This window comes from Streptomyces sp. NPDC013457, assembly GCF_043089925.1.
Taxonomy (GTDB): Bacteria; Actinomycetota; Actinomycetes; order Streptomycetales; family Streptomycetaceae; genus Streptomyces.
Genome location: NZ_JBICBL010000005.1, coordinates 282,949 through 393,008 on the forward strand (window position 1 = coordinate 282,949; position 110,060 = coordinate 393,008).

The 110,060-nt window shown below is 72.2% G+C and carries 111 protein-coding genes, 1 pseudogene and 1 riboswitch (2 of these 113 only partly in view); of the genes and pseudogenes, 54 read left to right on the top strand and 58 right to left on the bottom strand.

The features are described 5' to 3' along the window. Both ACF1G2_RS15785 and ACF1G2_RS15790 read left to right on the top strand, forming a co-directional pair. Positions 1-9, top strand: partial view of an acyl-CoA carboxylase subunit beta gene (locus tag ACF1G2_RS15785; protein ID WP_391798807.1) — the 3' end only. It extends 1,584 nt beyond the left edge of the window; the window shows 9 of its 1,593 coding nt (coding positions 1,585-1,593); its start codon lies off the left edge, out of view; its stop codon occupies positions 7-9. A 16-nt stretch (positions 10-25) separates the two neighbouring features. Continuing rightward, complete coding sequence (locus ACF1G2_RS15790; RefSeq protein ID WP_352190145.1) at positions 26-238, top strand: acyl-CoA carboxylase epsilon subunit; 213 nt, start codon at positions 26-28, stop codon at positions 236-238. A 79-nt stretch (positions 239-317) separates the two neighbouring features. On the opposite strand, the gene ACF1G2_RS15795 is transcribed toward ACF1G2_RS15790, so the two are convergent. Beyond that, positions 318-1,685 (bottom strand): MFS transporter, encoded by a 1,368-nt coding sequence (locus ACF1G2_RS15795; RefSeq protein WP_391798808.1) that lies wholly within the window; start codon positions 1,683-1,685, stop codon positions 318-320. A gap of 69 nt (positions 1,686-1,754) precedes the next feature. Between ACF1G2_RS15795 and ACF1G2_RS15800 the strand changes: the two genes are divergently transcribed. From ACF1G2_RS15800 to ACF1G2_RS15810, 3 genes are all read left to right on the top strand, one after another. Beyond that, entirely contained in the window at positions 1,755-2,390 is a 636-nt protein-coding gene (locus ACF1G2_RS15800; RefSeq protein ID WP_391798809.1) for a TetR/AcrR family transcriptional regulator, read from the top strand. A gap of 74 nt (positions 2,391-2,464) precedes the next feature. Next, complete coding sequence (mmpB, locus tag ACF1G2_RS15805) at positions 2,465-2,593, top strand: morphogenic membrane protein MmpB (protein ID WP_391798810.1); 129 nt, start codon at positions 2,465-2,467, stop codon at positions 2,591-2,593. Positions 2,594-2,664: 71 nt separating this feature from the next. After that, positions 2,665-3,270 carry a nucleoside triphosphate pyrophosphatase gene (locus tag ACF1G2_RS15810; RefSeq protein ID WP_352190149.1) on the top strand — a complete coding sequence of 202 codons (606 nt, stop codon included), beginning with the start codon at positions 2,665-2,667 and terminating at the stop codon, positions 3,268-3,270. 12 nt (positions 3,271-3,282) lie between these two features. Here the strand turns inward: ACF1G2_RS15810 and ACF1G2_RS15815 are convergent, their stop codons facing one another. Continuing rightward, positions 3,283-3,708: a hypothetical protein gene (locus ACF1G2_RS15815; RefSeq protein WP_391798811.1), complete on the bottom strand. Its 426-nt coding sequence runs from the start codon at positions 3,706-3,708 to the stop codon at positions 3,283-3,285. Between the two features lie 362 nt (positions 3,709-4,070). Between ACF1G2_RS15815 and ACF1G2_RS15820 the strand changes: the two genes are divergently transcribed. Beyond that, on the top strand, positions 4,071-5,825 hold the full coding sequence (locus ACF1G2_RS15820) for an acetyl/propionyl/methylcrotonyl-CoA carboxylase subunit alpha (RefSeq protein ID WP_391798812.1): 1,755 nt from the start codon (positions 4,071-4,073) through the stop codon (positions 5,823-5,825). 97 nt (positions 5,826-5,922) lie between these two features. Further along, complete coding sequence (locus ACF1G2_RS15825; RefSeq protein WP_391798813.1) at positions 5,923-6,477, top strand: TetR/AcrR family transcriptional regulator; 555 nt, start codon at positions 5,923-5,925, stop codon at positions 6,475-6,477. A gap of 56 nt (positions 6,478-6,533) precedes the next feature. Here the strand turns inward: ACF1G2_RS15825 and ACF1G2_RS15830 are convergent, their stop codons facing one another. Both ACF1G2_RS15830 and ACF1G2_RS15835 read right to left on the bottom strand, forming a co-directional pair. Further along, complete coding sequence (locus tag ACF1G2_RS15830; protein WP_391798814.1) at positions 6,534-7,487, bottom strand: DeoR/GlpR family DNA-binding transcription regulator; 954 nt, start codon at positions 7,485-7,487, stop codon at positions 6,534-6,536. A 166-nt stretch (positions 7,488-7,653) separates the two neighbouring features. Further along, the gene (locus ACF1G2_RS15835; RefSeq protein ID WP_391798815.1) at positions 7,654-9,093 is read right to left on the bottom strand and encodes an NAD(P)H-quinone dehydrogenase; all 1,440 of its coding nucleotides are present in this window, start codon (positions 9,091-9,093) and stop codon (positions 7,654-7,656) included. A gap of 207 nt (positions 9,094-9,300) precedes the next feature. Here ACF1G2_RS15835 and ACF1G2_RS15840 point away from each other — a divergent pair, with 207 nt between their 5' ends. The 4 genes from ACF1G2_RS15840 (at position 9,301) to ACF1G2_RS15855 (ending at position 13,989) form a co-directional block, all read left to right on the top strand. Continuing rightward, complete coding sequence (locus ACF1G2_RS15840) at positions 9,301-9,738, top strand: gamma-glutamylcyclotransferase (RefSeq protein ID WP_352190175.1); 438 nt, start codon at positions 9,301-9,303, stop codon at positions 9,736-9,738. A 194-nt stretch (positions 9,739-9,932) separates the two neighbouring features. After that, a complete protein-coding gene (locus tag ACF1G2_RS15845; RefSeq protein ID WP_352190155.1) occupies positions 9,933-10,736 on the top strand; it encodes a purine-nucleoside phosphorylase in 804 nt (267 codons plus the stop codon). Positions 10,737-10,940: 204 nt separating this feature from the next. Next, on the top strand, positions 10,941-12,608 hold the full coding sequence (locus ACF1G2_RS15850; protein WP_391798816.1) for a phospho-sugar mutase: 1,668 nt from the start codon (positions 10,941-10,943) through the stop codon (positions 12,606-12,608). A 196-nt stretch (positions 12,609-12,804) separates the two neighbouring features. Then, entirely contained in the window at positions 12,805-13,989 is a 1,185-nt protein-coding gene (locus ACF1G2_RS15855; RefSeq protein WP_391798817.1) for a hypothetical protein, read from the top strand. Between the two features lie 65 nt (positions 13,990-14,054). On the opposite strand, the gene ACF1G2_RS15860 is transcribed toward ACF1G2_RS15855, so the two are convergent. From ACF1G2_RS15860 to ACF1G2_RS15870, 3 genes are all read right to left on the bottom strand, one after another. Next, positions 14,055-14,675 (bottom strand): PH domain-containing protein, encoded by a 621-nt coding sequence (locus ACF1G2_RS15860; RefSeq protein ID WP_391798818.1) that lies wholly within the window; start codon positions 14,673-14,675, stop codon positions 14,055-14,057. Positions 14,676-14,709: 34 nt separating this feature from the next. After that, the gene (locus ACF1G2_RS15865; RefSeq protein WP_391798819.1) at positions 14,710-15,333 is read right to left on the bottom strand and encodes a class F sortase; all 624 of its coding nucleotides are present in this window, start codon (positions 15,331-15,333) and stop codon (positions 14,710-14,712) included. 122 nt (positions 15,334-15,455) lie between these two features. After that, positions 15,456-16,574, bottom strand: coding sequence for a hypothetical protein (locus ACF1G2_RS15870; protein WP_391798820.1), 1,119 nt, complete (start codon positions 16,572-16,574; stop codon positions 15,456-15,458). Positions 16,575-16,805: 231 nt separating this feature from the next. Here ACF1G2_RS15870 and deoC point away from each other — a divergent pair, with 231 nt between their 5' ends. The 4 genes from deoC to ACF1G2_RS15890 are packed head-to-tail and all read left to right on the top strand — an operon-like array spanning position 16,806 to position 20,865. Further along, positions 16,806-17,762, top strand: coding sequence for a deoxyribose-phosphate aldolase (gene deoC / locus ACF1G2_RS15875; protein WP_391798821.1), 957 nt, complete (start codon positions 16,806-16,808; stop codon positions 17,760-17,762). Positions 17,763-17,767: 5 nt separating this feature from the next. Continuing rightward, entirely contained in the window at positions 17,768-19,204 is a 1,437-nt protein-coding gene (locus tag ACF1G2_RS15880; protein ID WP_391798822.1) for an aldehyde dehydrogenase family protein, read from the top strand. Next, on the top strand, positions 19,197-20,081 hold the full coding sequence (locus ACF1G2_RS15885) for an aldehyde dehydrogenase family protein (protein WP_391798823.1): 885 nt from the start codon (positions 19,197-19,199) through the stop codon (positions 20,079-20,081). The genes ACF1G2_RS15880 and ACF1G2_RS15885 overlap by 8 nt, the downstream gene beginning before the upstream one ends. Positions 20,082-20,088: 7 nt before the next feature. Then, complete coding sequence (locus ACF1G2_RS15890) at positions 20,089-20,865, top strand: MFS transporter (protein ID WP_391798824.1); 777 nt, start codon at positions 20,089-20,091, stop codon at positions 20,863-20,865. Here ACF1G2_RS15890 and ACF1G2_RS15895 read toward each other — a convergent pair. Then, a complete protein-coding gene (locus tag ACF1G2_RS15895; protein WP_391798825.1) occupies positions 20,795-21,184 on the bottom strand; it encodes a hypothetical protein in 390 nt (129 codons plus the stop codon). The genes ACF1G2_RS15890 and ACF1G2_RS15895 overlap by 71 nt on opposite strands. A gap of 54 nt (positions 21,185-21,238) precedes the next feature. Here ACF1G2_RS15895 and ACF1G2_RS15900 point away from each other — a divergent pair, with 54 nt between their 5' ends. Then, complete coding sequence (locus ACF1G2_RS15900; RefSeq protein ID WP_391798826.1) at positions 21,239-21,934, top strand: uridine kinase; 696 nt, start codon at positions 21,239-21,241, stop codon at positions 21,932-21,934. A gap of 150 nt (positions 21,935-22,084) precedes the next feature. On the opposite strand, the gene ACF1G2_RS15905 is transcribed toward ACF1G2_RS15900, so the two are convergent. Beyond that, positions 22,085-22,810 (bottom strand): SigE family RNA polymerase sigma factor, encoded by a 726-nt coding sequence (locus tag ACF1G2_RS15905; RefSeq protein WP_391798827.1) that lies wholly within the window; start codon positions 22,808-22,810, stop codon positions 22,085-22,087. 160 nt (positions 22,811-22,970) lie between these two features. Between ACF1G2_RS15905 and afsQ1 the strand changes: the two genes are divergently transcribed. The 5 genes from afsQ1 to ACF1G2_RS15930 all read left to right on the top strand — a co-directional run bounded on the left by afsQ1 (position 22,971) and on the right by ACF1G2_RS15930 (position 26,689). Continuing rightward, entirely contained in the window at positions 22,971-23,648 is a 678-nt protein-coding gene (gene afsQ1 / locus ACF1G2_RS15910) for a two-component system response regulator AfsQ1 (RefSeq protein ID WP_181019089.1), read from the top strand. Further along, positions 23,645-25,129, top strand: a complete 1,485-nt coding sequence (locus ACF1G2_RS15915) for an ATP-binding protein (RefSeq protein WP_391798828.1) — start codon at positions 23,645-23,647, stop codon at positions 25,127-25,129. The genes afsQ1 and ACF1G2_RS15915 overlap by 4 nt, the downstream gene beginning before the upstream one ends. Continuing rightward, positions 25,126-25,755: a hypothetical protein gene (locus ACF1G2_RS15920; RefSeq protein ID WP_391798829.1), complete on the top strand. Its 630-nt coding sequence runs from the start codon at positions 25,126-25,128 to the stop codon at positions 25,753-25,755. The genes ACF1G2_RS15915 and ACF1G2_RS15920 overlap by 4 nt, the downstream gene beginning before the upstream one ends. 58 nt (positions 25,756-25,813) lie before the next feature. After that, positions 25,814-26,395 carry a VanZ family protein gene (locus ACF1G2_RS15925; protein ID WP_391798830.1) on the top strand — a complete coding sequence of 194 codons (582 nt, stop codon included), beginning with the start codon at positions 25,814-25,816 and terminating at the stop codon, positions 26,393-26,395. A gap of 93 nt (positions 26,396-26,488) precedes the next feature. After that, positions 26,489-26,689, top strand: a complete 201-nt coding sequence (locus ACF1G2_RS15930; RefSeq protein ID WP_385148890.1) for a PspC domain-containing protein — start codon at positions 26,489-26,491, stop codon at positions 26,687-26,689. Positions 26,690-26,769: 80 nt separating this feature from the next. On the opposite strand, the gene ACF1G2_RS15935 is transcribed toward ACF1G2_RS15930, so the two are convergent. Together ACF1G2_RS15935 and ACF1G2_RS15940 are read right to left on the bottom strand one after the other, a co-directional pair. Further along, positions 26,770-27,126: a hypothetical protein gene (locus ACF1G2_RS15935; protein WP_391798831.1), complete on the bottom strand. Its 357-nt coding sequence runs from the start codon at positions 27,124-27,126 to the stop codon at positions 26,770-26,772. Between the two features lie 172 nt (positions 27,127-27,298). Next, entirely contained in the window at positions 27,299-28,453 is a 1,155-nt protein-coding gene (locus tag ACF1G2_RS15940; RefSeq protein ID WP_391798832.1) for an adenosine deaminase, read from the bottom strand. A gap of 115 nt (positions 28,454-28,568) precedes the next feature. On the opposite strand from ACF1G2_RS15940, the gene ACF1G2_RS15945 reads away from it, so the two are divergent. Beyond that, positions 28,569-29,345 carry an alpha/beta hydrolase gene (locus tag ACF1G2_RS15945; protein WP_391798833.1) on the top strand — a complete coding sequence of 259 codons (777 nt, stop codon included), beginning with the start codon at positions 28,569-28,571 and terminating at the stop codon, positions 29,343-29,345. Between the two features lie 73 nt (positions 29,346-29,418). Here ACF1G2_RS15945 and ACF1G2_RS15950 read toward each other — a convergent pair whose 3' ends face one another. Next, the gene (locus ACF1G2_RS15950; RefSeq protein ID WP_391798834.1) at positions 29,419-30,372 is read right to left on the bottom strand and encodes a LysR family transcriptional regulator; all 954 of its coding nucleotides are present in this window, start codon (positions 30,370-30,372) and stop codon (positions 29,419-29,421) included. 62 nt (positions 30,373-30,434) lie between these two features. Here ACF1G2_RS15950 and ACF1G2_RS15955 point away from each other — a divergent pair, with 62 nt between their 5' ends. The 3 genes from ACF1G2_RS15955 (at position 30,435) to ACF1G2_RS15965 (ending at position 33,527) form a co-directional block, all read left to right on the top strand. Next, positions 30,435-31,697, top strand: coding sequence for an MFS transporter (locus tag ACF1G2_RS15955; protein ID WP_391798835.1), 1,263 nt, complete (start codon positions 30,435-30,437; stop codon positions 31,695-31,697). Positions 31,698-31,822: 125 nt separating this feature from the next. Then, positions 31,823-32,470, top strand: a complete 648-nt coding sequence (locus ACF1G2_RS15960) for a L,D-transpeptidase family protein (RefSeq protein ID WP_391799034.1) — start codon at positions 31,823-31,825, stop codon at positions 32,468-32,470. An 82-nt stretch (positions 32,471-32,552) separates the two neighbouring features. After that, positions 32,553-33,527 carry a sigma-70 family RNA polymerase sigma factor gene (locus ACF1G2_RS15965; RefSeq protein WP_391798836.1) on the top strand — a complete coding sequence of 325 codons (975 nt, stop codon included), beginning with the start codon at positions 32,553-32,555 and terminating at the stop codon, positions 33,525-33,527. 21 nt (positions 33,528-33,548) lie between these two features. On the opposite strand, the gene ACF1G2_RS15970 is transcribed toward ACF1G2_RS15965, so the two are convergent. Further along, a complete protein-coding gene (locus ACF1G2_RS15970) occupies positions 33,549-33,818 on the bottom strand; it encodes an STAS domain-containing protein (protein WP_391798837.1) in 270 nt (89 codons plus the stop codon). 54 nt (positions 33,819-33,872) lie between these two features. On the opposite strand from ACF1G2_RS15970, the gene ACF1G2_RS15975 reads away from it, so the two are divergent. Further along, positions 33,873-34,520: an HAD family hydrolase gene (locus tag ACF1G2_RS15975; RefSeq protein ID WP_361442860.1), complete on the top strand. Its 648-nt coding sequence runs from the start codon at positions 33,873-33,875 to the stop codon at positions 34,518-34,520. A gap of 77 nt (positions 34,521-34,597) precedes the next feature. Here ACF1G2_RS15975 and ACF1G2_RS15980 read toward each other — a convergent pair whose 3' ends face one another. The 11 genes from ACF1G2_RS15980 to ACF1G2_RS16030 all read right to left on the bottom strand — a co-directional run bounded on the left by ACF1G2_RS15980 (position 34,598) and on the right by ACF1G2_RS16030 (position 48,007). Further along, complete coding sequence (locus ACF1G2_RS15980; RefSeq protein ID WP_391798838.1) at positions 34,598-35,875, bottom strand: thymidine phosphorylase; 1,278 nt, start codon at positions 35,873-35,875, stop codon at positions 34,598-34,600. An 81-nt stretch (positions 35,876-35,956) separates the two neighbouring features. Further along, positions 35,957-36,361 carry a cytidine deaminase gene (locus tag ACF1G2_RS15985; RefSeq protein ID WP_391798839.1) on the bottom strand — a complete coding sequence of 135 codons (405 nt, stop codon included), beginning with the start codon at positions 36,359-36,361 and terminating at the stop codon, positions 35,957-35,959. Further along, complete coding sequence (locus ACF1G2_RS15990) at positions 36,358-37,647, bottom strand: ABC transporter permease (RefSeq protein WP_391798840.1); 1,290 nt, start codon at positions 37,645-37,647, stop codon at positions 36,358-36,360. The genes ACF1G2_RS15985 and ACF1G2_RS15990 overlap by 4 nt, the downstream gene beginning before the upstream one ends. Then, complete coding sequence (locus ACF1G2_RS15995) at positions 37,644-38,756, bottom strand: ABC transporter permease (RefSeq protein ID WP_391798841.1); 1,113 nt, start codon at positions 38,754-38,756, stop codon at positions 37,644-37,646. The genes ACF1G2_RS15990 and ACF1G2_RS15995 overlap by 4 nt, the downstream gene beginning before the upstream one ends. Next, on the bottom strand, positions 38,753-40,345 hold the full coding sequence (locus ACF1G2_RS16000; RefSeq protein WP_361597284.1) for an ABC transporter ATP-binding protein: 1,593 nt from the start codon (positions 40,343-40,345) through the stop codon (positions 38,753-38,755). The genes ACF1G2_RS15995 and ACF1G2_RS16000 overlap by 4 nt, the downstream gene beginning before the upstream one ends. A gap of 196 nt (positions 40,346-40,541) precedes the next feature. Further along, a complete protein-coding gene (locus tag ACF1G2_RS16005) occupies positions 40,542-41,579 on the bottom strand; it encodes a BMP family protein (RefSeq protein ID WP_391798842.1) in 1,038 nt (345 codons plus the stop codon). Positions 41,580-41,855: 276 nt separating this feature from the next. Next, positions 41,856-43,076 (bottom strand): amidohydrolase, encoded by a 1,221-nt coding sequence (locus ACF1G2_RS16010; protein ID WP_391798843.1) that lies wholly within the window; start codon positions 43,074-43,076, stop codon positions 41,856-41,858. A 116-nt stretch (positions 43,077-43,192) separates the two neighbouring features. After that, positions 43,193-44,194 carry a hypothetical protein gene (locus tag ACF1G2_RS16015; RefSeq protein ID WP_391799035.1) on the bottom strand — a complete coding sequence of 334 codons (1,002 nt, stop codon included), beginning with the start codon at positions 44,192-44,194 and terminating at the stop codon, positions 43,193-43,195. A 401-nt stretch (positions 44,195-44,595) separates the two neighbouring features. Continuing rightward, positions 44,596-45,489: an N-acetylneuraminate synthase family protein gene (locus ACF1G2_RS16020; protein ID WP_391798844.1), complete on the bottom strand. Its 894-nt coding sequence runs from the start codon at positions 45,487-45,489 to the stop codon at positions 44,596-44,598. A gap of 14 nt (positions 45,490-45,503) precedes the next feature. After that, on the bottom strand, positions 45,504-46,709 hold the full coding sequence (locus tag ACF1G2_RS16025) for a cytidylyltransferase domain-containing protein (RefSeq protein ID WP_391798845.1): 1,206 nt from the start codon (positions 46,707-46,709) through the stop codon (positions 45,504-45,506). Then, the gene (locus ACF1G2_RS16030; RefSeq protein WP_391798846.1) at positions 46,709-48,007 is read right to left on the bottom strand and encodes a DUF6716 putative glycosyltransferase; all 1,299 of its coding nucleotides are present in this window, start codon (positions 48,005-48,007) and stop codon (positions 46,709-46,711) included. The genes ACF1G2_RS16025 and ACF1G2_RS16030 overlap by 1 nt, the downstream gene beginning before the upstream one ends. A gap of 187 nt (positions 48,008-48,194) precedes the next feature. Between ACF1G2_RS16030 and ACF1G2_RS16035 the strand changes: the two genes are divergently transcribed. Both ACF1G2_RS16035 and ACF1G2_RS16040 read left to right on the top strand, forming a co-directional pair. After that, complete coding sequence (locus ACF1G2_RS16035) at positions 48,195-49,187, top strand: glycosyltransferase family 2 protein (RefSeq protein WP_391798847.1); 993 nt, start codon at positions 48,195-48,197, stop codon at positions 49,185-49,187. After that, the gene (locus ACF1G2_RS16040) at positions 49,184-50,497 is read left to right on the top strand and encodes an alpha-2,8-polysialyltransferase family protein (RefSeq protein ID WP_391798848.1); all 1,314 of its coding nucleotides are present in this window, start codon (positions 49,184-49,186) and stop codon (positions 50,495-50,497) included. Before ACF1G2_RS16035 ends, ACF1G2_RS16040 begins: the two co-directional genes overlap by 4 nt. Before the next feature lie 111 nt (positions 50,498-50,608). Here ACF1G2_RS16040 and ACF1G2_RS16045 read toward each other — a convergent pair whose 3' ends face one another. The 3 genes from ACF1G2_RS16045 to ACF1G2_RS16055 form a co-directional block, all read right to left on the bottom strand. After that, entirely contained in the window at positions 50,609-51,433 is an 825-nt protein-coding gene (locus ACF1G2_RS16045; RefSeq protein ID WP_391798849.1) for a MerR family transcriptional regulator, read from the bottom strand. A 37-nt stretch (positions 51,434-51,470) separates the two neighbouring features. Beyond that, the gene (gene leuE / locus ACF1G2_RS16050; RefSeq protein WP_391798850.1) at positions 51,471-52,127 is read right to left on the bottom strand and encodes a leucine efflux protein LeuE; all 657 of its coding nucleotides are present in this window, start codon (positions 52,125-52,127) and stop codon (positions 51,471-51,473) included. A 120-nt stretch (positions 52,128-52,247) separates the two neighbouring features. Then, on the bottom strand, positions 52,248-53,828 hold the full coding sequence (locus ACF1G2_RS16055) for a methylmalonyl-CoA mutase (RefSeq protein WP_391798851.1): 1,581 nt from the start codon (positions 53,826-53,828) through the stop codon (positions 52,248-52,250). 168 nt (positions 53,829-53,996) lie between these two features. Here ACF1G2_RS16055 and ACF1G2_RS16060 point away from each other — a divergent pair, with 168 nt between their 5' ends. Then, the gene (locus ACF1G2_RS16060) at positions 53,997-54,842 is read left to right on the top strand and encodes a L,D-transpeptidase family protein (RefSeq protein ID WP_391798852.1); all 846 of its coding nucleotides are present in this window, start codon (positions 53,997-53,999) and stop codon (positions 54,840-54,842) included. Positions 54,843-55,004: 162 nt separating this feature from the next. Here ACF1G2_RS16060 and ACF1G2_RS16065 read toward each other — a convergent pair whose 3' ends face one another. From ACF1G2_RS16065 to ACF1G2_RS16090, 6 genes are all read right to left on the bottom strand, one after another. Then, a complete protein-coding gene (locus tag ACF1G2_RS16065; RefSeq protein WP_391798853.1) occupies positions 55,005-56,138 on the bottom strand; it encodes a hypothetical protein in 1,134 nt (377 codons plus the stop codon). Continuing rightward, positions 56,138-56,803 carry an RNA polymerase sigma factor gene (locus ACF1G2_RS16070; protein ID WP_391798854.1) on the bottom strand — a complete coding sequence of 222 codons (666 nt, stop codon included), beginning with the start codon at positions 56,801-56,803 and terminating at the stop codon, positions 56,138-56,140. Before ACF1G2_RS16070 ends, ACF1G2_RS16065 begins: the two co-directional genes overlap by 1 nt. A gap of 272 nt (positions 56,804-57,075) precedes the next feature. Beyond that, a complete protein-coding gene (locus ACF1G2_RS16075) occupies positions 57,076-57,672 on the bottom strand; it encodes a hypothetical protein (protein WP_391798855.1) in 597 nt (198 codons plus the stop codon). Continuing rightward, on the bottom strand, positions 57,669-58,247 hold the full coding sequence (locus ACF1G2_RS16080; RefSeq protein ID WP_391798856.1) for an RNA polymerase sigma factor: 579 nt from the start codon (positions 58,245-58,247) through the stop codon (positions 57,669-57,671). Before ACF1G2_RS16080 ends, ACF1G2_RS16075 begins: the two co-directional genes overlap by 4 nt. Before the next feature lie 116 nt (positions 58,248-58,363). Next, positions 58,364-58,807 carry a hypothetical protein gene (locus ACF1G2_RS16085; protein WP_391798857.1) on the bottom strand — a complete coding sequence of 148 codons (444 nt, stop codon included), beginning with the start codon at positions 58,805-58,807 and terminating at the stop codon, positions 58,364-58,366. A 56-nt stretch (positions 58,808-58,863) separates the two neighbouring features. Then, positions 58,864-59,556: a hypothetical protein gene (locus tag ACF1G2_RS16090; protein ID WP_391798858.1), complete on the bottom strand. Its 693-nt coding sequence runs from the start codon at positions 59,554-59,556 to the stop codon at positions 58,864-58,866. A gap of 75 nt (positions 59,557-59,631) precedes the next feature. Between ACF1G2_RS16090 and ACF1G2_RS16095 the strand changes: the two genes are divergently transcribed. After that, positions 59,632-60,366, top strand: coding sequence for a Clp protease N-terminal domain-containing protein (locus ACF1G2_RS16095; RefSeq protein WP_391798859.1), 735 nt, complete (start codon positions 59,632-59,634; stop codon positions 60,364-60,366). 70 nt (positions 60,367-60,436) lie between these two features. Here the strand turns inward: ACF1G2_RS16095 and ACF1G2_RS16100 are convergent, their stop codons facing one another. The 3 genes from ACF1G2_RS16100 to ACF1G2_RS16110 all read right to left on the bottom strand — a co-directional run bounded on the left by ACF1G2_RS16100 (position 60,437) and on the right by ACF1G2_RS16110 (position 63,407). Then, complete coding sequence (locus tag ACF1G2_RS16100) at positions 60,437-60,988, bottom strand: hypothetical protein (RefSeq protein ID WP_391798860.1); 552 nt, start codon at positions 60,986-60,988, stop codon at positions 60,437-60,439. Between the two features lie 58 nt (positions 60,989-61,046). Next, positions 61,047-61,697 (bottom strand): DUF4328 domain-containing protein, encoded by a 651-nt coding sequence (locus ACF1G2_RS16105; protein WP_391798861.1) that lies wholly within the window; start codon positions 61,695-61,697, stop codon positions 61,047-61,049. Positions 61,698-61,793: 96 nt separating this feature from the next. Further along, positions 61,794-63,407, bottom strand: coding sequence for a glycoside hydrolase family 20 protein (locus ACF1G2_RS16110; protein WP_391798862.1), 1,614 nt, complete (start codon positions 63,405-63,407; stop codon positions 61,794-61,796). Positions 63,408-63,706: 299 nt separating this feature from the next. Here ACF1G2_RS16110 and ACF1G2_RS16115 point away from each other — a divergent pair, with 299 nt between their 5' ends. The 6 genes from ACF1G2_RS16115 (at position 63,707) to ACF1G2_RS16140 (ending at position 68,605) form a co-directional block, all read left to right on the top strand. After that, the gene (locus ACF1G2_RS16115; protein WP_391799036.1) at positions 63,707-64,363 is read left to right on the top strand and encodes a 2-oxo-4-hydroxy-4-carboxy-5-ureidoimidazoline decarboxylase; all 657 of its coding nucleotides are present in this window, start codon (positions 63,707-63,709) and stop codon (positions 64,361-64,363) included. Positions 64,364-64,535: 172 nt separating this feature from the next. Further along, the gene (gene sdhC / locus ACF1G2_RS16120) at positions 64,536-64,916 is read left to right on the top strand and encodes a succinate dehydrogenase, cytochrome b556 subunit (RefSeq protein WP_352191932.1); all 381 of its coding nucleotides are present in this window, start codon (positions 64,536-64,538) and stop codon (positions 64,914-64,916) included. Between the two features lie 8 nt (positions 64,917-64,924). Next, complete coding sequence (locus tag ACF1G2_RS16125; RefSeq protein WP_260229269.1) at positions 64,925-65,398, top strand: succinate dehydrogenase hydrophobic membrane anchor subunit; 474 nt, start codon at positions 64,925-64,927, stop codon at positions 65,396-65,398. Positions 65,399-65,423: 25 nt separating this feature from the next. Then, positions 65,424-67,178, top strand: coding sequence for a succinate dehydrogenase flavoprotein subunit (sdhA, locus tag ACF1G2_RS16130; RefSeq protein ID WP_391798863.1), 1,755 nt, complete (start codon positions 65,424-65,426; stop codon positions 67,176-67,178). After that, positions 67,178-67,936, top strand: coding sequence for a succinate dehydrogenase iron-sulfur subunit (locus tag ACF1G2_RS16135; RefSeq protein WP_391798864.1), 759 nt, complete (start codon positions 67,178-67,180; stop codon positions 67,934-67,936). Before sdhA ends, ACF1G2_RS16135 begins: the two co-directional genes overlap by 1 nt. A gap of 126 nt (positions 67,937-68,062) precedes the next feature. After that, positions 68,063-68,605, top strand: coding sequence for a hypothetical protein (locus ACF1G2_RS16140; protein WP_391798865.1), 543 nt, complete (start codon positions 68,063-68,065; stop codon positions 68,603-68,605). Positions 68,606-68,670: 65 nt separating this feature from the next. Here the strand turns inward: ACF1G2_RS16140 and ACF1G2_RS16145 are convergent, their stop codons facing one another. Beyond that, entirely contained in the window at positions 68,671-69,216 is a 546-nt protein-coding gene (locus ACF1G2_RS16145; protein WP_391798866.1) for a MarR family winged helix-turn-helix transcriptional regulator, read from the bottom strand. An 87-nt stretch (positions 69,217-69,303) separates the two neighbouring features. Between ACF1G2_RS16145 and ACF1G2_RS16150 the strand changes: the two genes are divergently transcribed. Beyond that, positions 69,304-70,536: an MFS transporter gene (locus tag ACF1G2_RS16150; protein WP_391798867.1), complete on the top strand. Its 1,233-nt coding sequence runs from the start codon at positions 69,304-69,306 to the stop codon at positions 70,534-70,536. Positions 70,537-70,581: 45 nt separating this feature from the next. After that, positions 70,582-73,098, top strand: coding sequence for a DUF4132 domain-containing protein (locus tag ACF1G2_RS16155; RefSeq protein ID WP_391798868.1), 2,517 nt, complete (start codon positions 70,582-70,584; stop codon positions 73,096-73,098). On the opposite strand, the gene ACF1G2_RS16160 is transcribed toward ACF1G2_RS16155, so the two are convergent. Further along, the gene (locus ACF1G2_RS16160) at positions 73,070-73,855 is read right to left on the bottom strand and encodes an alpha/beta fold hydrolase (protein WP_391799037.1); all 786 of its coding nucleotides are present in this window, start codon (positions 73,853-73,855) and stop codon (positions 73,070-73,072) included. The two genes, ACF1G2_RS16155 and ACF1G2_RS16160, sit on opposite strands and share 29 nt — an antisense overlap. A 184-nt stretch (positions 73,856-74,039) precedes the next feature. Here ACF1G2_RS16160 and ACF1G2_RS16165 point away from each other — a divergent pair, with 184 nt between their 5' ends. The 3 genes from ACF1G2_RS16165 to ACF1G2_RS16175 are packed head-to-tail and all read left to right on the top strand — an operon-like array spanning position 74,040 to position 75,707. After that, positions 74,040-74,471 carry a hypothetical protein gene (locus tag ACF1G2_RS16165; RefSeq protein ID WP_391798869.1) on the top strand — a complete coding sequence of 144 codons (432 nt, stop codon included), beginning with the start codon at positions 74,040-74,042 and terminating at the stop codon, positions 74,469-74,471. A gap of 10 nt (positions 74,472-74,481) precedes the next feature. Beyond that, the gene (locus ACF1G2_RS16170; protein WP_391798870.1) at positions 74,482-74,904 is read left to right on the top strand and encodes a thiol-disulfide oxidoreductase DCC family protein; all 423 of its coding nucleotides are present in this window, start codon (positions 74,482-74,484) and stop codon (positions 74,902-74,904) included. Positions 74,905-74,924: 20 nt separating this feature from the next. Next, entirely contained in the window at positions 74,925-75,707 is a 783-nt protein-coding gene (locus ACF1G2_RS16175) for a TetR/AcrR family transcriptional regulator (protein WP_391798871.1), read from the top strand. A 132-nt stretch (positions 75,708-75,839) separates the two neighbouring features. Here the strand turns inward: ACF1G2_RS16175 and ACF1G2_RS16180 are convergent, their stop codons facing one another. The 3 genes from ACF1G2_RS16180 to ACF1G2_RS16190 all read right to left on the bottom strand — a co-directional run bounded on the left by ACF1G2_RS16180 (position 75,840) and on the right by ACF1G2_RS16190 (position 79,250). Beyond that, positions 75,840-77,396 carry an ABC transporter substrate-binding protein gene (locus ACF1G2_RS16180; protein ID WP_391798872.1) on the bottom strand — a complete coding sequence of 519 codons (1,557 nt, stop codon included), beginning with the start codon at positions 77,394-77,396 and terminating at the stop codon, positions 75,840-75,842. Positions 77,397-77,639: 243 nt separating this feature from the next. Then, positions 77,640-78,992 (bottom strand): metallophosphoesterase, encoded by a 1,353-nt coding sequence (locus ACF1G2_RS16185; protein ID WP_391798873.1) that lies wholly within the window; start codon positions 78,990-78,992, stop codon positions 77,640-77,642. A 12-nt stretch (positions 78,993-79,004) separates the two neighbouring features. Continuing rightward, a complete protein-coding gene (locus ACF1G2_RS16190; RefSeq protein ID WP_361442745.1) occupies positions 79,005-79,250 on the bottom strand; it encodes an SCO4848 family membrane protein in 246 nt (81 codons plus the stop codon). A 256-nt stretch (positions 79,251-79,506) separates the two neighbouring features. Between ACF1G2_RS16190 and ACF1G2_RS16195 the strand changes: the two are divergent. Continuing rightward, a pseudogene (locus tag ACF1G2_RS16195) lies at positions 79,507-80,229 on the top strand (D-alanyl-D-alanine carboxypeptidase family protein); the annotation flags it as partial. A gap of 340 nt (positions 80,230-80,569) precedes the next feature. Here the strand turns inward: ACF1G2_RS16195 and ACF1G2_RS16200 are convergent. The 3 genes from ACF1G2_RS16200 to ACF1G2_RS16210 are packed head-to-tail and all read right to left on the bottom strand — an operon-like array spanning position 80,570 to position 83,214. After that, positions 80,570-81,646, bottom strand: a complete 1,077-nt coding sequence (locus ACF1G2_RS16200; RefSeq protein WP_391798874.1) for a YihY/virulence factor BrkB family protein — start codon at positions 81,644-81,646, stop codon at positions 80,570-80,572. Positions 81,647-81,698: 52 nt separating this feature from the next. Next, positions 81,699-82,661, bottom strand: coding sequence for a decaprenyl-phosphate phosphoribosyltransferase (locus ACF1G2_RS16205; protein ID WP_391798875.1), 963 nt, complete (start codon positions 82,659-82,661; stop codon positions 81,699-81,701). Then, the gene (locus ACF1G2_RS16210) at positions 82,654-83,214 is read right to left on the bottom strand and encodes a phosphatase PAP2 family protein (RefSeq protein ID WP_391798876.1); all 561 of its coding nucleotides are present in this window, start codon (positions 83,212-83,214) and stop codon (positions 82,654-82,656) included. Before ACF1G2_RS16210 ends, ACF1G2_RS16205 begins: the two co-directional genes overlap by 8 nt. 171 nt (positions 83,215-83,385) lie before the next feature. Here ACF1G2_RS16210 and ACF1G2_RS16215 point away from each other — a divergent pair, with 171 nt between their 5' ends. Both ACF1G2_RS16215 and ACF1G2_RS16220 read left to right on the top strand, forming a co-directional pair. Continuing rightward, complete coding sequence (locus ACF1G2_RS16215; protein ID WP_391798877.1) at positions 83,386-84,750, top strand: FAD-binding protein; 1,365 nt, start codon at positions 83,386-83,388, stop codon at positions 84,748-84,750. A 123-nt stretch (positions 84,751-84,873) separates the two neighbouring features. Next, a complete protein-coding gene (locus ACF1G2_RS16220) occupies positions 84,874-85,629 on the top strand; it encodes a decaprenylphospho-beta-D-erythro-pentofuranosid-2-ulose 2-reductase (RefSeq protein ID WP_391798878.1) in 756 nt (251 codons plus the stop codon). A gap of 56 nt (positions 85,630-85,685) precedes the next feature. Here ACF1G2_RS16220 and ACF1G2_RS16225 read toward each other — a convergent pair whose 3' ends face one another. Together ACF1G2_RS16225 and trpS are read right to left on the bottom strand one after the other, a co-directional pair. Further along, a complete protein-coding gene (locus ACF1G2_RS16225; RefSeq protein WP_391798879.1) occupies positions 85,686-86,279 on the bottom strand; it encodes a 2'-5' RNA ligase family protein in 594 nt (197 codons plus the stop codon). A 90-nt stretch (positions 86,280-86,369) separates the two neighbouring features. Continuing rightward, positions 86,370-87,383: a tryptophan--tRNA ligase gene (gene trpS / locus ACF1G2_RS16230; protein WP_352191950.1), complete on the bottom strand. Its 1,014-nt coding sequence runs from the start codon at positions 87,381-87,383 to the stop codon at positions 86,370-86,372. 78 nt (positions 87,384-87,461) lie between these two features. Here trpS and ACF1G2_RS16235 point away from each other — a divergent pair, with 78 nt between their 5' ends. Both ACF1G2_RS16235 and ACF1G2_RS16240 read left to right on the top strand, forming a co-directional pair. Then, positions 87,462-88,085 carry an RNA polymerase sigma factor gene (locus ACF1G2_RS16235; RefSeq protein ID WP_391798880.1) on the top strand — a complete coding sequence of 208 codons (624 nt, stop codon included), beginning with the start codon at positions 87,462-87,464 and terminating at the stop codon, positions 88,083-88,085. Further along, positions 88,048-88,830 carry a hypothetical protein gene (locus ACF1G2_RS16240; protein WP_391798881.1) on the top strand — a complete coding sequence of 261 codons (783 nt, stop codon included), beginning with the start codon at positions 88,048-88,050 and terminating at the stop codon, positions 88,828-88,830. The genes ACF1G2_RS16235 and ACF1G2_RS16240 overlap by 38 nt, the downstream gene beginning before the upstream one ends. A gap of 70 nt (positions 88,831-88,900) precedes the next feature. On the opposite strand, the gene glyA is transcribed toward ACF1G2_RS16240, so the two are convergent. Next, positions 88,901-90,190 (bottom strand): serine hydroxymethyltransferase, encoded by a 1,290-nt coding sequence (gene glyA / locus ACF1G2_RS16245; RefSeq protein ID WP_391798882.1) that lies wholly within the window; start codon positions 90,188-90,190, stop codon positions 88,901-88,903. 78 nt (positions 90,191-90,268) lie between these two features. Next, positions 90,269-90,359: riboswitch (ZMP/ZTP riboswitch) on the bottom strand. Positions 90,360-90,468: 109 nt separating this feature from the next. On the opposite strand from glyA, the gene rocD reads away from it, so the two are divergent. Together rocD and ACF1G2_RS16255 are read left to right on the top strand one after the other, a co-directional pair. Continuing rightward, positions 90,469-91,674 (top strand): ornithine--oxo-acid transaminase, encoded by a 1,206-nt coding sequence (gene rocD / locus ACF1G2_RS16250; RefSeq protein ID WP_391798883.1) that lies wholly within the window; start codon positions 90,469-90,471, stop codon positions 91,672-91,674. Between the two features lie 92 nt (positions 91,675-91,766). Further along, positions 91,767-92,462, top strand: coding sequence for a polysaccharide deacetylase family protein (locus ACF1G2_RS16255; RefSeq protein WP_391798884.1), 696 nt, complete (start codon positions 91,767-91,769; stop codon positions 92,460-92,462). 15 nt (positions 92,463-92,477) lie between these two features. On the opposite strand, the gene ACF1G2_RS16260 is transcribed toward ACF1G2_RS16255, so the two are convergent. Both ACF1G2_RS16260 and ACF1G2_RS16265 read right to left on the bottom strand, forming a co-directional pair. Then, positions 92,478-93,659 (bottom strand): glutathionylspermidine synthase family protein, encoded by a 1,182-nt coding sequence (locus ACF1G2_RS16260; protein WP_391798885.1) that lies wholly within the window; start codon positions 93,657-93,659, stop codon positions 92,478-92,480. Between the two features lie 33 nt (positions 93,660-93,692). After that, on the bottom strand, positions 93,693-93,977 hold the full coding sequence (locus ACF1G2_RS16265; RefSeq protein ID WP_391798886.1) for a hypothetical protein: 285 nt from the start codon (positions 93,975-93,977) through the stop codon (positions 93,693-93,695). A 91-nt stretch (positions 93,978-94,068) separates the two neighbouring features. Between ACF1G2_RS16265 and ACF1G2_RS16270 the strand changes: the two genes are divergently transcribed. Next, complete coding sequence (locus tag ACF1G2_RS16270; protein WP_391799038.1) at positions 94,069-94,887, top strand: hypothetical protein; 819 nt, start codon at positions 94,069-94,071, stop codon at positions 94,885-94,887. Positions 94,888-94,937: 50 nt separating this feature from the next. Here ACF1G2_RS16270 and ACF1G2_RS16275 read toward each other — a convergent pair whose 3' ends face one another. Beyond that, positions 94,938-96,350: a PLP-dependent aminotransferase family protein gene (locus ACF1G2_RS16275; RefSeq protein WP_391798887.1), complete on the bottom strand. Its 1,413-nt coding sequence runs from the start codon at positions 96,348-96,350 to the stop codon at positions 94,938-94,940. A gap of 47 nt (positions 96,351-96,397) precedes the next feature. Between ACF1G2_RS16275 and ACF1G2_RS16280 the strand changes: the two genes are divergently transcribed. Then, a complete protein-coding gene (locus ACF1G2_RS16280; RefSeq protein WP_391798888.1) occupies positions 96,398-96,910 on the top strand; it encodes a carboxymuconolactone decarboxylase family protein in 513 nt (170 codons plus the stop codon). A gap of 8 nt (positions 96,911-96,918) precedes the next feature. After that, positions 96,919-97,656 carry an isocitrate lyase/phosphoenolpyruvate mutase family protein gene (locus tag ACF1G2_RS16285; protein WP_391798889.1) on the top strand — a complete coding sequence of 246 codons (738 nt, stop codon included), beginning with the start codon at positions 96,919-96,921 and terminating at the stop codon, positions 97,654-97,656. 192 nt (positions 97,657-97,848) lie between these two features. On the opposite strand, the gene ACF1G2_RS16290 is transcribed toward ACF1G2_RS16285, so the two are convergent. From ACF1G2_RS16290 to ACF1G2_RS16305, 4 genes are all read right to left on the bottom strand, one after another. Continuing rightward, positions 97,849-98,838 carry a malate dehydrogenase gene (locus ACF1G2_RS16290; RefSeq protein ID WP_391798890.1) on the bottom strand — a complete coding sequence of 330 codons (990 nt, stop codon included), beginning with the start codon at positions 98,836-98,838 and terminating at the stop codon, positions 97,849-97,851. A 188-nt stretch (positions 98,839-99,026) separates the two neighbouring features. Then, positions 99,027-100,247 (bottom strand): DUF2690 domain-containing protein, encoded by a 1,221-nt coding sequence (locus tag ACF1G2_RS16295; protein ID WP_391798891.1) that lies wholly within the window; start codon positions 100,245-100,247, stop codon positions 99,027-99,029. A 258-nt stretch (positions 100,248-100,505) separates the two neighbouring features. Continuing rightward, entirely contained in the window at positions 100,506-100,964 is a 459-nt protein-coding gene (locus tag ACF1G2_RS16300; RefSeq protein ID WP_391798892.1) for a DUF3017 domain-containing protein, read from the bottom strand. A 332-nt stretch (positions 100,965-101,296) separates the two neighbouring features. Beyond that, on the bottom strand, positions 101,297-102,157 hold the full coding sequence (locus ACF1G2_RS16305) for a bifunctional methylenetetrahydrofolate dehydrogenase/methenyltetrahydrofolate cyclohydrolase (RefSeq protein WP_391798893.1): 861 nt from the start codon (positions 102,155-102,157) through the stop codon (positions 101,297-101,299). Positions 102,158-102,404: 247 nt separating this feature from the next. Between ACF1G2_RS16305 and ACF1G2_RS16310 the strand changes: the two genes are divergently transcribed. Beyond that, a complete protein-coding gene (locus ACF1G2_RS16310; protein WP_391798894.1) occupies positions 102,405-102,986 on the top strand; it encodes a hypothetical protein in 582 nt (193 codons plus the stop codon). Positions 102,987-103,085: 99 nt separating this feature from the next. Here ACF1G2_RS16310 and ACF1G2_RS16315 read toward each other — a convergent pair whose 3' ends face one another. From ACF1G2_RS16315 to purN, 3 genes are all read right to left on the bottom strand, one after another. Continuing rightward, complete coding sequence (locus ACF1G2_RS16315) at positions 103,086-104,537, bottom strand: DUF2079 domain-containing protein (RefSeq protein ID WP_391798895.1); 1,452 nt, start codon at positions 104,535-104,537, stop codon at positions 103,086-103,088. A 132-nt stretch (positions 104,538-104,669) separates the two neighbouring features. Next, complete coding sequence (gene purH / locus ACF1G2_RS16320) at positions 104,670-106,232, bottom strand: bifunctional phosphoribosylaminoimidazolecarboxamide formyltransferase/IMP cyclohydrolase (RefSeq protein WP_391798896.1); 1,563 nt, start codon at positions 106,230-106,232, stop codon at positions 104,670-104,672. Next, on the bottom strand, positions 106,229-106,843 hold the full coding sequence (gene purN, locus ACF1G2_RS16325; RefSeq protein ID WP_391798897.1) for a phosphoribosylglycinamide formyltransferase: 615 nt from the start codon (positions 106,841-106,843) through the stop codon (positions 106,229-106,231). Before purN ends, purH begins: the two co-directional genes overlap by 4 nt. A 219-nt stretch (positions 106,844-107,062) precedes the next feature. Here purN and ACF1G2_RS16330 point away from each other — a divergent pair, with 219 nt between their 5' ends. Beyond that, positions 107,063-107,839 carry a hypothetical protein gene (locus ACF1G2_RS16330; RefSeq protein ID WP_391798898.1) on the top strand — a complete coding sequence of 259 codons (777 nt, stop codon included), beginning with the start codon at positions 107,063-107,065 and terminating at the stop codon, positions 107,837-107,839. 7 nt (positions 107,840-107,846) lie between these two features. Here ACF1G2_RS16330 and ACF1G2_RS16335 read toward each other — a convergent pair whose 3' ends face one another. Then, positions 107,847-109,388, bottom strand: a complete 1,542-nt coding sequence (locus ACF1G2_RS16335) for a DUF6350 family protein (protein ID WP_391798899.1) — start codon at positions 109,386-109,388, stop codon at positions 107,847-107,849. A gap of 116 nt (positions 109,389-109,504) precedes the next feature. Between ACF1G2_RS16335 and ACF1G2_RS16340 the strand changes: the two genes are divergently transcribed. Continuing rightward, positions 109,505-110,060, top strand: partial view of a sigma factor-like helix-turn-helix DNA-binding protein gene (locus ACF1G2_RS16340; protein ID WP_391798900.1) — the beginning only. The gene runs 890 nt beyond the window's last position; only the first 556 of its 1,446 coding nucleotides appear in the window; its start codon is at positions 109,505-109,507; its stop codon lies beyond the right edge, outside the window.

The window sequence follows — 110,060 nt, forward strand, 5'->3', positions numbered from 1 at the left end:
CCCCTCTAGGCCTCTGGGAGTCGACATGATCAAGGTCGTACGAGGTAACCCGACGCCGGAGGAGCTGGCCGCCGCACTGGCGGTGGTCCAGGCCCGGGCCGCGGCGACCGCGGCGGCGTCCGCGGACGGCGGCGGCCCGGTGGCCCCGGAGGGCTGGTCGGACCCGGCCCGTATCGCCCGTTCGGTACGCCCCCGGCCGGGGCCGCGCTCATGGGCGCGGTCCTACTGGCCCGCGTAGCGAGACCGGTACGCCGAAGGCCGGACCCCTTGTGCGGGGGGTCCGGCCTTTCGCGTACCCGCACCGCGGGGCGGGAAGGTCACGAGCGGCGGAGGAGGAGTCCGGCGAGGACCGCGCCCGCGAGCACGATCGCGGCGTTGACGAGGACCGCGAGGCCGATGCCGTCGAGGACCGTGGTGGAGGTGACCACGATGGCGCTCATGATCGGCGTGCCCATGGTGATGCCGATCTGCTGGGTCATGGTGGCGAGGCCGGTGGCCATGCCCTGCTCGGAGTCGGGCAGTCCCGATGTGGCGGTGACCATGAAGCCGACGATGGCGAGCATGTTGCCGACACCGCCCGTGAACGTGGCCGCGAGCAGCAGCCAGAGCCAGCCGCGGTCGTCGCCGAGGGCGTAGAGGGAGACCGTGGCGGCCGCCTGGAGGAGCCCGCCGGCCACGAGCGCGGCGCGGGAGCCGTACCGGCCGATGAAGCGCGACGCGAGGACTCCGCCGAGGACCGTGCCCGCGCCGAGCACACCGAACGACAGGCCGGCGGCGAGCGGCGAGAAGCCGAGGACGTCCTGGAGGTAGAGCGTCATCAGGAAGACCAGCGAGGTCTCGGTGACGAAGGCGACGAGCCCGGCGAGGTTGCCCCAGACGACGGTGCGGCGGGTGAGGATCCGTACGGGGACGAGGGGCGAGGCGGCCCGTCGCTCCACGAACCAGAAGGCGACGAGGAGGGCGACGCCGACGGGGAGCGCCAGGGGCTCGGTCGTGAGGCCGTACACGAGGGCCAGCAGACCGCCGGTGACCGTGATCGCGCCGGGGACGTCCAGGCGGGGGCGGACCTCGGGACGGCTCTCCTTGAGCACGGCGGGGGCGACGAGGAGGACGGCGAGGGCGACGGGAACGTTGATGAAGAACGCCCACCGCCAGGAGAGCAGATCGGTCAGGACGCCGCCGAGGATCGCCCCGGTGGTGAAGCCGGCCGACATCAGCGCGCCGTTGAGCCCGAGCGCCTTGGCCCGCAGGGGACCCTCCGGGAACGAGGAGGTCAGCAGCGAGAGCCCGGCGGGGGTGACGGCGGCGGTGGCGAGGCCCTGCGCGACGCGCGCGGCCATCAGGACGGCCGGGTCGGTGGCGAGGCCGCCCGCGAGCGAGGAGAGCCCGAGGAGCGCCATTCCCGCGAGGAAGAGGCGGCGGCGGCCCACGAGGTCCGCGACGCGCCCGAAGAGGAGGGTGAATCCGGCCGCGGCGAGGGCGAAGGCGGTGGCGATCCACTGGAGCCCGGCCAGGGAGAAGCCGAGTCCTTCGCCCATGACGGGCAGGGCGACGTTCAGGATCGAGAAGTCGACGGCCAGCATGAACTGGGCGACGAGGAGGACGAGGAGGACGAGCCGCATCCGTCCGTCCATACGGGTGACGGGCGGGGTGTCGGCCTGAGGCCGGACATCGGTGGCAACCATGAGCGGACCCCTTAATGGGCTTCTGGTTCCGTTAGGATGTCCCGAACCGTAGCAGACTCGAAGGCGTTAATGGAACAGGAGACCCGTTTGAGCGAGAGCCAGCCGGCTGTGCCCGGCACCGTGCGTCCCGGGGGCCGTACCGCGAAGGTGCGCCGGGCCGTCCTCGAAGCGACCGAGGACGCCTTGGCCGCCACGGGCTTCCACGGGCTGAACATGGACCACGTCGCCGCGAGCGCGGGCGTCGGCAAGACGACCGTCTACCGGCGCTGGGGCTCCCCCGTCGGCCTCGTCGCCGACCTGCTGCGCGACATGGCGGAGCAGTCCCTGCCGGCCTCCGACACCGGAAGCCTGGCCGGGGACCTGCGGGCCAACGCCGCGCTCGTCACCAGGACCCTCACCGACCCCCGGATGGGGGGCGTGTTTCGCGCGGTCATCGCGGCCGCCGCCTGCGACGAGGAGTGCGCCGAGGCGCTGCACGGCTTCTACCGGGCCCGGCTCGAGGAGTGGGCGCCGGTGGTCAAGCGGGGCGCGTCGCGCGGCGAGGTCCCGCCGGAGACGGACGCGCTGGAGCTGCTGCGCGCGGTCTCGGCGCCGCTCTACTACCGCTTCATGATCAGCCGCGAGCCGCTCGGCCCGGACGACGCCGAGCGGGCGGTCCTGGCGGCGCTGACGGCGGCGCACGCGGGGGTGTTCACCACCACGTGACTAGTTCGTCGGCACGGGTTCGCCTGAGTACGGGTACTCAGGCGGCCCGGCCCTCGCGCGAGCAGGATCGGAACATGCTGTGGTCCGACCCGGAGAACGAGCCGCCCGAGGAGATGCGCGACATGCAGGCGATGCTGCGCCGCGCGTCGATCCTGCTGGCCCTGGCGATGGTGGTGGCGATGTTCGTGGTCAACGTCCACTGACGACCGGTCACGGGCCGTACGCCAAGGGCCGCCGGACGTCGGGAGGCGCCCGTACTGGCTACGCTTCGCCCATGACTGCTGATCGCCGCCGTGTCGTGCTCGCCTCCGCCTCCCCCGCCCGGCTCGGGCTGCTGCGGCAGGCCGGACTCGCTCCCGAGGTCATCGTGAGCGGCGTCGACGAGGACAAGGTGCACGCCCCGACCCCCGCAGAACTCGCCCTCGCGCTCGCCGAGGCCAAGGCCGCCCACGTGGCCGCCCGCCCCGAGGTCTTCGGCGCGCTCGTCATCGGCTGCGACTCGGTCCTGGAGCTGGACGGCAAGGCCCTCGGCAAGCCCGCCGACGCCGAGGAGGCCACCGCCCGCTGGAAGGCCATGCGGGGCCGCGTGGGCATCCTCCAGACGGGTCACTGCGTGTACGACACGGCCGCCAAGCGCTACGAGTCGGCGACCGCCTCCACCGTGGTCCGCTTCGGCGAGCCCACCGACGCCGAGGTCGCCGCGTACGTGGCGAGCGGCGAACCGCTGCACGTGGCGGGCGCGTTCACCCTCGACGGCCGCTCGGCGCCGTTCATCGACGGCATCGACGGCGACCCGGGCAACGTGATCGGCCTGTCCCTTCCCCTGCTGCGGCGGCTGCTCGGCAAGCTCGGGGTCTCCATCACCGACCTCTGGCACTGAGCGCCGAGGGCGCTACGCGGGCGCCGGCTCCCCCTCGGGGGCGTCGACGCCCTTCCCGTACGCCACCAGGGTCAGCACGACCAGGCCGAGCACCACGGTCATGAACGCGAAGGCGCCCCAGCCGATCAGACCGACCGTCACCGCGCCGAGCAGCCCGTGCACCACGGCGCAGCCGACGAGCAGGGCCCGGCCGGCGCGCCCGGGGCGCCTGTCGCGGACGCCGGCGAGCAGCGCGACGGTGGCGCAGAGGGCGAGCAACACGCCCGAGACGATCCCGAGCACCCAGGTACCGGTGACCATCGCGTCCGGGTCGAGGCCGTCGAGGGACATCGACTGCGCCTCGACGAACCGTGCCATGACGGCGTTGAGCGCGACGATGCCCGGCGCCTCCAGGAACAGCACCCCCGCCGTCACGAGCGCTATCGGTCTGCGGGCCACTCCGGCCACCCCCTGTATACGGCTGTTACCGACAGTACGTACGACTGCGCGAAGGCTACTGCCGGGTAAACCCGTGGACAAGGGCCGGCGACGGACGAAGCCGCAGCAAAGAATCGTTGGGCCATTCGTAGGGACTCCACAAAGAATCCGTATCAGCGACTGATCGCTTGAACAGAGACCTGTGCCACACAGGCGAGCTACTGTGCCGTAGAGGAACCCTGCGTACCGTGGTGCGACAAGGGATTTCACGAGCCCGAACGCCTCGTATCACGCTCCGTGTGGGCAAGCTCACCACTGGGGACGGGTCGAAAAGACGTGTCGGCAGTCCCTAAACTCAGCTTGTTTTCAAGGAGGGAGCCATCGTGCGCAAGGTGCTCATCGCCAACCGTGGCGAAATCGCTGTCCGCGTCGCCCGGGCGTGCCGGGATGCGGGGATCGCGAGCGTAGCCGTCTACGCCGAGCCGGACCGGGACGCGCTGCACGTCCGCGCGGCCGACGAGGCGTTCGCCCTGGGCGGTGACACCCCGGCCGCCAGCTATCTGGACATGGCCAAGGTGCTCCAGGCCGCGAAGGACTCCGGCGCGGACGCCATCCACCCCGGGTACGGCTTCCTCTCCGAGAACGCCGAATTCGCCCAGGCCGTCCTCGACGCCGGCCTGACCTGGATCGGTCCGCCGCCGCAGGCGATCCGCGACCTCGGCGACAAGGTCGCCGCCCGCCACATCGCGCAGCGCGCCGGCGCGCCCCTGGTCGCCGGCACCCCCGACCCGGTCTCCGGGGCGGACGAGGTCGTCGCCTTCGCCGAGGAGCACGGACTCCCGATCGCGATCAAGGCCGCGTTCGGTGGTGGCGGCCGCGGTCTGAAGGTGGCCCGCACCCTCGAAGAGGTCCCCGAGCTCTACGACTCCGCCGTCCGCGAGGCCGTCGCCGCGTTCGGCCGCGGCGAGTGCTTCGTCGAGCGCTACCTCGACAAGCCCCGCCACGTCGAGACCCAGTGCCTGGCCGACTCCCACGGCAACGTGGTCGTCGTCTCCACCCGTGACTGCTCCCTCCAGCGCCGCCACCAGAAGCTGGTCGAGGAGGCCCCGGCGCCGTTCCTCTCCGAGGAGCAGAACGCCCAGCTCTACAAGGCGTCGAAGGCGATCCTGAAGGAGGCCGGCTACGTCGGCGCCGGCACGGTCGAGTTCCTCGTCGGCCTCGACGGCACGATCTCCTTCCTGGAGGTCAACACCCGTCTCCAGGTCGAGCACCCGGTCACCGAAGAGGTCACCGGCATCGACCTCGTACGCGAGATGTTCCGCATCGCCGACGGCGAGGAGCTGGGCTACGACGACCCGGCCATAAGGGGTCACTCCTTCGAGTTCCGTATCAACGGCGAGGACCCGGGCCGCAACTTCCTCCCCGCGCCCGGCACGGTCACCACCTTCAACCCGCCGACCGGCCCCGGTGTCCGCCTGGACGCCGGCGTCGAGTCCGGCTCGGTCATCGGCCCCGCCTGGGACTCGCTCCTGGCCAAGCTGATCGTCACCGGCGCCACCCGCGAGCAGGCGCTCCAGCGCGCCGCCCGCGCGCTCGCGGAGTTCAAGGTCGACGGCATGGCCACCGCCATCCCGTTCCACCAGGCCGTCGTGGTCGACCCGGCGTTCACCGCGGACCCCTTCCGGGTCCACACCCGGTGGATCGAGACCGAGTTCGACAACCAGATCAAGCCCTTCGCGCCGGCCGGTGCCGACGCGGAGGAGGACGAGTCCGGCCGCGAGACCATCGTCGTCGAGGTCGGCGGCAAGCGGCTGGAGGTCTCCCTCCCGTCCTCGCTCGGCATGTCCCTGGCCCGTACGGGTCTGGCCGCCGGCGCCAAGCCGAAGCGCCGCGCCGCGAAGAAGTCCGGCCCGACCGCCTCCGGCGACACCCTCGCCTCCCCGATGCAGGGCACGATCGTGAAGGTGGCGGTCGAGGAGGGCCAGGAGGTCAAGGAGGGCGATCTGATCGTCGTCCTGGAGGCCATGAAGATGGAGCAGCCGCTCAACGCGCACCGCTCCGGCACGATCAAGGGCCTGTCGGCCGAGGTCGGTGCCTCGGTGACGTCCGGCGCGCCGATCTGCGAGATCAAGGACTGATCACCGCACCGGTGACGGAGCCTGGACACAGGTACGGTACGGAGGGCTCGCGGGCGCACAGCCTGCGGGCCCTTCGCCCGTATCCGGAGGGAGGACCATGCGTGCCGACGCGCGCCGCAACCACGAGCGGCTGCTGACCGAGGCCCGCGCCGTCTTCGCCGAGCACGGCACGGACGCCTCGCTGGAGGACGTCGCCCGCCGTGCGGGGGTCGGTATCGGGACGCTCTACCGGCACTTCCCCACCCGCGAGGCGCTGATCAACTCCGTGTTCCAGGAGGCCCTGGCGGCGCTGCTCCAGCGGGGCCGGGAGCTGGCGGAGGCCCAGGAACCGTGCCCGGCGCTCGTGGAGTGGCTGCGCTCCCTGATCACTCACGCGGGTGAGTACCGCGGGCTCTCCCGGGCGCTGTTGACGGCCATGTCGGGCTCGCGGGACGCACGTTCGGCGCTCGCGCAGTGCGGTGTACCGCTGCGGGCGGCGGGCGAGACCCTGCTGTCACGGGCCCAGGAGGCCGGCACGGTACGCGACGACGTGTCGATCGGCGATCTGATGCAGCTCACCAACGCGATCGCCCTGGCCGCCGAGGAGTCCCCGGAGGACGAGGAGTTGGCCGACCGCCTGCTCGCCCTGACCCTGCGGGGCCTGAAGCGCTGAGCCGGAGGGCGGGCCTCCACCCGGGCCCCCTGGGGGAGGGGCCACCGGATCGCGTCTCAGCGCCTGCGCATGTCGGCCACCCGCGCCGCGCGCTCGGGAGCCAGCACCTCACTCGTCAACGCTCCTCCTGCGCTGCGGAGTTGGGCGCCCGGATGGCGGCCCCGCTGCCCCGGGAGGGGGACGTCGCGGCGGGGGCGTCCGGGCGGGGGGACCGCGTCACCGGCCACACCGGTGCCCGCCACCGCGATCTGGACGCCCTGGTCGGCCAGCGCCTGGAGCTCCGTCGCGGCCCGGTCGTCGTGCGCCGGGGGCTCGTCGGTGACCAGTCGGGTGATCACGTCCGTCGGCACCGTCTGGAACATGGTGTCGGTGCCGAGCTTGGTGTGATCGGCCAGGACCACGACCTCCGCGGCCGCCTGCACCAGTGCCCGGTCCACGCTCGCGGAGAGCATGTTGGACGTGGACAGACCGCGCTCGGCCGTCAGACCGCTGCCGGAGAGGAAGGCCCGGGAGACCCGCAGCCCCTGGAGGGACTGCTCGGCCCCGCTGCCCACCAGCGCGTAGTTGGAGCCACGCAGCGTGCCCCCGGTCATGACGACCTCGACCCGGTTGGCATGGGCCAGCGCCTGGGCGACGAGCAGGGAGTTGGTGACCACCGTGAGGCCGGGCACGCGGGCGAGCCGGCGCGCCAGCTCCTGCGTGGTGGTCCCGGCGCCGACGACGATGGCCTCGCCTTCTTCGACGAGGCTCGCGGCGACGTCGGCGATGGCCGTCTTCTCCGCGGTCGCGAGATGGGATTTCTGCGGGAAGCCGGACTCTCGCGTGAATCCGCCCGGCAGTACCGCACCGCCGTGCCGGCGGTCGAGGAGTCCTTCTGCCTCAAGGGCCCGCACGTCTCGCCGTACGGTCACTTCTGAGGTCTGGACGACGCGGGCGAGCTCCCGGAGCGACACGGCTCCGTTGGCGCGCACCATTTCGAGGATCAACTGACGACGTTCTGCAGCGAACACGAAACTGACAGTAACCTGACCGGCCGGAACTTTTCAGCACTATGCGCCGAATTGCAGAAGATGCGCACAGACGGGGCCTCCAAGTGGTATGGGAGGCCCCGTCGTTGATCGTTCTATGCCCCGCCTTGCCGGGGGTTGTCCAGATCGCCCCAGGCGGGAGGGCTGATCAGCCCTCGCCCGTCGCCTTTCGGGTGTGCAACTGCCGTGCCACTTCCGCGATCGAGCCCGACAGGGAGGGGTACACCGTGAAAGCGTTTGCGATCTGTTCGACCGTCAGATTGTTGTCGACCGCGATCGAGATGGGATGGATCAGCTCGCTCGCCCGGGGGGCGACGACACAGCCGCCGACCACGATCCCGGTGCCCGGACGGCAGAAGATCTTGACGAAGCCGTCCCGGATGCCCTGCATCTTCGCGCGCGGGTTGCGCAGCAGCGGCAGCTTCACGACCCGGGCGTCGATCTTGCCCGCGTCCACGTCGGCCTGCGTGTAACCGACGGTGGCGATCTCCGGGTCGGTGAACACGTTCGAGGAGACCGTCTTCAGGTTCAGGGGGGTCACCGCGTCGCCGAGGAAGTGGTACATCGCGATCCGGCCCTGCATCGCCGCCACCGAGGCGAGGGCGAAGACGCCGGTGACGTCACCGGCCGCGTACACACCGGGGGCCGAGGTACGGGAGACCTTGTCGGTCCAGATGTGCCCGGAGTCCTTCAGCCGGACCCCCGCCTCCTCCAGTCCCATTCCGGCCGAGTTCGGGATGGCGCCGACAGCCATCAGACAGTGGGTGCCGGAGATGACCCGGCCGTCGGAGAGGGTGACCTCGACCCGGTCGCCGACCCGCTTGGCGGACTCGGCGCGCGAGCGGGCCATGACGTTCATGCCGCGGCGGCGGAAGACGTCCTCCAGGACGGCGGCGGCGTCCGGGTCCTCGCCGGGCAGCACGCGGTCACGGGAGGAGACCAGGGTGACGCGCGAGCCCAGCGCCTGGTAGGCGCCGGCGAACTCGGCGCCGGTGACACCGGAGCCGACCACGATGAGCTCCTCGGGGAGCTCCTTGAGGTCGTAGACCTGGGTCCAGTTGAGGATCCGCTCGCCGTCGGGCTGGGCGTCGGGCAGCTCGCGCGGGTGGCCGCCGGTCGCGATCAGCACGGCGTCGGCGGTCAGCGTCTCCTCGGAGCCGTCGGCGGCGGTGACGATCACCTGGCGCGAGCCGTCCGTCGCCTGACGGCCGGAGAGCCGGCCGCGACCGCGCAGCACCCGGGCGCCGGCCCGGGTGACGGAGGCGGTGATGTCGTGGGACTGGGCGAGCGCGAGGCGCTTCACCCGGCGGTTGACCTTGCCGAGGTCGACGCCCACGACGCGGGCGGCCTGCTCCACGTGGGGGGTGTCGTCGGCGACGATGATGCCCAGCTCCTCGTAGGAGGAGTCGAACGTGGTCATCACCTCGGCCGTGGCGATGAGCGTCTTGGAGGGGACGCAGTCGGTCAGGACGGACGCGCCGCCCAGGCCGTCGCAGTCGACGACGGTCACCTCCGCGCCGAGTTGGGCGCCCACCAGGGCAGCCTCGTATCCGCCGGGTCCGCCGCCGATGATCACGATCCGGGTCACTGGGATCTACGCCTCGCGCTCTCGTTCTGCCGGGGGGTCCCCCGCTGGGCTGCAGTGCGTACGCCATTGTCCCGCACGCTTCAAGTGCGTACCCCATTGTCCCGTACGCCGGCGGTGGTCTCTCCCCGGGGCCTCCGTACGGCCGCCGCCGCTGCCCCGGTCACCGACTTCCACGGACACCCGCTCCCCTCCCGTACCCTCGACCCCATGTCGCTCTACGCCGCGTACGCCGGCAACCTCGACGCGCGGCTCATGACCCGCCGCGCCCCGCACTCCCCGCTGCGCGGCACCGGCTGGCTGAACGGCTGGCGGCTCACCTTCGGCGGCGAGCAGATGGGCTGGGAGGGGGCGCTGGCCACGATCGTCGAGGCCCCGCGGTCCCAGGTCTTCGTCGCGCTGTACGACATCGCCCCGATGGACGAGGAGTCGATGGACCGCTGGGAAGGCGTCGGCCTCGACATCTACCGGCGGATGCGGGTGCGCGTGCACACCCTGGACGGCGACGAGTCCGCCTGGGTCTACGTCCTGAACGCCTACGAGGGCGGGCTGCCCTCGGCCCGCTACCTGGGCGAGGTCGCCGACGCGGCGGAGTCCGCGGGCGCCCCCCACGACTACGTGATGGAGCTGCGCAAGCGTCCGTGCTGACGCGTCTCCGGCGCGCCCGGACGGACCGCGAGACCCCGGACCCGGGTCGCCGTTTGTCGGAAACGACAAGACAACGATCGCATGTCCGTCCGCACTGTCATCTACGCGCGTAGGAATTCTCGGGCTACGCTTCTGCGGGTACGAAATCCGTCCGGGGCTCCCCTCGGACCCCCCTCCCCGAGGCGAGAGAGTCAGTGAACGCAACTGCCACCCCGTACGAGGCCGCCGAGGCCGCAGCCACGCGACTTCGCGAGCTGACCGGAATCGAGAACCACGACGTGGCGCTCGTCATGGGCTCCGGCTGGGCGCCGGCCGTCGACGCGCTCGGCGCTCCGGAGGCCGAGTTCCCCGTGACCGAGCTGCCCGGCTTCCCGCCGCCGGCCGTCGAGGGACACGGCGGCAAGGTCCGCTCGTACAAGATCGGCGCCAAGCACGTCCTGGTCTTCCTGGGCCGCACCCACTTCTACGAGGGCCGGGGCGTCGCCTCCGTCGCCCACGGGGTGCGCACCGCCGTCGCCGCCGGCTGCAAGACCGTCGTCCTGACGAACGGCTGCGGCGGTCTGCGCGAGGGCATGCGCCCCGGCCAGCCGGTCCTGATCAGCGACCACATCAACCTGACGGCCGCCTCGCCGATCGTCGGCGCGAACTTCGTGGACCTCACCGACCTGTACTCGCCGCGGCTGCGCGCCCTGTGCAAGGAGGTCGACGAGACCCTCGAAGAGGGTGTCTACGTCCAGTTCCCCGGGCCGCACTACGAGACCCCGGCCGAGATCAACATGGTCCGCGTCATGGGCGGCGACCTGGTCGGCATGTCCACCGTCCTGGAGGCCATCGCGGCCCGCGAGGCGGGCGCCGAGGTCCTGGGCATCTCCCTCGTCACCAATCTGGCGGCGGGCCTCTCGGGTGAGCCGCTGAACCACGAAGAGGTCCTCCAGGCGGGCCGCGACTCGGCCGCCCGGATGGGCGAGCTCCTGACGCGGGTCCTCGACCGCATCTGACGACACGACCCGGCCCGGCCCGGCCCGGCCCGGCCGGCGCTTGACGACACGGCCGCAGGCCGTACGGGGGTCTGGGGGCCCGCCCCCAGTTCGGGAAGGGGCGGGGTGGGGAAGGGCTCCGCGCAGCGGCCTGTCCCCACCCCGCCCACCCGCGCCCCCGGCCCACGCCACCGCCCCCGCCCCCGTACCCCCGAAAGGCACACCGTGACGCAGGACGACCTCCTCGCCCGAGCCCAGGCATGGCTCGCGGAGGACCCCGACCCGGAGACCCGCGACGAGCTGGCCGAGCTCATCGAGGCCGGCGGGACCGACGAGCTCGCCGCCCGGTTCGGCGGCACGCTCCAGTTCGGCACCGCGGGCCTCCGCGGCGAGCTGGGCGCCGGTCCGATGCGGATGAACCGGGCGGTCGTCATCAGGGCCGCCGCCGGTCTGGCCGCGTACCTGAAGGCCCAGGGCCACACCGGCGGGCTCGTCGTCATCGGCTACGACGCCCGCTACAAGTCGGCCGACTTCGCGCGCGACACCGCCGCCGTGATGACCGGTGCCGGGCTGCGCGCGGCCCTGCTCCCGCGTCCGCTGCCGACGCCCGTCCTCGCGTACGCCATAAGGCATCTGGGCGCCGTGGCCGGTGTCGAGGTCACCGCGAGCCACAACCCGCCGCGCGACAACGGCTACAAGGTCTACCTCGGCGACGGCTCGCAGATCGTGCCGCCCGCCGACGCCGGGATCGCCGCCGAGATCGACGCGGTGCGCTCGCTCGCCGACGTCCCCCGCGCGGCCGACGGCTGGGAGACCCTCGGCGACGAGGTCCTGGAGGCCTACCTGGCCCGTACGGACGCCGTCCTGACCCCGGGCTCCCCGCGGGGCGTCCGCACCGTCTACACCGCCATGCACGGCGTCGGCAAGGACGTCCTCACGGCCGCCTTCGCCCGCGCCGGCTTCCCGCCGCCCGCGCTCGTCGCGGAGCAGGCCGAGCCGGACCCGGCGTTCCCGACGGTCGCCTTCCCCAACCCGGAGGAGCCGGGCGCGATGGACCTCGCCTTCGAGGCGGCCCGCGCCGTGAACCCCGACATCGTGATCGCCAACGACCCGGACGCCGACCGCTGCGCCGTGGCCGTGCCGGACCCTGCGGTCCAGGGCGGCTGGCGGATGCTGCGCGGCGACGAGGTGGGCGCGCTGCTCGCGGCGCACCTGGTGCACAAGGGCGTCTCGCGCAACGGGAAGAAGAGCGTCTTCGCCGAGTCGATCGTGTCGTCCTCGCTGCTCGGCCGGATCGCCGAGGCGGCGGGCGTCGGCTACGAGGAGACGCTGACCGGCTTCAAGTGGATCGCCCGCGTGGAGGGCCTGCGGTACGGCTACGAGGAGGCGCTGGGCTACTGCGTCGACCCCGAGGGCGTCCGCGACAAGGACGGCATCACGGCGGCGCTGCTCGTCGCCGAGCTGGCCTCGGAGCTCAAGGAGCAGGACCGAACGCTGACCGATCTGCTGGACGACCTGGCGGTGGCCCACGGGCTGCACGCCACGGACCAGCTGTCGGTGCGGGTCGAGGACCTGAGCATCATCGCGGACGCGATGAGCGCGCTGCGCTCGCGGCCGCCGGTCCAGCTCGCGGGTCTGACGGTCACCACGGCCGAGGACCTGACGAAGGGCACGGAGTCGCTGCCCCCGACGGACGGTCTGCGGTACTACCTGGACGGCGACTACAAGGCCCGGGTGATCGTCCGCCCGTCCGGCACCGAGCCCAAGCTGAAGTGCTACCTGGAGGTCGTGGTCCCGGTCGCCGACGCGAGCGAGCTGGCGGCGGCGCGCGCGACGGGCGCCGAGATCCTCGCCGCGATCAAGCGCGACCTGTCGGAGGCGGCCGGCCTGTAACGGCCGCCCCGCCGCCTTCGGCGGTTCCCGTGAGGCCCGTACGGAACCGGCTCCGTACGGGCCTCACGCGTTCCCTCGGCGGACCCTCCCGTACGGGTGAAATCGGTACGGCGGTCGGCCCAACGCGCGTCCCGCGATCAGGTGGCTGCGGCCAGGGTGACCCGGTGTCCCGCCGAGCCATCCTGGAGCCGCCCCCGTGCCCCCGGTCCTGACCGTCCGACCGACCGTCCCCGCCTCCCGGAAGCCACCGGCCCAGCCCGGCGAGGGGCTGCCGGACCGGGTGCGCGGCTCTCTGCGGCACGCCGCCCCCGCGCTCCTCGGCTATCTGGCCGTAAGGCTCCTGGGCCTGCTCGTCCTGGGCCGGTGGGCGCACATGCGGGGGCACGGGATCTGGCCGGCGCTGGCGACGTCCTGGGACTCGCGCTGGTACCTCGGGATCGCGGACCACGGCTACGCCCCGGGTCCCGGGGAGCCCCCCGGTGACCGCACGACGGCCTTCTTCCCGCTCTACCCGGCCCTGATCAGAGCGGTGGCGGCGGTCGTCCCCGGCTCGCGCGCCTCCGTCGGACTGGTCCTCGCGGTGCTCTGCTCGGTGGCCGCCGCCTGGGGGATCTTCGCGGTCGGCGACCGGCTGTACGGACGCCGGGTGGGCACGGTCCTCGCGGTCCTGTGGGGCGCGCTGCCGGTCGCCGTCGTCCAGTGGATGGGGTACACGGAGTCGCTGTTCACGGCGCTGGCCGCCTGGGCGCTGTACGCGGCCCTCGACGGGCGCTGGGCCTGGGCGGCGGGGCTGTCCGTCGCGGCGGGGCTGACCCGGCCGACGGGGGTCGCGGTCGGCGCGGCGGTGACGGTGGCCGGGCTGCTCGCTGCGCGGCACGGCAGCCGGCCCGCGCTCGTCGCCGCCCTCGTCGCTCCGCTGGGCTGGCTGGGGTACGTCGGCTGGGTGGGGCTCCGGCTCGGGCGCTGGGACGGCTACTTCGCGGTGCAGAAGGCCTGGAGCAACACCTGGGACGGCGGTTCGCTGACGCTGCGACAGCTGCGCAGACACCTCGTCTACGCCCAGGACCCGCAGCTCTTCCTGGTCGTGGTCTCGCTGGTGCTGATGGCCGCCGCCGTGCTGTTCCCGCTCTGCGTCGCCGACCGGCAGCCGCTGCCGCTGCTGGTCTTCTCGGGGGTGCTGCTCCTGGTGGTGCTGGGCAGCGGGGGCGTGTACTTCCCGCGCGCCCGGTTCCTGCTGCCCGGCTTCCCGCTGCTGCTCCCGCTCGCCCTGGCGGTCGGCCGCGCCCGCCGCCACGTCGCAGCCCTGGTGCTCGGAGCGGCGGCGCTCTCCTCGGCGTGGTTCGGCGGGTACATGCTGCTGGTGTGGGCGGGCGCGCCATGAGCTCCGTGCGTACGGACTCCCGGCCCAGGGGCCCTGGCCGGGGCCCGGACTCGTGTGACGGGGTCTCAGCCGGTGGCGAGCAGGATGACGAGCAGGACCAGCCCCGCCACCGCCGGCGCGATGATCTCGTACGCCCAGCGCACGCGCGGCTCCCCCTGCGCCTCCGGACGGCCCGCGCAGCGCTCGGCGAGCTCCCGCAGGTCGGCGATCGTCCGGTCTGCCGGAGCCAGCCGCCCCACGTCGCCGGCCGCCGCACGGCCCTGCGGACCCTCCTGCGCGGCCCGCGCCTGCTGCCGGGCGGCGCGCTTGCGCTGCCGCAGCGAGACGGGCACGGACCAGAGCTGGTACTTGCCGCCGTCCTGGGTGATCGCCTCGCTGGAGTATCCGGCCCGGACGTCCGCGACGGAGGCCCAGGGCAGCGTGATGTACCGGAAGGGGTTGCGGATCCGCAGCCGGTCCTCGTTGGCGTACACGGCGGGGCGGATCGTGAACGCCACGACGAGCGGCACGACGAGCAGCAGGCTCGCGAGCGCCAGCCACGGGGTGCGCCCCGCGCCCCTGATCATCGCGTCGACACAGAACCAGAGCGTCAGACCGAGCAGCAGGACACCGCCCGCGATCCCGAGGGGCGAACGGAAGACACGGTCGGCGTAGGCCGGCTCGGCGGGCGGCTGGGGGCTCGTCATGGAGCCGATTCTGCCTCAGCCCCCGACCCCCGGCTCAGGCGGCTCGGGTGACCAGATCGGCGTAGAGAATGATGTTGTCGGGGCGGTGGCCGTCGACCAGCTCTCCGCCGCAGGTGATCAGTCGCAGCTCGGGCCGCTTCGTGTCCCCGTAGACCTTCCGCGTCGGGAAGGCCTTCTTGTCGACCTGCTCCAGCTCGCGGACGCGGAAGACGGCCTCGGTGCCGTCGGCGCGGGCGACGGTGATCTCGTCGCCGACGCGGACCCGGGCGACGTTCTTGAGTACGGCGGGGCCCCGGGCGGTGTCGAAGTGGCCGATCAGGACGGCGGGGCCGGTCTCGCCGGGCGTCACGCCCTTGTCGTACCAGCCGATGCGCTCCGCGTCGGCCTCCGAGGGGACCTCGACCGTGCCGTCCTTCGCCAGGCCGAGGCGCAGGACGGGGCCGGTCGGCCCGGTGTCGACGCCGGCGGCGGGCACCCGGACCCGGACCGGCTCCGAGCGTGGCAGCGGTGCGACGGACGCCGTCGGCGCGGGCGTGCTGGTCGCGGTCACGCGCGCGGGCGGGTGCGCCGCGGTCTCGTCTCCGCCGCCGGCGCAGCCTGTGAGGGCGGCCAGGGCGGCGAGGACGAGGAGGGCGGGGGTGGTACGGCGGCGGTTCACGGGGCGGCTCCGAACGGGGTGCGGCCGGCCGTCGCACGGGGTGTGGGTGCGACGGCCGGCCGGGGGTGGGGTGGTGCTCCTGCTCGGGTCAGTGGCAGGTCTGGGGAGGCGTGGTACGGCGGTCAGCCGCGGGCGCCCGCGGTGCGGCGGCGGAGGGCGAGGAAGCCGAGGCCCGCGGCGGCCAGGGAGGCGCCCGCGCCGGCCGCGAACAGCGCGGTGTGGTCGGTGCGGGTGTCCAGGTCGGCCCCGGCGGCGACGCCGCCCTGCGGGACGACGGTGGTCTGCCTGGTCGTGGTGGTCTGCGTGGTCTGCGTCGTCTTGCCCTGCTGTCGGTCGGCGAGCCAGTCCGCGCGCAGTTCTCCGTTCCAGGAGAGCGTCACCTCGATCTCAGAGCCGAAGACCCGCTTGTCGAAGGTCTTGCCCTCCTGGTCGACGGACAGCCGGCCGACCTCCTTCTCCCCCTTGAAGATCTTCGCCGTGATGTCACCGCCCTTCCTGTGCGCGATCCCCTTGTAGCCGTGCCCCAGGACCTGCCAGCCCGAGAACTCGCCGAGCCACTCCGACTCCTCCTCGGTCGGGGTGGGCGTCGGCTCCGGCGCCGGGGTCTCGTTCTTCACGGGCTTCGGGGCCGCCTGGACCTTCGAGCCGGAGATGTACGCGGCCATTCCACCGTCGCTCTCCAGGACGACCACGGCCTTGCCGTACGACCAGACCGAGCGGTCCGCGTAGAGGTACATGAAGCCGCGGCCCTTGCCGTTCTCGATCAGCTGGAGGCCGTAGCGCCCGTCCTTCGCCCTGCCCAGCTCGATGCGGGTGCCGTCGGCCAGTTCGTACGTGCCGAGGTCAGCGCCGGGGAGGTAATTGCCGGTCCAGTCCAGGGTGCGGCCGTCCGCGTAGAGGACGAAGAAGGCGCCGTTGTTGTTTCCGGCCACCGGGCGGTTGGCGGTTTCGAAGGCGCCGACCTTGTGACCGTCGATGAACAGCTCGGCACGGTGGTAGTGCTCGCCGATCTTGTAGATCTTGGCGATGGTGCCGTCGGTGAGGGTCTCGGTACGGACGAGAGTGCCGGCGTCGTCGATGGCGGGCTTCACGTCGATGTCGGGCTTCGCCTCGGCCGCGGGCCCGGGAGCCTGCTTCGGCTTCGCGTCGGCGGCGAAGGCGGCACCGGCGGTGAGGGCCGGGGTGACGGCGACGCCCGCGAGGAGGGCGGTGACGACGGCGGTACGAAGGGCGGTGCGCATAACGACTCCTGTGAATCAGTACAGGTCGGGTGGGAAAGAGCCGCATGCCGCTGACATCTCGTTCGGGTGGGGCCGGTGAGTTCTGGCTGGCTGCAGGAAGAACGTTAGTGATCTTGTATCGAGGACTTGTCCGCTCCATGTCACGGCGGTGTGACAGCGGCCACGAATCCCCTTCCGGAACCCGGGGGCTGTACAGGCCGCTACGCGCGTAGATATGCTCGACTGGTGACCATGCCCACCACTGCATCCGCAGCACCTGCTTTCGCCGACGTGACCGCGTCCGACAGTGCGCTGCGCCGCTTCCTCCACGGGCTGCCCGGCGTCGACGCCGTCGGCCTGGAGGCGCGCGCCGCGTCCCTCGGCACCCGCTCGATCAAGACCACGGCCAAGGCCTACGCCATTGACCTGGCCATTTCCATGATCGACCTGACGACGCTCGAAGGCGCGGACACCCCGGGCAAGGTCCGGGCGCTCGCCGCCAAGGCCGTCAACCCCGATCCGACCGACCGTACGACCCCGACGACCGCCGCGGTCTGCGTCTACCCCGACATGGTGGCCACCGCCAAGGCCGCCCTGAAGGGCTCCGCCGTCAAGGTCGCCTCCGTCGCCACCGCCTTCCCGGCCGGCCGCGCCGCGCTCGCCGTGAAGCTGGCGGACACCCGCGACGCCGTCGCCGCCGGGGCGGACGAGATCGACATGGTGATCGACCGGGGCGCGTTCCTCGCCGGGAACTACATGAAGGTCCTCGAAGAGATCCGAGCCGTGAAGGAGGCCTCCGGCGAGGCCCGCCTGAAGGTCATCTTCGAGACCGGTGAGCTCTCGACGTACGACAACATCCGCCGCGCCTCCTGGCTCGGCATGATGGCGGGCGCCGACTTCATCAAGACCTCGACCGGAAAGGTCGCGGTCAACGCCACCCCGGCCAACACGCTCCTGATGCTGGAGGCGGTGCGGGACTACCGCGCGCAGACCGGCGTCCAGATCGGCGTGAAGCCGGCCGGCGGCATCCGCAACACCAAGGAAGCCATCAAGTTCCTGGTCCTGGTCAACGAGACCGTCGGCGAGGACTGGCTGGACAACCACTGGTTCCGCTTCGGTGCCTCCAGCCTGCTCAACGACCTGCTCATGCAGCGTCAGAAGCTGGCGACCGGCCGCTACTCCGGCCCCGATTACGTGACGGTGGACTGATCATCATGGCATCTGCATTCGAGTACGCACCGGCGCCCGAGTCCCGGTCCGTCGTCGACATCGCCCCCTCCTACGGCCTGTTCATCGACGGCGAGTTCGTCGAGGCCGCCGACGGCAAGGTCTTCAAGACCGTCTCCCCCTCCACCGAGGAGGTCCTCGCCGAGGTCGCCCAGGCGGGCGCCGAGGACGTGGACCGCGCGGTGAAGGCGGCGCGGAAGGCGTTCGAGAAGTGGTCGGCGCTGCCCGGCTCCGAGCGCGCCAAGTACCTCTTCCGGATCGCCCGGATCATCCAGGAGCGCAGCCGTGAGCTGGCCGTCCTGGAGACCCTGGACAACGGCAAGCCGATCAAGGAGACGCGCGACGCGGACCTTCCCCTGGTCGCCGCGCACTTCTTCTACTACGCGGGCTGGGCGGACAAGCTCGACCACGCGGGCTACGGCGCGAACCCCCGCCCGCTCGGCGTGGCCGGCCAGGTCATCCCGTGGAACTTCCCGCTGCTCATGCTGGCGTGGAAGATCGCCCCGGCGCTGGCGACCGGCAACACGGTCGTCCTGAAGCCCGCCGAGACGACCCCGCTCTCCGCCCTGTTCTTCGCGGACATCTGCCGCCAGGCCGGGCTGCCGAAGGGTGTCGTCAACATCCTTCCCGGTTACGGGGACACGGGCGCCGCGCTCGTCGAGCACCCGGACGTGAACAAGGTCGCCTTCACCGGTTCGACCGCGGTCGGCAAGTCGATCGCCCGCTCCGTCGCCGGTACGCACAAGAAGGTGACCCTGGAGCTGGGCGGCAAGGGCGCGAACATCGTCTTCGACGACGCGCCGATCGACCAGGCCGTCGAGGGCATCGTCAACGGCATCTTCTTCAACCAGGGCCAGGTCTGCTGCGCGGGCTCGCGCCTGCTGGTCCAGGAGTCGGTCCAGGACGAGCTGCTCGACAGCCTGAAGCGCCGGCTCTCCACGCTCCGTCTCGGCGACCCGCTCGACAAGAACACCGACATCGGTGCCATCAACTCGTCCGAGCAGCTCGCCCGCATCACCTCCCTGGTGGACCGCGGCGAGGCCGAGGGCGCCGAGCGCTGGACCGCCGCGTGCGAGATCCCGGCCGCCGGCTACTGGTTCGCCCCGACGCTCTTCACGGGCGTCACGCAGGCGCACACCATCGCCCGCGACGAGATCTTCGGCCCGGTCCTGTCGGTGCTGAGCTTCCGTACGCCGGACGAGGCCGTCGCCAAGGCCAACAACAGCCAGTACGGCCTGTCGGCCGGCATCTGGACGGAGAAGGGCTCGCGGATCCTGGCCGTGGCCAACAAGCTCCGCGCGGGTGTCGTCTGGGCCAACACGTTCAACAAGTTCGACCCGACCTCGCCCTTCGGCGGCTACAAGGAGTCGGGCTTCGGCCGCGAGGGCGGTCGCCACGGCCTGGAGGCGTACCTCGATGTCTGACCGTCTTTCCGTCTTCAAGACCTACAAGCTGTACGTGGGCGGGAAGTTCCCGCGTTCCGAGAGCGGCCGGGTGTACGAAGTGCAGGACAGCAAGGGCAGGTGGCTGGCCAACGCCCCCCTCTCCTCCCGCAAGGACGCCCGTGACGCGGTCGTCGCCGCGCGCAAGGCGTTCGGCGGCTGGTCGGGCGCGACGGCGTACAACCGCGGCCAGATCCTCTACCGCATCGCCGAGATGCTGGAGGGCCGCCGGGACCAGTTCGCGGCCGAGGTCGCGGACGCGGAGGGCCTGTCGAAGTCCAAGGCGGCCGCGGTCGTCGACGCCGCCGTCGACCGCTGGGTCTGGTACGCGGGCTGGACCGACAAGATCGCCCAGATCGTGGGCGGGGCGAACCCGGTGGCGGGCCCGTACTTCAACCTGTCGACCCCGGAGCCGACGGGCGTCGTGACGGTCGTGGCCCCGCAGGACTCGTCGTTCCTCGGGCTGATCTCGGTGATCGCCCCGGTGATCGCGACGGGCAACACCGTCGTGGTGATCGCCTCGGAGAAGGCGCCGCTGCCGGCGCTCTCGCTCGGCGAGGTGCTGGCCACCTCCGACCTGCCGGGCGGTGTCGTGAACATCCTGTCCGGCAAGGCCGCGGAGATGGGCCCGCATCTGGCGGCCCACCAGGACGTCAACGCGATCGACCTGACGGGCGCGGACGCGGACCTGGCCCGTGAGCTGGAGGTCGCGGCGGCGGACAACCTGAAGCGCGTCCTGCGCCCGCGCGCGGTGGACTTCACGGAGTCCCCGGGCACGGAGCGGATGACGGCCTTCCTGGAGACGAAGACCGTCTGGCACCCGACGGGTTCGCTGGGCGCGAGCGGCTCGTCGTACTAGGACCCGCGTGAAAGAGGCCCCCGGGTGTCCCGGGGGCCTCAGCCGCAACTCCACCCTCGCCCAGGTCCTCAGCTTCCTCGTCGGCGCGAGGATGCTCGCGGCCATGAACTACCTGCCGCAGTACCTCCCGTTCGCCCGCGGCCAGTCCTCCACCACGAGCGGCATGCTCCTGCTGCCGCTGATGCTCGCGGTCCAGCCGGCGACCGGCCGGATCATCGCCCGCACCGGCCGCTACCGGCTCTGCCCGGTCCTCGGCGGCGCGCTGATGACTGCCGGCGCGCTCGTCCTGCTCACCCTCGACATCGGGCCCCACCCCGGTCGCCGCCGCCTCGGCGCTCACCCCGTCATCGGGGCGGGCATGGGCTTCGTCATGCACTCGACGCTGCCGATCACCATGAACAGCGCGGAGCCGCGCGACATGGGCGCGGCCAGTGGCACGGTCACGCTCCTCCGCACCATCGGCGGCTCGTTCGGTGTCGCGATGCTCGGCGCTGTCTTCACGGCCCGGCTCGACGGCGCGGACACCTCGCTGACCCCGGCCCGGCTGCGGGAGCTTCCCGAGCCGGTACGGGAGGGGTTCGCGGCGGCGGTGACGAGCGGGCTGCACGGGGTGCTCCTGGGAACGGCCCTGCCGGCCGCGCTCGCCTTCGCCGCGGCCTGGTTCGTACGGGAGGTCCCCCCGCGGTCCGCGCCAGGGGCCGGCCAGGGGGCCGTCAGTTCGCCGGCAGCAGCCCCGTCACCTCGCCGACCAGCGGCAGATCGTCCAGGCCCCCGCCCTTCGTGACGTGGTCGGTCACCAGGTTGGTGCCCACGGGCTTGAAGTCGGCGACCTGGGTGCCGATCCCGTTGTCCAGCGGGTCGACCCCGGTGTTCGCCAGCGGGTCGAGCTGGAGGCTCGTCAGCGGGCCCACCGCGTGGCCGGTGGCTCCGAGGGCCGCGACGGCGTCGCTGCCGGCGAGGGCGTCGACCGGCAGCGGCAGCGGGGCGGCCGCCTGGGCCGTGGCGCCCATGCCGAGCACCGCCGCTCCCGCCGCCGTCGCGGCCAGCCCGGCCTTCAGCAGGGCGCCGCGGCCGGGGGTCCTGGATTGCTTGTGACGCGCCATGAGAATCCTTCGACGTTGGGTAACGACAGAGACACCGAGCGTAGTTGAGGTGTGATGCTGGATACCAACCCCCTCCCTCGGGGGTCCCCTGCCCGGGGGAATGCTTCACACTGGTGTCCCGTGAGTTCCCAACCGATCCCGACCCGCGTCGTCCTGCTCGCGGGCCCCTCAGGCTCCGGCAAGTCGTCCCTCGCCGCCGTCGCCGGCCTCCCGGTCCTGCGCCTCGACGACTTCTACAAGGAGGGCGACGACCCGACGCTCCCGCTGGTCGCGGGCAGCGCCGACATCGACTGGGACTCCCCGTACTCCTGGGACGCCGACGCCGCCGTCGCGGCGATCGTGGAGCTGTGCCGCACGGGCCGTACGGACATCCCCGTGTACGACCTCGCCACCAGCTCGCGCGTCGACCGCGACGCGCTGGACATCGGCCGGACCCCGCTCTTCGTGGCGGAGGGGATCTTCGCGGCGGAGATCGTGGAGCGCTGCCAGGACCTCGGAGTCCTCGCCGACGCGCTGTGCCTGCGGGGCCGCCCCTCGACGACGTTCCGCCGCCGTCTCCTGCGTGATCTCCGGGAGGGCCGCAAGTCGGTCCCGTTCCTGCTGCGCCGCGGCTGGCGCCTGATGCGCTCGGAGCGCTCCATCGTCGCCCGCCAGACGGCGCTGGGCGCCCACCCCTGCGCCAAGCAGGAGGCGTTGGGCCGCCTCGCCGCCGCCGCGGCGGGCCGCCACCGGACCCCCGCGGTGCACTGAGGCTCACCGGAGGCTCGTGCGTCCCGGCTCACCAGGGGCCGGGAACGCACAACGACGCGCGGTCGAACAAGACCCCCCGGCTTGTCCGACCGCGCTTCCCCCGTACGTCCCCCGTACGTCCCCCCGTTTTCCCCCGTCTCCCCCCGACCTTCAGGCCACCAGCTCGCCGAAGGACTCCTCCTCGTCACGGCCGAAGCTCAGGACGTCGTCCTCACGCAGCCGGCGCAGGGAGCGCCAGATGCTCGACTTCACCGTGCCGACACTGATGTCCAGGATCTCCGCGATCTCCGGATCCGTACGGCCCTCGTAGTAGCGCAGCACCAGCATCGTCCGCTGGAGCTCGGGCAGTCGGGCCAGCGCCTGCCACAGCACCGCGCGCAGCTCGGTCCCCCGCATCGCGTCCGTGTCGCCCGCCGTCTCCGGCAGCTCCTCGGTGGGGTACTCGTTCAGCTTCCGCCGGCGCCACGCGCTGATGTGCAGGTTCGTCATGGTGCGGCGCAGATAGCCGCCCACCGCCGCCTTGTCACTGATCCGGTCCCAGGCCCGGTACGTCGAGAACAGCGCGCTCTGCAGCAGGTCCTCGGCCTCGAACCGGTCACCGGTCAGGTGGTAGGCGGTGGCGAACAGGGAGGCGCGGCGTTCCTGTACGTAAGCGGTGAACTCCGCTTCCGACACAGACTGCCGCTCCCCCGTGACCTCCCCGTACGCCGCTCCCCCGTCAGCCACGGCGACCATGTACGGCGCCTTGTGCTGACGCCCGGCGCTGCGAACGCACCCCCGCCCGTTCACACCGCCGGACTTCTCCGTGCTCCGCACGACGGCATCGTGGAGGCGCGTGACAACTGCGCCTGAGGTGGTGCTGTGCAGTGCGTTCATCGTGCGCCCCCCGTCGGTTGGAGTGTGTTTCTGTCCGTGTGCCAAGAAGCTTGCCCGGGCACTTTCATCGGGGTGTCCGCCGACTGTCACAGACCTGTCACAGGCACCGGTCCGGCCACACAGTCGAACTCAGGTGGCCGCATGCGACAGAATGGCGCCCGTGCCTTTCCTGTTGCTGATCGAGGACGACGACGCCATCCGCACGGCCCTCGAACTCTCGCTGTCACGCCAGGGCCACCGAGTGGCCACCGCGGCGACGGGCGAGGACGGCCTGAAGCTGCTCAAGGAGCAGCGGCCGGACCTGGTCGTGCTGGACGTCATGCTGCCCGGAATCGACGGCTTCGAGGTGTGCCGGCGCATCCGGCGCACCGACCAGCTGCCGATCATCCTGCTCACCGCACGGAGTGACGACATCGACGTGGTCGTCGGTCTGGAGTCCGGCGCGGACGACTACGTCGTCAAGCCGGTCCAGGGGCGGGTGCTCGACGCCCGCATCCGGGCCGTACTGCGGCGCGGCGAGCGGGAGTCCACCGACTCGGCGACCTTCGGCTCGCTGGTCATCGACCGTTCCGCGATGACGGTGACGAAGAACGGGGAGGACCTGCAGCTCACGCCGACCGAGCTGCGGCTGCTCCTCGAACTGAGCCGGCGTCCCGGACAGGCCCTGTCGCGCCAGCAGTTGCTGCGCCTGGTCTGGGAGCACGACTACCTGGGCGACTCGCGTCTGGTCGACGCCTGTGTGCAGCGGCTGCGCGCCAAGGTGGAGGACGTGCCGTCCTCGCCGACCCTGATCCGTACCGTGCGCGGCGTGGGCTACCGGCTGGACGTCCCTGCGTGAGAAGAACCATCTTCGCCGGGCTGCGCTTCACCAGCCTGCGTCTGCGGCTGGTCGTCGTCTTCGCCCTCGTGGCGCTCACGGCCGCGGTGTCCGCGTCCGGGATCGCGTACTGGCTCAACCGCGAGGCGGTGCTCACCAGGACGCAGGACGGGGCGCTGAACGACTTCCGCCAGGAGATGCAGAACCGGGCCGCGACGCTTCCGCTGCGTCCCACCGAGGAGGATCTGCGGCGGACCGCCGAGCAGATGGCGAGCGGCAGCGCCGGGTACAGCGTGCTGCTGCTCGGGGAGCGGGACAAGGGCAAGCCGATCATCGGGGCCTCGAACCCGGACACCTTCACCCTGGCCGACGTGCCGGAGTCGCTCCGCGTCGCGGTGGACACCGAGCGGCCCGTCAGGGAGGGCGACACCAGCCCGTACCACCTGGTCTGGCAGCGGACCCAGCGCGGGCAGACGCCGTATCTGGTCGGCGGGACGCGGATCACCGGCGGCGGACCCACCGGCTTCATGTTCAAGTCGCTCGAGGCCGAGCGGGCGGATCTGAACTCGCTGGCCTGGTCGCTGGGGATCGCGACGGCCCTCGCGCTCGTCGGCTCGGCCCTGCTCGCGCAGGCCGCGGCCACGACGGTGCTGCGGCCCGTGCACCGGCTCGGCGAGGCGGCGCGGCGGCTCGGCGAGGGCAAGCTCGACACCCGGCTGCGGGTCTCGGGCACGGACGAACTGGCGGATCTGTCGCGGACGTTCAACAGCGCGGCCGAGTCCCTGCAGAAGAAGGTCGCGGACATGAGCGCGCGGGAGGAGTCCAGCCGGCGCTTCGTCGCGGACATGTCCCACGAGCTGCGTACGCCGCTGACGGCGCTGACGGCAGTGACGGAGGTCCTGGAGGACGAGCAGGACTCCCTCGACCCGATGATCGCGCCGGCCGTGGCGCTCGTGGTGAGCGAGACCCGGCGGCTGAACGACCTGGTGGAGAACCTGATGGAGGTGACCCGCTTCGACGCGGGCACCGCGCGGCTCGTCCTCGACGACGTGGACGTCGCCGACCAGGTCACCGCCTGCATCGACGCCCGCGCCTGGCTGGACGCCGTGGAACTGGACGCCGAGCGCGGGATCATGGCGCGGCTCGACCCGCGCCGGCTCGACGTGATCCTGGCGAACCTGGTCGGAAACGCGCTCAAGCACGGCGGTTCGCCGGTGCGGGTGGCGATCCGCACGGAGGACGGCGAGCTGGTCATCGAGGTGCGGGACCACGGCCCGGGCATCCCCGAGGAGGTTCTGCCGCACGTCTTCGACCGCTTCTACAAGGCGAGCGCGTCCCGGCCCCGGTCGGAAGGCAGCGGTCTGGGTCTGTCGATCGCCATGGAGAACGCGCTGATCCACGGTGGTTCGATCACGGCCGCGAACTCGCCCGACGGCGACGGCGCGGTGTTCGTCCTGCGGCTTCCGCAGGACAGCGAGCAGGGCGAGGTGGAGGAGAGTTGAGCCGGCTTCGCCGTGCGGGAGTGCGTACGGGAGGGGTGGCGGCGGCCGTCGTGCTGACCGCGGTCGCCTCCGGGTGCGGGATCAGGACGACGTCGGTGCCCGTCGACGCCGGGCCGGCCCCCTCACGGGTGCCGTGCAGCGTCACGGGCGACGAGCTCGCCACGCAGACGTCGGGGGTCCCGGTCCGGGTCTTCCTCCTCTGCGGGTCGCAGCTGGAGCCGGTGGACCGGCGCGCGCCGGCGCCGCAGGAGAGGGCGGACGGCGGCCGGGTCGCCACCGCGTCGGCGCTGCTCGCCCAGCTGCTGGCCGAGCCGTCGGAGAGCGAGCGGCAGGCCGGGTTCTCGACGGCCGTCAAGGGTCCGCTGCTCGTCACCGGCGGGTACAACGGCGATCCGGCGGGCACGCTGCGGCTGAGCCGGCAGCCGGAGGACCTGAATCCGACCGCGCTGTCGCAGATCGTCTGCACGCTGGCGAACAGCTCGGCGGGCGCGGGCGAGGCGAGCGTGGTCATCGGCGGGCCCGGCCACTATCCGCCGCGGCGGCTGGCGTGCACGACCGGGCTGAAGGAGCGCCCGGAGTCGGCACCCCCGACGGCGACGGGCCGGCCCAGCCCCTCCGCGTCCTGAAGCGGGTGTTCCGCCGCGCGGCGGAACCGATTCCGGGACGGGACGCGTCTTGGGGGGCGTGCAGCGTCAAGGTTCGGGCGGCAGTGCCGCCGTGGTCGTACGCGTGGCGGGGTTCGTCCTCCTCCTCGCGCATCTGCTGCTCGTCGCCTGGGTCACGCTCCGACCACGTGACGTGGCCTGGGTGACGGCGCCGAACCTGACCCCGCTGGCGGGGATCCGGGCGGATCTCGCGCTCGGCCCCGTCGAGGCCGCCCGGCGGATCGGCGAGGGGCTGCTGCTCCTGGCGCCGCTCGGCGTCCTGCTCCCGATGGCCGACGGCCGCCTCCATGTGTCGCCGTGGTCCTCCCTGGCCCGTACGGTCGCCGCGGGGGCGCTCGTGTCGCTCGCCGTCGAGCTGCTGCAGACCGCCGTGCCGGGTCAGGTCGTGGACGTGGACTCGCTGCTCCTGAACACCGCCGGGGTGGCGCTCGCGCATGTGCTGCTGGTGCCCGCCGGGCGGGCGCGACTGCGCCGCGGGAGGGACGCGGCGGCACGCCGGTCCTCCCCGGGGACCAGGCCGGGGCGGGGCTCGGCCCTGCTGCGGGAGGAGGGTTCTCAGGGACCTACCCCGACGATTCCCAGGGTCGGGATCGCACCGTAGACCGACGCTTTGTCCCCCGGACCCGGGCGAGTATGGAGCCATCGGAAGCCCGACGGAGCGGCTTCCGGAAGACGCTTCCCGAAGGAGCCCACCATGGCCGCACTTGCCCGCCCCCGTGACGGACGCATGATCGGCGGAGTGTGCGCAGCGCTGGCACGGCGCTTCGGCACCTCGGCCACCACCATGCGGGTCATCTTCCTCGTCTCGTGCCTGCTGCCCGGTCCGCAGTTCCTGCTGTACCTGGCGCTCTGGCTGCTGCTCCCGCAGGAGAAGTCGGCGAGCACGGCCTGGTAACGGCACGACGTACGTACGCCGATGGGGCGCTCACCCGGTCCGGGTGGGCGCCCCATCGGCGTGCGTGCGGCGTGACCGGGTCAGCCGAGCGGCAGGGCGCCCACCGGCAGGCCGCCGAGCAGGCCGCCGACCGGGGTGTTGGCCAGCGGGCCGTTGGCGGCGTCGAGCGGGAGGTGCTGGGTGGCGGCACCCGCGGCGGCCGGCAGGGTCTTGACGCCCTGGTCGACCGACGACTGGCCGGAGAGGAGGGACTCGGCGGCGCCGTCGGGGAGCTCGGTGAGGCCGTCACCCAGCGGCACGGCCTGGGTGACCAGACCGAGCGCCGCGTCCGGGGAGGCGGGCAGCGACGGTGCGGCCGAGGCCGTGCCGGCGGCGGCAGCGGCGAAAGCGGCACCGAGAGCGGCGACACCGAGCGTCTTGGCGGCAGACTGCTTCATCAGAAAATCATCCTTGGGGATCTTGGGGATCTTCGAGCTTCGAGGAAAGCAGGAAATTCGGGGAATGCAGAGCGGCTCTGCAACTTAGCCACCGGATGACGCTCCCGCAAACACCGAAAGGCGGCCGAGCAGATGTTCCCCGGCCGCCCCGATCCTGCTCAGAAGCCCTTCCTCAGCCCGCCTGGGAGGAAGAATCGCTGGTCGTGGCGGTCTGCCGGAACAGCCATTCGGACTTCAGCTCGGCATATCCGGGCTTGATCACGTCGTTGATCATGGCCAGACGTTCATCGAAAGGAATGAACGCTGATTTCATCGCATTGACCGTGAACCACGCCATGTCGTCGAGCGTGTAGTCGAATGCATCGACCAGCTGCTCGAATTCACGGCTCATGCTCGTACCGCTCATCAGCCGGTTGTCGGTATTGACCGTGGCACGGAAATGCAGCTTGCGGAGCAGGCCGATGGGGTGTTCCGCGATCGAGTCCGCGGCACCGGTCTGGAGGTTGGACGTCGGGCACATCTCCAGTGGGACGCGCTTGTCCCTGACGTACGCCGCGAGCCGGCCGAGCCGCACCGATCCGTCGTCGGCGACCTCGATGTCGTCGATGATCCGCACGCCGTGGCCCAGCCGGTCGGCGCCGCACCACTGCAGGGCCTGCCAGATGGACGGCAGCCCGAAGGCCTCGCCGGCGTGGATCGTGAAGTGGTTGTTCTCCCGCTTGAGGTACTCGAAGGCGTCGAGGTGGCGGGTGGGCGGGTAGCCGGCCTCGGCGCCCGCGATGTCGAAGCCGACGACGCCGGAGTCGCGGTAGCGGTTGGCGAGTTCGGCGATCTCCAGGGCGCGGGCGGCATGCCGCATCGCCGTCAGCAGCGCGCCGACCCGGATGCGGTGGCCGTTCGCCCTGGCCTGGCGCTCGCCCTCGCGGAAGCCCTCGTTGACCGCCTCGACGACCTCCTCCAGGGTGAGTCCGGCCTCCAGGTGCTGCTCCGGGGCGTACCGCACCTCGGCGTAGACGACACCGTCCTCCGCGAGGTCCACCGCGCACTCGGCGGCGACCCGGACGAGGGCCTCACGGGTCTGCATGACGGCGCAGGTGTGCGCGAAGGTCTCCAGGTAGCGCTCCAGGGAGCCGGAGTCGGCGGCCTCGCGGAACCAGATGCCGAGCTTGTCGGGTTCGGTCTCGGGGAGGTTGTCGTAGCCCTGCGCGAGGGCGAGTTCGATGATCGTGCCGGGGCGCAGTCCGCCGTCGAGGTGGTCGTGGAGGAGCACCTTCGGGGCGCGGCGGATCTGGTCCGCGGTGGGGACGTTGGGGGTCTGGCTCGTCATTTCCGCACTCTAGCCCCTACGCGCGTAGAGCGCCCCTCCTCAACTCGCTTGTCGATACGTAACAGTGACCGCGCGTACGGATGGCGTACACCTCGGCTTCTGAGACTGTTCTGCCATGGCGCACTCCGCACTCGTAGGGACTGCCGGCAGCCGGACACCCCGGCTCGGACGGCCCGTCGGCGCATCGCACCCCGGTACGGCGGTGGGCGGTGTGGTCCTGCTCCTTCCCGACGGCGAGGTGGCGTCCGCGCGGGGCGCCTCGCTCCGGGCCCACGCGACGCTGCTTCCGCTGGGCCGCCGGCTGGCCAGGGCCGGGCGCGAGGAGGGCCTGGTGGCGCACGTGGTGCGCTACCGGGGGCGCGGCTGGAACGGCACGGACGCCCAGTTGGCCTCGGACGCCTCCTGGGCGGTGGCGGAGGCGGTACGGCGCTACGGCGACGTCCCGGTCTGCCTGGCCGGCCACGGGATGGGGGCCCGGGCCGCGCTGCGTGCGGCCGGGCACGCAGCGGTCGACGCGGTGCTCGCGCTCGCACCGTGGCTGCCGGAGGACGACGTGGCGGCCGAGCCCGAGCCCGTGCGCCAGCTGGTCGGGCGCCGGATCATGATCGTGCACGGCACGAACGACGCCCGGACGGATCCGGAGCTGTCGTACCGGCTGGCGGAGCGGGCGAAGAAGGCGAACCGCGACACGTGCCGCTTCGAGGTGCACTCCGACGGCCACGCGCTGCGCCAGTACCACGACGAAATCCACGCCCTGGCCGCCGACTTCGTCCTGGGCTCCCTCTTCGCCCGCTCCTTCGCCCGTCCGGTCGCCGACGCGCTCGCGGCTCCGCCGCCGCTGGGACTGCGGATGCCGCTGGCGGCGGGCTTCGGCCGCGCCCTGCGCCGGTAGGGAGCCCGCCCCGGTCCGGTAGGGAGCCCGCCCCGGTCCGGCAGGAGTACCCGCCCCGGTCCGGCGGGAGTGCCTACTCCGGCAGGAGGCTGCCCCGCTTGCTCAGCAGGAAGCGCTTGAAGGCCGCCACCGGGGCCGTGTCCGGGTGGCCGTCGAGCCAGGCGACGCCGATCTCGCGGACCGCGCGGGGGGCCGTGACCGTGAGTTCGACGACGCCGGGGCGCGGGACCGCGGGCGGCGGCAGCAGCGCGACGCCCAGGCCGGCCGCGACCAGGCCCCGCAGGGTCTCGGCCTCCTCGCCCTCGAACGCGACGCGCGGGGTGAAACCGGCCTCGGCGCACAGGTCGTCCGTGATGCGCCGCAGCCCGTAGCCCGGCTCCAGGGTCACGAAGGTCTCCTCGGCCGCCTCCGCGAGGCGGATCCGTCTGCGGGTGGCGAGCCGGTGGTCGTCGGGGACGACGAGCCGCAGGCGCTGCTCGTCCAGGCGGCGGGCGACCAGGTCGGGCGCGTCCGGGACGGGAGAGGTCAGGCACAGGTCCAGGTCGCCGGCCCGCAGCCGCTCGATCATCGCCTCGCCGTAGTTCTGGACGAGGGTGAAGCGGACCCTGGGGTGGTCGACCCGGAAGGCGCGGATGAGCCCGGGGACGGTCTCGGAACCCATGGTGTGCAGGAACCCGAACGCGACCCGCCCGGCCGCCGGGTCCGCGTCCGCCCGTACGGAGTCGGCCGCCCGCTCCACCTCGGCGAGGGCCCGCTCGGCGGAGGCCAGGAACGTCCGGCCGGCCGGGGTGAGCGAGACCGTGCGGCCCTTCCGGGCGAAGAGGGCCACCCCCAGGTCCTGTTCGAGGCGGACCATCGCCCGCGAGAGCGTCGACTGCGGCACACCCATCTCGGCCGCAGCCCTGGTCACATGCTCGTGGCGGGCCACCGCCGCGAAGTACGCGAGCCGGGGCGCGAGCAGCAGCCCCATGTCTTCTTCGTAACTACTCGGTGACAGCCGACCCTGTGACCTGTACTCATGCACCATGGGAACGATTACAGCAGTTCCATGCATTGGACGCATGAAACGAATCGTCCTACGTTCGAGACATGCCTTCCGCCAGTACCAAGGCGGCCGCCACCAGCACGGTCGCCGACACCCGTCTCGCCCCCGGAGCCCCCGGTCACCGCCGGATGAGTTTCGCGCTCTTCGCCGCCGGCCTCGCCGCCTTCGCTCTCCTCTACTCCACCCAGGCCCTCCTCCCCGCGATCTCCGCCGAGTTCGGCGCGACCGCCTCCGCGGCCTCCTGGACGGTCTCCGCCGCGACCTTCGCCCTGGCCCTCCTCGTCCTCCCGATGAGCGCCCTCTCCGAGCGCTTCGGCCGGCGCGAGATGATGACCGCCTCGCTCTCCGTGGCGGTCGCCGTCGGACTGCTCGTCCCGTTCGCCCCGAGCCTGGAGTGGCTGGTCGCCCTGCGCGCCGTCCAGGGCGCGGCGCTCGCGGGCCTGCCGGCCTCCGCGATGGCGTTCCTCGCCGAGGAGGTACGGCCCAAGGCGCTGATCGCCGCGATCGGCCTCTTCGTCGCGGGCAACTCGATCGGCGGGATGAGCGGCCGCATCGTCACCGGCTGGGTGGCGCAGATGTGGGGCTGGCGCGCCGGACTCCTCGCGGTCGGTCTGATGGCGGTGGCCTGCGCGGTCGCCTTCCGCGTCCTCATCCCCAAGGCACGTCACTTCACGCCGGGTTCGCTCAACCCGAAGGCGCTCGCGGCGACGGTCCGCACCCATCTCGCCGACCCGCTGCTGATGCGTCTGTACGCGATCGGCGCCCTGTTCATGACGGTCTTCGGCGCGGTCTACACCGTCATCGGCTACCGCCTGGTCGAGGCCCCGTTCTCCCTCCCCCAGGGCGTCATCGGCTCGATCTTCCTGGTCTACCTGGTCGGTACGGTCTCCTCGGCGGCGGCCGGCAGGCTCGTCGGCCGGCTCGGCCGGCGCGGGGCGCTCTACCTGGCCGTCGGCACGACCGCGGCCGGTCTGCTGCTCTCGCTCTCCGACGCCCTCGCCGCCGTCCTGCTCGGCCTGGTCCTGATCACGGCCGGCTTCTTCGCCGGGCACGCGGTCGCCTCCTCCTCGGTGAGCCGGACCGCGACGACGGGCCGCGCGCAGGCCTCGGCGCTCTACCAGTCCGCGTACTACGTCGGCAGCAGCCTGGGCGGCACGCTCGGCGCGATCGCCTTCCACTCCGGCGGCTGGGCGGGCACGGTCCTCCTGGGTCTCGTCGCGGTCCTCGGCGTCGTGTCGATCACGCTCTACGGCAGCCACAGCGCGCGGGTCCGGGCGCGGAACCTCTCGCTGCGCACCGCGCACTGAATCGAGACCGGATCCGTACAACCAGAACGCTCCCCTGCTCGTCATGAGTCGTAGGACCCTAGGGGGAGTTGGTGATCATGCACGGGATAAGGAAGCGCGCCGGGATCGTCCTCGGCATCACCTCGATGGTGGTGCCGCTGACGGTGGCCCTCGGCGCGGGTACGGCTCAGGCGGCGTCGTGCAACGTGACGACCGGGCCGTACCAGAAGCAGGTGGAGAAGTTCCTCGGCCGGACGGCGGACGGCAAGCAGTCGTCGGCCGACTGCAAGGCCATCCAGTCGTTCCAGCGCAAGCACGGCATCACCCCGGCCATGGGGTACGCGGGGCCGCTGACCTGGCGGACGATGAACACGATGCTGGAGCAGAAGGCTGCCGGGAAGAACCCGAACAAGGCCGGGAAGTGCCCGACGAACAAGGGCCGGATCGCCTGTGTCGACCTGACGCGGCAGCTGAGCTGGATCCAGGACGGGAAGAAGCTGAAGTACGGTCCGGTGCCGGTCCGTACGGGCAAGGACGGGACCGAGACCCGCACCGGCGCCAAGAAGATCTACTGGCGCAAGATCAACCACTGGTCGACGATCTACCACGTCTCGATGCCGTACTCGCAGTTCTTCGACGGCGGGCAGGCCTTCCACTCCACGACGAAGTCCATGTGGAATCCCCCGGGTTCGGGCGGGTGCGTCAACATGCGTCCGGCGGACGCCAAGGCGTACTGGAACCTGCTCAGGAACGGTGACGACGTGTACGTCTACGGACGGAAGCCCGGAACCTGACCCGTGCTGTCAGTGGGCTGCGGTAGCTTCCCCTCATCGGCACAGCACCGGTGCCGATGAGGGGCGACTGGGGTGGACGTTCATGAGTGACCTGGCAACCGCGGACCGGAACTCCGAGCTGGAGAAGTACCGTACGGAGCTGACCGGTTACTGCTACCGGATGCTCGGCTCGTCGTTCGAGGCCGAGGACGCCGTGCAGGACACGATGGTCCGCGCCTGGCGCTCGTTCGACTCCTTCGAAGGGCGCTCGTCGCTGCGCTCCTGGCTCTACCGCATCGCGACGAACGTCTGCCTGGATTCGCTCAACGCGGGGAACAAGCGGGCCAGGCCCATGGACCTGACCGCCGCCACGCCGGTCGCCCAGGCTCAGCTGAACGCCCGGCCGGAGATCACCTGGCTGGAGCCGATCCCGGACGGCCGGGTGCTGCCGTCCGTGGCCGACCCCGCCGAGACCGCCGTCTCCCGTGAGACCGTGCGCCTCGCCTTCGTCGCCGCCCTGCAGCACCTGCCCCCGAAGCAGCGGGCCGTGCTGATCCTGCGCGAGGTGCTGGCCTGGAAGGCGAGCGAGGTCGCCGAGCTGCTCGACACCTCGGTCGCCTCGGTCAACAGCGCGCTGCAGCGGGCGCGCGCCACCATCGCCGAGAACGAGCCGACGGTCTCGGACGCGGCGGACCCCCTGGACGAGGAGCAGAAGCAGCTCCTGGAGCGCTATGTCGCGGCCTTCGAGGGGTACGACATGAAGGCGCTGACCGCGCTCCTCCACGAGGACGCGACGATGTCCATGCCGCCGTACGACCTGTGGCTGCGCGGCCACGACGACATCGTGGGCTGGATGCTCGGAGTCGGCGACGTCTGCCGCGGCTCGAAGCTGGTGCCGACCGTGGCGAACGGCTCGCCGGCGTTCGCGCACTACCACCCGGACCCGGAGGGCGGGTACAGCCCGTGGGCCCTGATCGTCCTGGAGGTGCGGGACGGCAAGGTCGGCGGGATGGACTTCTTCCTGGACACCAAGCGGTGGTTCCCGCTCTTCGACCTCCCGGATCGGCTCCCGGCGTAGGGGCCCGCCCCTCAGCCCCCGTCACAGGACGTCGGCGAGCCCGACCAGGTCGAGGAGGAGCCGCAGCTCCCCGCCGGCTCCCCGGAATGTGAGCCGGTGCCCGAGGCGTCCGGCGGTGAGCTTCAGCCTGGCGAGGGCGTCCACGGCGGCGAGGTCGGTGTGCGTCAGCCCGCCGACCTCGCAGATCACGTCGGTGGGCGGCACCCCTTCGAGCACGGCGCACAGCCGGGCGACCTCGTCGGAGGTGGCCCGGGGGCCGAGGGTCAGTACGAGCGGTCGACTGGTGTCCACACCAGGGAGACCCGCGCGACGGCCGGAACTCATCGGCCGCCTAGGCTGCGGCCCATGGTGGAATTGGTGATCTTCGACTGCGACGGCGTCCTCGTGGACAGCGAACGGATCTACTGCCGGGTCGATCGCGAGGTCTTCGCCGCGCTCGGCGCGGAGTTCACGGAGGCCGAGGTCGTCGACCACTTCGTCGGCTCGTCCAGCGAGATGCTCACGGCCATCGTGGAGGAGCGGCTCGGTCGGCGCCTGGAGCCGGACTGGCACCGGGCGTACAGGCACCTGTACGACGAGGCCCTGGACGCGGAGCTGACGGTGGTCGAGGGCGTCACGGGCGTGCTCGACGCGCTGGACGTGCCCTTCTGTCTGGCGTCGAACGGCAGCCATGCCGCGATCCGCCGGAATCTCACGCGGGTGGGCCTGCTGGAGCGCTTCGAGGGCCGGATCTTCAGCGCTCGCGATGTCGCGCGCGGCAAGCCCGCCCCCGATCTCTTCCTCCACGCGGCGGCTTCCATGGGCGTCAGCCCGGAGCGCTGCGCGGTGGTCGAGGACAGCCCGTACGGCGTCCAGGCGGCCCGCGCGGCGCGGATGGCGGCCTTCGGCTACTGCGGAGGCCTGACCCGCGGAGACCGGCTGGCGGGCGTGGGGACGGTGGTCTTCGACGACATGGGCGAGCTGCCGAGGCTGCTCCGCGAAGCACGGGTCTGAGGGCGGCCCGGGCAGGCGAACGGGGCCGGTGCGGCGCACCGGCCCCGTTCCCCCCGAAGGTGTCAGAGGCATATCCCTCAGGCGATGCGGTCCAGGACGATCGGGTTCGGGGTGAACGCCGTGCCCTCCGCCGCGATGTCCCAGGCGGCGTCCAGGGACTTCAGGGCGTAGTCGAACTTCTCCGGCGTGTCCGTGTGGAGCGTCAGCAGGGGCTGGCCCGCCGTGACCGTGTCGCCCGGCTTGGCGTGCAGCTCGACGCCCGCGCCCGCCTGGACCGGGTCCTCCTTGCGGGCCCGGCCGGCGCCGAGGCGCCAGGCGGCGATGCCGATGTCGTACGCGTCGAGGCGGGTCAGGACGCCCGACGAGGCCGCGGTCACGACGTGCTGCTCGCGGGCGACCGGGAGGGTCGCGTCCGGGTCGCCGCCCTGCGCCGCGATCATCCGGCGCCAGACGTCCATCGCCGAGCCGTCCGCCAGCGCCTTCGCCGGGTCCGCGTCCGTGATCCCGGCCGCGTCGAGCATCTCGCGCGCCAGCGCGATCGTCAGCTCGACGACGTCCGCCGGGCCGCCGCCCGCCAGGACCTCGACCGACTCGCGGACCTCCAGGGCGTTGCCGGCGGTCAGACCGAGCGGGGTCGACATGTCGGTGAGCAGCGCGACCGTCTTCACACCGCTGTCCGTGCCGAGGCCGACCATCGTGGAGGCCAGTTCACGGGCGTCCGCGATGTTCTTCATGAACGCGCCGGAGCCGACCTTCACGTCCAGGACGAGCGAGCCCGTACCCTCGGCGATCTTCTTCGACATGATCGAGGAGGCGATCAGCGGGATCGCCTCCACGGTGCCGGTGACGTCGCGCAGCGCGTAGAGCTTCTTGTCCGCCGGCGCCAGGCCGTCGCCCGCCGCGCAGATCACCGCGCCGGTCGTGTCCAGGACGTGCAGCATCTCCTCGTTGGAGAGCAGCGCGCGCCAGCCCGGGATCGACTCCAGCTTGTCCAGCGTGCCGCCGGTGTGGCCGAGGCCCCGGCCCGACAGCTGCGGCACGGCCGCGCCGCAGGCGGCGACCAGCGGGGCGAGCGGCAGGGTGATCTTGTCGCCGACACCGCCCGTGGAGTGCTTGTCGGAGGTCGGGCGGGAGAGCGAGGAGAAGTCCATGCGTTCGCCGCTCGCGATCATCGCGGCGGTCCAGCGGGCGATCTCCGTGCGGTTCATGCCGTTGAGCAGGATGGCCATGGCCAGGGCGGACATCTGCTCGTCGGCGACCTCGCCGCGGGTGTAGGCGTCGATGACCCAGTCGATCTGCTCCGGGCTCAGCTCGCCCTTGTCCCGCTTGGTGCGGATGACGGAGATGACGTCCATGGTGGTGCCTCTTTCTACGCGCATAGAGGGGGAAAGGAGGAGCGGCCCTTCCCATCGTGCCGGAAGGGCCGCTCCGCGGTCTTACTTCGCGAGGTGGTCGGGGCCGAAGGCCTGCGGGAGCATCTCGGCGAGGGTGACGAACCCGGCCGGGGTCTCCAGGACGAGCTCGGGGCCGCCGAACTCGTACAGCAGCTGCCGGCACCGTCCGCAGGGCACCAGGGACTCGCCCTGGCCGTCCACGCAGACGAAGTGGGTCAGCCGGCCGCCTCCGGTGGCCTGGAGCTGCGAGACGAGCCCGCACTCCGCGCACAGCCCGAGGCCGTACGAGGCGTTCTCCACGTTGCAGCCGGAGACCACCCGCCCGTCGTCGACGAGCGCGGCGGCGCCGACCGGGAAGCCGGAGTACGGGGCGTAGGCGCGGGACATGGCGTCCCGGGCCGTCACCCGCAGCAGCTCCCAGTCGGGTGCCGGGGCGCTGGGCGTCACTTGCCCTCGCCCTTGCGGTAGCGCATGCCGTCCGCCTTGGGCATCCGCAGGCGCTGGGCGGAGAGCGACAGCACCAGCAGGGTCACCACGTACGGCGTGGCGCTGACGAACTCGACCGGCACCGTCTCCGTACCGAGGTACCAGATGAACACGCCGACGCCGATGACGATGGCGATCGAGGAGGTGATCCAGCGCTTCTTGTACGCCTTCCAGGCCGCGATGGCCACCAGGACCGCGAAGAGCAGCAGGAGCAGCGCGTGGACGGACTCGCCGCCGCTGCGCAGCTGGAGCGCGTCGGCGAAGCCGAACAGGCCCGCGCCCATCGCCAGGCCGCCCGGCCGCCAGTTGCCGAAGATCATCGCCGCGAGGCCGATGTAGCCACGGCCACCGGTCTGGCCCTCGTTGTAGATGTGCGAGGTGACCAGCGACAGGAAGGCGCCGCCGAGACCGGCCATGCCGCCGGAGACGATCACGGCGATGTACTTGTACTTGTAGACGTTGACGCCGAGCGACTCGGCGGCGATCGGGTTCTCACCGCAGGAGCGCAGGCGCAGACCGAACGCGGTCTTCCACAGCACGAAGAACGTGCCGATCACCAGCAGGACGGCGATGATCGTGACCACCGAGACGTTGGTGACCAGGCCGCCGAGGATGCCGGCGATGTCCGAGATCAGGAACCAGTGGTGCTTCTCGATGTCGGCCAGCCAGTCGGACAGGCCCGGGATCGTCACCGAGGTGATCTCCTCGGCCGGCGGGGACTGCTTGGGGCTGCCGCCCTTCGTCGCCGCCTCCCCGGTGTTGAACCACAGCTTGGCGAAGTAGGTGGTGAAGCCGACCGCCAGGATGTTGATCGCGATACCGGAGATGATGTGGTCGACACCGAAGGTGACCGTGGCGACCGCGTGCAGCAGACCGCCGAGCATGCCGCCCAGGATGCCGGCGAGGATGCCGAGCCACGGGCTGGTCTGCCAGCCGGCCCAGGCACCGAAGAAGGTGCCGAGGATCATCATGCCTTCGAGGCCGATGTTGACCACGCCCGCGCGCTCGGCCCACAGACCGCCGAGACCGGCGAGGCCGATCGGCACGGCGAGGGAGAGCGCGGCGCCGATCTGGCCGGCCGAGGTGAGGTCCTGCGCGCCGGTGATGGCCCGGACGGCGGAGAGGGCGACGAGCCCGCCCGCGACGATCAGCAGGATCCAGGGCAGGGAGAGGCGGGTGCGGCCGCCCTTGCCACCGGCCGCCTTGGGCGCGGCGGGCGGCGGGGTGGAAGTCGCCGTGGCGCTCACGCCGACACCTCCGTCGAGTTGTTGGAACGGGCCTGGGCCGCGAGCTTCTCGCCGACCTGACGCTGCTGGCGCTTGAGGCCGTAGCGGCGGACGAGTTCGTAGGCGATGACGACGCAGAGGACGATGACGCCCTGCATGACGCCGACGATCTCCCGGTCGTAGTCCTCGAACTCCAGCTGCTGGCCGCCGCGCTCGAGGAAGCCCCAGAGGATCGCGGCGAGCGCGATGCCGATCGGGTGGTTGCGGCCCAGCAGGGCGATGGCGATACCGGTGAAGCCGATGCCGACGGGGAAGTCGCCGCCGAACTCGTAACTGTCGTTGAGCAGCGTCGGCATACCGATCAGACCGGCCATGGCGCCGGAGATCAGCATGGAGGTGACGACCATCCGCTTGACGTTGACGCCGGAGGCCGCGGCCGCGGTGTCGGACTGGCCGACGGTGCGCAGGTCGAAGCCGAAGCGGGTGCGGGAGAGCGTGAACCAGTACCCGAGGCCCGCGATGACCGCGACGACGACGAAGCCGTAGACCGGGGTCGGCGTGGTCGGGAAGTCGAAGAAGCGCGAGGACTCCGGCAGCGGGGTCGTCGCGACCTTCGTGCCGGCCGCGTCCAGGTGGCCGAGACGGCCGGGCTGGAGCAGGTAGCCGATGATCGCGGTCGCGATGAAGTTCAGCATGATCGTGGAGACGACCTCGCTGACACCCCGAGTGGTCTTCAGGACACCGGCGATGCCCGCCCACATGGCGCCGACGATCATCGCCGTGATGATGATCAGCGGGATCTGGACGACGCCCGGAAGGGTCAGCGCGCCACCGACGGCGGCGGCGAAGAACGCCGCGAGACGGTACTGGCCGTCGACACCGATGTTGAACAGGTTCATGCGGAAGCCGATGGCCACCGCGATGCCCGCCAGGTAGTACGTCGTCGCCTTGTTGATGATGTAGACCTGGCTGTCCGACTTGATGCCGTAGTCGAACATGATCCCGAAGGCGCTGAACGGCTCCTTGCCGGTCGCCGCGAGCACCAGGGCGGTGATCAGGAAGGCGGCGACGATCGCGAGCAGCGGTGCCGCGATGCCGAGGAGCAACCGCTCCTTGTCGAACTTCTTCATCGGGCCTCGTCCTCCGGGCCGTCGGTGCCCTCAGGGCTCTCAGGGTGCTCAAGGTGGCCGGCGGCGGCGCCGGTCATGGCCGAGCCCAGCTCCTCCGGGGTGATGGTCGCCGGGTCGGCGTCGGCCACCAGACGCCCGCGGTACATCACGCGCAGGGTGTCGGAGAGGCCGATCAGCTCGTCCAGGTCGGCGGAGATCAGCAGGACCGCGAGGCCCTCCCGGCGCGCCGCGCGGATCTGGTCCCAGATCTGCGCCTGCGCGCCGACATCCACGCCCCGGGTGGGGTGGGCGGCGATCAGCAGCTTCGGGTCGTGGCTCATCTCGCGGCCGACGATCAGCTTCTGCTGGTTGCCGCCGGAGAGGGAGGCCGCGGTGACCTCGATGCCGGGGGTACGGACGTCGTACTCGCGGACGATCCGCTCGGTGTCCTTGCGGGCGGCCTTGAGGTCGAGGATGGCGCCCTTGGAGTTGGGCTTCTCGGTGACGTGGCCGAGGATGCGGTTCTCCCAGAGGGGGGCCTCCAGGAGCAGACCGTGCCGGTGGCGGTCCTCGGGGATGCAGCCGATGCCGTCCTCGCGCCGCTTGCGCGTCGGGGCGGAGGAGATGTCGGCGCCGTCGAGGGTCACGACACCCCGGTCGGCGTTGCGCATGCCCATGATCGTGTCGACGAGCTCGGACTGGCCGTTGCCCTCGACACCGGCGATGCCGAGCACCTCACCCTTGTGGATGGTGAAGGTGATGCCGCCGAGGACCGCGCGGACCACGCCGTCGGGGTCGACGGCGCTGAGCGACAGGTCCTGGACCGTCAGCATCGGCACGTCCGTGACCGTCGACTCGCGGGTCTCCGGCGAGGGCAGCTCGGCGCCGACCATCAGCTCGGCGAGCTGCTTGGTCGTGGTGTGCTTCGGGTCGGCGGTGCCGACCGTGGTGCCGCGGCGGATGACGGTGATCTCGTCGGCGACGGACAGGACCTCGCCCAGCTTGTGCGAGATGAAGATGACCGTCAGGCCCTCCGCCTTGAGCTCGCGCAGGTTGTCGAAGAGCGCGTCGACCTCCTGCGGGACGAGCACGGCGGTCGGCTCGTCGAGGATCAGGGTGCGGGCGCCGCGGTAGAGGACCTTGAGGATCTCCACGCGCTGACGGTCGGCCACACCGAGGTCCTCGACGAGCACGTCGGGACGGACGCCGAGGCCGTACGCGCCGGAGATCTCCTTGATCTTGGCGCGGGCCTTGTCGCCGATGCCGTACAGCTTCTCGGAGCCGAGGACGACGTTCTCGAGGACGGTGAGGTTGTCCGCGAGCATGAAGTGCTGGTGGACCATGCCGACACCGCGGGTGATGGCATCGCCGGGGCTGTTGAACGTCACCAGCTCGCCGTCGACCGTGATGGTGCCCTCGTCCGGCTTCTGCATGCCGTACAGGATCTTCATCAGGGTCGACTTGCCCGCGCCGTTCTCGCCCACGAGGGCGTGCACGGTGCCGCGGCGCACGGTGATGTCGATGTCGTGGTTGGCCACGACTCCGGGGAAACGCTTGGTGATGCCGCGGAGTTCTACGGCGTTGGGACTGCTGGGGCTGGAGGCTTTGATGACGCACTCTCCTAGGCAGGGAGCGTGAGGAGGGGATGAGGCGGTGCGCAGGCGCTGTCGGTGGCGAAAAATACCCTGTACGGCGGACGCTACGCGCGTAGCTTTTGGAAAATCGTTCAACTGCCCGCGGGCAGACGTGTGAAGGGGGCCCGGAGTGTCGGCCGAAGCCGCTCTCCGGGCCCCTCTCCGACGGATGTCAGAGGGTCGTGTTGACCTTGATCTGGCCGTCGATGATCTTCTGCTTGGCCTCGTCCAGCTTGGGCTGGATGTCGGCGAGGTGGCCACCGGTGGTGGTCAGGGAGACGCCGTTCTCGGCCAGCGAGTAGACGTGCGTGCCGGTCGCCGGCTTGCCGTCCTGGACGGACTTGACGAGCTCGAAGACACCCGTGTCGACGTTCTTGACCATCGAGGTCATGATCGAACCGGCGTACTTGGACAGGGCCGGGTCCTTGGCCTGGTCCGAGTCGACGCCGATCGCCCAGGTGCCCGGCTTGGCGGCGACGGCCTCGATGGCGCCGGCACCCGAGCCGCCCGCGGCGGCGTAGATGACGTCGATGCCCTTGTCGAGCATGCCCTTGGCGGCGGCCTTGCCCTTGTCCGGGGCGCCGAAGCCGGAGAAGTCCGTACCGGTGGACAGGTACTGGATGGTGACCGAGGCGTCCGGCTTGGTGTCCTTGACACCCTGCTGGAAGCCGGCGGCGAACTTCTTGATCAGCGGGGTGTCGACACCGCCGATGAAGCCGATCTTGCCGTCCTTGGACTTCAGCGCGGCCGCGACACCGGCGAGGTACGAGCCCTGCTCCTCGGTGAAGACGATCGAGTCGACGTTCTTCACGTCGGAGACCGAGTCGACGAGGCCGAAGGTGGTCTTCGGGAACTTCGCGGCGACCTTGTCGATGGCGTCCTTGTAGGCGAAGCCGACACCGATGACCGGGTTGAAGCCGCCCTCGGCGAGCGAGGTGAGGCGCTGCTCGCGGTCGGCCGGGGTCTCACCGGTCTTGGCGGTGAGCTCCTTGGTCTCGACACCCAGGTCGGCCTTGGCCTTGTCGAGGCCACGGGCGGCGGAGTCGTTGAACGAGTTGTCACCACGGCCGCCGACGTCGTACGCCATGCCGACCTTGATGGTGTCCGAGTCGGATCCGGACTCGGTGGACGACTCACCGCAAGCGGTGGCGGTGAGAGCGAGGGCCGCGGTCACTGCGGACGCGGAAACGATCTTGGATACCCGGCGCAAGAGGAGGGTCCCTTCGAGACTGACCGAAAGCGCCTCTTCCGGCGCTGGTTTCGCGTGGATCGTAACGCGCGTAGATGTCAGTTAAAGACCCGTTCATGAGTCGTTATCGGATCGTCGCGAACCGGCCAGAAGGACGACCGGCGGCGTCCGCCCCGGCACGACCGGTTATACACGCTGGTGCGCGCGTTCGACCCGGGCCCGCGCGGCGGCGCGCGGACCGCTGGGCCGAACGCGCGTCGGCCGCTGGGCCGACCGGATGAACCGTGTTCCGGCGCGTCAGAGCCGCGGTGCGCCGTCCAGCAGGGCCGCCGCGGTGAAGAACTCGACGCCCACCGCGATGGCCCGCTCGTCCACGTCGAAGTCGCCCGCGTGCAGGTCCCGGCGTGTCGTGTCGCCCGGGGTGCGGACGCCCAGGCGGGCCATCGCGCCGGGGACGTGCTCCAGGTACCAGGAGAAGTCCTCGCCACCGAGGCTCTGCTCGGTGTCCTCGACCTGCTCTGCTCCCCTGCGGGCGGTCATGGCGTCCCGGAGCAGTTCGGTGACGACCGGGTCGTTGACGACCGGGGGGACTCCGCGGACGTAGTTGATCGTCGACTTGGCGCGGTGGAGCGTCGCGATCTCGTCGATCGCCGCGTGGACCAGGTCGGGGGCGTCGCGCCAGGCGGGCAGGTCGAGGCAGCGGACCGTGCCGGAGAGCTCGGCGTGCTGCGGGATGACGTTGCAGGCGTGGCCGGCCTCGATACGGCCCCAGGTGACCGCGAGGCCCGAGCGGGCGTCCACCCGGCGGGCGAGCAGGGCCGGGACGTCGACGGCGATCCGGGCGGCGGCCGTGACCAGGTCCGTCGTGAGGTGCGGGCGGGCCGTGTGGCCGCCGGGGCCGTCCAGGGTGACTTCGAGGCGGTCGCACGCGGAGGTGATGGGGCCGGGGCGCAGACCGATCCGGCCGGCGTCCACCTTCGGGTCGCAGTGCACGGCGATGATCCGGCCGACCCCGTCCAGGACGCCGTACTCGATGGCGTCGGCGGCGCCGCCGGGCAGGACCTCCTCGGCGGGCTGGAAGATCAGCCGTACGGCGTTGGGGAGCAGCCCCTGCCGGTCGAGCTCGGCGAGGACGAGCCCGGCGCCGAGCACCGTGGTGGTGTGGACATCGTGTCCACACGCGTGGGCCCGGTTGGGCACGGTGGAGCGGTACGCGACGGTCTTGACGTCGGGAATGGGCAGCGCGTCGAGGTCGGCGCGGATCGCCAGCATGGGGCGTGTCCGGTTCCAGGTGCCGATGTCGCACACCAGGCCCGTGCCCGCCGGGAGGACCTTCGGCGCGAGTCCCGCGGCCTCCAGGCGGGCCTTCACGGCAGCGGTCGTCCGGAACTCCTGGTTGCCGAGCTCGGGGTGCATGTGCAAGTCGCGGCGGAACGCGATCAGTTCGGCGCGCAGCGGCGCGGACAGCGTTCCGGGCAGAGCGACGGAGCCGGGCTCACGGGACTTCAACTGGTTCACCTTTTGAAGGGTAGGCCCCTTCAGAGATCAACTGCCCGTTGATCACGAAAAGTTCAGCCCGATAGGGGAAAGAATCTCGGTTTACCAGGCTTGACGACCATCCCTTGTGGGTAAGCTCACCCGAATTCGAGCCGTTGTGGGGTCGGGGTGGCCTGAGCCGCCTGGGCGCTCAGCCGGTCGACCTCGTGGGCCGCCGTGCCCGCGACTCCGGCCAGGAAGCCCTGGGCCCGCGGAGAGGCGGTCTCCTTGAGCCACTCCGGCGCGATCTCGCAGACGGCGACCTTGACCCCCGTGCCGGCCAGGGCCAGCGGCAGGGTGTGGACGACGGTCGAGGGAAAGCTGACCACCGTACGGCCGATCGGGCCGCGCCGGGCGATCAGCTCCAGCGGCAGGTCGGGCCGGACGATCTCCAGACCGGTCTCCACCGCGATCCGGTGCAGCTTCTCGGTCGCCTCGCGGCGGTGCGCGAAGTAGCGGGTGGCGCCGTGGGTGCGGGCCAGCTCGGCGACGACGGCGGCGTACTGGTCGGGGTCGACCACGCCGGTCTCGACCAGCGAGGTGCCGACGAGGTCCGCGCCCTTGGTGAGCCGGGGCGGGCCGAAGCGGGACCGGGTCCAGGCGAAGGTGTTCCGGGTGACGGTCGTGCCGGGCGGCGGCTCGACCGGGAGCGAGGTGAAGATCTCGACGGTACGGCGCTGGGTCGGGGCGAGCTTGCGGCGGGCGGCGGCGGTCACCGGCGCGAGCACCAGCTCGCGGGCCCCCCGGCTGCCGCGCCGGTGCCAGCGGACCAGACGCTCGCCACGAGCCAGTTGGGCGGCGTACTCCATGGTGGCGGTGCCGTCGTCGACGACGGTCAGACGCTTGGGGGCGAAGAGCGTGAGCAGCAGCTGCACGTAACGGGAGAACGGGTCCCCGACGATCACACGCTCGGCCGACCGCAGCAGCGGGGCGAGCTCGCGCAGCGTCCGGGCGAGGGAACCGCGGGAGCCGCGGGCCTCCTGCCAGTGCACGGTGAACCCGTCGTCGCGGGCCAGCTGGGCCATCCGGCGCAGCTGGCCGCGCGACATCGGGTCGGTCGGCGAGAGCACGACGAGCGTGAGCCCGGGCCGTGCGGGCACGACGGGCGTGGAGACCGCGCTGTCGTCGGTGTCCGCTGCCCCTGCGGGCACGACGGGCGTGGAGACCGCGCTGTCGTCGGTGTCCGCTGCCCCTGCGGGCACGACGGGCGTGGAGACCGTGCTGTCGTCGGTGCCCGGGCCCTGGGGGCCGGGGCTGTCGCCGGAGCCGGCGGTCGAGAGGCCCTGGCCGTCGTCGGCCTGACCCACGACGGCACCGGCGAGCGCGCCGGCGGCCGAGGAGCCCTGCCCGTCACGGGGCGGGGCGTCGTGGGAGGGCGCGTGTATCGCCGCCCCCCGGCCGTCGGGGGCGGTCGTGCCCCCGACGGCGAGGGACTGGGCGTGTGCCCACTCCAGGACGTTCAGAAGCTGGACCGGGCTCTCGACGAACGCCAGCTGGCCGGTCATGCGGCGACAGACCCCTGGACCCGGCGGAGCTTCTTCATCGGGCCGAGCTCCGACTCGTAGACCTTCTTGATGCCGTCACCGAGCGCGGTCTCGATCGTGCGGATGTCGCGGACCAGACGCTGCAGGCCCTGCGGCTCGACCGAGGCGGCCTGGTCGGAGCCCCACATGGCGCGGTCGAGGGTGATGTGACGCTCGACGAACGTGGCGCCGAGGGCGACGGCGGCCAGGGTGGTCTGGAGGCCCGTCTCGTGGCCGGAGTAGCCGATCGGGACGTTCGGGTACTCCTCCTTCAGCGTGTTGATCACGTTGAGGTTGAGCTCCTCGGCCTTGGCCGGGTACGTGGACGTGGCGTGGCAGAGCAGGATGTTGTCGCTGCCCAGGACCTCGACCGCGTGACGGATCTGCTTCGGCGTCGACATGCCGGTCGAGAGAATGACCGTACGGCCGGTGGCGCGCAGCGAGCGGAGCAGCTCGTCGTCCGTGAGGGAGGCGGAGGCGACCTTGTGCGCCGGGACGTCGAACTTCTCCAGGAAGGTGACGGCCTCGGTGTCCCACGGGGAGGCGAACCAGTCGATGCCGCGCTTCTTGCAGTGCTCGTCGATGGCGCGGTACTCGTCCTCGCCGAACTCCACGCGGTGGCGGTAGTCGATGTAGGTCATGCGGCCCCAGGGGGTGTCCCGCTCGATGTCCCACTGGTCGCGCGGGGTGCAGATCTCGGGCGTGCGCTTCTGGAACTTCACGGCGTCGCAGCCGGCATCGGCGGCCACGTCGATGAGCGCGATCGCGTTCTCCAGGTCGCCGTTGTGGTTGATGCCGATCTCACCGGTGACGTAGACGGGCTGGCCGGGGCCCGCGGTCTTGCTGCCGAACGTGCGGAGACGGTTGCTCATGGTTCTGGTGTTCCTTAGGAGTTGGGGGTGTGGAGCTCGGGTCCGAGAAGCCAGGCCGCGATCTCGCGGACGGCTCCGGAGCCACCGGGGGTGAGGGTCACCGCACGGGCGGCGGCCCGTACGGAGTCGTGCGCGCTCGCCACCGCGACGGGCCAGCCGACGAGGTGGAAGCACGGGAGGTCGTTGACGTCGTTGCCGGCGTAGAGGACGCGCTGCGGGTCGATGCCCTGTTCCTCGCACCACTGCTTGAGGGCGAGGTCCTTGCGGTCGATGCCGTGCAGGACGGGGATCTTCAGCTTGCGGGCGCGGGCGGCGACGACGGCGTTCTGCTCGGTCGAGAGGATCAGGACCGGCATGCCCGCGCGGCGCAGGGCCGCGATGCCGAGGCCGTCGCCCCGGTGCGCGGAGACGAACTCGTGCCCCTCGGAGTCGAGATGGACCCGGTCGTCGGTCTGCGTGCCGTCGAAGTCGAGGACCACGGCGTCGACGTCCTCGAAGCCGGGGGTGATGGGGGTGTCGAGCAGCGGCGCGAGCGCCCGGGCGCGGGCCAGGTCGTGCGGGTCGTCGATCTCCAGGACCCTGGCGGGGTCGGTGACGACGAGCGCGGTGTGGCCGAAGAAGCGGTGCTTGTGGGTACGGAAGCCCTCGGCGGCCATCGCGTAGACGGCGCCGGTCTCCAGGTACTCGGCCTCGCGGTCCTGCCGGCGGGGACGGTGCGCCTTGTCGTGGTTGACGCCGTAGGCACCGGAGCCCTCCCCGCCGGTCCCGGCCTCGGAGGTCTCCCGCCAGAGGAAGCCGTGGGTCGGGGCGGCCGTGAAGGCCGTGTCCGCACCGCCCTCGACGATCCGCTCGACGGTCCCGTTGACCTCGGCCGCCGTGATGAAGGGGCTCGTGCACTGGACGAGGAGGATCACGTCGGCGCGGCGCCCGCTCGTCGCCTCGAAGGCGTCCATCGCGTGCAGGACCGCCGACTCGCTGGTGGCCGTGTCGCCGGCGATCGACGCCGGGCGGTGGATCGCCTCCGCGCCGGCCGCACGGGCGGCCGAGGCGATCGCCGCGTCGTCCGTGGAGACGACGACATCGGTCACCAGAGGGGCGCCGAGGCAGGCGCGGACCGCGCGGGAGACCAGCGGGACGCCCGCGACCGGGGCGAGGTTCTTGGCGGGGACGCCTTTGGAACCGCCCCGCGCCGGGATGACGGCAAGCACGGTCGTGGTCATCAGAGTTCTCCAAGACGGCGGATGACGGGGGCCACGCGCTGGACGCCGTGGCGGTACGCGCCCCGCGCCGCCTCCCGGACGATCCGGCGCAGCCCGCTGTCGCGGGTCGCCGGCGCCGTCACGTCGAGGCGGTGGCGGGCGAGGATCCCGGGCAGGTACCCCGGGGCCGTCTCCGTCGTGTAGTAGGGGGTGATCGGGGGCAGCGGCGGCCCGTCGAGCAGTTCGGCGACCCGCGCGCGGGCGGCGTCGAAGGCCTTCTCGTAGCCGCCTCCCCCTACGCCTTGCGGAGTGGGGGGACCCCCAGCGGCGACGCCCTGGCGGGCGAGCCACTCCTCGTCCGGCTTCGGGCGGACGTCCGCGTCGAGCCGGTCGAAGGAGGTCAGCAGCCCCGATCCGATGAAGTGGTGGTTGCCGAGGACCTCGCGCACGCCCATGTCGGTGAGGATCGCCGTGGGGATCCGCCGGTGCAGCGCTTCGAGCGCGGCCGTCGAGGAGACGGTGACCAGCAGGTCGGTGCGGTCCAGCACCTCGCCCATGTGCCCGTACACCAGACGGAAGTTGGGCGGGGTGTCCAGGTCGCGCACCAGCTTCTGGTACGGCAGCTCCTCCAGGTGCGTCGTGTGCTCGCCCGGCTTGGAGCGGAGCTTGAGCAGCACCTCCCGCGCCGGATGCAGCCGGGCGTGCTCGACGAGCCTGCGGAGCAGGTAGGCGCGGTCGGCACGGGTGACCGGCACGGACGGCTGGGCGGCGAAGACGAGGGTGTCCCGGCCCGGTTCGGAGGCGTAGGGCGCACCGCCGAGGAACGGCAGTGCCGCCTCCACCACCGAGGAGGCGTCGGCGCCCACTCCTTCGTACACGGCACGGAAACGCTCCGCGTCATGACGGGAGTTGGCGAGGACGACGTCCGCGCCGTGACGCAGCAGGAGACCGTCGGCGAGCTTCTCGTAGACGACTCCGACATAGCCGGTGACGATCACCGGGCGGCGCTCGAGGCCCAGGTCGGCGATCCCCTGGAGGACCGCGCGGACCGTGCCGCCGACGAGCGAGAGGACGACGAGGTCGTACTCCCCGTCCCGTACCTCACGAAGGAACTCCGCGCCCGTCACCTCGCGCGGGGGTGTGGTGGAGACCCCGGTCTCGGCGAGCTGTCGCGCGGTGGGGGTCGCCCGGCCGCGCAGGACGAAACCGGTGGGTTCGGCAGCCGTGATGCGGCGCGCGGTGAGGGCGCCCCATTTCCACCGGGTGTCGGAGTCGGCGAGTACGGCGACACGTACTCGTTCATGGGTACTTGCTGGCACGTCGAGGACGCTAGAGACGCATTTCGTGTGCTGGCCCAACTGAGCCACAACAAACGGTGAACAGAGCCTCTCCGCACGCTGAAAACGGCCGGGATCGGGGGCGGTTAAGCCCCCCGCCTCTTCGTGTTCACCGAACATCCCTCTGCCGGTCAGAACGAATGCCGGGGCGGCGCCTAGCGTCGGCCGGGTGGTCAAGCTCTCCGTCGTCGTGCCGTTCTACAACGTGCAGACATACGCCCCAGACACCCTGACAAGCCTGCGCGCGAACGCCCGCGAGGACTTCGAGTTCCTTCTCGTCGACGACTGCTCGACGGACGGGACGCCGGAGATCCTCGAACGGGCCGCGCGCGACATCCCGGGGGCCGTTCTGCTCCGCCACGAGAGGAACGAGGGTCTCGCCACCGCGCGCAACACCGGACTCGACGCCGCCCGAGGGCGCTACCTCGCGTTCCTCGACGGCGACGACTGGCTCGCCCCGGGACACCTGTCCCGGCTGGTCACGGCCATGGACGAGCTGGACTGCGACTTCCTCCGCACCGACCACGTGGTGAACACCGACCGGAGCCGGTCCGTGCGCCGCGCCCCGATCGCCCGGCGGAACGAGCTGCTGCGCCCCAGGGACGCGATCCTGCCGGCCCACCGGACGACCTCGGTCGACTATCCGTACGCCTGGGCGGGGATGTACCACCGGCGGCTGCTCGACCGCGGGCTGCTCCGCTTCACCCCGGGCCTGCGGACGGCGGAGGACCGGCCGTGGATCTGGAAGCTGCACCGCGAGGCCGACTCCTTCGCCGCGGTGAGCACACTGGGAATCTTCTACCGGCGCGGTGTCTCCACCTCGCTCACGCAGATCGGCGATATCCGCCAACTCGATTTCATCCGGGCCTTCGACCAGGTGATCGAAGAAACGGCCGACGACGTGGATGCGGACCGGCTTCTTCCGAAAGCCGTCCGTACCTATTGCGCGCTCATTTCGCACCACGTCTCCTCCATTGAACGATTCGAACCGGCGGTGGCGAAGAAATTGCGCTCGATGAGTGCGGGTGCGCTGCGGCGCATGCCGCAGGACGTGCTCGACGAGGCGCTGTCCTCGATGGACGAGAAGCGGGCCGGCGTCCTGCGCAAGCTGCGCCGGCGCCGCGCGGCCTCCCTCAACCAGGGCGCGGGGGCCGCCGCGTGAGGACCACCCAGATCTTCTACGCCTCCACCCTGTACGGCGCGACGACGCTGGCCGCCGCCCTGGACAGCGGCTGCTTCGGCCCGGCCGACCGGCGGCTCCTGCTCGTCGGCAACAACGCGGCGGTGCCGGAGACCACCCCGGCCCTCGACGAGATGCCCGGATTCGAGCGGCTGCGCGGCCGCTTCGACGCGGTGCTGTCCTGGAACGAGGCCATCTCGCCGCTCCACCCGGCCGGCTGGTCGCCCCGCGGGGACGACGTACCGATGCTCGAACGTCATCTGCGGCGGCTGTGGGACCTCGGCGACGACCGGATCGAGATCGCCCTGGAGTCGGTGCAGGTGGCGCCGGCGCTGACGATCGCCCGGCTGTTCCCGGAGGCGCGGCTCGACGTGTACGCCGACGGGCTGATGAGCTACGGCCCGACCCGCAACAAGATCGACCCGCTGGTCGGCGACCGGGTGCGGCGGCTGCTCCACCTGGACCTGGTGCCGGGGCTCGCGCCCCTGCTGCTGGGTGAGTTCGGCCCCGTGTCCGAGGTGGTCCCGACGGAGGCCTTCACCAAGGTGGTCGCCGAACTGGCGGACACGGCCGGCCCCGCCGCCGGGGAAGAGGGCCCGGCGCTGCTGCTCGGCCAGTACCTCGCGGCGCTCTCACTGCTCACCCCGGCCGAGGAGGAGGAGCTGCACGTACGCATGGTGCGCGGCGCGATCGCGCGCGGCCACCGGCGGCTCGTCTTCAAGCCGCACCCCACGGCGCCGGACGCCTGGACCCGGCGGCTGGCACGGGAGGCGGAGGCACTGGGCGCCGAACTCACCGTCCTCGACCGGCCGGTGCTCGCCGAGGTGGTGTACCGCGAGCAGCGTCCCGCGCTGGTGGTGGGCTGCTTCTCGACGGCCCTGATGACGGCGCACGCCTTCTACGGGATCCCGGTGGCCCGGGTCGGCACGCGGACGCTCCTGGAGAGGCTGACCCCGTTCCAGAACAGCAACCGCATCCCGGCGACCCTGGTGGACGCGCTCGTCCCCGACCTGGAGGACGACACCGCGCCGGCCACGGCCTGGGACGCGGAGGCCCTCGCGGGACTGGTCGCGGCGGTCGGCTTCGCGATGCAGCCCAAGATCCGTCCGGAACTGCGGGGCTCGGCGGTACGGCATCTGGCGGGTCCGCTCGCGGAGGGGACGCGGCACTACTTCAAGCGCCGCCGCCTCACCGTCCTGGGCCTCCCGGGCGGCATCCCGGTGCCCCGCCATCCCAAGGTGCGCCGCCTCGCCCGCCGCGCCCTGAAACTGAAGCGGGCGCTGGCGAAGTGAGAAGGGGGCCCGCCCGGACGCGTGTCCGGGCGGGCCCCCTTCTCTGTCGGTCGCCGCCGGTCGCAGCCGTTCTCCGCCGGTCGCAGCCGTTCTCCGTCGGTCGCTGCCGCGTCAGGCGCGGGTGACCGGCTCCTGGAGTTCCGTCACCCACTTCGTACGGTCGTCCGGGCATTCCAGGTACAGCTCGCGGGAGTAGCCGGTCGAGCGGTAGCCGTTGGCGTCGATCCAGGTGGCCAGGGTCTGGACCGTGGGCAGGAGGTCCTCCATCGGACCCCGGTGGACGACCGTCGCCGCCTCGTCCAGGCCGGGCAGCACGACGACGTCGACGCCCGCCACCTCCTCGGTGCCCGCGGGGAGCGTCATCCCCGCGTGGACGACGACCGAGCCGTCGCCCCGCCCCGCGTCCTCGTAGTACGCGATCCCGGGGCCGAACCCCGTGACGCCCGCCGCCTCCAGGCGCGCGCACAGCGTCTCGTACAGCGGCTGGATGACCGGGCCGATCTGGCCGGGACCGAAGCCTCCTGCCACACCGCTCAGCTCGGCGAGCCGTACCGGCGGAATGCTCTTGATCACGACGTCCTGCGTGGGCATGTGCCCCTCGCTCTCGATGGCTCGGAGCCGCGCGCCGACCTGGGCCAGCCGACCCGCCGCCTCCGCCAGGGCCGTCTCCAGCTCTGCCTGGCGCAGCCGCAGCATGCCGCGCAGCTCCTCCGCGCCGACCTGCTCGTCGAGGATCGACCCCACCTGTTCGAGGGTGAAGCCGAGCTCCTTGAGCGCGATGACGCGGTTGAGGCGGGCGAGCTGGTCCGCCTGGTAGAAGCGGTAGCCGCTGTGCGGGTCGACGTGGGCCGGGCGCAGCAGTCCGATGGCGTCGTAGTGGCGCAGCATGCGGACCGACACCCGCCCGTGCCGGGCGAAGTCTCCGATGGTGAACATGACGACTCCTACGACACGGCCTCACACGGTGTGAGGGTCAAGCGGCGCTGCTGAGGGAGAGCTTCGCGGCGAAGCCGAGGAAGAGCGCGCCCGCGGCGGACGTCGCACCGGCCGAGAGCCGCCGACGGCGCCGGAACGCGGTGGCGAGCCGGGTCCCGCCGAATATCAGCATCGTCAGGTAGAGGAGGCTGCCGATCTCCAGCAGCGTGCCGAGCACCAGGAAGGAGAGGGCCGGGTAGGCGTACGCGGGGTCCACGAACTGCACGAAGAAGGAGATGAGGAAGAGGATCGCCTTCGGGTTGAAGAGGCTGATGATCAGCGCCCTTCGGTACGGGTTCTCCCCCGGCGCCGCGTGGGCGTGCTCGCTCTCCTCGACCGCGGCCTCCCCGCGCGAGCGCCACATCTCCCAGGCCGAGCGCATCATCCCGTACGCCATCCACGCCAGATAGCCCGCGCCCGCGTACTTCACGATCATGAAGAGCAGCGGCGTGGTCTGGAGCAGCGAGGCCGCGCCGAGTGCGGCCAGCGTCATCAGGATCGCGTCGCCGGTGAAGACGCCGGCGGCGGCCTGGTACCCGGTCCGGGTGCCCTTGCGGGCGGCGACGGACAGCACGTAGAGCGAGTTCGGCCCCGGCAGAAGGATGATGAGGACGAGGCCCACGAGATAGGTCGGAAGATCGGTGACACCCAGCATGGACGGAGTGTCGCACGGGGGTACGACACTCCGCGCGGGTGTTTCGTATCGCGGAAGATCAGGGGCTGTGGGGGTTCGAAACACGCGGTGACCAGGCGCGCGGGGCTCAGGACGCGCGGATCAGAACGCGTCCGCCGGGACGTGCGTACCCCAGATGTCGCGGAGTGCGTTGCAGACCTCGCCGACCGTGGCCCGTGCCCGGAGCGCGTCCTTCATCGGGTAGAGCACGTTGTCCGTGCCCTCCGCCGCCTTCCGCAGCCCGGCCAGCGCCGCGTCCACCGCCGCCTGGTCCCGCTCCGCACGCAGCCTGGCCAGCCGCTCCGCCTGCTGCGCCTCGATCGCCGGATCCACCCGCAACGGCTCGTACGGCTCCTCCACCTCCATCGTGAACCGGTTCACCCCCACCACCACCCGCTCACCGCTGTCGGTCTCCTGCGCGATCCGATATGCCGACCGCTCGATCTCCCCTTTCTGAAAACCGCGCTCGATCGCACTCACCGCGCCGCCCAGGTCCTCGACCTTCCGCATCAGCTCCAGCGCCGCCGCCTCCACGTCGTCCGTCAGCCTCTCCACGACGTACGACCCGGCGAACGGGTCCACCGTCGCGGTGACGTCCGTCTCGTAGGCGAGGACCTGCTGCGTCCGCAGCGCGAGCCGCGCCGACTTGTCCGTCGGCAGCGCGATCGCCTCGTCGAAGGAGTTCGTGTGCAACGACTGCGTACCGCCGAGGACGGCCGCCAGGCCCTGTACGGCGACCCGGACCAGGTTCACCTCGGGCTGCTGGGCGGTGAGCTGCACCCCGGCGGTCTGGGTGTGGAAACGCAGCATCGCCGACTTGGGGTTCCGGGCACCGAACTCCTCCCGCATCACCCGCGCCCAGATCCGCCGCGCCGCCCGGAACTTCGCCACCTCCTCCAGAATCGTCGTCCGCGCGACGAAGAAGAACGAAAGGCGTGGCGCGAAGTCGTCGACATCCATGCCGGCGGCCACCGCCGTGCGGACGTACTCGATACCGTCCGCGAGCGTGAACGCGATCTCCTGCGCGGGCGACGCACCCGCCTCCGCCATGTGGTAGCCCGAGATCGAGATCGTGTTCCACCGCGGAATCTCCGACCCGCAGTACTTGAAGATGTCTGCGATCAGACGCAGCGAAGGCTTCGGCGGGAAGATGTAGGTGCCCCGGGCGATGTACTCCTTCAGCACATCGTTCTGGATCGTGCCCGTCAGCTCCCCCGCCGGCACCCCCTGCTCCTCCCCCACCAGCTGGTACAGAAGCAGCAGGAGCGCGGCCGGGGCGTTGATCGTCATCGACGTCGACACCTGGTCCAGCGGAATCCCGTCGAACAGCACCCGCATGTCGTCGATCGAATCGACCGCGACGCCCACCTTCCCGACCTCGCCGTGCGCGATCGGGGCATCGGAGTCATGACCCATCTGCGTCGGCAGATCGAACGCCACCGACAGACCCGTCGTACCGTTCGCGATCAACTGCTTGTACCGGGCGTTCGACTCCACCGCCGTACCGAAGCCCGCGTACTGCCGCATCGTCCACGGGCGACCCGTGTACATCGACGGATACACACCCCGCGTGAACGGATACGCACCCGGCTCACCCAGCTTCTCCGCCGGATCCCACCCCTCCAACGCACCCGGCCCGTACACCGGCTCGATCGGCAGCCCCGACTCCGACTCGCGCGCCATCTGATGTGCCTCCCGATCGAACCCCGTCCGCTGGGACCTCCTCACCAGGATGCTCCGCAGATGCGCCGGGTGCGCAACCAAGCGCGCGCGGGAAGCATCCAATAGGTACACAGACCGAATCCCGGGGGGGCACCGATGCGCCGTTCGTCCGTCATACGCAGAGCACTCATGGCCGCGGCCGTGGTGGCGATCGCCACCGGCTGTACGGCCCAGGCGGCGGGCGGTGGCAGCACGCCCGCGACGAGCGGGCCGTCGAGCTCCTCCTCGGCCGCGCCCACCACCCCGGCGCCGGCCTCGGACTCCCCGAGCGCCACGCCGACGACGGACGACAAGCCGTCCTCCCCCACGCCCAGCTCCACCCCCACCTCCGCCCAGCCCGTCGGCAAGGTCCTGATGAAGGACGGCGACGAGAACAAGCAGGTGCGGGAGCTTCAGGCGCGGCTGCGGCAGATCGGCTACTTCGACCGCGCGCCCACCGGCTTCTACGGCTCGATCACCGGCAAGGGTGTCTCGGCCTTCCAGAAGAAGCGGGAGCTGCCGCAGACCGGTTCGGTGGACGAGGTCACCTGGGAGCGGCTGGTCGGGATGACCCGCAAGCCGACCTCCGACGAGCTGAAGCCGTCCACGTCCAACGCCCTGGACACACCGGACCCGCGCTGCATGACCGGGCGCGTGCTCTGCATCAGCAAGGAGACCCGCACGCTGGCCTGGATGATCGACGGCAAGGTCGTCTCGTCGATGGACGTCCGCTTCGGTTCGGAGAACACCCCGACCCGCGAGGGCGTCTTCAACGTCGACCGCAAGGTCCGCAACGACTGGTCGAAGCTCTACCACACGCCGATGCCGTACTCGATGTACTTCAGCCGCGGCCAGGCGGTGCACTACTCGGCGGACTTCGCTGCCCGCGGCTACAACGGCGGCTCGCACGGCTGCGTGAACGTCAGGGACCGGGCGAAGCTCGCGACCCTCTTCGACCAGGTGAAGGTCGGCGACAAGGTCGTCGTGCACTGGTAGGCACCGGAAGCGGGGCGAAGTGAGAGAGGCGCGGGTGGGACCGGGGGAACGTGTCCCACCCGCGCCGGGTGCGCGGAGCCGGAGGTACGGGGGGAACCTCGGCTCACGCGCGGCCGATGACCAGTCGGCTCACTCAGTACTGCGCCGACGGGCCGAAAAGTGTCACACCTGGTTCGTCACGAGGTTGCCGACCAGCACCGGGACGAGGTTTCCGATGCGGTCCGGGGCGTCCGTGACCGGTCGCGGGGCCAGGGTCCGGGCCGGCACCGGGGCGCGGAGGTCGATGCGGTCCGGGCTTGGCGCGGACCCCTTGGCGTGACCGGTGCCCGAGTCGGAGGTACGGGAGTTCCCGCCACCGCCCCAGTCGTCGGTGCGCTCGGCGGAACCCGCTCGTTCGCCCTCGCCGGACGGGTCGTCGTCGCCCCCGCCCCCGTCGCCGCCGGCCGAGCCGCCGCCGAGGACACGGTCACAGAAGCGCCGTACGGTCTCGCCGCCTCGCGCGGACTTCTCCAGCCGCCTCTTGGCGGTGTCGTCGAGGCGGCCGGCCCGGTACTCCTTGCAGGCGTCGACGATCTTGGCGCCGAAGTTCGCGCCGTCCTTCTCCGACGGGCCGCCCGTGCTGTTCTCCGGCTTCGGGGTGGCGTCGTCCCCGCCGCCCCCGCCGCCCGCTCCGCCGCTTCCGGCCGTGGCCGGAGGGGCGGGCGTCGACGTGGCGGTGTCCGGCGTGGCGCCGTCCACGGTGGGGGGCGAGGGCGTACCCGTGGTGACGCCGGGCTCCGCGGAGCCCGATGACTCCGGGACGTCCGGGCGCTCCGCGGAGTCGTCCGAGGCGATCGGCGCCGGCGTGTCCACCGCCGACACGGAACCGGCGGGAGCCGGGCGGTCCGCGGTGAAGGGCAACAGGCCCGTGCCGGAGGCGACGGCCACCCCGCCGACCGCCACGGCGGCGACCGCGGCGGCCAGCCCGTACCGCAGCGAGCGGCCCCAGCGCCGGGCGGCGGGCGACCGGCCGATCCGTACCGCGCCGAGCTCGGCGCCGGTGGGGGCGAAGCCCGACGGGGCCGCGGCGAGGCCGCGCTCGGCCCTGGCCTTCCGGAAGGCCGCCAGGGCGGCGGCCTCCCCGGGGAGTTCTGTCTGTGCCATCGGGGCGAGGGGGGACGGGCGGGCCGCCGCGAGGGCCTGGGCCAGCCTCATCGCCTCGGCGCGCGCGTGATCGTCGACGGCGTCGACCGGCTCACCGCGCAGCAACCGCTCCGCGGCGTCCTGGTCGAGCCAGGGGTGGTACTCGTCGGCCATCACATGTCCTTCTGCGTCCGCGGGCGCGATTGCGTCACACCACCGGGGGCCGGAGCCCCCGGTCTGCGACCGCGCTGCGGGGGTACGCCGCCGAGGGAGGCCTGGCTGCCGTCGCCGTCGGCGCCGAGGAGTTCGGCGAGCCGCTTGAGGCCGCGGTGCGCGGCGGTGCGGACCGCGCCGGGGCGCTTGCCCAGGGTGTCGGCGGCGCTCTTGGCGTCCAGGCCGACCACGACCCGCAGCACGACGGCCTCGGCCTGGTCCTGCGGAAGTTGGGCGATCAGGTGCATGGTATCGCCGGTGGTGAGTGCTTCCAGTGCCTCGTCCGCGGTGTCGGAGTCGGCGGGCTTGTCGGTGAGTTCGGTCTCGTCGCCACTGCTCGCGGGGCGCCTGCCCCGCATCCGGATGTGGTCGAGCGCCCGGTTGCGGGCGATACGGGCCGCCCAGCCGCGGAACCGGTCGGCGTCCCCGCTGAAACGGTCGAGATCGCGGGCTATCTGGAGCCAGGACTCGGAGGCGACGTCCTCCGCGTCGGCGTCGCCGACGAGTGAGCGCAGATAGCCGAAAAGCCGTGGGTGCACGGCGCGGTACACAGTACGGAAGGCGTCTTCGTCCCCGTTCTGCGCAGCGAGCAGCGCGGCCGTCAGCTCCGCGTCCTCCCCCAGCACTCCACACCCTGTTCGTCCATCACGGCTGGTCACCACCGCCGCACCATCCGGCACGCATCAGCACGCTACGTCCTCGTCCGGCGCCCCGTCCACGTTCGTCCACTGATTGTGCAACTTGCAACCAACTTGGGACATGGCCGGTGGTGTGACAGAAAACGCTTGTACGGCGCTGAAGGGAGTACGGGGCCGTGCTGCGGCTCCGGCGGACGGCGACCGGGGCCTCTCCTGTGGGGGGTGGCGGCCCCGGTCGTCTTCTTTTCTCCGCCCTGTTCTCAGGGCTTCCGGCCTCTCGGCCTCGGGCCGTTCACGCCGTGGTTCCCGCCCTGGCTCCCGGCCGCCTGCTCGCCGTTGACGTCGCCCGTGCCGTTGCTCTGGCCGGTGCTCCGGCCCTGGAGAGCACCCTTGCCCTTCGTCCGGCCCTTGGCCTTCGAATGCCGGTCCCGTACGTCCCGCGCCTCGCCCGACGACGTGGGCACGGCCGACGCGCCGCGGCGGGCGCCGGGAGCGCCGGGAATCCCGGAGGGCTCGGAGGTCCCGAAGATCTCCGGGGCCTCAGGTGCGGGCGCCGGCGCCGACGGGGCGGGCGGGGCCGGGTCGAGGGTGCCCGACGCGGCCACGGCGACACCGCCGAGCAGCACCGTCGCGGCCACCCCGAAGGCGGTGGTCCGCAGGGAACCGCGCCACCGTCCTCGTACGGGCGCCGGACGCCAGTCGTCCCGACGTCTGGTGCGGCGCGCCACGTTCGCGTCGGCTTCCCGTGCCGCCCGGTAGGCCGCGCGCGCCCGGGCCTCGCCCGTGTCCGCACCGTCCTGTTCGCGCCGCAGCGCCGCGCTCAGCGCGGCGGCGAGCCCGTCCGGTTCGCGTGTCATGTCCCGTCCTTCCGCCGTCGCGGCGGCTCCGCGGCGGCGAGCAGTCCCGCCAGTCTCCTCAACCCCCGGTGACCCGCCGTGCGGACCGCGCCGGGGCGCTTGCCCAGGACGCGGGCCGCCGCCGGCCCGTCCAGGCCGACGACCACTCTCAGCAGCACGGCCTCGGCCTGGTCGCGCGGCAGTGCGCGCACCAGGGCGAGCGCCTCCTGCGTCGACAGCCGCTCCAGGACGGCGTCCGCCGTGTCGAGACCGCCGGGCATCTCCCACACGTCCTGCTCCAGTAAGGAGGTACGGGGCCGTCGCCTCTGCCGGCGCAGATGGTCGAGCGCACGGTGGCGCGCGATCGCCGCGGTCCAGCCGCGGAATCCCGCCCCGTCGCCGCGGAACCGCCCGAGGTCACGGGCGATCTCCAGCCAGGCCTCGGACGCCACGTCCTCGGCGTCCTCGCCGACCAGGCCCCGGACGTAGCCGAGCAGTCCGGGGTGGACGAGACGGTAGGCCCCGGCGAAGGCGTCCTCGTCCCCGCGCTGCGCCCGCTCGACGAGAGTGCCCAGTTCCGCGTCGTACGCGCCCACACGTCCCTCTTCGTACCGACTCGGCACCGGACACCGTGCCCGTGCCCTTCGTGGGGAAGGGCGCGACGCGCCGTCCCCCTTCGTTCAGCGCACGGACCCGCCGAAACGTCACTGGTTCACAGGCAGCGCACAGGCGTCCTGGCCCGCCCGTGGAGCAGCAGATAGAAGCGCTGTACGGATTCCTCCGGGCCTGTCTCGAACCGGTTGACGACCTTTCCGAGCGGGTTCCAGACCCGCCCGTCGGGCATCCGTATCCCGACCGGCTGACGGAAGAACTCCCGCTGCCCCTCGTCGAAGTCCACCCAGCTCGCGCCCGCCCGGCGCACGACGACCTCGCCGGTGTACCCGCCGAGGCCCTGGAGGATGCCGTCGACCCGGCCGCGGTCGGGGTGGTCGCGGCGCAGCCCGTCGACGATCAGGTCGACCAGGCGGAGGCTGGCCACGGAGTAGTCGAGCGGCAGCCGGCTTCTGGCGGTGAGCCGCTCGACGACGTGGGACACGTAGGCGCGCATCCCGTCGGCGGACGGCATGGCCGGCACGTTGTCGGTTTCCCGGTACATGTCCAACCAAGCGACCGATGGGACGCAAGTGTCACTGGTGACGGAGGTGGCGCTGGTCACACCGTCAGATCGGCGGTCGGCTCCCCCTCCGTGCGCGGTGCGCCGAACCAGCGCCAGGACGCGCGCCGTTCGCGCCCGGGGAGGTCACCCCGGCCGGTGGCCCACAGCAGGGTCGGCCAGCGGTCCGTGTCCGCGGGGGCGTCGGGGAAGAGCCGGGTGAGCACCTGGCCGCACAGCCCGGCCGGCGGGTGGAACGGGACACCGAGACCGGTGGCGATGTCGTGCGTGTGGACGAGCGTCTCGACGATGCCCATGGCCGCGAAGCCCTCGGCGTCGGAGCGGCCGAAGCCGTGGTGGGCCCGCCGGTCGGCCGGGGCCGTGCGGACCACGGCGGTCAGCAGCGCGCCGCAGGACTCCAGGACCTGGAGCAGCCCCGTGGTCCCGGCGCGGGGATCGGCGTACGTGACGTTGGCGGGGCCGCCCTCGCGGCGCCGCTCCCAGAGGAAGGGCACCTCGGTGTCGAGCGCCGGGGCGTCGAGGCCGAGCTGGGCGGCGTAGGCGAAGAGGTCGTCGGCGAGGTGCTCGACGGTCTCCCAGCAGCTCCAGGTCAGGGTGCCGGCGGGGCGCTGCCAGGCGTCGGCGGCGGTCGCGGCCGCGGCGCCGCGGAGTGTGGTGAGGGAGAGGCGGACGGCGTGCTGGAGGTCGTCGGCGGTGATGCCGGGTGCGGCGGGGCCGCTCGTCGTCGTCATGGCGATCATCATGACGTGCGTCGAACTGTCAACCGAAGGTTGACACCATCTGACTGTCAACCTAGGGTTGCCACTATGACGAAACCAGTCGGCAAGACCATCCCCGTCCGGCTCGACGACCTCATCGAAGCGATCAAGAAGAGCCACACCGGCGCGCTCGACCAGCTGTCGAACGCGGTGATCGCGGCAGACCATCTCGGCGACGTGGCCGACCATCTGATCGGTCACTTCGTCGACCAGGCCCGCCGCTCCGGCGCCTCCTGGACCGACATCGGCAGGAGCATGGGCGTCACCCGCCAGGCAGCCCAGAAGCGCTTCGTCCCCAAGGACCCGGACGCGGAGAAGATGGACGCGAACGCCGGGTTCAGCCGCTTCACCCCCCGGGCCAGGAACGTGGTGGTGGCCTCCCAGAGCGAGGCCGCGGCCGCGGGCAACGCCGAGATCGGCACCGGTCACGTGGCCCTCGGACTGCTCGCGGAGCCCCAGGGCATCGCGATGCACTGGCTGAACTCACAGGGCGTGTCGGCCGAGGCGCTGCGCGAGGCGGTCACCCCGACGCTGCCGCCGGCGGCCGAGGAGGTGCCCGGGCTCATCCCGTACGACGCGGCGGCGAAGAAGGTCCTGGAGCTGACCTTCCGCGAGGCGCTCCGGCTCGGCCACAACTACGTCGGCACCGAGCACATCCTGCTGGCGCTGCTGGAGTTCGAGGACGGCGAGGGCACCCTCACGGGCCTCGGTCTCGACAAGGCGCAGGCGGAGGCGGACATCGCCGCGGCGCTCGAACTGATCATGGTGAAGCCGTCGGAGTGACGGCGGTTCCGGCCGGGCGCACGGGTCCTTCGCGTCGTACGGGCCCGTGCGCCGCTCCGATCGCCCGGGCTCAGGCCGTGCGGGCGCGGCGGGAGACCACGGCGCGCAGGACGCGGCCGCCCTCCGTGGAGAGTTCGCGGGCCCGGCGCAGACCCGTCGGGCCGTGCGCGACCGACTCGAGGACGGTCTCCTGCCGGCGCAGCTCGCCCGCGAGGAGCGGCCCGGCGCCGGAGCCGTCCCCGGCCCGGCAGCGGGCGATCGACTCGTCGGTGACGTCGGCGGCGTCGTACCGGCCGTGCAGGGCGAGCGCGGTGACGGAGCAACCGGAGGCCCACACCCGCAGCGGCCCGTCGGCCCACTCGGCGGGCGCGGTGCCCAGCATCTCGCGCACGAGCCCGGCCGCCTCGCCCTCCTCCGTACCGGCACCGTCCAGTTCGACGCGGGCCTTGGCGACCGCCTCGCCCCACGCCCCGCCGTCACCACGGGCCACCGCGGCCCAGACGGGCCGCAGCGCCTCGCCGCCGTCGGGTGCGAGCAGCGGCAGACAGCGGTCCAGGCAGGCGAGCCCGGAGGCCGCCAGACTCCGTTCGTCGGCACGGTCGATCAGTTCCAGCAGGCTCATCGGGGCCTCCCGTTGCGGACGCAGCACTTCCCTTACTGCGCCACTTGGCGCGATTACGTCACTGCGCGGCCGGAATCATGCCAGTGGCCTTGTGGTGCTGCATAGAGGTCAAACGCCGGACAAACAGGATCGCGAGGACGGCGGCTACGACGTCCACGACGGCCGCGCCCATGAGGAACCCCGCCCCGGCCGCGAATTCCTCGACCGTGTCCGCGTCGTCGTACACCGCTCCGGCGAACAGGCTGGACAGGTTGGTCAGGATCCAGAAGCACCACCACCAGTTGAGCAGCGCCAAGGACTCGCCCTTGCCACCGCCCTCGCCGTACGGGCCCCGGCGGCTCGCCCGCCACGTGCCGGCCGCGACGGTCCGCGGCCACCAGAGGTTGGCGACCGGGACGAACCACGCTCCGATCGCCCAGCCGGGGCCGCCCCGGTGCACGTCGGGCATGAAAATCCCGGCGTTCTTGCGGACCCGGAAGAACCAGATGATGAAGACGACGGCGAGCGCCAGCTGGCTCAGCGTCTGGAAGACCGTCGCGACGTCGAGCCCCATGTGCGCGAAGCCCGCGGGGTCGGGGTGATCGTTCAGGTCACCGGCCATCAGCAGTCGTACGTCGAGCGCCGCGGCGAAGAGAGCCACGTCGGCCGTGGCAGTCGTCGCGAGCAGCGCCGCCACGGCGTACGACAGGCCTACGGGATTACGGAGCATGACGGAACGGACCCCCCGAGGGTGGACGGCGCCCCTCCCCGAGGCACCGGGGCGGCCCGGTCGGCCACCGCGCTGGGGGAGCGTACTCCCACCGGCTCAGCGCACGTCCGCGGCCAGCGCCCGGAACTGCTCCCACGTCATCGTCGGTGTCCGCGCGTCCCACAGCTTCTGCGCCGTCGCCGTCAGCGGCATCCGGATGCCCTCCGCCACCTGCGCCTGCGTCTGCGCCTGGGACAGGTCGCACCAGACCGCGAACCGGCCGCCCAGGATCTGGGCGTCGTACCGCGCCGGCACGGGGGTCGTGCCGCGCAGCACCCGCGGGGTCCACTGCTCGTAGATGCGGCGGCCCGTGGGGTACGTGAACTGGTTCGGCTCGCCGAGGACGTAGTACAGGAACTCGTCGTTCAGGTTCACGACCTTGCGGCCCTCGGCCAGGTACTCGGCCGGCGGCCGGGCGCCGATCTCCTTGCCGGTCCAGTACTCGACCTCGATGTCCTTGTCGGCCTGGACGACCCCGCCGCGGAAGAAGCCGTCGTTCCAGGCCTTCGCCGTCTTGTCCTCGGAGCGGACCACGGCCGCCCGGTCGTTCAGCCAGCCCTCCGCCAGGTCCTGGACACCCGCCTGGGGGCCGTACTTCTGGCGCGCGGCCGTGGCCAGCTGCGGGTAGGAGGCCGCCGGGGAGGGGACGGTCAGCGCCTGGTACTCGTCCGCGCCGACGTGGAACCAGCCGCCCGGGAACAGCCCGGCGTACTCGCGCAGCAGCTCGTCCACGAGCCGCGCCGAGGCGGGGTTGGAGATGTCGATGGCGCCCTGGCGCGGGACCCCCTGGACGTTGCGCAGCTGAAGGTCCGGGTGGGCGCGCAGGACGGCGCCGAGGTGTCCGGGCGAGTCGATCTCGGGCACGACGGTGATGTGCAGGGTCTGCGCGAGGGCGAGGATCCGGCGCACCTCGGCCTTGGTGAGGTGCTGGGCCGAGACGATCTCGGGGTGGGTGTCCGATTCGATCCGGAAGCCCTGGTCGTCGGAGAAGTGCAGACCGAACTGGTTGAGCTTGAGGTCCGCCATCTCCCGGAGCCGCGCCTCGATCCACTCGGCGGTGAAGAACTTGCGCGCGATGTCGAGGTTCAGGCCGCGCTGCGGCTTGGCGGGCGCGTCGGTGACGGTGCCCTCGGGCATCGCTCCCGATCCGTTCACCGACTGCTTCAGGGTGCGGGTCCCGTAGAACACCCCGGCCTGGTCGGGTCCGGTGATCCTGACCCGGCCGTCACGGGTGGTGAGCGTGTACGACTCGGGGGCGCCCTTGCCGCCGAGGGCCAGCTCGACGTCGCCCGCGCGGGCCGGGACGGCCCCCCGGTACGCGATCTTGAGCTCTCCCGCGAGCAGCCGGCCCTCGTCGGCGAGGCCCTCGCTGCCCGCGGCGACGACGACACCGGCCTGGGGCGTGGGGCGCCAGCCGGGGCCCCTGGCCGCCTCGTGCGCGCGGACGGCGGGGACCGTGAGCGGCGCGGAGGAGAGGGGGTACGTCCGGGTGGGCGTGGGGCTGGGCGGCGGCGTGCTCGCCGGGGCGCTGGTGACCTGCGACGGCGTACCGGCGCCGGAGGTGGGGCCGGACGACGCGCCGTCGGAGCAGGAGGTCACGGTGACCAGTGCCACCGCGGCCGCGAGGAGGGTGGGGCCCGCGTGGGGCCTTCGTATGGCGTACCGCATCATTCGGCATCCTCCCCCAGGAGGTCGCGTGCGGCCATTCGGGGCAGGATCTCGACCCCGGAACGTCACGGACACGTTCCGAAACTCTCCCTTCCGGGTGAAATTCGTGCATCGGTCGGACAGTTCCCGCACCCCCTCGATAACGTTGCGTCACACCCACCCCACCTTTCCCGGAGTCCACGCTGACCAGCGACACCCGCGCCCCGTCCCGGAACCGGACCCCGGGCTCCGCAGCGACGCCCGGGACACCCGCCGCGACGCCCGCGACGCCCGGGAACCCCCCGCACTCCGCGCGCCCCGCGATACCTGCCCAGCAGGGCGACCCCCGGCACCTCGCCGTGCACGCCCCGGCGACGGCACCCGCGACCACCGGAGCCCCCGCCGCTCCCGCCACGCCCGACGGGCTCGCGTGTTTCAACGCCGTCCCGGCCGAGGTCGCCGAGGAGCTGCTCCTCTCCTGCTGCCACAGTCCGCGCTGGGCCGAACGGGTGACCGCGCACCGTCCGTACCCGACGCTCGACGCGCTGCTCGCCGCCGCCGACGAGGCCGGGTACGACCTGTCGGTCGCCGAACGCCAGGAGGCGCTGGCCGCGGAGTCCTCCGCCGCGCCCCATCCCGACGCCCCGCCCGCCGCGCACACCGCCCTGCGGGCCGCCCACGCCGCGTACGAGAGCCGCTTCGGGCACGCCTTCGTGATCAGCCTCGACGGTGTCCGGCCCGGTGAGCGCCTCGACCAGGTGCTCGCCGGCATCCGGTCCCGGCTCGCCAACGAGGCGGAGGAGGAGCGGGTGGTCGCCGCCGACGAGCTGCGCCGTCTGGCGCGCGCCCGCCTCGCCCACCACATCGGCGTGACGCTCGCTCCGGACGCCGCCCCCTCGCCCGGCGCGGCGCCCACTCCCGGCGCGGCGCCCCTGCCCGGCGCGGCGCCCACTCCCGTACAGGCGTCCGGAATGCGGTGATTCGGGCGGCGACGATAGCCCGTCCGTGCCTCTTTGATCACACCTATGGACCCCGCGCGAGCGAACCGACAAGTCGTCGCTACGATGACCAGGGCCGGTGGACCGTACCCGGCCGGGTCAGACCGACACTGAAGCCGGCCGACCCTGATCCCCGCTCCCGGAGGGTTTTTCCGTGCCGGCTGGAACGCTGTACCGCGGCCGGGAAGGAATGTGGTCCTGGGTGGCTCATCGAGTCACCGGCGTCCTCATCTTCTTCTTCCTGTTCGTACACGTGCTGGACACCGCTCTCGTCCGCGTCTCTCCCGAGGCGTACGACGACGTGGTCGCCACGTACAAGACGCCGATCGTCGCACTCCTCGAGTACGGCCTGGTCGCCGCCATCCTCTTCCACGCGCTGAACGGCCTGCGGGTCATCGCCGTGGACTTCTGGTCCAAGGGCCCGCGCTACCAGAAGCAGATGCTCTGGACCGTCGTAGGCATCTGGGTCGTGCTGATGGCGGGCTCCATCTACCCCGTCCTCGGCCACGCCGCACGTGAACTGTTCGGGAGCTGACGCCAGACATGTCTGCTGACACCACTTCCGCGATCGGTCCCGTCGAAGGCGCCTCCTACGACGTGGACAACCCGGCCCCGTACATCGAGGCCCCCCGCAAGCGCACCGGCAAGACGCCGCGGGCGACGCGAGGCAACTTCGAGATGGCCGCGTGGCTCTTCATGCGCCTCTCGGGCATCGTCCTCGTCGTCCTGGTCCTCGGTCACCTGCTGATCCAGCTCTTCCTCGACGGCGGCGTCTCCAAGATCGGCTTCGCCTTCGTGGCCGGCCGCTGGGCGTCCCCGTTCTGGCAGGTCTGGGACCTGCTGATGCTCTGGCTCGCCATGCTGCACGGCGCCAACGGCCTCCGTACGGTCATCAACGACTACGCGGAGCGGGCCAACACGCGCCTGTGGCTCAAGGGCCTGCTGTACACCGCCACGGTGTTCACCATCCTTCTGGGCACGCTGGTGATCTTCACCTTCGACCCGAACATCCGCTAGGCACGGGGCTGAGGTAATCCACGTCATGAAGATCCACAAGTACGACACCGTCATCGTCGGCGCCGGCGGCGCCGGTATGCGCGCCGCCATCGAGTCGACGAAGCGCAGCCGCACCGCCGTCCTGACGAAGCTCTACCCCACCCGCTCCCACACGGGCGCGGCGCAGGGCGGCATGGCCGCCGCGCTCGCCAACGTGGAGGAGGACAACTGGGAGTGGCACACCTTCGACACGGTCAAGGGCGGTGACTACCTGGTCGACCAGGACGCCGCCGAGATCCTGGCGAAGGAGGCCATCGACGCCGTCCTCGACCTGGAGAAGATGGGTCTGCCGTTCAACCGGACCCCGAACGGCACCATCGACCAGCGCCGCTTCGGCGGTCACTCCCGCAACCACGGCGAGGCGCCGGTCCGCCGGTCCTGCTACGCCGCGGACCGCACCGGCCACATGATCCTCCAGACGCTGTACCAGAACTGCGTCAAGGAGGGCGTGGAGTTCTTCAACGAGTTCTACGTCCTGGACCAGCTGATCACCGAGGTCGACGGCGTCAAGAAGTCCGCCGGCGTCGTCGCGTACGAGCTGGCCACCGGTGAGATCCACATCTTCCAGGCCAAGGCCGTGATCTACGCCTCCGGCGGCACGGGCAAGTTCTTCAAGGTGACCTCCAACGCGCACACGCTGACGGGTGACGGCCAGGCGGCCTGCTTCCGCCGCGGCCTGCCGCTGGAGGACATGGAGTTCTTCCAGTTCCACCCGACGGGCATCTGGCGCATGGGCATCCTGCTGACGGAGGGCGCCCGCGGTGAGGGCGGCATCCTCCGCAACAAGGACGGCGAGCGCTTCATGGAGAAGTACGCGCCGGTCATGAAGGACCTCGCGTCCCGTGACGTCGTCTCGCGCTCCATCTACACGGAGATCCGCGAGGGCCGCGGCTGCGGTCCCGAGGGCGACCACGTCTACCTCGACCTGACGCACCTCCCGCCGGAGCAGCTCGACGCCAAGCTCCCGGACATCACCGAGTTCGCCCGTACGTACCTCGGCATCGAGCCGTACACGGACCCGATCCCGATCCAGCCCACCGCGCACTACGCCATGGGCGGCATCCCGACCAACGTCGAGGGTGAGGTCCTGGCGGACAACACCACCGTCGTCCCGGGTCTGTACGCGGCCGGCGAGGTCGCCTGCGTGTCGGTGCACGGCGCCAACCGCCTCGGCACCAACTCGCTGCTCGACATCAACGTCTTCGGCAAGCGCTCCGGCATCGCCGCCGCCGAGTACTCCGCCAAGCACGACTTCGTCGAGCTGCCGGAGAACCCGGAGGCCCTCGTGGTCTCGCAGATCGACAAGCTGCGCAACTCCACGGGCAGCGAGCGGGTGGCCGACATCCGCCGTGAGCTCCAGGAGACGATGGACGCCAACGTGATGGTGTTCCGTACGGAGCAGACGATCAAGACGGCCGTCGAGAAGATCGCCGAGCTGCGCGAGCGCTACGAGAACGTGTCCATCCAGGACAAGGGCAAGCGCTTCAACACGGACCTCCTGGAGGCCATCGAGCTGGGCAACCTGCTCGAACTGGCCGAGGTCATGGCCGTCTCGGCCCTGGCGCGCAAGGAGTCCCGCGGCGGTCACTACCGCGAGGACTACCCCAACCGCGACGACGTCAACTTCATGCGCCACACCATGGCGTACCGCGAGGTCGGCGACGACGGCTCCGAGACCGTCCGTCTCGACTACAAGCCGGTCGTCCAGACCCGCTACCAGCCGATGGAGCGTAAGTACTGATGGCTACCCCCGTACTGGACAAGGTCGAGGCGGAGTCCGCCGCCTCCCCGTACATCACGGTCACGATGCGGATCCGCCGCTTCAACCCCGAGGTGTCGGACGCGTCGGTCTGGGAGGACTTCCAGATCGAGATCGACCCGAAGGAGCGTGTCCTCGACGCCCTTCACAAGATCAAGTGGGACGTGGACGGGTCGCTGACCTTCCGCCGCTCCTGCGCGCACGGCATCTGCGGCTCGGACGCGATGCGGATCAACGGCAAGAACAGGCTCGCCTGCAAGACGCTGATCAAGGACATCAACCCCGAGAAGCCGATCACCGTCGAGGCCATCAAGGGCCTCACGGTGATGAAGGACCTCGTGGTCGACATGGAGCCCTTCTTCCAGGCGTACCGGGACGTCATGCCGTTCCTGGTCACCAAGGGCAACGAGCCGACGCGTGAGCGTCTGCAGTCGGCCGAGGACCGCGAGCGCTTCGACGACACCACGAAGTGCATCCTGTGCGCCGCGTGCACGTCGTCCTGCCCGGTCTTCTGGAATGATGGCCAGTACTTCGGCCCGGCCGCGATCGTCAACGCGCACCGTTTCATCTTCGATTCGCGTGACGAGGCGGGCGAGCAGCGCCTGGAGATCCTGAACGACAAGGACGGCGTGTGGCGTTGCCGCACGACGTTCAACTGCACGGACGCGTGCCCGCGTGGCATCGAGGTCACGAAGGCGATCCAGGAAGTGAAGCGCGCGCTGATCACGCGTCGCTTCTGACCGTCGCCACGGCCGGAGGCCCGTTTCTGTACGCTGCGGCGTGCGGGGACGGGCCTTCGGGTTTTCCATGTGCGCACCATGTGTCCGAACCATGTGTCCGAAACACTTCGGGGAGAGCGGGGATTGATGAGCGAGCCGAACCCTTACGCGGATGGTGAGTACAAGTGGGGGCCCGACCAGCCGGGGACGCCCGCCTACGGGTACCCGCAGCAGGCCCCGGGCTACGGGTATCCGCCGGCGGCGCCCGGGCCTTCGTACGAGCCGACGCTGGCAGCGGGCGTGCCGGTGCCTCCGCAGCACGCGCCGATGGGTCAGGGCGTCGGCGGGGCACCGCTGTTGAGCCTCGGAGACATCACCGTCGTCGGTGACCAGATCATCACGCCGGCCGGTGCGATGCCGCTCAAGGGCGCGGTGTGGAACGCGATGGACATGTCGCGGACGGAGGAGAAGATGCCCACGGTCGCGATCGTGCTGGCCGTCGTCTTCTTCATCTTCTGCCTGCTGGGTCTGCTGTTCCTGCTGATGAAGGAGAAGCAGACGACCGGCTTCATCCAGATCACGGTGACCAGCGGCGGCCGGCACCACTCCACGATGATCCCCGCGACCGGCCCCGACACCATCCACTGGGTGATGGGCCAGATCAACTTCGCCCGCTCGCTGAGCGTCTGAGCGCGTCGGGGGGGTGCCCGGGCCGGGTCGGGGTCCGGCCCGGGGCCTCCCCGGGGGTCAGGGGGTCAGGGGGTACGAGGAGCGTCGGCGAGGCCGTCCGGCTCCTCGGCGACGATCATGATCCGGCGGAGCATGTCGTTGAGCAGGGCCCGCTCCCTCTCGTCGAGGACGCCGAGCAGCCGCTCCTCCTCGTGACCCAGGACGTCCATCGCGCCGAGCCAGGTCTCGCGGCCGGAGTCGGTGAGCTGGACGACGACCCGGCGGCGGTCGGTGGTGGACTGCGTCCGTCGGACGAAGCCCCGCTTCTCCAGGGCGTCGAGGCGCCCGGTGACCGAGGCGGGGGCGAGGTCGAGGTCCTGGGCCAGTTCGGAGGGTGCGGCGGTGCCGCCGCGGCCGGCGAGCTTGTGGAGGGTGTCGAACTCGTGCCGCTCCAGCTCGAAGTCGACGAGGGACTGCTCCCGGACCCGCCGCAGATGGACGGAGAGCTTCTTCATCCGGGTCACGGCGCCCTCCACCACCGGGTCGAGGCCGGGCAGGACCGGCTGCCAGCGGGTCACATGCTCGTCGGTCCAGTCCCGCGGTGTGGGCCCTGAGGGCTCGCTCGGCTCCATGGTGTCGATCGTACGTCGCGCTCCATGATTTTTCGAGGCCGAATATTTCGTTGACGAATCATTCGCCACCGAACTACCTTCCCTGTCATGCCCACCGCCTCTTCCGGTACGGTCGCCGCGCCCACGCCCGCACCCGTCCCCCACCCCCTCCGCACCCGCTCCTTCCGCCTCCTCTTCACCGGCCGCGTCCTCTCGCTGCTCGGCGACGCCGCCATCCCCGCCGCCCTGGCCATCGCCGTCTGGGAGGCCACCGGATCGAGTTCCGCGCTCGCGATCGTCCTGGCCTGCGCGATGGTCCCCAAGCTGCTCCTGCTTCCCATCGGCGGAGTCGTCGGCGACCGCTTCGACGCCCGTACGGTCGCGCTGACCACCGACCTCGTCCGCTGCGCGGCCCAACTCCTCGTCGGAGCCCAGCTGCTGAGCGGCGACCCGTCCCTCTGGGTCATCGCCGGCGCCGAAGTCGTCGGCGGCGCCGCGAGCGCCTTCGCGATGCCCACCAACGCCCCCCTGATCACCGGGACGGTGGTTCCCGAGGCCCTGCACCGCGCCAACGCCGCCATGGGGGTCGCCGGGAGCCTCGCCCGCCTCGCCGGGCCCGCTCTCGCCGGCACCCTGATCGTCACGGCGGGCGCCGGGTGGGCGTTCGTCCTGGACGCGGCCACCTTCGCGCTCAGCGCCCTGCTGCTGCTCGCCGTCCGGGTCGAGCGCGTGGCCGTCCCGCGCAGCCCGCTGCTCACGGACCTCAAGGAGGGCTGGCGGGAGGTCAGGTCCCGCGACTGGTACTGGACCAGCCTCATCGGCCACAGCGCCTGGAACGGCGCCGCCGCCGTCCTGATGACCCTCGGCCCGGGCATCGCCGTCACCCACCTCGGCGGCAGCACCGTCTGGGTGGTGCTCCTCCAGGTCGGCGCCGTCGGCTTCCTCGCCGGCGCCCTGCTCGCCGACCGACTGCGCCCCCGGCGCCCCGTCCTGACGGCCAACCTCGGTCTCGCCGTCTACGCCCTGCCGCTCCTGCTGCTGGCCGTCCCCGCCCCCGCGCCGGTGACCATCGCCGCGTACGGACTCGCCCAGACCGGTCTCGGCTTCCTCACCCCCGTCTGGGAGACCGCCGTCCAACGGGCCGTCCCGGCCCACGCACTGGCCCGCGTCAAGTCCTACGACTGGCTGCTCTCCCTCGCCGCCATGCCGCTCGGCTACGCCCTCGCCCCCGTCGCCGCCTCCGCCTGGGGCCCTGAGGTCCCGCTGATCGCCGCCGCGGTCGTGGTGGGCGGCTGCTGCCTGGGGACGGCGCTGGTCCCGGGGGTCCGCAACTTCCGCTGAGGGGGCGGGGTGACGCTGTCAGTGGGGTCGCCTACCTTCGTACGCATGGTGGGGACGACGAGCCTGGAAGTCAGGCTGTACGAGGCGGGAGTACGGCAGCGGACCCAGGGGGGCGCGGCCGTCCAGGAGCTGCTGGAGGACCTGGCGCCCGACGAGCTGCGCCGGGCCGCCCTGTGGATTCACCGGAACCAGTGCCGGGGCGGAGCGGACAAGGTCACCGACTGGAGCGTCTCCTGGCTCGCCGGACGGCGACTGGGATGGTCGGCCTCCCAGGCGGAGGAGCTGCTCGAACGGCTCGTGGGCGTGATGGCCATGGTCGATCCGATGCGGCTGCTGCAGGAGTACGGTCCGCTGATGCGGCTCCCGTTGGCCGCCGCGCGCGAGGCGGGCGACTGCGACCGCGCCCTGCTCCGGGCCGCCCGCACGGCCTCCCTGTCGGCCTGGGGCGACCAGGCGGAGGGCTCGGAGAACGCCGCGATACGGGAGACCCTGGACCGGCTGATCGGCCCCGAGGTTCCTGACGGCACCGGGCTGCCGTGGGCGCTCCTGAACGACGAGGACGCGTACGGGCCCCGGATGCGGTCCGAGCACCCGGAGCTGCTCGCGGCGGCCGGCGCCGCGGCGTTCCTGGAGCACTGCGCGGCGCTCGACGCCGCCCGGCCGACCAAGAAGTGGCAGAAGGCCGCCGGAGAGCTGCTCGCGGCGGTGGAGCGCGGTGACGCGCTCGTCAGGGCGCTGCTCGACGGTGCCGCCGGGCAGGCGGAGCACCTGGTCGTGATGCCCAACCCCATGGGCGTGTACCGCGAACCAGGCCTGGCCGGCGAACGGAACGCGGCGGTTGTGCGCGGAGCCCTGTGGGCGGCGGCCGGACTGCCCGGCACCTGGGTGGTGCCCACCGTCGGGTCGGTCGTACTGAACGCCGGTACGGGCACGGGTGGTTCGGGCGGGGTGTGCCGCAACGCCAGGCTCGCGGCGGCCGGGGTCGCCTTCCTCGGCGCGTGCGAGGGCGAACGGGCCGCCGACGCCGTCCAGTGGCTCGGACGGATCAGAGGAAGGGTCCGCAACCGGACGGTGCTCAAGGCGGCCGCCAAGGCCCTGGAGGCCGTCTCGGGGCGGGCCGGGCTCACGCCGTCGATGCTGCGCGAGCGTGGGGTGCCCGCGCACGGACTCGACGGGCGGGGCATGCGGGAGGAGACGCTCGGGGTGTACACGGCGGTGCTCTGCGTGCAGGAGCCCGGCGTGGCGTCCCTGTCGTTCCGGGGCCCTCAGGGCCGGGTGCTGAAGTCGGCGCCGAAAGCGGTCCGCGAGGCGTACGCCGAGCGACTGACGCTGCTCCGCTCCGCGTTGAAGGAGCTCAGAACGCTGCTGGCCGTGGAGCGGGCCCGGCTGGAGGAGCATCTGGCGGCGGGGACGACGTGGCCCGCGGAGGACTGGGAGCGGTACTACATCGACCATCCGGTGACCGGCCGCGCCGCCCGCGCACTGCTGTGGGAGGTCGCCCCGGAGGCCGACGGACGCTGGACGGCCGGGGTTCCCGAGCGGACCGGCGGCGGCTGGGCGCTGGCCGGCGCGGACGGGACGGCGACCCCGGTCGCACCCGGGTCCCGGCTGCGGCTGTGGCATCCGATACGGGCCGAGGCCGAGGAAGTGGCCGAGTGGCGGGGGGAGCTGACGGAGCGGGAGCTGCGCCAGCCGTTCCAGCAGGTGTTCCGCGAGGTGTACCCCCTCACCCCGGAGGAGGCGGCGACCGGTGCGTGCTCCCACCGGTTCGCGGGACACATCCTGCGCTACGGCCGGGCACGCGCGCTCATGGCCGAGCGCGGCTGGACCGGTGACCGCCTGGGGTACTTCGAGGAGGGCGGCTCCTCCGAGATGGTGCGGGAGCTGCCGCGCCGCGGTGATCTGCCGGTGGGCGAGGGGATGTCCTGGCGGGCCCGGCTCCTCGTCGAGCGGGTCGACGGCGGCCGGTCCGCCGACGGGGTCTCCGTGCTCTGCTCCACCAACCAGGTCCGCTTCGAGCGCCGCGTGGCCTCCGCGGGGGCGCGGGGCGCCTGGGAGACGGTCCCACCGGGCGACGTTCCGGCGCTCGTGCTGTCGGAGACACTGCGGGACGTCGACCTGTTCGTGGCAGTGGCGTCCGTGGGCGCGGCCCCGGAGTGGCAGGACAGCGGCGAGGAGCGGGCGCACGACGGGTACGGGGAGAGCCGCTCGTTCGGCGAGCCGACCGCTTCGGCCCGGATCCGCCGGGAGACGCTGGCCCGGCTGCTGCCGCGCACCGGGATCGCGGACCGCACGGAGCTGACGGACCGCTTCCTGCGGGTCCGGGGCGAGTTGCGCGCGTACCGGATCCATCTGGGCTCGGGCAACGTCCTGATGGAGCCGGAGGACGCTCCGCTCCCCCTCGGGCCGGACCGCTCGCCGCTCGCCCCGGAGAAGGTCTTCCTGCCGTTCGAGGAGGACGGCGGGACGCTGTCGGTGATCCTCGCGAGGGCGTTCCTGCTCGCCGCCGACGCCGGGATCACCGACCGCGCGATCAGCTCACGGATACGCCGGGGGCTGTGACCTCCGCCAGGAAGCCGGCGAGCAGCGCGCTCGTCTCCTCGGGACGCTCCAGGGCGGGAAGGTGGGCCGCCCACTCCAGTTCGAGGTGACGGGCGCCGGGCAGCAGCGTGGCGAGGCGGGCCGACATCGCCCGGAAGTCGGGCAGGTCGTGGGCCCCGGAGACGACCAGGCACGGCAGGTCGATCCCGGTCAGCTCCGCCGACGTCACACCGGCGTCGACCGGGCCGACCTCGTCGGACGCGGCGAGCTGTACGTCGAAGGCGCGCCGCTGCATCACGCGTACCCGCTCGCGCGCCTCGTCGTCGGCCTCCGGGCCGAGCCAGGTGTCGACGTTGAGCACGACCGCCCCGTCCACGTCGCCCGCTTCGAGCAGCTCGTCCTCGCGCCGGCCCCAGGCGCGCAGTTCGTCGCTCGGGCTGTAGTCGGGGATGCCGGAACAGAGCAGCGCGAGCGCCGAGACGCGCCCGGAGTGGCGGACGGCCGTCTCCAGGGCGACCTCGCCGCCGAAGGAGGAGCCGACGAGCGCGGCCCGGTCGGCGCCGAGGGCGTCGAGGAGTTCCACGACATCGTCGCAGTGGGTGTGCAAGCGGTCTACCGGGGTCTCGCCGAAACCGCGGAGGTCGCAGCGGACCACACGGTGCCCGGCGGCGGCCAGCGCCGCGAACTGCGCGTCCCACATCCTCCGATCGCAGACGCCGGAGTGGAGCAGGACAACTGTGGAAGGGCCTTCACCGGCCACGTCATAGGAAAGCATCAGGCGTCACCCTAGGCGCCGGGCCCCCCGATCACCTACGGATTTCCCGGCCCCTCTTCCGCTCCTCCCCCGGCCCCTCCGCCCGCCCTTCCCCGACCCCATGCCCCCACCCCCACTTGAACATGTTCAAACGGGGGTCTACAGTCATGACTGCCAGCTTTTGAACGCGTTCAAGGGAGGGTGGGGCATGGACCTCACTGTCGTCGCGTACATCGTCTACCTGCTCATCAGCGTGGCTCTGACCGTCTGGGTCGCCCGCACGCTCAGCCGCAACGGAAGGATCTTCCTGGCAGACGTCCTGCACGGGAACGAGAAGCTCGCCGATGCCGTCAACCACCTCCTGGTGGTCGGCTTCTACCTCGTCAACTTCGGCTTCGTCGCCCTCTACCTCAATCAGGACGAGACCGTCGCAGACGCCCGGGGGCTCTTCGAGGCCCTGTCCGTCAAGCTCGGCGTGGTCCTCCTCGTCCTCGGCGTGATGCACCTGGGCAACGTCTACGTCCTCAACAAGATCCGCCGCCGGGGCGTGATGGAGCGCGAGCAGGTTCCGCCGGTGCCGCCGCAGGGATGGACCGGCCCGGCCAAGGGCCCCTGGGCCCCGCCCGTCGCCGGAGCGTGAGGAGAGACGGATGAGCCGGCCGCCCGTGACCCCCGTACACCGCCTCACCGTGCTGTACGACGCCGACTGCCCGCTCTGCGTCCATCTGCGTCACTGGCTGCTGCGGCAGCGCAAGCTCGTCCCGCTCGACCTCGTCCCGGCCGCCTCACAGGAGGCCAGGCGCCGCTTCCCGGGCCTCGACCACGAATCCACCCTCAGGGAGATCACCGTGATCGGGGACCGGGGGCAGGTCTACCGCGCCACCTCCGCCTGGATCGTCTGCCTCTGGGCCCTGGCCGAACACCGGCCCAAGGCCCACTGGCTGGCCACCCCCGCCGGACAGCCCTTCGCCAAAGCGACCGTCCTCGCCGCCGCCAGGTGGCGCGAGGCACTCAAGGGCGGCGGACCGGCCTGCGAGGACGGGCGCTGCGAAGTGCCCGGTACGCCCGGCTAGGCTCGGGCACTGTGAAGGACGTGAAGGAAGTACAGCCCGCCGAGCCCGAGCGGACCGGAACCGACGCCGGGGCCAAGGCCCCGGCCAAGGCCGCCAAGAGCGAACAGACCCGCACGCTCATCCTCGAGACCGCGCTCCGGCTCTTCAAGGAGCGCGGCTACGACAAGACGACCATGCGGGCCATCGCCCAGGAGGCCGGGGTCTCCGTCGGCAACGCGTACTACTACTTCGCCTCCAAGGAGCACCTGGTCCAGGGCTTCTACTACCACATCGCCGAGGAGCACCAGGCGGCCGTCGCGGACATCCTCGACGGCGGCGAGAAGGACCTCACGGCCCGCATCCGCGGGGTCCTGCTCGGCTGGCTCGACATCGCCGAGCCGTACCACGAGTTCGCGGCCCAGTTCTTCAAGAACGCGGCCGACCCGGACAGCCCGCTCAGCCCCTTCTCCCCCGAGTCGGAGGGCCCGCGCGAGGCCGCGATCGAGGTCCACCGCCGGGTCATCTCCGGGGCCGACATCAAGGTCGACCCCGAACTGGCCGAGCCGCTCCCCCAGTTGCTCTGGCTCCAGCAGATGGGCCTGGTGCTGTTCTGGGTGTACGACCGCTCCGAGGGCTGCGCCAACAGCCGCCGCCTCGTCGAGCGCCTCGCACCGGTCACCGCGCGGGCGATCTCGCTCTCGCGCTTCCGGCTGCTGCGCCCCCTGGTGCGCGAGACCCACGACCTCCTCGCCGACTTCATGCCGACGGCGGCCGGCATGGCGGCCTCGGGCAGGCCCAAGCGACCGAAGCCCTCGAAGGACTGACGGGCGGGCCGGCGCGACTCGGGCCCGAGGGCGGCTCAAGCCCGGGGGCGGTGCAGGCCCGCGAGGCCGCTCAAGCCCGAAGGCGGCTCAGGCCCCGAGGGGCCGAGCCGCCTTCGTCCGAGCGCGCGCCCGTCAGATCCAGCTGAGTTCCCAGAGGCGCCAGATGCCGGTGCCGTCGGTCAGGTACTGCGAACCGGCGACCTCGGCCGTCGCCAGGACGTAGTCCTTCTTCTGCCAGAGCGGGATCAGCGGAACGTCCTCGGCGACCTCGGCCTGGATGTCCTCGAAGTCGTTGGCCGCCGCCGCCCGGTCGCTGTACTGCTGCGTCGCGGAGATCAGCGAGTCGATCTTCTTGCTGCCGAAGCCGTTGTGCATCGCGTTGTCCGTGCCGACCAGCGGGGCGGTGAAGCTGTCGGAGTCCGGGAAGTCGGGCAGCCAGCCGACGGGGTACGCGTCGTAGTCGCCCTTCACGTACCCCTGCTGGAACTCCTTCCACTCCGCCTCGACCAGCTTGACCTTGAACAGGCCGCTCGCCTCCAGCTGCCGCTTCAGCTCCGCCGCCTCGGCGCCGTACGTGGCGTCCTTGCGGTAGCCGAGGGTGAAGCTCACCGGCGTCTCGACGTCCGCGGCCTCCAGCAGGCTCTTCGCCTTCTTCTTGGACGGCTCGGGATACGTGTCGTAGAACGAGGTGCTGTGGCCGTTGAAGCCCTGCGGGATGAGGGAGTACAGCGGCTCGACCGTGCCGTGGTACGCGCCGGTGACGATCGCCGGGCGGTCGATCACGGCGGCGACGGCCTGCCGGGCCGCCTTCTTCGCCATCGGCGAGCCGGACTTCACGTTGAAGTAGAGATTGCGGATCTCGGCCGTCTGCGCCTCGGTGATCCGGGCGGTGTCCTTGCCGTCCTTCACCGTCGACAGGAACTCCGGCGGCATCTGCCGGTGCGCGATGTCGACCTGCTTGCTCTCCCAGGCGTCGGCGAGCTGCTCGGACTCGGTGAAGTACTTCACGACGACCGTTCCGCCGCGCTTCTCCACGGCGCCCCGGTAGTTCGGGTTCGGCTCCAGGCGAGCGCTCTCGCCGGGCTTGTACTCCTTGAGGAGGTACGGCCCCGTGCCCTGGACCGTGGTGCCCTCGCGCAGCTGCTTGGCCGGGTACTGGTCACGGTCGACGATCGAGCCGGCGCCCGTGGCGAGCTTCAGCGGGAAGGTCGCGTCCCGGCCGGTCAGGTTGAAGGTGACCTTCTGGCCCTCGGCCACGACGCCCTTCAGGGTCGCGAAGAGCGGCGCCGGACCGACGTCCGCCTTGATGTTCAGCATGCGCTCGAAGGAGTACTTGACGTCCTCGCCCGTCACCTTGCGGCCGCCGGGGAAGGTCAGGTCGTCCCGGAGCTCGCACTGGTACGTCGTGAGCCGGGTGCCGATGAACTTGCAGCTCTCGGCGGCGTCGGGGACCGGCGTGACGAAGCCGGGCTTGAAGGAGAGCAGCGACTGGTAGACGTTGCTGTACATCGCCCACGAGCCGGCGTCGTACGCTCCGGCCGGGTCGAGCGAGGTGACCTCGTCCGTGGTGCCGACCGAGATCGGGTCGGTCCGGACGTCGTCGGAAGGCAGCAGCTGCCAGCCTCCCACCCCGGCGGCCACCAGAACTCCACAAGTGATGAGGATCCGCAGACGGACCTTCGACCGCATTGCCGTGCTTCCTTTTTTCGAGCCCACCCCTGGCGCGGCGGCACCCAGCCATGCCGCGATGGCGTCACCCAATCACACGGATTTCACAAGTGGAAGAGTAAACCTTCACAGTGCAGGTATATGTCCGTGATGAGCGACTTCGGGGGACTCAACGGCATGTATCTACCCCAGCGCGATGAGTGACCCGTTCCGCTACACCATCCCGCTATTCCGGACATGCCCCTTCGGGGCCTGCCGGGAGGCTCATGCCTGCAGGGAGGCCAGCTCCACGACGGTGATGTCGGAGGGCGCGCCGACCCGGACCGGAGGGCCCCAGGCGCCCGCGCCGCGCGAGACGTAGAGCTGGGTGTCGCCGTACCGCTCCAGACCGGCGACGGTCGGGTTGGCGAGCTCGGCGAGGTAGTTGCCGGGCCAGAGCTGACCGCCGTGGGTGTGGCCGGAGAGCTGGAGGTCGACGCCGTGGCGTACGGCGTCGTGGATGACGACCGGCTGGTGCGCGAGGAGGACGGCGGCCCTGGCGCGGTCGCGGTCGCCGAGGGCGGCGGCGAAGTCCGGTCCCTGGCCCTCGCTCTCGCCGGCGATGTCGTCGACCCCCGCGAGGTCGAATCCGGCCGCGATCTCCTGGCGCGCGTTGCGCAGCGGCCGCAGACCGAGTTCGCGCACATGGTCGACCCAGGCGTCCGCGCCGGAGAAGTACTCGTGGTTGCCCGTCACGAAGAACGAACCGTGCCGGGCCCTGAGCTGCGCCAGGGGCTCGGCGGCGGGGCCGAGGTTCTCGACGCTGCCGTCGACGAGGTCGCCGACCACGGCGATCAGGTCGGGCTGGGTGCGGTTGACGGCGTCCACGACGCGCTGCGTGTGCGCGCGGCCCAGGATCGGCCCGATGTGGATGTCGGAGACGACGGCGATGCGGTACCCGTGCGCGGCCCGCGGCACCTTGGCCAGCGGTACGGTCACCCGCTTGACGCGCGGCCCGCGCAGCACGCCGTACGTGCCGTACCCGACGGTCCCCACGGCGGCGGCCGCGGCGGCCCCGCCCACGACACGCGAGACGAACAGCCGCCGGGAGACGGCGGTGGCCCCGGCGACGCCCGAGGCCCCGTCGCTCCCGGCCGGGGCGCCGGGGGCGACCGACTCGTCGCTCCCGGCGGGCTCGTCGCTTACGGCGGACTCGTCGCTTACGACGGGCTCCCGGATCGGGGCGGCGGGAGCGGAGGGCGGGACCGTGGCCCGGGCCGGGGCCTCCGCGAGGGCCGGGGAAGGGCTCGGGGCGGTCTCCCGGCGCTCGAAGGCACGCCGCAGCAGCGGGCGGACGGCCTCGCCGACCACCAGCGCGAGGGTCAGGTAGAGCAGAACGGCCAGCCACAGGTAGCCGGGCCAGGCCACGACCTGCTGGAGCCAGAAGGGGGCGCCGGCCCGTGCGGAGACCAGGGCCGCGACCGACAGCGCGGGCAGCCCGAACGCCGCCACGGTCCCGAGCCGCCGCGCCACGCTCCCCCGCGCGGTGACATCGCGCACCAGGCGCCGCCACACGTACCAGTGAACCGTGGCCAGGAGCCCGAGGATCACGACGAACACGAGCAGAAAGACGAGCACGCGCCCCAACCCCTATCCGTGCTCGCGTCGCAACGCGCGCACTCCACGCAACCCGATGACGCCGACCACCGTCCCCAGAACAAAGGACGTGATGGCGAGCAGCAGATGAACCCAGAAGTAGGCCGTCGGGTCGCCCGCGTCGTCGAAGGCGAGACCGCTCCCGTCGTTCCACAGGTTCTTGACGAAAGTGACCCAGATGAACCAGCTCCACACCCCGAAGGCGAGCAGGAACCAGGAGACGGGACGGCTGAGCTTCATACCCTCAGTATCACCACCCGCCCCGGGTGCCTCGTCCCCGGGGCGCCCCGGGCACCCGAGTGGTGGTGACCCGGCGAACCGCCCGGCGGGGTTCGGATCGTTGGGCCGTGCCTGTACGTTTTCGATCGTGTCTGCTTCGAAGAAGACCGCTTGGGCGGTCACTGCTGCTGCGCTGCTTCCGCTTCTGTCCGCCGTCCCCGCCCACGCGGACACGGCGGACAACAAGGAGGAGAAGCAGCCCAAGCCGCCCGCCAAGATGTCGTCGCTCGGCGGGTCGCTGCTCGGCGTGCCCGGTACGCAGGTGCGGCTCGGGCCCGGGGCGCCGGTGCTGCCCAGGGAGCTGAGCGCGCGGTCGTGGATCGTCGCGGACGCCGAGACGGGTCAGGTGCTCGCCTCGCACAACGCCCACTGGCCCCTCGCCCCGGCCTCCACGCTCAAGATGCTCTTCGCTGACACGGTGCTGCCCAAGTTCCCCCGGACGACGAAGCACACCGTCACGTCCGAGGATCTGGCCGGCCTCGGTGCGGGATCGAGCCTCGTGGGGATCAAGGAGAAGTCGACCTACACCGTCCACGATCTCTGGCTCGGTGTCTTCCTCCGCTCGGGCAACGACGCCGTGCGCGTGCTCTCCTCGATGAACAACGGCATCGCGAAGACCGTGCAGGACATGAACGACCGCGCCGAGGAGCTCCAGGCGCTCGACACCCACGTGGAGTCGCCGGACGGCTACGACGCCCCGGGCCAGGTCTCGTCCGCGTACGACCTGACGCTGATCGCCCGCAGCGGCATGCAGAACGCGGACTTCCGGGAGTACGCGGCGACCGCCCGCGCCGCCTTCCCGGGCGAGGAGAAGCCGGGGAAGAAGCGCGAGACCTTCGAGATCCAGAACACGAACCGGCTGCTGACCGGCGACCTGGGCGTCGCGCCGTACCAGGGCATCGCCGGCGTCAAGAACGGCAACACCACGCACGCCGGCGCCACGTTCACGGGCGTTGCGGAGCGCAACGGCAAAGTCCTTCTCGTGACGGTGCTGAACCCGTCGTCCAAGGAGCAGCACGCGGTCTACAAGGAGACCGCGCGGCTGCTCGACTGGGGCTTCGCCGCGGCCGGGAAGGTACAGCCGGTGGGCGAGCTGGTCCCGCCGAAGTCCGCCGTGACGAACCCCGGAACCGAGAGTGACGGCTCGTCGCCGGCGCCCGGCAAGAACGCCCCGGACGCCGCGCAGAAGGCCTCCGCCGGAGGGAAGGTCGGCGGCGTCGGGACCGCGCTCGGGATCGTCGGCGGCCTGCTGGTGCTGCTGGCGGGCGCCGCCTTCCTCGTCAACCGTCGCTGGCCGCTGCCGGAGCTGGTCCGCCGCCGCCCTCGGACCGACGGCCCTGCGGGCCCTGACGCGGTTCAGGGTCCTGACGGCTCGGCGGGTCCTGACGGCTCGGCGGGTCCTGACGGCTCGGCGGGTCCTGACGGCCCTGCGAGTCCTGACGGCTCGGCGGGTCCTGACGCGGTTCAGGATCCCGGTCGTCCGGAAGCTCCGAGCGGTCCGGACCGGACCGTGACCCCGTAGCCGTCCAGGCGGCGCAGAACAGCAGGAGCTTCGCGGTGAAGTTGATCCAGAGGAGCAGCGCGACCGGCACGCCGAACGCGCCGTACATCGACTTCCCCGCGACATCCCGCATGTAGCCGCCGATCAGCAGCTTCAGCAGCTCGAAGCCGATCGCTCCGATCACCGCCGCCACCACCAGGCGGCGGCGCGGCGGATGGACACCGGGGAGCAGCGTCAGCAGGTACAGCAGGACGAGGAAGCCCGCCACGGCGGCGACGGCGACGGAGGCCACCTGGAGCAGGATCCCGGTGGCGCCCTCGCCGGAGATCCCCACCCGGTCGGCGGACCAGCCGACGGCCGTGGAGCCGAGCCAGGACGCGGCGAGCGAGGAGAGCCCGACCGCGCCGAGCCCGAGCAGGACGAGCGCGTCCTTGCCCTTGCGTACGACGGGGTTGCCCTCGTCCTGGTCGTCGATCCCCCACACCGCGCGCAGACAGTCCCGCATCGAGCCGATCCATCCGACGCCCGTGAAGAGCAGCAGGACGCCGGCGACGAGCCCGATCGTGCCCGCGTTGTCCACGAGCCCGCCGATGTTCAGCTGGTCGGAGATGCCGGGGACCTGGTCGGTGATCTTGTCCTCGATCTTGTCGAGCTGCTCCTGGCTGAGCAGCGCGGCGCCGACCGCCGCGGCGACGGCGATCAGCGGGAACAGCGCCAGGAAGCTGATGAAGGTGATGGCGGCGGCGAGCCGGGTCCAGTGGGCGGCGTCGAGGGTCTCGTACGAACGCCAGGCGTGCGTCTTCATGAGCCGGGTGACCCAGGGGCCGATGACGGGGAGCTTGCTCAGCCAGTCCATGTCGTACGCGTACCCCTTGATCTCGTGCCGATACGGCGTACTTCCGGCGGCCTCACAGGTCCGCGACCGCCATGCCGTACATCGCCGCCCAGGCCAGGCCGATGATCGCGAGCGGGCGGTCGTGCAGCACGACGTCCTCGGGGGCGCCTGCGGAGCCGCGGTCGGCGAACACGGCGTAGCGCAGGACCGCGAGGATGAAGGCGATCATGGAGAGCTGGCGCCAGGGCAGCAGGCTGCCGGTGGCGACGCCGCCGCTCTCCAGGGCCCAGAGGCAGTAGCCGAGGACGGCGACTCCGGCCGCCAGCTGCCAGACGAAGCGTAGGTATCCGGTCGTGTACTGGGTGAGCAGCGCGCGGGTCGCGCCGCGCGCGTCCTCCATCTGGACCGCCTCGGAGTAGCGCTTGGCGGCGACCATGAAGAGCGCGCCGAAGCCGGTGGTGATCAGGAACCAGCGGGAGAGCGGGATCGCGAGCGCGACCCCGCCGACCATGGCTCGCATGAGGAAGCCGGTGGTGACGACGGCGAGGTCGACGACGAGGACGTGCTTGAGCCGCAGGCAGTAGGCGACCTGCATGACGAGGTACGCGATGAGGAGCGCGGCGGTCATGGGGTTGCACAGGACCGCGCTCGCGACGGCCGCCCCGGCGCCGAGGAGGGTGCCGGTGGCGTACGCGAGGGGTACGGGGACGAGCCCGGAGGCCACGGGGCGGCGGCACTTCACGGGGTGGGCGCGGTCGGCGGCCGCGTCACGGGCGTCGTTGACGAGGTAGACGGCGGACGCGGCGGCCGTGAACAGGGCGAAGACCAGGGCGAGTCGGGCGGCCGTGTGCCAGGAGACGAGCTGGCCGGCGGCGACGGGCGCGGCGACGACGAGCACGTTCTTGACCCACTGCCGGGGCCGGGCGGTCCTGACGAGGCCGGCGGCCACGGCGTACGGCCGCGTGCGCCCGGGCCCGCGCCGGTGGTCCCGTACGCCGACGGGGTTGTCGAGGACGGCGGCGGAGCGCTCAGCCACGGCGCCCACCGGCGAGCGCTGCGAGGGCGGTGGCCGGCGGGCGGAGCCAGGGGCGGGCGAGGCCGGCCGTCGCCGCGCCCAGGAGGGCGCCCGCCGCCACGTCCGTCGGGTAGTGGACGCCGACGACCAGGCGGGAGAGGCACATCGCGGCCGCCGCGGGGGCGGCGAGGCGGCGGACCGTCGGGTGGAGGGCGCCGAAGGCGACGGCCGCCGCGGCGGCGGACGCGGCGTGGGAGCTGGGGAAGGAGTGCCGGCCGGCCGTGCGGACCAGGGGCTCGTACTCCGCCGTCCCCGGCCGTGGCCGCCGGACCACCCGCTTGGCCCCCATGCTCGCCAGGTGCGCCCCCGCGACCAGGGCCGTACCGCGCAGCCAGCCGGATCGCCCCTCCCGGTCCAGCCCGGCGCCGACGAGACCGGCGGCGAGCCAGAGGGCGCCGTGCTCTCCGCCGAACGACAGCGCACGGGCGGCCGTGGCCACGGGCGCGCGGCGTCCGCAGCCGCGCAGGACTGCCAGGATTCTCCGCTCGGCCCCGGCCCAGTCCGCGTTTCGCATCGGCTCCGCCTCCCGGTTCTCGACGGGCTCCTCCGTCGGCCCGGGGGTGACTCTGACCCGGCGGCCCGGTCACCGCACGGCAATCTTTCCTGACACTCCTTTAATCACCCATTTCGACGAACCGAGAGCAAACCATCCATAACACTCAGATCGGGCGATACGGTCGCCTTCATGGCTGCCCACACCGACGACGAGCCCCTCACCGGCTGGGGTCGCACCGCTCCCACCCTCGGGCGCGTGCACCGCCCCCGGACGTACGAGGAGGCATCCGAAGCCGTCCGCGCCTGCGGTGCCCGCGGCTCCATCGCGCGCGGTCTCGGCCGCGCCTACGGCGATGCCGCGCAGAACGCCGGCGGCTCCGTCCTCGACATGACCGGCCTCGACCGGATCCGCTCGGTCGACGCCGTCGGCGGCACCGTCGTCTGCGACGCCGGCGTCAGCCTGCACCGCCTGATGGAAGTTCTCCTTCCGCTCGGCTGGTTCGTCCCCGTCACCCCCGGGACCCGGTACGTCACGGTCGGCGGCGCGATCGGCGCCGACATCCACGGCAAGAACCACCACGTCTCCGGCTCCTTCGGCCGCCATGTCGCCGCCCTCGAACTCCTCACCGCCGACGGGGAGATCCGCACCGTCCTGCCCGGGACGGACCTCTTCGACGCCACCACCGGAGGCATGGGCCTGACGGGCGTGATCCTCTCCGCGACCCTCCGGCTGCTCCCCGTCGAGACCTCCCTCATGTCCGTCGACACCGAACGCGCCGCGGACCTCGACGAGCTGATGGCCCGGCTCACCGCCACCGACCACCGCTACCGCTACTCGGTCGCCTGGATCGACCTCCTCGCGCGCGGCGCCGCCACCGGCCGGTCCGTCCTGACCCGGGGCGACCACGCCCCGTACGACGCGATCCCCGTCCGGGACCGCCACGCCCGCCGCGCTCCCCTCGCCTTCCGCCCGGGCCGGCTGCCCGCCGTGCCCGCCCTGGTCCCCGAGGGGCTGCTCGGCCGCACGGCCGTCGGTCTCTTCAACGAGCTCTGGTACCGCAGGGCGCCCCGCGGCCGCAGGGGCGAACTCCAGCGGATGTCCACGTTCTTCCACCCCCTGGACGGCGTCCCGCACTGGAACCGGATCTACGGGCGCGGCGGATTCGTCCAGTACCAGTTCGTCGTCGGCCACGGACGCGAGGAGACGCTGCGCCGGATCGTGAAGCGGATCGCGCGCCGCGGCTGCCCCTCGTTCCTCGCCGTGCTCAAGCGCTTCGGCACGGGCGACCCGGGCTGGCTCTCCTTCCCCGTGCCCGGCTGGACGCTCGCGCTCGACATCCCGACCCGGCTCTCCGGCCTGGGCGCCTTCCTCGACGAACTCGACGAGGAGGTGGCGGACGCGGGCGGCCGGGTCTACCTGGCGAAGGACTCGCGGCTGCGGCCGGAGCTGCTGGACGCGATGTATCCGAGGCTCGCCGACTTCCGCGCGCTGCGGGCCACGCTCGACCCGCACTCCGTCTTCACCTCCGACCTCTCCCGGCGCCTCGCCCTCTGAACCGTCCTGCGGACGTCTCTCAGCCCGCTCTCCGTCCGCCCTCCGATCCGTCTTCCGATCCGCCTTCCGATCCGCCTTCCGTCCCCGCCCTCCGCATCGCACTCTCCGAGGAGTTTGATCGTCATGAAGGATGCCTTCGGCGCCCCGCAGTCCCTGCTCCTGCTCGGCGGCACCTCCGAGATCGGGCTCGCCACGGCCCGCCGGCTGATCGCCCGCCGCACCCGCACGGTCTGGCTCGCCGGGCGCCCCTCGCCCGCCCTGGCGGCCGCCGCGGACTCGCTGCGGGCGCTCGGCGCGGACGTGCGGACGGTGCCGTTCGACGCGCTCGACACCACGTCGCACGAGGAGCGGCTCGGCAAGATCTTCACCGAGGGCGACATCGACATGGTGCTGCTCGCCTTCGGGATCCTCGGCGACCAGGCGCACGACGAGGCCGATCCGCTCGCCGCCGTCCGGGTCGCCCAGACCAACTACACGGGCGCCGTCTCGGCGGGGCTGATCTGCGCGGGCGCGCTGCAGGCGCAGGGGCACGGCTCACTGGTGGTGCTGTCGTCGGTGGCCGGCGAGCGCGCCCGCCGCGCGAACTTCATCTACGGCTCGTCCAAGGCCGGCCTCGACGCGTTCGCCCAGGGGCTCGGCGACGCGCTGCACGGGACCGGGGTGCACGTCATGGTCGTACGCCCCGGCTTCGTACGGTCACGGATGACCGCGGGGCTCGACGAGGCGCCGCTGGCGACCACGCCGGAGGCGGTCGCGACGGCGATCGAGCTGGGCCTGCGGCGGCGCTCGGAGACGGTGTGGGTGCCGGGGGCGCTGCGGATGGTGATGTCGGCGCTGCGGCACGTGCCGAGGCCGGTGTTCCGGCGGCTGCCGGTCTGACACCGGCAGCCCGCGCGGGCCGGGCGGGGAGGTGGGGCCGAAGAGGGCGGCCCCGGTCAGCCCGCCGTCGGGGACGGTTCGTCGAGCGGCGCGCAGGCCTGGGACGGGACGGCGGTGACGGGGCGCGCGTCGCCGAACTCGTACACCCGGAGCTTGCGCCACACGCCGTCCGCGCCCTGCTCGTACAGGGCGAAGGAGGAGCAGGTCCAGGCGGCCTCGAAGTCGGCCAGCTCGGCGTAGGCCCGGTCCATCGCCTCCTCGGCGATGCCGTGCGCGACGGTGACGTGCGGGTGGTACGGGAACTGCAGCTCGCGCACGAGCGGCCCGGACTCGTCCCGTACCCGCTCCTGGAGCCAGGCGCAGGCGGAGACGCCCTCGGCGAGCGTCACGTAGACGACCGGGGACAGCGGGCGAAACGTTCCCGTGCCGCTGAGGCGCACGGGGAAGGAGCGGACGCCCGCGGCGACCTCGGCGAGGTGTGCCTGGATCGCGGGCAGCCGCGCCTCGTCCACCTCGGTCGGCGGCACGAGGGTGACGTGCGTGGGGATGCCGTGCGCGGCGGGATCCCCGAAGCCCGCGCGCCGCTCCTGGAGCAGGCTGCCGTAGGGCTCCGGGACCGCGATCGAAACGCCGAGCGTTACGGTCCCCACGTCGTTCTCCTCCATAGTCGTGTCATTTCGGGTAATGGTGCAGCCGCCAGTGTGCGGCCTGCACCACCCCTGAGGCCAGAGTCCTCGGACTCAGTGCTTCGCGGGCAGGAAGCCCATCCGCTCGTACGTCTGCGCCAGCGTCTCCGCGGCGACCGCGCGTGCCTTCTCCGCGCCCTTGGCCAGGATCGCGTCCAGCGTCTCCGGGTCGTCCAGATATTCCTGCGTACGGGACCGGAACGGCGTGACGAAGTCCACCATGACCTCCGCCAGGTCGGTCTTCAGGGCGCCGTACATCTTGCCCTCGTAGCTCTTCTCCAGGTCGGGGATGCTCGTCCCGGTGAGCGTGGACATGATCGTGAGCAGGTTGGAGACGCCGGCCTTGGTCTCGGGGTCGAAGCGGATGACCGTCTCGGTGTCGGTGACGGCGCTCTTGACCTTCTTCGCGGTCGTCTTCGGCTCGTCGAGGAGGTTGATCAGGCCCTTCGGCGTCGACGCCGACTTGCTCATCTTGATCGCCGGGTCCTGCAGGTCGTAGATCTTCGCCGTCTCCTTGAGGATGTACGGCGCCGGGATCGTGAACGTCTCGCCGAAGCGGCCGTTGAAGCGCTCCGCGAGGTCGCGGGTCAGCTCGATGTGCTGGCGCTGGTCCTCGCCCACCGGGACCTGGTTGGCCTGGTAGAGCAGGATGTCGGCGACCTGGAGGATCGGGTACGTGAAGAGGCCGACGGTGGCGCGGTCGGCGCCCTGCTTGGCGGACTTGTCCTTGAACTGCGTCATGCGGGAGGCCTCGCCGAAGCCCGTCAGGCAGTTCATGACCCAGCCGAGCTGCGCGTGCTCGGGGACGTGGCTCTGCACGAAGAGGGTGCACCGCTCGGGGTCGAGGCCGGCGGCGAGCAGCTGCGCGGCGGCGAGCCGGGTGTTGGCACGGAGCTCCGCGGGGTCCTGCGGGACCGTGATCGCGTGCAGGTCCACCACCATGTAGAAGGCGTCGTGGGACTCCTGCAGGGCGACCCACTGGCGGACGGCGCCGAGGTAGTTGCCGAGGTGGAACGAGCCTGCGGTGGGCTGGATTCCGGAGAGCACACGGGGACTGTCAGAGGCCATGTCCCACATTCTCTCAGGTGCGGGAACGAACTGATCCCGGACCGGGAACCGATCCGCCGCGGCCGGTGTATCAAAGGTGTGAGGACGCTGGAGGGGGGCCGGGTCGTCGACGACGGAGCCGAGGCCGCGGTGATCGCACGCGTACGCGCCGGGGAGGTGGAGGCGTACGCGGCGCTGGTCCGCGCGCACACGGCGGTCGCGCTGAGGGCGGCGGTGGCGTGCGGCGCGGGCGCGGAGGCGGAGGACGTCGTGCAGCAGGCGTTCTTCAAGGCGTACCGGTCGCTGGGGCGGTTCAAGGAGGGGTCGGCGTTCCGGCCGTGGCTGCTGCGGATCGTGGTCAATGAGACGAGGAACACAGTGCGGGCGGCGGGCCGGCAGCGGGCGGTCGCGGGGCGGGAGGCGGAGCTGCTGGCCTCCGAGCCGCGGATACCGGACGGGGCGGACCCGGCGGTCGCGGCCGAGGAGCAGGAGAGACGCCGTCAGCTGCTCACGGCGCTCGACGGACTGAGCGAGGACCACCGGCAGGTGGTGATCCACCGGTATCTGCTGGAGCTCGACGAGACGGAGACGGCGGCCGCGCTCGGCTGGCCGCGGGGGACGGTGAAGTCCCGGCTGAGCCGGGCGCTGAAGAGGCTGGGGCCGGCGCTGGAGGGAGGTGACGGGCATGAAGGACGCGAGGGGCGGCGACGGGCTCCCCGATGAGCTGCGGGAGCTGGGACGCCGGCTGAAGGTGCCGGACGTGGACGGGGAGTCCATGGCCGAGCGGGTGCTCGCCCAGCTCCTGGCGGAGCGGGTGCCGACGCCGGCGCGGCGGCGGCGCCTCGCGTCCCTGCGCAGGCGCTGGAAGGCTCTGCTCGCCGCGCTCTCCGGGGTCCTGGTGGTGCTGGTGCTCACGCCGCCGGTGCGGGCGACGGTGGCCGACTGGTTCGGCTTCGGCGGGGTCGAGGTCCGGTACGACCCCGGTGCGCGTCCGGCGCCCGGCGCGGCGGTGCCCGGATGCCCCTCGCCCGTTCCGCCGGCGGAGGCCGGGCGGAGGGCCGGGTTCGAGCCGCTGGTTCCGGGCGCGCTCGGGGCCCCGGACGCGGTGTCGGTGACAGGCTCGGCGGAGCAGGGACGGGCGGTGATCAGCCTGTGCTGGCGCGGGGCGGACGGCCGGACGGTCCGGCTGGACGAGTTCTCCGCGCGGCTGGAGGCCGGCTTCGCCAAGCAGGTGCGGTCGCATCCGGAGTGGGTGGATCTGCCGGACGGCGCCGAGGGCTACTGGTTCGCCGAGCCGCATCTGCTGCGCTTTCCGATGACGGACGCGAGCGGACGGACCTGGTCGCACTCCATACGCACGGCGGGCCCCACGCTCCTGTGGACGAGGAACGCGGGAGCCCTGACGCTGCGCCTGGAGGGCGAGCCGTCCCTGGAGCGGGCGCGGGCCGTGGCCGAGTCGGCGGGCTGAGCCGGGACGGTCACCGGGCCCTTCCTGACCGGCCGGACGCCCGGCCGGTCAGGACGACGCGGCGGCGGGTTCAGGCCGGGAGGCCCGGGGCCGGGAAGGCCGCCATCAGTTCGGCGACCTCCTTGCGGACGGCGAGCAGGGCGTCCTCGTCGCCCGATCCGGCGGCGGCGACGCCGCGGTCGATCCAGTCGGCAACCAGCTCCATGTGCGCGGTGGAGAGACCGCGGGAGGTGAGGGAGGGCGTGCCGATGCGGATGCCCGACGGGTCGAAGGGCTTCCGGGTGTCGTAGGGGACGGTGTTGTAGTTGACCACGATCCCGGCGCGGTCGAGGGCCTTGGCGGCGACCTTGCCGGGGACCTCCTTGGGGGTGAGGTCCATCAGGATCAGGTGGTTGTCGGTGCCGCCGGAGACCAGGTCGAAGCCGCGCGCGAGGAGCGCCTCGGCCAGCGCCCTGGCGTTGGCGACGACCGCGTGGGCGTAGTCGCGGAAGGAGGGCTGCGCCGCCTCGCGCAGGGCGACGGCGATGGCGGCCGTGGTCTGGTTGTGCGGGCCGCCCTGGAGGCCGGGGAAGACAGCCTTGTCGAGGGCCTTGGCGTGCTCCTCGCGGGACATCAGCATGGCGCCGCGCGGGCCGCGCAGGGTCTTGTGCGTGGTGGTCGAGACGACGTCGGCGTACGGGACGGGAGAGGGGTGGGCGCCGCCCGCGATCAGGCCGGCGATGTGGGCGATGTCGGCGACGAGCACGGACCCGGCCTCGTGGGCGATCTCCGCGAACGCGGCGAAGTCGATCGTGCGGGGCAGCGCGGTGCCACCGCAGAAGATCACCTTCGGCCGTTCCTTGAGGGCGAGCTCGCGGACCTGGTCGAGGTCGACGAGTCCGGTGTCCTGGCGTACGCCGTACTGCACGCCGCGGAACCACCTGCCGGTGGCGGAGACGCCCCAGCCGTGGGTGAGGTGGCCGCCCATCGGCAGGGCCATGCCCATCACGGTGTCGCCGGGCTCGGCGAAGGCGAGGTAGACGGCGAGGTTGGCGGGCGAGCCGGAGTAGGGCTGCACATTGGCGTGTTCGACGCCGAAGACGGCCTTGGCGCGCTCGACGGCGAGGGTCTCGACCTGGTCGATGTTCTGCTGGCCCTCGTAGTAGCGGCGGCCGGGGTAGCCCTCGCTGTACTTGTTCTGCAGGACGGTCCCGGACGCTTCGAGGACGGCCCGGGAGACGTAGTTCTCGCTGGGGATCAGCCTGAGGGTCTCGGCCTGCAACAGCTCCTCGGCACCGACGAGCGCGGCGAGTTCGGGGTCGGCGGCGGCCAGGGCGGGGTGGCGGGCGGCGAGATCGGCGGCCTGCGGGGTGACGGTCACGGCGGTTCCTCCGGGCGTTCGGTGGATCCCGGAGCACTGCTCAGCCTGCTGGGCGGCGCCACGCGGGATGTACGGTCCCGAAGATGCCCAGGCGGGCGGCATCTCGTGTGGTCTGCCGCGCACGGCTCCCCCAGGGTCGATTCCCCGTACGCCAGTCGCCGTGCGTGTTTCCAGAGTAGCGGGCGCGCCGTCGCGCAGGTTTCCTCGTCCGGCATCCGAGCGACGATAGGAAGGGGAGCCACACACGCCCCCTGGCCCGCAGGACGAACGGAGATCCCGTGTCGAGTACGCAAGACGCGATCGCTTCCGCGGAGGCGCACAGCGCGCACAACTACCACCCCCTTCCCGTCGTCGTCGCCTCGGCGGACGGGGCCTGGATGACCGACATCGAGGGGCGCCGCTACCTCGACATGCTCGCCGGGTACTCGGCGCTCAACTTCGGGCACGGCAACCGGCGGCTGATCGATGCCGCGCGGGCGCAGCTGGAGCGGGTGACGCTCACGTCCCGGGCGTTCTACCACGACCGGTTCGCGGAGTTCTGCGCCCGGCTCGCGGAGCTGTGCGGCAAGGAGATGGTCCTGCCCATGAACACGGGCGCGGAGGCCGTCGAGACGGCCGTGAAGACCGCCCGGAAGTGGGGGTACGAGGTGAAGGGCGTGCCGGACGGGCACGCGAAGATCGTGGTCGCGGCGAACAACTTCCACGGCCGGACGACGACGATCGTCAGCTTCTCCACGGACCACGAGGCCCGCGACCACTACGGGCCGTACACGCCGGGGTTCGAGATCGTCCCGTACGGCGATCCGACGGCGATGGAGCGCGCGGTCACCGCGCACACGGTGGCGGTGCTCATCGAGCCGATCCAGGGCGAGGCGGGGGTCCTCGTCCCGCCGGCGGGGTATCTGCGCGGGGTGCGGGAGTTGACCCGCGAGCGCAACGTGCTCTTCATCGCGGACGAGATCCAGTCGGGCCTCGGACGGACCGGGCGGACGTTCGCGTGCGAGCACGAGGGCGTGGTGCCGGACATGTACGTCCTGGGCAAGGCGCTGGGCGGCGGTGTCGTCCCGGTCTCGGCGGTGGTCGCGGACCGGGATGTGCTCGGAGTGTTCCGCCCGGGTGAGCACGGGTCGACGTTCGGCGGGAACCCGCTGGCCTGCGCGGTGGCCCTGGAGGTGATCGCGATGCTGCGGACGGGCGAGTACCAGCAGCGGGCGGCCGAGCTGGGCGAGCATCTCCACGCGGAGCTCCGGCTGCTGGTGGGCGGCGGCGCGGTGGAGGCGGTGCGCGGGCGCGGTCTGTGGGCCGGGGTGGACATCGCGCCGTCGAAGGGCACGGGCCGGGAGATCTCCGAGAAGCTGATGGCGCGGGGGGTGCTGGTGAAGGACACGCACGGTTCGACGATCCGGATCGCGCCTCCGCTGGTGATCAGCAAGGAGGATCTGGACTGGGGTCTCGAACAGCTGCGGGCGGTTCTCTCGGAGTGATCCGGTCCGCCTGAGGGCGGGGGCGGCCGCGTCGGCGGTGGCGACAACTCGGGCCATTGACAGCGGAGTTGGTCTAGGCCAATGATGCGACCATGCCGAGACCCCGCCCCCGCCGCGCGCTGCGCGGCGCCGTCGCCGCCCTCGTCCCGCTCGCGCTGCTCGGCGCGTTCGGGGGCCCGGCGCACGCCGCCCCCGTGGCGGCCTGGCCCGAGCCCGTTCCCGTCGTCTCCCGTGTCGAGACCACCGACCCGGTCGTCTTCATCACCATCGACGACGGCTGGTTCCACGACCCGGCGGCCGCGAAGGTCCTCCTCGACCGCCGGGTGCCGGCCTCGCTCTTCCTGCTCCCGGGCGCGTACTCCTACGACTCCGGCTACTTCCACACCCTGCTCGACCAGGGCCGCTCCCGCGTCGAGAACCACACCGTCGGCCACCCGGACCTGACCACGCTCGACGCGGCCGGCCAGAAGGCGGAGGTCTGCGGGGCGCGCGAACACCACCTCGCCGAGTTCGGCGACGGGCCACGCCTGCTGCGCCCTCCCTACGGCGCGTACGACGAGACCACGCGCACCACCGCCCGCGCCTGCGGGGCGAAGGCCCTGGTGACCTGGACGTACGACCTCACCACCTGGGGGCAGTGGACCCCGCCGGCCCCGGCGCTCAGGGCCGGCGACATCATCCTGCTGCACTTCAACGAGACGCTGGAGCAGGATCTGACGCGCGCCCTGGACGCCGCCGAGGCGGCCGGCCTGCAGCCGGCACCGCTCAGGGAGTACGTACCGGAGTAGGCGTCGCGAACGGGATCAGAGGATGACGTGCGGCAGGAAGCGGGCGTACTCGTCCGTGATCAGGCCCGCCGACTCCCGGATGCCGAGCCCCGCCGCCTCGTCCTCGACGACCCACGCGCCGAGCACGACACGGTTGCCCTCGAAGTCCGGGAGCGGGGCCAACCCCTGGTAGCAGCAGGGTTCGTCACGGACGACCGGCTCCGCGCCCGGCTCGTGGACGGTGACGCCCGCGCCCTCGCGGCCGAGGAGCGGCTTGGCGACGTAGCCGCCGGTCGCGGCGAGCTCGCGCGGGCCGTCGAGGTAGGCCGGCAACAGGTTCGGATGCCCCGGGTAGAGCTCCCAGAGGATCGCGAGGAGGGCCTTGTTGGAGAGCAGCATCTTCCAGGCGGGCTCGATCCAGCAGGTCGTGCCCGTACCGCCGCCGTTGTCGAGGGTGTCGAGGACGTACGGGCCGAAGCGGTCCGTCGTCAGCCACTCCCACGGGTAGAGCTTGAAGCAGCTGCGGACGAACCGCAGCCGGTCGTCCACGAACCGCCCCGACAGCCGGTCCCAGCCGATCTGTTCGACCGACAGCGCCTCCGTGTCGAGCCCGGCCTGCTGGGCGGTCTCACGCAGGTACGCGACCGTCATCAGGTCCTCGCCGAGCTCGTCCCCGTCGGAGTGGACGAAGTGCACCGGGCCCGGGGGCAGCAGCTTCGCCTGCCGCCTCCAGGCGTCGACGAGCCGCTCGTGGAGCGAGTTCCACTGGTCGGCGCCGGGGAAGCGCTCCTCCATCCAGAACCACTGCGGGCTCGCCGCCTCGACCAGCGAGGTCGGCGTGTCGGCGTTGTACTCCAGCATCTTGGCCGGGCCCGTGCCGTCGTAGCGGAGGTCGAACCGGCCGTAGAGCGACGGCAGTTCGGCCCGGCGGCGCCAGGACTCGGCGACGAGCGAGACGAGCCGGGGGTCGGTGAGGCCGAGATCGGCGAAACGATCCTTCTCGACGATGTGGGCGGCCGCCGCGAGACACATCGCGTGCAGCTCCTCGACGACCTCCTCCAGGGCCTCGACCTCGGGCAGGGTGAAGGAGTAGTACGCGCTCTCGTCCCAGTACGGGCGCAGGGAGCCGTCGGGGTAGCGGGTCAGGGGGTAGACGAGCCCCTGCTCCTCCACCGTCCGCTGCCACCCCGGCCGGGGCTCGATCGTGTGCCGTCGCATGTCGCTCGGTCCGTCCGTCCGTCGTCGGTACGCTCAGCCGCCGCCGGAACCGGAACAGCCGAAGCCGCCGGTGTCGACGGCCGTCTTGTCGAAGCTGCCGCCGCTGACCCTGTTGTCGCTGACGCTGCCGCCGTAGTAGTACGAGCCGCGGGCCGTGCCGCTGCTGCCACTGCCGCTCTCGCACTCGTAACTCGGCAGCTTGTCGCGGGTCAGCGGGTCGACACACCGCCTGTCGGGCTCGGAGCCGCAGGACGTGATGGTCGCCGCGAGCACCCCCATACCGCCGAGCACGACCGTGCTCGACCTCAGCCTGCGCATATGAAAAGCCTCCCCATCCCGTGGTCGCGACCGCACAGTTTAGGCCTGTGGCCGAGCGGCCCCGCACTAGAGTCCATTCGTGCTCTTTGGGATGATCTGCGCTCTGGGTTCCTCGGTCTTCTTCGGCATGGCATCGGTGTTGCAGGCGCTCGGCGCCCGGGCGGCGGAGCCCGGGACGGGCGCCGGCGTCGACGTGGCCCTGCAGCTGCGGGTGATGCGGCAGTGGCGATATCTGCTCGGACTCTCCTTCGACGGCATCGGTTTCGGGCTTCAGATCATCGCCCTGCTGACGCTGCCGATCTACGTGGTGGGGGCGGCGCTCGCGGCGAGCCTGGCGGTCACGGCGGTGGCCGCCTCCTGGCTGCTCAAGGTCCGCCTGCACCGGATGGAGTGGGCGGCGGTGGCCGTGGTGTGCGGGGGGCTCGTGATGCTCGCCCTCGCCGCGGGCCCGGAGGGCGAGCAGAGCTCGTCGGAGGCGCTGCGGTGGGCGATGCTCGGGGCGGCGTTCGCGGTCCTCGGTCTCGGCGCGGCCGCCGGGCGTCTGCCCGGCCGGCCGCGGGCCCTGGCGCTCGGCCTCTGCGCGGGCTTCGGCTTCGGGGTGGTGGAGGTGGCGGTCCGGCTGATCGACAGCTGGGACCTCGCCAACCCGGCGGTGTACGCGCTGATCCTGGGCGGCGGATCGGCGTACGTCCTGCTGACCTCCGCGCTCCAGCGGGGCTCGGTGACGACGGCGACGGCCGGCGCGGTCGTCGGCGAGACGATCGGCCCGGCACTGGTCGGCGTGATCTGGCTGGGCGACCGTACGCGCGAGGGCTTCGGGTGGCTGGCGATCCTGGGCTTCACGGTGGCGGTGGCGGGCGCGCTGCTCCTGGCCCGCTTCGGAGAACCCCCGACCCCGGACCCGAGCTGAGCGGCCCGGCACCGGACCCGGCGTCGGCCGAGGGGCCCGGCCCCGCGGCCCTACGGCAGGACGCGGCACAGGGCCGCCAGCGCGCCGGACCAGGCGCTGTCCGGCGGGGTCGCGTAGCCGACCACCAGGCCGTCCTGGGTCTGCGGGACGTCCGGGTGGCGGAAGCGGTCGAGACCATGGAGGGCGAGGCCCTGCCAGGCGGCGGACCGCAGCACCTCCCGCTCCTGGCCCGGCGGGAGTCGCAGGACCGCGTGGAGACCCGCCGCGATCCCGCTCACCCGCGTCTCCGGGGACCGTTCGGCCACCGCCGCCACCAGCTCGTCCCTGCGCCGCCGGTAGCGCAGCCGCATCGCCCGTACATGACGGTCGTACGCCCCCGAGCCCAGGAACTCCGCGAAGGTCAGCTGGTCCAGCGAGCTGGACACCCAGTCCACGTGGCCCTTCGCCGCGACCACCTCGTCCACCAGGCTCTCCGGCAGCACCATCCACGCCAGCCGCAGCCCGGGGGCCAGGGACTTGCTGGAGGTGCCCAGATAGACCACGCGCTCGGGGTCGAGGCCCTGGAGCGCGCCCACGGGCTGCCGGTCGTAGCGGAACTCCCCGTCGTAGTCGTCCTCCAGGACGAGCCCGCCCGCGGCCCGCGCCCAGTCGACCGCCGCCGCCCGCCGGTCGGGGTGGAGCGCCCCGCCCAGGGGGAACTGGTGGGCCGCCGTCATCAGCACCGCCCCCACGCCCTTCATCCCGGACAACCCCTCGGTCCGGGTGCCGAGTTCGTCGAAGGGCAGGGCGGGCAGCCCGAGCCCGGCCCCGGTCAGCAGCTCCCAGTGCACGTCGAGCCCGTACGACTCGACCGCCACCTCCCGCACCTTCCGCGCCCGCAGCACCTGCGCCATCAGCATCAGCCCGTGCACGAACCCCGAGCAGATGACGATCCGTTCGGGCCGCGCGTGGACGCCCCGCGCCCGCGCGAGGTACTCGGCGAGCACGGTGCGCAGTTCGATCCGGCCGCGCGGATCGCCGTACCCGAAGGCCTCGTTGGGCGCGGCGGTCAGGGCGCGCCGGGAGGCCTTGAGCCATTCGGCGCGCGGAAAGGACGCGAGGTCGGGCGAGCCCGGCTTCAGGTCGTACGCGGGCCGCGCGGCCTCCCGCCGGGCCACCGCCGTGGGGCGAACGCCCGACGTGACCTGCCGGCGCGGCACGGCCCGCGGGGCGACCCGGGTCCCGGACCCCTGCCGTGCGGTCAGCCAGCCCTCCGCGACCAGCTCGGCATAGGCGTCGGCGACGGTGTTGCGCGCGATCCCCAGGTCGGCGGCGAGCGAGCGGGAGGACGGCAGCCGTACGCCCGCCTTCAGACGCCCGCTGCGCACCGCCTCCCGCAGCGCGTCCATCAGCCCCGTACGCAGCCCGGATCCGCGCAGGTCCAGATGGAGGTCGACCCCGAGAGTGGCCCAGTCTTCTGCCATGCGAATGGACCATACTCCTGCGCCATCGCGCTCGTACGGTGAGAGCCATGACCACCACGACGCAGGACCTCGCCACCCTCGCCCGCGCCGACGAGCACGCCCCCCGCCTCAACCTCGCCGAGCAGGTTCCGGAGTTCTACCGGGCGATGAGCCGGCTCGAACAGGCCGCGGCGAAGGACATCGACCCCACCCTCTACGAGCTGATCAAGATCCGCGCCTCACAGATCAACCACTGCGCGTTCTGCCTCGACATGCACACCAAGGACGCGCTCGCGGCCGGCGAGTCGGTCGAGCGGATCGTCCAGTTGTCCGCGTGGGAGGAGTCGCGGCACTTCTACACCGAGCGCGAGCTCGCCGCCCTGGCCCTGACCGAGGCCGTCACCGTCCTGACCGACGGCTTCGTCCCGGACGAGGTGTACGCGCGGGCCGCCGCCCACTTCGACGAGACGGAGCTCTCCCAGGTCATCGGCGCCATCACCGTCATCAACGCCTGGAACCGGATCGCCGTCACCACCCGCATGACCCCCGGCCACTACACGCCCGGGCAGTACAAGAAGTGACCGGGCCGGTGCCCGGGGCGCCCGCCGCCCAGGCGGTGCGCGCCCTGCACGCCGGGCGGACGGGCGGAGCGCCGCTGATCGTCCCCGGCCCCTGGGACGCCGCCTCCGCCCGGGTCTTCGAGGAGGCCGGGTTCCCTACGCTCGCCACGCCGAGCGCCGGGATCGCCGCCTCCCTCGGGTACGAGGACGGGCAGACTCCGGCCGGGGAGATGTTCGCGGCGGTGGCGAGAATCGTCCGCGCCGTCTCCGTACCGGTCACGGCCGATCTGGAGGACGGCTACGGGCTGCCGCCCAAGGAGCTCGTGGAGCGGGCCCTGGAGACGGGCGCGGCCGGGGTGAACCTGGAGGACGGCGACCGGTCGAGCGGGCTGCGGGACCCCAGGGAGCAGGCCGACCGGCTGGCGGAGGTACGGGCGGAGGCCGGGCCGCTGCTCTTCGTCAACGCGCGAGTGGACACGTATGTGCGCGGAGTGAACGACGTGGACGACGCGATCGGACGGGCTCGGCTCTACGTGGCGGCGGGCGCGGACTGCGTCTATCCGATCAAGGCGCCCGCGGCGCATCTCCCGCTCCTGCGCGCCGGGATCGACGTGCCGGTCAACGTGTTGGCCCTGCCCGACGGACCGTCGTTCGCCGAGCTGGGGCGGCTGGGCGCGACCCGGATCACGTTCGGGCCGGGGCTGTTGCTGCGGACGCTGAAGGGTGTCGCGGGGCTGGCCGCGGAACTGGCGGCGGAGCGCCCGTAGTTCCCCGGGTCCCGGCAGGCCTCCACGGGTCTGGCACGCCTCCGCGGGTTTCCGCTCGTCTCCGCGGGTTTCCGCTCGTCTCCGCGGTTTCCGCTCGTCTCCGCGGGCGGGCTCACGCACGACCGCCCCCGGCCTCGCAGGCCGGGGGCGGTCGTCGGTACGTCAGCGCGTCGGTCGCGCCGCGCGGTGGTCTCAGATGAGGCCGAGCTCGCGGACGGCGTCGCGCTCCTCCGCCAGCTCCTGCACCGAGGCGTCGATGCGGGTGCGGGAGAACTCGTTCACGTCCAGGTCCTGGACGATCTCGTACTTGCCGTCCTTGCAGGTGACGGGGAACGAGGAGATCAGGCCCTCCGGGACGCCGTAGGAGCCGTCCGACGGGATGCCCATGGAGGTCCAGTCGCCCGCGGCGGTGCCGTTGACCCACGTGTGGACGTGGTCGATGGCGGCGTTGGCGGCCGAGGCGGCCGAGGACGCGCCACGGGCCTCGATGATCGCGGCGCCGCGCTTGGCGACGGTCGGGATGAAGGTGTCGGCCAGCCACTGCTCGTCGGCGACGACCTCGGCGGCGTTCTTGCCGGCGATCTCCGCGTGGAAGATGTCCGGGTACTGGGTCGCCGAGTGGTTGCCCCAGATGGTGAGGCGCTTGATGTCCTCGACGGACGCGCCGGTCTTGGCCGCGAGCTGCGAGAGCGCGCGGTTGTGGTCCAGGCGGGTCATCGCGGTGAAGCGCTCGGCCGGGACGTCCGGGGCCGCCGCCTGGGCGATCAGGGCGTTGGTGTTGGCCGGGTTGCCGACGACGAGGACCTTGATGTCGTCCGCGGCGTGGTCGTTGATGGCCTTGCCCTGCGGCTTGAAGATGCCGCCGTTGGCGGCGAGCAGGTCGCCGCGCTCCATGCCCTTGGTACGCGGGCGGGCGCCCACGAGCAGGGCCACGTTCGCGCCCTCGAAGCCCTGGTTCGGGTCGTCGAAGATGTCGATGCCCTTGAGCAGCGGGAAGGCGCAGTCGTCGAGCTCCATGGCGGTGCCCTCGGCGGCCTTGACGCCCTGCGGGATCTCGAGGAGGCGCAGCTTGACCGGCACGTCCGCGCCGAGCAGGTGGCCGGAGGCGATGCGGAAGAGCAGCGCGTAGCCGATCTGGCCGGCCGCGCCGGTGACGGTGACATTCACGGGAGTGCGGGTCATGGCGATCTCCGTAAGACAGCTGGCGGTGGGGGTCCCTGCCCCTGGTGTCGGACACCTCTCCTGATCGACGATCGATCGGTCGGCCCGATGTCTCGACGTGAAGAGATATCCAGCGGTCAGGCTATCCGACCCGGGACCCGTCCAACCCCCACCCCCTTGTGGTCCGGCTCACTGCCACCCGACCGGGGTCAGCGACCGCCGGTGCACACCCGCGCGCCGCTCGTCCGCGTCACGCACGCGGTCGCGTCCGCCGCGTCCGTGACGGCGAGCATCGGGCTGTACGCGTCGGGGTCGGCGCCCACGGTGGCGTCCTGGCCGGCGGCTTCCGGGCCCCCGTGGGGGCCACCGGCGGTGATGCGCAGGGTGTCGCCGGGCGCGGCCCCGGTGATCCGGGCCCAGACGGCGCCGCAGGTCCTGCTGTGGCGCACTTCGAGCAGCCCGGCGGCGCCGACCGGGGTCCGGGAGACGGTGGTGGCGAACGTGCCGCCGCACCCCATGGTCTCCGGGTCCTGGCCGGTGCAGCCCGCGCCGGTGCACCTCACTCCGGCGGGGAGCGGCGTGCTCGGAGTGGTGCCGGGGGCGGCGGTGGAGGGACCCGCGACGGTGCCGGCCCGGCCGTCGGCGCGGCCACCGGAGCCGACGTCGGCGAGGAGGACGGCGGCGGCGATGACGAGCACGGCTCCGAGGAACCCGGTGACGATCAGGAGCGCGCGGCGACGGGGCGGCAGAGGGGCGGGTGGCGGCGCGTCCGCCGGCCCCGCGGGGCCGGCGGGGCGGCGCGGAGGGGCAGAGCCCGCACGGGAGCCGGAGCCGAGTCCCGCACCCGGGCCGGGTCCCGGCCCGGCGCCGAGTCCGGTACCGGAGCCGCGTCCGGTACCGGAGCCGCGTCCTGGCCCGGAACCGGGTCCTGGCCCGGCGCCGCTGCCGGGTACCGTACCGGCGTCGCGTCCCGGCCCGGCGCCGCCGCCGGGTTCCGTACCGGAGCCGCGTCCCGGCCCGGCGCCGATGCCGGGTTCCGTACCGGAGCCGTGCGGATCGCCGCCGCTGCTGCCGCTCGTCTCCGTGGAGACGACCGCGCCGTGGGCGGAGAGACTCCGGGAGGGCCGACGGGGGTCCGCGGCAGGTTCGTGGCGCCCTTCGGCACCGCTCCAGGCGCGCTCGGCCCGCTCCCACATCGCCGTGAGCCGGCCGGCGTCCGCGCCGGTCACCTCGGCGAGCGCGACGACGGCGCCCCGGGGCGCGAGCAGCCGTCCGTCGAGGTACCGCTCCCAGGCGGCCCTGCTGTGGCCGGTGCGGTCGGCGACGGCGGCGACGCTGAGCCCGCTGCGGTCGACGAGCCGCCGCAGGTGGCTCACGAACTCGCGTACGCGCGCATCGGGTTCGTCGGGAGGCGCCTTCCCACGAGCCATGTGCGGTTCCCCCTCGTCACCCTGGACGACCCCCGGAAGATGCTCGGGCCAGGATGACAGCTCGTGGGCGGGGGCGCAGGGGTGCGTACGCGTCGAGCGCACGCCCCCGGAGCGTGACGGAGTAGCGGAATGGTCACTTCCGTGCCACAGGGCACCGGCGGCGCTTGAACCACGTTGGCGCGTACATGATCCTCAAAGAGGAACGGCGCCCGTCCTCCCTCGGGGGAGAGGACGGGCGCCGTTCCGCCGTCGAGGCGGCTAGGTGATCGTCAGGTGGAGGATGTCCTCCAGGAACGGGATCCTCAGCCAGGGGGCCGGCTGCACCATCAGCGCGAGCAGCACGATGAGCCCGCCCATGACGCCGTACGTCACCATGTCGGTGAACCGCGACCGTACGGCGAGCATGCCCACCGACGGCAGCGCGCGCCGCAGTCCGGCGCCGGTGAGAAGCGCGACCCCGACGAGGATCGTCCCGATCCGGAACGCCTGCGGGAAGAGGTCCGTCCCGACGACCAGCAGTCCCAGCGCGGCGAGTCCGAGCACGGTCAGCAGCGGCCACTGGCGTGCGGGCGCCGGAGCCCCGCCCGCCGCGGCCCGTCCGCCGCCTTCTGGCCGCGCGGTGTCGGTCGTCAGCGCCGGAGGCCGCCGGGACCGTCCGGGCGCGTCACCGGACGCCGCAGCACCGGAATCGCCCCCGGCCTCCGATACGCCCTCCACACCCTCGACCGCCGGGGCGTCCGAGGCGTCCGGGGCTCCCGTGGTGTCCGAGGCGTCCGTGGTGTCCGTGGTGTCCGTGGTGTCCGAGGCTGCCGACGCTTCCCGAGCCCCGGCGCCCGAAGCGCCGGAAGCGTCCGGGACACGCCGGGCTCCCGAGGTACCCGCGCCGGACGCACCCGGAGCACCCGGAGCACCCGGAGCACCCGCGCCAGACGCGCCGGAAGCGTCCGGGACACGCCGGGCTCCCGAGGTACCCGCGCCAGACGCGCCCGCGGCGCCCGCGGCATCCGGGGCGCCCGACGTGTCGCCCCCCGTCACGCGCGACGTCATCGTCAGAGCGCCTCGGCCGCGCGCTCCGCGGCCTCGACGACGTTGACGAGCAGCTGCGCGCGGGTCATGGGGCCCACGCCTCCCGGGTTCGGGGAGATCCACGCCGCGACCTCGTTCACGCCCGGGTCCACGTCACCGACGATCTTGCCCTCGCCGTTGCGCGAGACGCCGACGTCGAGGACGGCCGCGCCCGGCTTCACGTCCTCCGGCTTGATGAGGTGCGGCACGCCCGCCGCCGCGATGATGATGTCCGCGCGCCGCAGGTGCGCCGCCAGGTCACGCGTACCGGTGTGGCACTGCGTCACCGTCGCGTTCTCCGAGCGCCGCGTGAGCAGCAGCGGCATCGGGCGGCCGATGGTGACGCCGCGGCCGACGACCACGACCTCCGCGCCCTTGATCTCCACACCGTGACCGCGCAGCAGCGTGATGATGCCGTTCGGGGTGCAGGGCAGGGGCGCCGGCTCGTTCAGTACGAGTCGGCCCAGGTTCATCGGGTGCAGACCGTCGGCGTCCTTGGCCGGGTCCATCAGCTCCAGGACGCGGTTCTCGTCGATGCCCTTCGGCAGCGGGAGCTGCACGATGTAGCCGGTGCACTCGGGGTCCTCGTTGAGCTCCCGTACGACGGCCTCGATCTCCTCCTGCGTGGCCGTCGCGGGCAGTTCGCGCTGGATCGAGGCGATGCCGACCTGCGCGCAGTCGCGGTGCTTTCCCGCGACGTACTTCTGACTGCCCGGGTCGTCGCCGACCAGGATCGTGCCGAGGCCGGGCGTGACGCCCTTCTCCTTCAGAACCGCCACGCGGGCGGTCAGATCGGTCTTGATCGCGGCTGCGGTGGCCTTGCCATCGAGAATCTGGGCGCTCATGGGCCCATCCTCCCGGATGACCCCTCGCTTGTTCCAATTCGCGTCGGCACCGGCCGCGCGGAGGCGGACGGAAAGGTTGCACTCGCACAACACCCGTGCGAACCGACTGGACAAAAAGTCGACGCTACGACGACGATGTCCGCGAACTGCCGCGGGCAGTGCCGGGGGGCAAATCGCTCATACGCTGTGAAATCTCCTCCGTCGCGGGCCGCGTTGTCCCCGCACAGACCAACGGAGGAATCCCGCGATGAGCTTCGGTGAACCGAACAACCCCTACGGCCAGCAGCAGGGCCAGCAGCCGGGCTACGGCTACCCCCAGCAGCAGGGCCAGCAGCCGGGCTACGGCTACCCGCAGGCTCCCCCGGTCCAGCAGCCCTACGGCGGCGGCTACCAGGGCGTCACGGAGATGCCGGGCGGTGTGAAGGCGGCCCGCGTGATGCTCTTCGTCATCGGCGGTCTCCAGATCCTCGGCGCCGTCTTCGCCGCGCTCGCCGCGGTCGGCGTCAGCGCCGCCAAGAACGACCCCGCGCTGAAGGACGACGTCCAGTTCCAGCAGGTGGCCGACTGGTCCGTCGGCGCGGTCTGGGGCGTCACCGTCCTGATCCTCGCCTGGGGTGTCCTCGCCATCGTGCTCGGTGCCAAGTTCGGCAGCGGCGGCAACGGCGTCCGCGTCACGGCCCTGGTCTTCGGCATCATCACGGCGATCCTCGGCATCTACCCGTTCGTCGTCATCGGCCTGGCCCACACCGTGATGGCGATCCTCGTCGCGGTCTTCGTCGGCAAGGGCGACGGCTCGGCCTGGTTCAACCGTCAGCGCGCGCAGTACTGATCGTCGCGTCGGCACACCGAAGGGGCCCGGTTCCGCACGGAACCGGGCCCCTTCGGCATGGGTGACCGTGCGCGTCCCGCCCGCACGCCCACCCCACGCTCAGCTCCGCTTGAGCACGACGAACTGTCCCGACTGCGCCGACACCTCGTACCGCGCCTCCGGGTGCAGCTGGGACGCGAGCTGCACCGGGTCCGTCACCGGCTGGGACCAGCCCGAGGCCAGGTCGAGGGCCAGGTAGTCCGGGCTGACGCCCTTCGCCCCGCCCACCCAGTAGACCTTGCGGTCCGCGGTGAGGTGCGCCATCAGCGTGACGTTCGTCTCCACGCTCGCCCCCGCCGGCACCGCGTCGACCGCCTTCCGGGCCTCCACGGTCCGGGCGTCCGTACGGTACGTCTCCGAGCGCAGCAGCTCCCGCAGCGGCAGGTCCAGGGCGACCACGATCGCGACCGCCGTGACGACCGGGACGACGACCTTCCCGTACGCCACGAGCCACGCGCGCGGGGAGGTCCGCACGGCGCGGACGCCGTCGACGAGCGCGAGGAAGACGACCGGCATCAGGATCGCGCTGTAGTGCCAGACCATCCCCCAGTGGTTCGGGTCCTGGGAGAGGAAGCGCCAGCCGAGCGTCGGCAGCACGAGGAGCATCAGCGGTGAGCGCAGGGCCAGGAAACCGGTGACGCCGACGAGGAAGAAGATCATCTCCCACTTCACGCCGGAGCCCAGCGAGCCGAGCAGCACCTGGACGAAGGAGACGTCGGCTCCCTCGCTGGACTTCTCGATCTTGGCCCAGTAGTCGTACTGGCCCACCCGGCTCGCCGCCGGGATCAGGACCAGGACCGTCAGGGCGAAGAAGGCGGCGCCGAAGGCGGCCAGCGAGGCACCGAGGCGCTTCTGCCCCTTGAGGAAGAGGACGGCGCCGACCATCGCGACGGTGAGCCCCATGTCCTCCTTGACCAGCACCAGCGGCGCGGACCAGGCGGCGGCCGCCGTCCAGCGCCCGAGGAGCAGGGCGCGGCAGGTCAGCGCGAGGAGCGGGACGGCGAAGGCGATCTCGTGGAAGTCGGACTTGACCGCCTCCTGGAGGCCCCAGGACAGCCCGTAGGCGACCGTGAGCCCCAGGCCGGCGGCGCGGCTGCCGAGCACCTGGTGGGCGGTGCGGCCGACGACGACGGCGGAGGCGGCGAAGAGCGCGGCCTGCGCGAAGAGCAGGGCGAGCGGGGAGGACCAGATCCAGTACAGGGGCGCGAGGAGCGCCGTCACGGGACTGAAGTGGTCCCCGAGTATGAGGAAGCCGGGGCCCTTGATGTCGACGATCGGCGCCCGGAACTCGGCGTAGGCCCGGACGGACTGGTTGAAGATCCCCAGGTCCCAGGAGGGCGTACGGAAGTGCGCGTACTGGACCCAGGAGTAGAGGAAGTAGAGCGCGCACAGCACGGCCGCCACCAGGGCGTACGGACGTATGGGCGCCTCGGCGAGCCCGCGCACCGGCGGCTCGGCGCGGCCGGTCTCCGGGGCGGAGGTCTCCACCGCCCCGCTCTGTACATCCAACACCGCGCCCCCACCCACCAGCCGCCGACAAAAGAGCAACCCATTAGACCAGAGCGTTCGGGCGGCCCCACAGACCGAGACGGGCGGCCCGCCGGTACGTCACGTACCGGCGGGCCGCCCGTCGTACCGTTGCGGTCAGTGGAAGAAGTGGCGGGTGCCCGTGAAGTACATCGTCACGCCCGCCTTCTTCGCCGCCTCGACCACCTGCTCGTCGCGCACCGAGCCGCCGGGCTGCACGACCGCCTTCACGCCGGCCGCCGTGAGGATCTCCAGGCCGTCGGGGAACGGGAAGAACGCGTCCGAGGCCGCGTACGAGCCCCGCGCGCGCTCCTCGCCCGCCCGCTCGACCGCGAGCTTCGCGGAGTCGACGCGGTTGACCTGCCCCATGCCGACGCCGACCGAGGCGCCGTCCTTCGCCAGCAGGATCGCGTTGGACTTGACCGCGCGGCACGCCTTCCAGGCGAACGCGAGCTCGGCCAGCTCCTCGGCGGAGAGGGCGTCGCCCGCCGCCAGCGTCCAGTTCGCCGGGTCGTCGCCCTCGGCCTGGAGGCGGTCGGTGACCTGGAGGAGCGCGCCGCCGTCGATCGGCTTGACCTCGACCGGGTTCGCCGGGGCGCCTTCGGCGCGCAGCACGCGGATGTTCTTCTTCCTGGCGAGGATCTCGACGGCGCCGTCCTCGTAACCGGGGGCGACGACGACCTCGGTGAAGATCTCGGCGACCTGCTCGGCCATCGCGACGGAGACCGGACGGTTGACCGCGATCACGCCGCCGAAGGCGGACAGCGGGTCACAGGCGTGCGCCCTGCGGTGGGCCTCGGCGACGTCCGCGCCGACGGCGATGCCGCAGGGGTTCGCGTGCTTGATGATCGCGACGCACGGCTCGGAGTGGTCGTACGCGGCCCGGCGCGCGGCGTCGGTGTCCGTGTAGTTGTTGTACGACATCTCCTTGCCGTGCAGCTGCTCGGCCTCGGCGAGGCCGCCCGTGCCGTCGACGTAGAGCGCGGCGCCCTGGTGCGGGTTCTCGCCGTAGCGCAGCACGCTGGAGCGCTCGTAGGTGGCTCCGAGGAAGTCGGGGAAGCCCGAGTCGTCCGCGGCGGCGTAGTCGTCGGCGAACCAGGAGGCGACAGCCACGTCGTACGCGGCGGTGTGCTGGAAGGCCTCGGCCGCCAGGCGCTTGCGGGCGGTCAGGTCGAAGCCGCCCTCCCTCGCCGCCACGAGGACGTCCGCGTACCGCGCCGGGCTGGTGACGACCGCCACCGACGGGTGGTTCTTGGCGGCGGCGCGGACCATCGACGGGCCGCCGATGTCGATCTGCTCGACGCACTCGTCCGGGGTGGCGCCGGAGGCGACGGTCTCCTTGAACGGGTACAGGTTGACGATCACCAGGTCGAAGGGCTCGACACCCAGCTCGGCGAGCTGGTTGCGGTGGTCCTCCAGACGCAGGTCGGCGAGGATGCCGGCGTGCACGCGCGGGTGGAGGGTCTTGACGCGGCCGTCCAGGCACTCGGGGAAGCCGGTGAGCTCCTCGACCTTGGTGACCGGGACACCGGCCGCGGCGATCTTCGAGGCGGTGGAGCCGGTGGAGACGAGGGCGACACCCGCCTCGTGCAGGCCGCGGGCCAGCTCCTCAAGGCCGGTCTTGTCGTAGACGCTGACGAGTGCGCGGCGGATGGGGCGCTTCGTACCTTCGGCGGTCACGGGATTGTTACCTTTCGTCCCTCAATGCGGTAGCCGTGCCGGGCCAGACGCCCCACGACCTCGACGAGCAGCGAGCGCTCGACTTCCTTGATGCGCTCATGGAGAGCGGCTTCATCGTCCTCGTCCCGGACCTCGACCACGCCCTGGGCGATGATCGGGCCGGTGTCGACGCCGTCGTCGACGAAGTGGACGGTGCATCCGGTGACCTTCGCGCCGTACGCGAGTGCGTCCCGCACTCCATGGGCACCGGGAAAACTGGGGAGCAGCGCCGGGTGGGTGTTCACGACCCGGCCGCCGAAGCGGGCGAGGAACTCCTTGCCGACGATCTTCATGAAACCGGCCGAGACGACCAGGTCGGGCTCGTACGCGGCGGTGGCCTCGGTCAGGGCGCGGTCCCACCCCTCGCGGGTCGCGTGGTCCTTCACCCGGCAGACGAAGGTGGGGAGACCGGCGCGCTCGGCCCGGTCCAGACCCGCGATGCCGGTGCGGTCGGCGCCGACGGCGACGATCTCCGCGCCGTACCCCTCGGGATCGGCGGCGATGGCGTCGAGCAGCGCCTGAAGGTTGGTGCCGGAGCCGGAGACCAGGACGACGAGGCGGGCGGCGGCCACTGGGTCACTCTTTCCGTGGTGTTTGTACGGTCGCACGAACGAATCGTGCCTCTGGATACGGGGAACCCTACGAAGGGCCCGACCGTCAGCAACGATACCGGCACACGGGAAGGCCCCCACGGGACGGGGGCGTGGCCGGGGGGTAGCGTCGGGGTTCGACGACAGTTCAGCCCGTAGTTGAGACAGCAGTTGCGACGACAGAGGGAAGACGTTCAGCAGATGCCGGAACGCCAGTCCACGGACGACAACAACCCGTTCGCGCCGCCGCCCGAGGGGCAGCCGGACCAGCCGTGGCAGCCGCGGCGGCCGGAGGGCTCGGACGACGACCCGTCGTCCGGGTCGTCCGGGGCCCCCGACGGCTCCGACCGCTCCGGGGCCCCGGGCCGCTGGAGCAGCCGCCAGCCCGGTCGCTCCACCGACGGCTTCGGCCGGCGCCCGGAGCGCCCCACAGGCCCCGACGGCCAGGGCCAGGGGCCGGGGCCCCGGTGGGACCCCACGGACCCAACGCAGCGGCGGGCGCGGTACGCGCTGCTCGCGGGCATGTGGGCGTTCTTCTTCGCGATCTTCGACATCCCGGAGCTGGCGCTGCTGCTCGGCGCGCTGGGCATGTACTGGTCGATCAGCGCGCTGCGGTCCAAGCCGAAGGCGCAGGGGCAGGGGCAGGGGCAGGGGCAGGGGCAGGGGCAGGGGCAGGCAACGCCCGGAACGCACGGCCCGTCACCCGTCCAGCCGCAACCCCTCTCGGCGAGCGGCCCCCAGCCGCCCGTCCAGCCGGGGACCTCGCGCATCGCGGCCCGCGCGCAGCGCACGGCCGCCGTGAGCGGTCTGGTCGCCGCGGTGCTGTCCCTGCTGATCGTGGCGGGCGGCTTCACCATGCAGATGGCCTACCGCGACTTCTACACCTGCCGCGACGACGCTCTGACCAGGTCGGGCCAGCTGGCCTGCAACGACCTGCTGCCGGAGCCGCTGCGGGAGCCGTTCGGCGTACCGAAGTAGGCCCGCCCTACGCGTCGCCCTCGGGACCCTGCGCCGGATACGGCGCAGGCGAAGGAGCAGGAGACGGGGCAGGCCACGGGACTTCGGGCGGCAGGGACGGGGGCGGGGCCCATGGCGGCGGGGGCAGCGGGGGCAGGGCCGGTTCCCAGGCCGCCGGCAGGTAGTCGTACGGCTCGAACCCCGCATCGTCGTCGTCCTGCGCCGCCTCCTCGGTGAGCGGGGCGGCCACGGGCACGGGGACGGGCGCCGGTACGGGGTCCGGAGCGGGGCCCGGCAGCGTGACGGGGGCGCCCGGCGGCTCCGTCGCCCTCGGCTCGGACGCCGGCTTCATGCCGCGCCGGGCCCAGGCCCGTACCCCCAGCGCCACCGACACCCCCACCGCCGCGCACCACAGCACCGCCGCCGCGCCGGCCTGCCACCACACCGGGCCGAACTCCGCCAGCCGGCCCGTGCCGAGCGGGCCTCCGGCGGCCGCCGCGAGCAGCGCCGTCGCCGCCCCGCACACCCAGGCGCCGATCAGAGCCGTCAGCGCCGTGTCCCGGGCCGTCCAGGTCCGCGCCGAGCGGCCCACACCCGCCCCGAGGATCACGGCCGCCACCAGCGGTACGGCCGCCGCGGCCCAGTGCGGCCAGCTCCCCCGGCCCTCGGCGGGGAGGGCGGCGAGCAGCGGGAAGGGCGGGACGGCCGCGGCTCCGGTGAGGCCCAGAGGGGTCGCGGACGCGCCCGTACCGAGCGCGAACCCGGGCCCGAGGCCGTACGACGCACCCCAGACCGCCGCGTTCGGCACCAGCGCGGCGGCGAGCAGCAGCACCGACAGGCGCCCCGACCACTCCCCCGAAGGCCCCGCGAGCCCCGCGAAGGAAGCGTGCGCCGCGCCCGCGTGCCAGACCAGCGAGGCCGCGAACACGACGGCCCCGCCACCCAGCAGGGCCACGAGCGCCGGTCCGGCCGCGCGCAGCGCCACGGCCGTCTGTTCCTGCTCGGGCAGAGGTCGCCCGGCCGCCGTCCAGACACCCAGACCCGTCGCCGCGGCCACCGTTCCGGGCAGCCACAGGCCTGCGGCCACCGGGTCCGCCGGCAGCGGACCGCTCGCCGCGTAGACCACGACACCGACCGCGACCAGCAGATACCCGCCGGCCATGGCGGCCACCGCGGCGCTCGCGGACGACCGGGGCCCGGTCGTCTGCTCGGTGTACGGCTCCATCGTGTCCCGCGCGGCCCGGTGCAGCAGCCAGGCCGGCAGGGCCATGAGCAGCAGGGGCGCCACGCCCACGGGCGCGCCCGCCCCGGCCATGGCTCCCGTGCGGACCAGGTCCACGCCGTGGGCGAGCAGCCACAGCCCGGCGGCGGTGTGCAGGGCCCCGCCGGGGCCGCTGTCGGGGTAGGGCGAGCTGATCCACAGTCCGGTCACGAGGACCGCCAGCGCGCCGAGGCCGAGCCCCGCCGCGACCCCGCCGCGCACGAAGGCGGTCGCCAGGGCGGCGGACCGGCCGCTCCGGACCACGGTCTCGGCTGACGGCGAGGAGGGCCGTTCGGTCAGACGGTTCACGCGCCCATGCTGCCAACGACACGCGCTTTTCTCGCGTAACAGGCAAAACGCCGTTGTGTCGCTCAAGATACGTTTATGTACTTTTCCGCCCGGAACCCTGCGGGAGGTCGTCGCCCATGAACCGGAGCATCCCCTCTCCCAAGGAGCGGCGCAGACTGCGCGAGGCCAAAGGTTTGAGCGAGGACCAGGTCGCGGAGGCCATGGGTGTCACGCGGGCGACGGTCCGGTCCTGGGAGACCGGCCGCACCTCGCCACGGGGGCGCAAGCAGGAGGCGTACGTGAAGCTGATCGGCGCGTACGACGAGCAGCACACGCCCTCCGATCCGCCGCCGGCCGCCCCGAACGCCCACACCCGTCCGAGGGCCGCGACCAAGCGAGCGGCGAAGCCGCCCAAGGGCCCCGCGGCAGCCGCTCTCGGCATCGGCGGAGGCCAGAAGGCCCCGCGGGCCGTCCGAGCGGGATCCCCCGACACCCAGCAGCCCCTGGAGAGACTGAAACCGGTGGAGACTCCCCCACTGCCCCCGCACCCGCCGGCCGAGCAGCTCCTCGAGGCTCCGGCCCCGGAGGCCTTCGAGGCACCCGAGGCCTCCGAGGCACCCGAGGCCCTCGTAGCGCCTGAAGCCTCCGAGGCACCCGAGGCCTTCGTAGCGCCTGAAGCCTCCGAGTCACGCG

Excerpts from the sequence above, each read along its gene's own strand:
- ACF1G2_RS15790 (WP_352190145.1), top strand. The coding sequence starts at position 26 with ATGATCAAGGTCGTACGAGGTAACCCGACGCCGGAGGAGCTGGCCGCC.
- ACF1G2_RS15795 (WP_391798808.1), bottom strand. The coding sequence starts at position 1,685 with ATGGTTGCCACCGATGTCCGGCCTCAGGCCGACACCCCGCCCGTCACC.
- ACF1G2_RS15800 (WP_391798809.1), top strand. The coding sequence starts at position 1,755 with ATGGAACAGGAGACCCGTTTGAGCGAGAGCCAGCCGGCTGTGCCCGGC.
- mmpB (WP_391798810.1), top strand. The coding sequence starts at position 2,465 with ATGCTGTGGTCCGACCCGGAGAACGAGCCGCCCGAGGAGATGCGCGAC.
- ACF1G2_RS15810 (WP_352190149.1), top strand. The coding sequence starts at position 2,665 with ATGACTGCTGATCGCCGCCGTGTCGTGCTCGCCTCCGCCTCCCCCGCC.
- ACF1G2_RS15825 (WP_391798813.1), top strand. The coding sequence starts at position 5,923 with ATGCGTGCCGACGCGCGCCGCAACCACGAGCGGCTGCTGACCGAGGCC.
- ACF1G2_RS15840 (WP_352190175.1), top strand. The coding sequence starts at position 9,301 with ATGTCGCTCTACGCCGCGTACGCCGGCAACCTCGACGCGCGGCTCATG.
- ACF1G2_RS15860 (WP_391798818.1), bottom strand. The coding sequence starts at position 14,675 with ATGACGAGCCCCCAGCCGCCCGCCGAGCCGGCCTACGCCGACCGTGTC.
- ACF1G2_RS15870 (WP_391798820.1), bottom strand. The coding sequence starts at position 16,574 with ATGCGCACCGCCCTTCGTACCGCCGTCGTCACCGCCCTCCTCGCGGGC.
- deoC (WP_391798821.1), top strand. The coding sequence starts at position 16,806 with ATGCCCACCACTGCATCCGCAGCACCTGCTTTCGCCGACGTGACCGCG.
- ACF1G2_RS15880 (WP_391798822.1), top strand. The coding sequence starts at position 17,768 with ATGGCATCTGCATTCGAGTACGCACCGGCGCCCGAGTCCCGGTCCGTC.
- ACF1G2_RS15885 (WP_391798823.1), top strand. The coding sequence starts at position 19,197 with ATGTCTGACCGTCTTTCCGTCTTCAAGACCTACAAGCTGTACGTGGGC.
- ACF1G2_RS15895 (WP_391798825.1), bottom strand. The coding sequence starts at position 21,184 with ATGGCGCGTCACAAGCAATCCAGGACCCCCGGCCGCGGCGCCCTGCTG.
- ACF1G2_RS15900 (WP_391798826.1), top strand. The coding sequence starts at position 21,239 with ATGCTGGATACCAACCCCCTCCCTCGGGGGTCCCCTGCCCGGGGGAAT.
- ACF1G2_RS15905 (WP_391798827.1), bottom strand. The coding sequence starts at position 22,810 with ATGAACGCACTGCACAGCACCACCTCAGGCGCAGTTGTCACGCGCCTC.
- ACF1G2_RS15930 (WP_385148890.1), top strand. The coding sequence starts at position 26,489 with ATGGCCGCACTTGCCCGCCCCCGTGACGGACGCATGATCGGCGGAGTG.
- ACF1G2_RS15935 (WP_391798831.1), bottom strand. The coding sequence starts at position 27,126 with ATGAAGCAGTCTGCCGCCAAGACGCTCGGTGTCGCCGCTCTCGGTGCC.
- ACF1G2_RS15940 (WP_391798832.1), bottom strand. The coding sequence starts at position 28,453 with ATGACGAGCCAGACCCCCAACGTCCCCACCGCGGACCAGATCCGCCGC.
- ACF1G2_RS15945 (WP_391798833.1), top strand. The coding sequence starts at position 28,569 with ATGGCGCACTCCGCACTCGTAGGGACTGCCGGCAGCCGGACACCCCGG.
- ACF1G2_RS15950 (WP_391798834.1), bottom strand. The coding sequence starts at position 30,372 with ATGGTGCATGAGTACAGGTCACAGGGTCGGCTGTCACCGAGTAGTTAC.
- ACF1G2_RS15955 (WP_391798835.1), top strand. The coding sequence starts at position 30,435 with ATGCCTTCCGCCAGTACCAAGGCGGCCGCCACCAGCACGGTCGCCGAC.
- ACF1G2_RS15960 (WP_391799034.1), top strand. The coding sequence starts at position 31,823 with ATGGTGGTGCCGCTGACGGTGGCCCTCGGCGCGGGTACGGCTCAGGCG.
- ACF1G2_RS15965 (WP_391798836.1), top strand. The coding sequence starts at position 32,553 with ATGAGTGACCTGGCAACCGCGGACCGGAACTCCGAGCTGGAGAAGTAC.
- ACF1G2_RS15975 (WP_361442860.1), top strand. The coding sequence starts at position 33,873 with ATGGTGGAATTGGTGATCTTCGACTGCGACGGCGTCCTCGTGGACAGC.
- ACF1G2_RS15980 (WP_391798838.1), bottom strand. The coding sequence starts at position 35,875 with ATGGACGTCATCTCCGTCATCCGCACCAAGCGGGACAAGGGCGAGCTG.
- ACF1G2_RS15995 (WP_391798841.1), bottom strand. The coding sequence starts at position 38,756 with ATGAAGAAGTTCGACAAGGAGCGGTTGCTCCTCGGCATCGCGGCACCG.
- ACF1G2_RS16020 (WP_391798844.1), bottom strand. The coding sequence starts at position 45,489 with ATGAGCAACCGTCTCCGCACGTTCGGCAGCAAGACCGCGGGCCCCGGC.
- ACF1G2_RS16025 (WP_391798845.1), bottom strand. The coding sequence starts at position 46,709 with ATGACCACGACCGTGCTTGCCGTCATCCCGGCGCGGGGCGGTTCCAAA.
- ACF1G2_RS16045 (WP_391798849.1), bottom strand. The coding sequence starts at position 51,433 with ATGTTCACCATCGGAGACTTCGCCCGGCACGGGCGGGTGTCGGTCCGC.
- leuE (WP_391798850.1), bottom strand. The coding sequence starts at position 52,127 with ATGCTGGGTGTCACCGATCTTCCGACCTATCTCGTGGGCCTCGTCCTC.
- ACF1G2_RS16055 (WP_391798851.1), bottom strand. The coding sequence starts at position 53,828 with ATGGCGCGCGAGTCGGAGTCGGGGCTGCCGATCGAGCCGGTGTACGGG.
- ACF1G2_RS16060 (WP_391798852.1), top strand. The coding sequence starts at position 53,997 with ATGGCCGCGGCCGTGGTGGCGATCGCCACCGGCTGTACGGCCCAGGCG.
- ACF1G2_RS16065 (WP_391798853.1), bottom strand. The coding sequence starts at position 56,138 with ATGGCCGACGAGTACCACCCCTGGCTCGACCAGGACGCCGCGGAGCGG.
- ACF1G2_RS16075 (WP_391798855.1), bottom strand. The coding sequence starts at position 57,672 with ATGACACGCGAACCGGACGGGCTCGCCGCCGCGCTGAGCGCGGCGCTG.
- ACF1G2_RS16085 (WP_391798857.1), bottom strand. The coding sequence starts at position 58,807 with ATGTACCGGGAAACCGACAACGTGCCGGCCATGCCGTCCGCCGACGGG.
- ACF1G2_RS16090 (WP_391798858.1), bottom strand. The coding sequence starts at position 59,556 with ATGACGACGACGAGCGGCCCCGCCGCACCCGGCATCACCGCCGACGAC.
- ACF1G2_RS16095 (WP_391798859.1), top strand. The coding sequence starts at position 59,632 with ATGACGAAACCAGTCGGCAAGACCATCCCCGTCCGGCTCGACGACCTC.
- ACF1G2_RS16100 (WP_391798860.1), bottom strand. The coding sequence starts at position 60,988 with ATGAGCCTGCTGGAACTGATCGACCGTGCCGACGAACGGAGTCTGGCG.
- ACF1G2_RS16105 (WP_391798861.1), bottom strand. The coding sequence starts at position 61,697 with ATGCTCCGTAATCCCGTAGGCCTGTCGTACGCCGTGGCGGCGCTGCTC.
- ACF1G2_RS16110 (WP_391798862.1), bottom strand. The coding sequence starts at position 63,407 with ATGATGCGGTACGCCATACGAAGGCCCCACGCGGGCCCCACCCTCCTC.
- ACF1G2_RS16125 (WP_260229269.1), top strand. The coding sequence starts at position 64,925 with ATGTCTGCTGACACCACTTCCGCGATCGGTCCCGTCGAAGGCGCCTCC.
- sdhA (WP_391798863.1), top strand. The coding sequence starts at position 65,424 with ATGAAGATCCACAAGTACGACACCGTCATCGTCGGCGCCGGCGGCGCC.
- ACF1G2_RS16135 (WP_391798864.1), top strand. The coding sequence starts at position 67,178 with ATGGCTACCCCCGTACTGGACAAGGTCGAGGCGGAGTCCGCCGCCTCC.
- ACF1G2_RS16140 (WP_391798865.1), top strand. The coding sequence starts at position 68,063 with ATGAGCGAGCCGAACCCTTACGCGGATGGTGAGTACAAGTGGGGGCCC.
- ACF1G2_RS16145 (WP_391798866.1), bottom strand. The coding sequence starts at position 69,216 with ATGGAGCCGAGCGAGCCCTCAGGGCCCACACCGCGGGACTGGACCGAC.
- ACF1G2_RS16150 (WP_391798867.1), top strand. The coding sequence starts at position 69,304 with ATGCCCACCGCCTCTTCCGGTACGGTCGCCGCGCCCACGCCCGCACCC.
- ACF1G2_RS16155 (WP_391798868.1), top strand. The coding sequence starts at position 70,582 with ATGGTGGGGACGACGAGCCTGGAAGTCAGGCTGTACGAGGCGGGAGTA.
- ACF1G2_RS16165 (WP_391798869.1), top strand. The coding sequence starts at position 74,040 with ATGGACCTCACTGTCGTCGCGTACATCGTCTACCTGCTCATCAGCGTG.
- ACF1G2_RS16170 (WP_391798870.1), top strand. The coding sequence starts at position 74,482 with ATGAGCCGGCCGCCCGTGACCCCCGTACACCGCCTCACCGTGCTGTAC.
- ACF1G2_RS16180 (WP_391798872.1), bottom strand. The coding sequence starts at position 77,396 with ATGCGGTCGAAGGTCCGTCTGCGGATCCTCATCACTTGTGGAGTTCTG.
- ACF1G2_RS16190 (WP_361442745.1), bottom strand. The coding sequence starts at position 79,250 with ATGAAGCTCAGCCGTCCCGTCTCCTGGTTCCTGCTCGCCTTCGGGGTG.
- ACF1G2_RS16200 (WP_391798874.1), bottom strand. The coding sequence starts at position 81,646 with ATGGACTGGCTGAGCAAGCTCCCCGTCATCGGCCCCTGGGTCACCCGG.
- ACF1G2_RS16210 (WP_391798876.1), bottom strand. The coding sequence starts at position 83,214 with ATGCGAAACGCGGACTGGGCCGGGGCCGAGCGGAGAATCCTGGCAGTC.
- ACF1G2_RS16215 (WP_391798877.1), top strand. The coding sequence starts at position 83,386 with ATGGCTGCCCACACCGACGACGAGCCCCTCACCGGCTGGGGTCGCACC.
- ACF1G2_RS16220 (WP_391798878.1), top strand. The coding sequence starts at position 84,874 with ATGAAGGATGCCTTCGGCGCCCCGCAGTCCCTGCTCCTGCTCGGCGGC.
- trpS (WP_352191950.1), bottom strand. The coding sequence starts at position 87,383 with ATGGCCTCTGACAGTCCCCGTGTGCTCTCCGGAATCCAGCCCACCGCA.
- ACF1G2_RS16240 (WP_391798881.1), top strand. The coding sequence starts at position 88,048 with ATGAAGGACGCGAGGGGCGGCGACGGGCTCCCCGATGAGCTGCGGGAG.
- ACF1G2_RS16255 (WP_391798884.1), top strand. The coding sequence starts at position 91,767 with ATGCCGAGACCCCGCCCCCGCCGCGCGCTGCGCGGCGCCGTCGCCGCC.
- ACF1G2_RS16260 (WP_391798885.1), bottom strand. The coding sequence starts at position 93,659 with ATGCGACGGCACACGATCGAGCCCCGGCCGGGGTGGCAGCGGACGGTG.
- ACF1G2_RS16265 (WP_391798886.1), bottom strand. The coding sequence starts at position 93,977 with ATGCGCAGGCTGAGGTCGAGCACGGTCGTGCTCGGCGGTATGGGGGTG.
- ACF1G2_RS16270 (WP_391799038.1), top strand. The coding sequence starts at position 94,069 with ATGATCTGCGCTCTGGGTTCCTCGGTCTTCTTCGGCATGGCATCGGTG.
- ACF1G2_RS16275 (WP_391798887.1), bottom strand. The coding sequence starts at position 96,350 with ATGGCAGAAGACTGGGCCACTCTCGGGGTCGACCTCCATCTGGACCTG.
- ACF1G2_RS16280 (WP_391798888.1), top strand. The coding sequence starts at position 96,398 with ATGACCACCACGACGCAGGACCTCGCCACCCTCGCCCGCGCCGACGAG.
- ACF1G2_RS16290 (WP_391798890.1), bottom strand. The coding sequence starts at position 98,838 with ATGACCCGCACTCCCGTGAATGTCACCGTCACCGGCGCGGCCGGCCAG.
- ACF1G2_RS16295 (WP_391798891.1), bottom strand. The coding sequence starts at position 100,247 with ATGGCTCGTGGGAAGGCGCCTCCCGACGAACCCGATGCGCGCGTACGC.
- ACF1G2_RS16305 (WP_391798893.1), bottom strand. The coding sequence starts at position 102,157 with ATGAGCGCCCAGATTCTCGATGGCAAGGCCACCGCAGCCGCGATCAAG.
- ACF1G2_RS16310 (WP_391798894.1), top strand. The coding sequence starts at position 102,405 with ATGAGCTTCGGTGAACCGAACAACCCCTACGGCCAGCAGCAGGGCCAG.
- ACF1G2_RS16330 (WP_391798898.1), top strand. The coding sequence starts at position 107,063 with ATGCCGGAACGCCAGTCCACGGACGACAACAACCCGTTCGCGCCGCCG.